Annotated in this window: 93 protein-coding genes, 2 pseudogenes and 1 riboswitch (1 of these 96 only partly in view); of the genes and pseudogenes, 52 read left to right on the forward strand and 43 right to left on the reverse strand. The window is 45.5% G+C overall.

From position 1 onward, the window contains the following. The first annotated feature begins 65 nt into the window (after positions 1-65). Positions 66-611 (forward strand): TetR/AcrR family transcriptional regulator, encoded by a 546-nt coding sequence (locus R7Z78_RS02605; RefSeq protein WP_017634429.1) that lies wholly within the window; start codon positions 66-68, stop codon positions 609-611. An 84-nt stretch (positions 612-695) separates the two neighbouring features. Here the strand turns inward: R7Z78_RS02605 and R7Z78_RS02610 are convergent, their stop codons facing one another. Then, positions 696-3,119, reverse strand: a complete 2,424-nt coding sequence (locus tag R7Z78_RS02610) for a formate C-acetyltransferase/glycerol dehydratase family glycyl radical enzyme (RefSeq protein ID WP_104976425.1) — start codon at positions 3,117-3,119, stop codon at positions 696-698. A 2-nt stretch (positions 3,120-3,121) separates the two neighbouring features. After that, positions 3,122-4,063: a glycyl-radical enzyme activating protein gene (locus R7Z78_RS02615; RefSeq protein ID WP_104976424.1), complete on the reverse strand. Its 942-nt coding sequence runs from the start codon at positions 4,061-4,063 to the stop codon at positions 3,122-3,124. A 254-nt stretch (positions 4,064-4,317) separates the two neighbouring features. Between R7Z78_RS02615 and R7Z78_RS02620 the strand changes: the two genes are divergently transcribed. After that, positions 4,318-4,992 (forward strand): fructose-6-phosphate aldolase, encoded by a 675-nt coding sequence (locus R7Z78_RS02620; protein ID WP_104976608.1) that lies wholly within the window; start codon positions 4,318-4,320, stop codon positions 4,990-4,992. Positions 4,993-5,231: 239 nt separating this feature from the next. Here R7Z78_RS02620 and R7Z78_RS02625 read toward each other — a convergent pair whose 3' ends face one another. The 4 genes from R7Z78_RS02625 to R7Z78_RS02640 all read right to left on the reverse strand — a co-directional run bounded on the left by R7Z78_RS02625 (position 5,232) and on the right by R7Z78_RS02640 (position 9,215). Next, a complete protein-coding gene (locus R7Z78_RS02625) occupies positions 5,232-5,660 on the reverse strand; it encodes a DUF2809 domain-containing protein (protein WP_064354941.1) in 429 nt (142 codons plus the stop codon). Further along, positions 5,647-6,987, reverse strand: coding sequence for a cell envelope integrity protein CreD (creD, locus tag R7Z78_RS02630; RefSeq protein ID WP_064354942.1), 1,341 nt, complete (start codon positions 6,985-6,987; stop codon positions 5,647-5,649). The genes R7Z78_RS02625 and creD overlap by 14 nt, the downstream gene beginning before the upstream one ends. A gap of 75 nt (positions 6,988-7,062) precedes the next feature. Next, positions 7,063-8,505, reverse strand: coding sequence for a two-component system sensor histidine kinase CreC (creC, locus tag R7Z78_RS02635; RefSeq protein WP_104976423.1), 1,443 nt, complete (start codon positions 8,503-8,505; stop codon positions 7,063-7,065). Next, positions 8,505-9,215 (reverse strand): response regulator, encoded by a 711-nt coding sequence (locus R7Z78_RS02640; protein WP_064354944.1) that lies wholly within the window; start codon positions 9,213-9,215, stop codon positions 8,505-8,507. Before R7Z78_RS02640 ends, creC begins: the two co-directional genes overlap by 1 nt. Positions 9,216-9,475: 260 nt before the next feature. On the opposite strand from R7Z78_RS02640, the gene R7Z78_RS02645 reads away from it, so the two are divergent. Next, entirely contained in the window at positions 9,476-9,988 is a 513-nt protein-coding gene (locus R7Z78_RS02645) for a DUF2799 domain-containing protein (RefSeq protein WP_064354945.1), read from the forward strand. A gap of 34 nt (positions 9,989-10,022) precedes the next feature. Here R7Z78_RS02645 and R7Z78_RS02650 read toward each other — a convergent pair whose 3' ends face one another. Next, positions 10,023-10,481, reverse strand: a complete 459-nt coding sequence (locus R7Z78_RS02650; protein WP_064354946.1) for a GNAT family N-acetyltransferase — start codon at positions 10,479-10,481, stop codon at positions 10,023-10,025. Positions 10,482-10,561: 80 nt separating this feature from the next. After that, positions 10,562-11,032, reverse strand: coding sequence for a GNAT family N-acetyltransferase (locus tag R7Z78_RS02655; protein WP_064354947.1), 471 nt, complete (start codon positions 11,030-11,032; stop codon positions 10,562-10,564). 132 nt (positions 11,033-11,164) lie between these two features. On the opposite strand from R7Z78_RS02655, the gene R7Z78_RS02660 reads away from it, so the two are divergent. The 10 genes and pseudogenes from R7Z78_RS02660 to R7Z78_RS02705 all read left to right on the forward strand — a co-directional run bounded on the left by R7Z78_RS02660 (position 11,165) and on the right by R7Z78_RS02705 (position 22,370). Next, positions 11,165-12,355: an MFS transporter gene (locus R7Z78_RS02660; RefSeq protein ID WP_104976421.1), complete on the forward strand. Its 1,191-nt coding sequence runs from the start codon at positions 11,165-11,167 to the stop codon at positions 12,353-12,355. Then, entirely contained in the window at positions 12,330-13,298 is a 969-nt protein-coding gene (gene yidZ / locus R7Z78_RS02665) for an HTH-type transcriptional regulator YidZ (RefSeq protein ID WP_104976420.1), read from the forward strand. The genes R7Z78_RS02660 and yidZ overlap by 26 nt, the downstream gene beginning before the upstream one ends. Before the next feature lie 141 nt (positions 13,299-13,439). Then, positions 13,440-14,309, forward strand: coding sequence for a DMT family transporter (locus R7Z78_RS02670; protein ID WP_104976419.1), 870 nt, complete (start codon positions 13,440-13,442; stop codon positions 14,307-14,309). A 388-nt stretch (positions 14,310-14,697) separates the two neighbouring features. Next, on the forward strand, positions 14,698-16,875 hold the full coding sequence (locus tag R7Z78_RS02675) for an FUSC family protein (protein WP_104976418.1): 2,178 nt from the start codon (positions 14,698-14,700) through the stop codon (positions 16,873-16,875). A 10-nt stretch (positions 16,876-16,885) separates the two neighbouring features. Beyond that, positions 16,886-18,532, forward strand: coding sequence for a TolC family protein (locus R7Z78_RS02680; protein ID WP_104976417.1), 1,647 nt, complete (start codon positions 16,886-16,888; stop codon positions 18,530-18,532). Next, complete coding sequence (locus R7Z78_RS02685; RefSeq protein WP_005374946.1) at positions 18,532-18,735, forward strand: DUF1656 domain-containing protein; 204 nt, start codon at positions 18,532-18,534, stop codon at positions 18,733-18,735. Before R7Z78_RS02680 ends, R7Z78_RS02685 begins: the two co-directional genes overlap by 1 nt. 12 nt (positions 18,736-18,747) lie before the next feature. Continuing rightward, a pseudogene (locus R7Z78_RS02690) lies at positions 18,748-19,638 on the forward strand (efflux RND transporter periplasmic adaptor subunit). A gap of 16 nt (positions 19,639-19,654) precedes the next feature. Next, entirely contained in the window at positions 19,655-20,341 is a 687-nt protein-coding gene (locus R7Z78_RS02695) for a potassium channel family protein (protein ID WP_005374942.1), read from the forward strand. Then, a complete protein-coding gene (locus R7Z78_RS02700) occupies positions 20,334-21,482 on the forward strand; it encodes an AI-2E family transporter (RefSeq protein ID WP_005386936.1) in 1,149 nt (382 codons plus the stop codon). The genes R7Z78_RS02695 and R7Z78_RS02700 overlap by 8 nt, the downstream gene beginning before the upstream one ends. A gap of 216 nt (positions 21,483-21,698) precedes the next feature. Next, positions 21,699-22,370: a DUF2057 domain-containing protein gene (locus tag R7Z78_RS02705; RefSeq protein WP_017634411.1), complete on the forward strand. Its 672-nt coding sequence runs from the start codon at positions 21,699-21,701 to the stop codon at positions 22,368-22,370. Positions 22,371-22,429: 59 nt separating this feature from the next. On the opposite strand, the gene R7Z78_RS02710 is transcribed toward R7Z78_RS02705, so the two are convergent. Together R7Z78_RS02710 and R7Z78_RS02715 are read right to left on the reverse strand one after the other, a co-directional pair. Then, a complete protein-coding gene (locus R7Z78_RS02710) occupies positions 22,430-22,876 on the reverse strand; it encodes an RDD family protein (protein ID WP_047102393.1) in 447 nt (148 codons plus the stop codon). A gap of 180 nt (positions 22,877-23,056) precedes the next feature. Continuing rightward, a complete protein-coding gene (locus tag R7Z78_RS02715) occupies positions 23,057-23,821 on the reverse strand; it encodes a ferredoxin--NADP reductase (RefSeq protein ID WP_017820554.1) in 765 nt (254 codons plus the stop codon). A gap of 210 nt (positions 23,822-24,031) precedes the next feature. Between R7Z78_RS02715 and R7Z78_RS02720 the strand changes: the two genes are divergently transcribed. Next, positions 24,032-24,484, forward strand: a complete 453-nt coding sequence (locus R7Z78_RS02720) for an acyl-CoA thioesterase (RefSeq protein ID WP_005374933.1) — start codon at positions 24,032-24,034, stop codon at positions 24,482-24,484. 1,489 nt (positions 24,485-25,973) lie between these two features. Here R7Z78_RS02720 and R7Z78_RS02725 read toward each other — a convergent pair. After that, a complete protein-coding gene (locus tag R7Z78_RS02725; RefSeq protein WP_025768615.1) occupies positions 25,974-26,192 on the reverse strand; it encodes a VF530 family DNA-binding protein in 219 nt (72 codons plus the stop codon). 132 nt (positions 26,193-26,324) lie between these two features. On the opposite strand from R7Z78_RS02725, the gene R7Z78_RS02730 reads away from it, so the two are divergent. Beyond that, on the forward strand, positions 26,325-27,248 hold the full coding sequence (locus R7Z78_RS02730; protein ID WP_042521707.1) for a LysR family transcriptional regulator: 924 nt from the start codon (positions 26,325-26,327) through the stop codon (positions 27,246-27,248). On the opposite strand, the gene R7Z78_RS02735 is transcribed toward R7Z78_RS02730, so the two are convergent. Next, on the reverse strand, positions 27,245-27,535 hold the full coding sequence (locus tag R7Z78_RS02735; RefSeq protein ID WP_104976415.1) for a putative quinol monooxygenase: 291 nt from the start codon (positions 27,533-27,535) through the stop codon (positions 27,245-27,247). The two genes, R7Z78_RS02730 and R7Z78_RS02735, sit on opposite strands and share 4 nt — an antisense overlap. A 69-nt stretch (positions 27,536-27,604) precedes the next feature. After that, positions 27,605-28,258: an oxygen-insensitive NAD(P)H-dependent nitroreductase NfsB gene (locus R7Z78_RS02740; RefSeq protein ID WP_005374924.1), complete on the reverse strand. Its 654-nt coding sequence runs from the start codon at positions 28,256-28,258 to the stop codon at positions 27,605-27,607. 167 nt (positions 28,259-28,425) lie between these two features. Here R7Z78_RS02740 and R7Z78_RS02745 point away from each other — a divergent pair, with 167 nt between their 5' ends. Next, positions 28,426-29,889 (forward strand): helix-turn-helix domain-containing protein, encoded by a 1,464-nt coding sequence (locus R7Z78_RS02745; RefSeq protein WP_169644583.1) that lies wholly within the window; start codon positions 28,426-28,428, stop codon positions 29,887-29,889. Positions 29,890-30,018: 129 nt separating this feature from the next. Beyond that, the gene (locus R7Z78_RS02750) at positions 30,019-32,676 is read left to right on the forward strand and encodes an alpha-amylase family glycosyl hydrolase (protein ID WP_169644585.1); all 2,658 of its coding nucleotides are present in this window, start codon (positions 30,019-30,021) and stop codon (positions 32,674-32,676) included. A gap of 84 nt (positions 32,677-32,760) precedes the next feature. On the opposite strand, the gene R7Z78_RS02755 is transcribed toward R7Z78_RS02750, so the two are convergent. Next, positions 32,761-33,918, reverse strand: a complete 1,158-nt coding sequence (locus R7Z78_RS02755) for a D-alanyl-D-alanine carboxypeptidase family protein (protein WP_104976414.1) — start codon at positions 33,916-33,918, stop codon at positions 32,761-32,763. Positions 33,919-34,128: 210 nt separating this feature from the next. Here R7Z78_RS02755 and R7Z78_RS02760 point away from each other — a divergent pair, with 210 nt between their 5' ends. Both R7Z78_RS02760 and R7Z78_RS02765 read left to right on the forward strand, forming a co-directional pair. After that, a complete protein-coding gene (locus R7Z78_RS02760) occupies positions 34,129-35,424 on the forward strand; it encodes an alpha/beta fold hydrolase (RefSeq protein ID WP_104976413.1) in 1,296 nt (431 codons plus the stop codon). A gap of 464 nt (positions 35,425-35,888) precedes the next feature. Beyond that, the gene (locus tag R7Z78_RS02765; RefSeq protein WP_104976412.1) at positions 35,889-36,869 is read left to right on the forward strand and encodes a rhodanese-related sulfurtransferase; all 981 of its coding nucleotides are present in this window, start codon (positions 35,889-35,891) and stop codon (positions 36,867-36,869) included. A 68-nt stretch (positions 36,870-36,937) separates the two neighbouring features. Here R7Z78_RS02765 and R7Z78_RS02770 read toward each other — a convergent pair whose 3' ends face one another. After that, positions 36,938-37,243, reverse strand: coding sequence for a DUF6482 family protein (locus tag R7Z78_RS02770; RefSeq protein ID WP_104976411.1), 306 nt, complete (start codon positions 37,241-37,243; stop codon positions 36,938-36,940). Between the two features lie 108 nt (positions 37,244-37,351). Here R7Z78_RS02770 and R7Z78_RS02775 point away from each other — a divergent pair, with 108 nt between their 5' ends. The 3 genes from R7Z78_RS02775 (at position 37,352) to gbpA (ending at position 41,349) form a co-directional block, all read left to right on the forward strand. Next, on the forward strand, positions 37,352-38,833 hold the full coding sequence (locus R7Z78_RS02775; RefSeq protein WP_104976410.1) for a cryptochrome/deoxyribodipyrimidine photo-lyase family protein: 1,482 nt from the start codon (positions 37,352-37,354) through the stop codon (positions 38,831-38,833). A gap of 80 nt (positions 38,834-38,913) precedes the next feature. Beyond that, positions 38,914-39,414 (forward strand): fasciclin domain-containing protein, encoded by a 501-nt coding sequence (locus tag R7Z78_RS02780; protein ID WP_005384595.1) that lies wholly within the window; start codon positions 38,914-38,916, stop codon positions 39,412-39,414. Positions 39,415-39,686: 272 nt separating this feature from the next. Then, a riboswitch (cyclic di-GMP riboswitch) is annotated at positions 39,687-39,787 on the forward strand. Between the two features lie 98 nt (positions 39,788-39,885). Next, positions 39,886-41,349 (forward strand): N-acetylglucosamine-binding protein GbpA, encoded by a 1,464-nt coding sequence (gene gbpA / locus R7Z78_RS02785; protein WP_104976409.1) that lies wholly within the window; start codon positions 39,886-39,888, stop codon positions 41,347-41,349. 53 nt (positions 41,350-41,402) lie between these two features. On the opposite strand, the gene R7Z78_RS02790 is transcribed toward gbpA, so the two are convergent. Next, positions 41,403-42,275: a patatin family protein gene (locus tag R7Z78_RS02790; protein ID WP_005374891.1), complete on the reverse strand. Its 873-nt coding sequence runs from the start codon at positions 42,273-42,275 to the stop codon at positions 41,403-41,405. Between the two features lie 190 nt (positions 42,276-42,465). Next, entirely contained in the window at positions 42,466-43,107 is a 642-nt protein-coding gene (locus R7Z78_RS02795) for a MarC family protein (protein WP_104976408.1), read from the reverse strand. 195 nt (positions 43,108-43,302) lie between these two features. On the opposite strand from R7Z78_RS02795, the gene nfsA reads away from it, so the two are divergent. From nfsA to R7Z78_RS02815, 4 genes are all read left to right on the forward strand, one after another. Next, on the forward strand, positions 43,303-44,025 hold the full coding sequence (gene nfsA, locus R7Z78_RS02800; protein WP_104976407.1) for an oxygen-insensitive NADPH nitroreductase: 723 nt from the start codon (positions 43,303-43,305) through the stop codon (positions 44,023-44,025). A gap of 419 nt (positions 44,026-44,444) precedes the next feature. Beyond that, positions 44,445-45,566: a polysaccharide export protein gene (locus tag R7Z78_RS02805; protein WP_017634447.1), complete on the forward strand. Its 1,122-nt coding sequence runs from the start codon at positions 44,445-44,447 to the stop codon at positions 45,564-45,566. A gap of 69 nt (positions 45,567-45,635) precedes the next feature. After that, positions 45,636-46,076 carry a low molecular weight protein-tyrosine-phosphatase gene (locus R7Z78_RS02810; RefSeq protein ID WP_053303899.1) on the forward strand — a complete coding sequence of 147 codons (441 nt, stop codon included), beginning with the start codon at positions 45,636-45,638 and terminating at the stop codon, positions 46,074-46,076. 29 nt (positions 46,077-46,105) lie between these two features. After that, positions 46,106-48,265 carry a polysaccharide biosynthesis tyrosine autokinase gene (locus R7Z78_RS02815; RefSeq protein WP_169644586.1) on the forward strand — a complete coding sequence of 720 codons (2,160 nt, stop codon included), beginning with the start codon at positions 46,106-46,108 and terminating at the stop codon, positions 48,263-48,265. A gap of 65 nt (positions 48,266-48,330) precedes the next feature. Here R7Z78_RS02815 and R7Z78_RS02820 read toward each other — a convergent pair whose 3' ends face one another. Both R7Z78_RS02820 and R7Z78_RS02825 read right to left on the reverse strand, forming a co-directional pair. Further along, complete coding sequence (locus R7Z78_RS02820; protein WP_017634450.1) at positions 48,331-48,702, reverse strand: hypothetical protein; 372 nt, start codon at positions 48,700-48,702, stop codon at positions 48,331-48,333. Positions 48,703-48,709: 7 nt separating this feature from the next. Beyond that, positions 48,710-49,018: a monooxygenase gene (locus R7Z78_RS02825; RefSeq protein ID WP_104976406.1), complete on the reverse strand. Its 309-nt coding sequence runs from the start codon at positions 49,016-49,018 to the stop codon at positions 48,710-48,712. A 109-nt stretch (positions 49,019-49,127) separates the two neighbouring features. On the opposite strand from R7Z78_RS02825, the gene R7Z78_RS02830 reads away from it, so the two are divergent. From R7Z78_RS02830 to R7Z78_RS02845, 4 genes are all read left to right on the forward strand, one after another. Next, positions 49,128-50,018 carry a LysR family transcriptional regulator gene (locus R7Z78_RS02830; RefSeq protein ID WP_017634451.1) on the forward strand — a complete coding sequence of 297 codons (891 nt, stop codon included), beginning with the start codon at positions 49,128-49,130 and terminating at the stop codon, positions 50,016-50,018. Between the two features lie 280 nt (positions 50,019-50,298). Further along, complete coding sequence (locus R7Z78_RS02835; protein WP_169644588.1) at positions 50,299-51,564, forward strand: DUF1835 domain-containing protein; 1,266 nt, start codon at positions 50,299-50,301, stop codon at positions 51,562-51,564. A gap of 389 nt (positions 51,565-51,953) precedes the next feature. Then, positions 51,954-53,258, forward strand: coding sequence for a dicarboxylate/amino acid:cation symporter (locus tag R7Z78_RS02840; protein ID WP_104976405.1), 1,305 nt, complete (start codon positions 51,954-51,956; stop codon positions 53,256-53,258). A gap of 403 nt (positions 53,259-53,661) precedes the next feature. Then, complete coding sequence (locus R7Z78_RS02845) at positions 53,662-54,126, forward strand: DUF6795 domain-containing protein (RefSeq protein ID WP_225452418.1); 465 nt, start codon at positions 53,662-53,664, stop codon at positions 54,124-54,126. A 133-nt stretch (positions 54,127-54,259) separates the two neighbouring features. Here R7Z78_RS02845 and R7Z78_RS02850 read toward each other — a convergent pair whose 3' ends face one another. The 5 genes from R7Z78_RS02850 to R7Z78_RS02870 all read right to left on the reverse strand — a co-directional run bounded on the left by R7Z78_RS02850 (position 54,260) and on the right by R7Z78_RS02870 (position 57,752). Beyond that, positions 54,260-54,703: a DUF6795 domain-containing protein gene (locus R7Z78_RS02850; RefSeq protein WP_054576577.1), complete on the reverse strand. Its 444-nt coding sequence runs from the start codon at positions 54,701-54,703 to the stop codon at positions 54,260-54,262. A gap of 170 nt (positions 54,704-54,873) precedes the next feature. Then, the gene (locus R7Z78_RS02855; protein WP_104976403.1) at positions 54,874-55,248 is read right to left on the reverse strand and encodes a YkvA family protein; all 375 of its coding nucleotides are present in this window, start codon (positions 55,246-55,248) and stop codon (positions 54,874-54,876) included. Positions 55,249-55,413: 165 nt separating this feature from the next. Continuing rightward, positions 55,414-56,538: a M20 family metallopeptidase gene (locus R7Z78_RS02860; RefSeq protein WP_104976402.1), complete on the reverse strand. Its 1,125-nt coding sequence runs from the start codon at positions 56,536-56,538 to the stop codon at positions 55,414-55,416. A 9-nt stretch (positions 56,539-56,547) separates the two neighbouring features. Then, positions 56,548-57,015, reverse strand: a complete 468-nt coding sequence (locus tag R7Z78_RS02865; protein WP_053303905.1) for a YjiG family protein — start codon at positions 57,013-57,015, stop codon at positions 56,548-56,550. After that, on the reverse strand, positions 57,015-57,752 hold the full coding sequence (locus tag R7Z78_RS02870) for a nucleoside recognition domain-containing protein (protein WP_005374846.1): 738 nt from the start codon (positions 57,750-57,752) through the stop codon (positions 57,015-57,017). Before R7Z78_RS02870 ends, R7Z78_RS02865 begins: the two co-directional genes overlap by 1 nt. 529 nt (positions 57,753-58,281) lie before the next feature. On the opposite strand from R7Z78_RS02870, the gene R7Z78_RS02875 reads away from it, so the two are divergent. Together R7Z78_RS02875 and R7Z78_RS02880 are read left to right on the forward strand one after the other, a co-directional pair. Then, positions 58,282-58,488 carry a hypothetical protein gene (locus R7Z78_RS02875; RefSeq protein WP_005374843.1) on the forward strand — a complete coding sequence of 69 codons (207 nt, stop codon included), beginning with the start codon at positions 58,282-58,284 and terminating at the stop codon, positions 58,486-58,488. 96 nt (positions 58,489-58,584) lie between these two features. Beyond that, on the forward strand, positions 58,585-59,301 hold the full coding sequence (locus tag R7Z78_RS02880; RefSeq protein ID WP_104976401.1) for a DsbA family protein: 717 nt from the start codon (positions 58,585-58,587) through the stop codon (positions 59,299-59,301). A 69-nt stretch (positions 59,302-59,370) separates the two neighbouring features. On the opposite strand, the gene R7Z78_RS02885 is transcribed toward R7Z78_RS02880, so the two are convergent. The 5 genes from R7Z78_RS02885 to R7Z78_RS02905 all read right to left on the reverse strand — a co-directional run bounded on the left by R7Z78_RS02885 (position 59,371) and on the right by R7Z78_RS02905 (position 69,650). Then, complete coding sequence (locus tag R7Z78_RS02885) at positions 59,371-61,431, reverse strand: alpha-amylase (protein ID WP_053349996.1); 2,061 nt, start codon at positions 61,429-61,431, stop codon at positions 59,371-59,373. A 180-nt stretch (positions 61,432-61,611) separates the two neighbouring features. Beyond that, on the reverse strand, positions 61,612-62,286 hold the full coding sequence (gene mtgA, locus R7Z78_RS02890; RefSeq protein ID WP_025998606.1) for a monofunctional biosynthetic peptidoglycan transglycosylase: 675 nt from the start codon (positions 62,284-62,286) through the stop codon (positions 61,612-61,614). Between the two features lie 136 nt (positions 62,287-62,422). Further along, on the reverse strand, positions 62,423-64,615 hold the full coding sequence (gene glgB, locus R7Z78_RS02895) for a 1,4-alpha-glucan branching protein GlgB (RefSeq protein WP_225452419.1): 2,193 nt from the start codon (positions 64,613-64,615) through the stop codon (positions 62,423-62,425). 283 nt (positions 64,616-64,898) lie between these two features. After that, complete coding sequence (gene malQ / locus R7Z78_RS02900) at positions 64,899-67,079, reverse strand: 4-alpha-glucanotransferase (RefSeq protein WP_005374838.1); 2,181 nt, start codon at positions 67,077-67,079, stop codon at positions 64,899-64,901. A gap of 117 nt (positions 67,080-67,196) precedes the next feature. After that, entirely contained in the window at positions 67,197-69,650 is a 2,454-nt protein-coding gene (locus R7Z78_RS02905; RefSeq protein WP_005374836.1) for a glycogen/starch/alpha-glucan phosphorylase, read from the reverse strand. Positions 69,651-70,384: 734 nt separating this feature from the next. Between R7Z78_RS02905 and malT the strand changes: the two genes are divergently transcribed. The 7 genes from malT (at position 70,385) to sstT (ending at position 79,107) form a co-directional block, all read left to right on the forward strand. Next, positions 70,385-73,093 (forward strand): HTH-type transcriptional regulator MalT, encoded by a 2,709-nt coding sequence (malT, locus tag R7Z78_RS02910; RefSeq protein WP_005374834.1) that lies wholly within the window; start codon positions 70,385-70,387, stop codon positions 73,091-73,093. A 578-nt stretch (positions 73,094-73,671) separates the two neighbouring features. Next, positions 73,672-74,589, forward strand: a complete 918-nt coding sequence (locus tag R7Z78_RS02915; RefSeq protein ID WP_025768640.1) for a DUF368 domain-containing protein — start codon at positions 73,672-73,674, stop codon at positions 74,587-74,589. A gap of 244 nt (positions 74,590-74,833) precedes the next feature. Beyond that, positions 74,834-75,259, forward strand: a complete 426-nt coding sequence (locus tag R7Z78_RS02920; RefSeq protein ID WP_169644590.1) for a hypothetical protein — start codon at positions 74,834-74,836, stop codon at positions 75,257-75,259. 9 nt (positions 75,260-75,268) lie between these two features. Beyond that, positions 75,269-75,883 (forward strand): SCO family protein, encoded by a 615-nt coding sequence (locus R7Z78_RS02925; RefSeq protein ID WP_005384635.1) that lies wholly within the window; start codon positions 75,269-75,271, stop codon positions 75,881-75,883. Then, positions 75,873-76,181 carry a PTS transporter subunit EIIB gene (locus tag R7Z78_RS02930; RefSeq protein WP_005384641.1) on the forward strand — a complete coding sequence of 103 codons (309 nt, stop codon included), beginning with the start codon at positions 75,873-75,875 and terminating at the stop codon, positions 76,179-76,181. The genes R7Z78_RS02925 and R7Z78_RS02930 overlap by 11 nt, the downstream gene beginning before the upstream one ends. Before the next feature lie 275 nt (positions 76,182-76,456). Next, positions 76,457-77,533 carry a ribosome small subunit-dependent GTPase A gene (gene rsgA / locus R7Z78_RS02935; protein ID WP_005384642.1) on the forward strand — a complete coding sequence of 359 codons (1,077 nt, stop codon included), beginning with the start codon at positions 76,457-76,459 and terminating at the stop codon, positions 77,531-77,533. Positions 77,534-77,889: 356 nt separating this feature from the next. Next, positions 77,890-79,107 carry a serine/threonine transporter SstT gene (sstT, locus tag R7Z78_RS02940; RefSeq protein ID WP_104976399.1) on the forward strand — a complete coding sequence of 406 codons (1,218 nt, stop codon included), beginning with the start codon at positions 77,890-77,892 and terminating at the stop codon, positions 79,105-79,107. Between the two features lie 65 nt (positions 79,108-79,172). Here the strand turns inward: sstT and pdxY are convergent, their stop codons facing one another. From pdxY to R7Z78_RS02955, 3 genes are all read right to left on the reverse strand, one after another. Continuing rightward, the gene (gene pdxY, locus R7Z78_RS02945; protein ID WP_104976398.1) at positions 79,173-80,042 is read right to left on the reverse strand and encodes a pyridoxal kinase PdxY; all 870 of its coding nucleotides are present in this window, start codon (positions 80,040-80,042) and stop codon (positions 79,173-79,175) included. A 101-nt stretch (positions 80,043-80,143) separates the two neighbouring features. Further along, positions 80,144-80,332: an AbrB/MazE/SpoVT family DNA-binding domain-containing protein gene (locus R7Z78_RS02950; RefSeq protein WP_017634469.1), complete on the reverse strand. Its 189-nt coding sequence runs from the start codon at positions 80,330-80,332 to the stop codon at positions 80,144-80,146. Between the two features lie 140 nt (positions 80,333-80,472). Further along, on the reverse strand, positions 80,473-81,669 hold the full coding sequence (locus R7Z78_RS02955; RefSeq protein WP_104976397.1) for a tetratricopeptide repeat protein: 1,197 nt from the start codon (positions 81,667-81,669) through the stop codon (positions 80,473-80,475). A 546-nt stretch (positions 81,670-82,215) separates the two neighbouring features. On the opposite strand from R7Z78_RS02955, the gene pulA reads away from it, so the two are divergent. Continuing rightward, the gene (pulA, locus tag R7Z78_RS02960; protein ID WP_104976396.1) at positions 82,216-86,205 is read left to right on the forward strand and encodes a pullulanase-type alpha-1,6-glucosidase; all 3,990 of its coding nucleotides are present in this window, start codon (positions 82,216-82,218) and stop codon (positions 86,203-86,205) included. Between the two features lie 99 nt (positions 86,206-86,304). Here pulA and R7Z78_RS02965 read toward each other — a convergent pair whose 3' ends face one another. The 5 genes from R7Z78_RS02965 to lamB form a co-directional block, all read right to left on the reverse strand. Then, entirely contained in the window at positions 86,305-87,921 is a 1,617-nt protein-coding gene (locus R7Z78_RS02965; protein ID WP_104976395.1) for an endonuclease, read from the reverse strand. Between the two features lie 331 nt (positions 87,922-88,252). Next, the gene (locus tag R7Z78_RS02970; RefSeq protein ID WP_104976394.1) at positions 88,253-89,866 is read right to left on the reverse strand and encodes an alpha-amylase family glycosyl hydrolase; all 1,614 of its coding nucleotides are present in this window, start codon (positions 89,864-89,866) and stop codon (positions 88,253-88,255) included. A 120-nt stretch (positions 89,867-89,986) separates the two neighbouring features. Continuing rightward, entirely contained in the window at positions 89,987-90,505 is a 519-nt protein-coding gene (locus R7Z78_RS02975; protein ID WP_225452420.1) for a glycosidase, read from the reverse strand. A gap of 163 nt (positions 90,506-90,668) precedes the next feature. After that, entirely contained in the window at positions 90,669-91,499 is an 831-nt protein-coding gene (locus R7Z78_RS02980; RefSeq protein ID WP_053307972.1) for a MalM family protein, read from the reverse strand. A gap of 156 nt (positions 91,500-91,655) precedes the next feature. Next, the gene (gene lamB / locus R7Z78_RS02985; protein ID WP_053307973.1) at positions 91,656-92,876 is read right to left on the reverse strand and encodes a maltoporin LamB; all 1,221 of its coding nucleotides are present in this window, start codon (positions 92,874-92,876) and stop codon (positions 91,656-91,658) included. Positions 92,877-93,322: 446 nt separating this feature from the next. On the opposite strand from lamB, the gene glgX reads away from it, so the two are divergent. Further along, positions 93,323-95,314, forward strand: coding sequence for a glycogen debranching protein GlgX (gene glgX, locus R7Z78_RS02990; RefSeq protein WP_104976392.1), 1,992 nt, complete (start codon positions 93,323-93,325; stop codon positions 95,312-95,314). A 78-nt stretch (positions 95,315-95,392) separates the two neighbouring features. Here the strand turns inward: glgX and R7Z78_RS02995 are convergent, their stop codons facing one another. After that, a complete protein-coding gene (locus R7Z78_RS02995) occupies positions 95,393-96,763 on the reverse strand; it encodes an L-serine ammonia-lyase (RefSeq protein ID WP_104976391.1) in 1,371 nt (456 codons plus the stop codon). Positions 96,764-96,774: 11 nt separating this feature from the next. Next, positions 96,775-98,316, reverse strand: a pseudogene (locus R7Z78_RS03000) (sodium:solute symporter). A 339-nt stretch (positions 98,317-98,655) separates the two neighbouring features. On the opposite strand from R7Z78_RS03000, the gene R7Z78_RS03005 reads away from it, so the two are divergent. The 3 genes from R7Z78_RS03005 to R7Z78_RS03015 all read left to right on the forward strand — a co-directional run bounded on the left by R7Z78_RS03005 (position 98,656) and on the right by R7Z78_RS03015 (position 102,332). Next, entirely contained in the window at positions 98,656-99,951 is a 1,296-nt protein-coding gene (locus tag R7Z78_RS03005; protein ID WP_025768655.1) for an MFS transporter, read from the forward strand. A gap of 101 nt (positions 99,952-100,052) precedes the next feature. Then, positions 100,053-101,069, forward strand: a complete 1,017-nt coding sequence (locus tag R7Z78_RS03010; protein ID WP_053350178.1) for a nuclear transport factor 2 family protein — start codon at positions 100,053-100,055, stop codon at positions 101,067-101,069. A 177-nt stretch (positions 101,070-101,246) separates the two neighbouring features. After that, positions 101,247-102,332, forward strand: coding sequence for a porin (locus tag R7Z78_RS03015; protein WP_062730895.1), 1,086 nt, complete (start codon positions 101,247-101,249; stop codon positions 102,330-102,332). Between the two features lie 63 nt (positions 102,333-102,395). On the opposite strand, the gene R7Z78_RS03020 is transcribed toward R7Z78_RS03015, so the two are convergent. The 4 genes from R7Z78_RS03020 to hisD are packed head-to-tail and all read right to left on the reverse strand — an operon-like array spanning position 102,396 to position 106,197. Continuing rightward, positions 102,396-103,115, reverse strand: a complete 720-nt coding sequence (locus R7Z78_RS03020) for an alpha/beta fold hydrolase (protein ID WP_053350176.1) — start codon at positions 103,113-103,115, stop codon at positions 102,396-102,398. Position 103,116: 1 nt separating this feature from the next. Next, a complete protein-coding gene (locus R7Z78_RS03025; protein WP_025768658.1) occupies positions 103,117-104,121 on the reverse strand; it encodes a cupin in 1,005 nt (334 codons plus the stop codon). A 47-nt stretch (positions 104,122-104,168) separates the two neighbouring features. Continuing rightward, on the reverse strand, positions 104,169-104,903 hold the full coding sequence (locus R7Z78_RS03030; RefSeq protein ID WP_025768659.1) for an SDR family NAD(P)-dependent oxidoreductase: 735 nt from the start codon (positions 104,901-104,903) through the stop codon (positions 104,169-104,171). A 1-nt stretch (position 104,904) separates the two neighbouring features. Beyond that, positions 104,905-106,197, reverse strand: coding sequence for a histidinol dehydrogenase (gene hisD / locus R7Z78_RS03035; protein ID WP_005374756.1), 1,293 nt, complete (start codon positions 106,195-106,197; stop codon positions 104,905-104,907). 289 nt (positions 106,198-106,486) lie between these two features. Between hisD and R7Z78_RS03040 the strand changes: the two genes are divergently transcribed. The 8 genes from R7Z78_RS03040 to R7Z78_RS03075 form a co-directional block, all read left to right on the forward strand. Beyond that, on the forward strand, positions 106,487-107,236 hold the full coding sequence (locus tag R7Z78_RS03040) for an HpcH/HpaI aldolase family protein (RefSeq protein ID WP_104976389.1): 750 nt from the start codon (positions 106,487-106,489) through the stop codon (positions 107,234-107,236). Positions 107,237-107,386: 150 nt separating this feature from the next. Beyond that, positions 107,387-108,343: a LacI family DNA-binding transcriptional regulator gene (locus R7Z78_RS03045; protein ID WP_104976388.1), complete on the forward strand. Its 957-nt coding sequence runs from the start codon at positions 107,387-107,389 to the stop codon at positions 108,341-108,343. 267 nt (positions 108,344-108,610) lie between these two features. After that, positions 108,611-109,606, forward strand: coding sequence for a TRAP transporter substrate-binding protein (locus tag R7Z78_RS03050; RefSeq protein WP_025768662.1), 996 nt, complete (start codon positions 108,611-108,613; stop codon positions 109,604-109,606). A gap of 58 nt (positions 109,607-109,664) precedes the next feature. After that, positions 109,665-110,228 carry a TRAP transporter small permease gene (locus tag R7Z78_RS03055; protein WP_025768663.1) on the forward strand — a complete coding sequence of 188 codons (564 nt, stop codon included), beginning with the start codon at positions 109,665-109,667 and terminating at the stop codon, positions 110,226-110,228. Next, on the forward strand, positions 110,225-111,505 hold the full coding sequence (locus tag R7Z78_RS03060) for a TRAP transporter large permease (protein ID WP_047102426.1): 1,281 nt from the start codon (positions 110,225-110,227) through the stop codon (positions 111,503-111,505). Before R7Z78_RS03055 ends, R7Z78_RS03060 begins: the two co-directional genes overlap by 4 nt. 513 nt (positions 111,506-112,018) lie before the next feature. Further along, on the forward strand, positions 112,019-112,993 hold the full coding sequence (locus R7Z78_RS03065) for an ester cyclase (RefSeq protein ID WP_025768665.1): 975 nt from the start codon (positions 112,019-112,021) through the stop codon (positions 112,991-112,993). Between the two features lie 49 nt (positions 112,994-113,042). Next, entirely contained in the window at positions 113,043-114,038 is a 996-nt protein-coding gene (locus tag R7Z78_RS03070) for an ester cyclase (protein ID WP_042522215.1), read from the forward strand. Continuing rightward, positions 114,031-115,343 carry the 5' portion of a sodium:solute symporter family transporter gene (locus R7Z78_RS03075; protein WP_169644592.1) on the forward strand. It continues 421 nt past the right edge of the window, so the window shows 1,313 of its 1,734 coding nt (coding positions 1-1,313); its start codon is at positions 114,031-114,033; its stop codon lies beyond the right edge, outside the window. Before R7Z78_RS03070 ends, R7Z78_RS03075 begins: the two co-directional genes overlap by 8 nt.

Genomic DNA, 115,343 nt, shown 5'->3' on the forward strand with positions numbered 1-115,343 from the left:
ATAAAATAGACAAACCTGTCTACCTTTGTCAATATGTGTTTATGGAACTTTTTGAGGACGTAGTTATGAACAAAAAGAAACAGTTATTGATCGACACAGCTTTGTCACTGTTTTACAAACAAGGCATAAACTCTATTGGCATCAATGAAGTCCTCAATGTTTCCGGCGTGGCTAAACGCACGCTATATAACCATTTTGAGAGCAAAGAAGCACTTATCATCTCCGCATTAGAACAACGCCACGAAATATTTATGGAATGGTTGGAGGAAAAGCTTTCTTCAGCACAAACGTGCGCGGAAGTGATCGATCAGTTATTTACAGCACTCAACGGCTGGTTTCATGGCTCTGAAGAAAAGTTGGGCGAGTTTCGCGGTTGCTTTTTCATCAATACGTCCGCGGAATTCAGTGACGACAGTGGCGAGATCGCAACGTATTGCCGCTACCATAAGCAGCAAGTCAGAGAGCTAATTCAACGCTATCTCAAATCAGACAACGCTTCATTACTCGATGCCATTTGCTTCATGAAAGAGGGCGCGATCACTACCGCTTACATGACGAAAGAATACGACAACGTCACGAAGAAATGCGTGACCATTTTGCACAAGCTTTAATGCGTTCAGGTATAGTCATTTGCGGATTAAGTATTCAAACCAAAGGCACCAATCGGTGCCTTTCGTTTTAGTTAGTGATTGTACTTACAGCTCGTGCTCAGTACGTGCGATGATGTCGTCTTGCGCATCTGGTGATAGCGCGGTAAAGAAGGCTGAGTAGCCTGCAACTCGCACAACAAGATCACGATATTGCTCTGGGTTCTTCTTCGCGGCTAACAAGGTCTCGCGAGAGACGATGTTGTACTGCACGTGCCAACCTTTGTGGTGGTTGAAGAAGGTGCGAATCAGCATAGAGAGCTTGAGCTTATCCCCTTCAGACTCAACCGCCGCCGGGCTTAACTTCTGGTTAAGCAGCACGCCACCAAGGATCTTATTCGCTTGGATCTTACCGACCGAGTTGTACACAGCTGTTGGACCTAAACGGTCTGAGCCAGACGACGGGCTTGCACCTTCTGCCAATGGTGTTTTCGCTTTACGACCGTCCGGCGTTGCCATGGTTGAAGCGCCGAATGGGACGTTTGCCGAGATACTTGATGTACCTGCGTAGTAACCGCCGCCAATTGGACCACGCCCATGACGCGTATTAACGAACTGTTCTAGCTCATCAATGTACACTTGGTAAGCGTCTGCCAGTAGTTGGTCTACTGCGTCATCATCGTTACCGTATTTTGGTGCAAAGTTGATAAGACGTTGGCGAAGCTGTTCGTTCTCCATGCCGTCGAAATCTTCTGCCAATGCTTTTGCCAACTCTGGTTGGGTGATTTGCGCGTCATCGAAAACAAGGTGCTTGATGGCAGCTAGGCTGTTACCCAAGTTTGCGATACCGACTTGCAAACCAGATACCCAATCGTATTTCGCGCCGCCTTCTTTCACGGTTTTACCGCGAGCCAAACAGTCATCCACTAGCGTTGAACAGAAGATGTCTTGTGCCTGCTGTTCAAGCACGCTGTCCACTACCGTATCAATCTCAATCGATTTACGGGTGTAGTAGCGGATTTGCTCTGCCCAAGAAGCTGTCACTTGCTCAAAGTTCTCAAAGTTACCTTTTGCTAATGACTTATCGTGTGGCAAGAAAGCTTTACCCGTTGTTGCATCCACACCTTCGTTCAATGAAGCTAGCAAGATACGAGCGAAGTTAATGAAGCTCATGCCCGTACAACGGTAACCCCATTTGCCCGGAACTGCGGTCTCGATACAGCCGATAGATGCGTAGTTGTAAGCGTCTTCTTTCTCTACACCAAGCTTGATGAATTCAGGAATAACAATCTCATCGTTGTTGAACGCTGGCATACCGAAGCCGCATTTAATCACTTCAATACAGCCCATTAAGAACTCTTGGTTTAAACCTTCATGGTAACGCACACTCAAGTTAGGTTGCGTCGAACGTAACTGACCACAAGATTCCAGAATCGCCCAAGAAAGTGGATTCACTGCATCTTCAGGCTCACCCTTTTCATTCAACTTCTGACCGCCGATACACACGTTTTGATACAGCGGAGAACCTGCCGATGCTTTTGAGTGTGCACCAGAGCGAATCTTGTTTACTTCAAGCAACTTCAACCAGCAGCTTTGTAAAAGCTCTAGTGCAAAGTCTTTTTCAATCGCGCCGTTTTCGATATCGCGAACATAAAACTCGTTGAGGAATTGGTCCATACGACCGGAAGAAACCGAGTGACCGTTCGATTCGATTTGTAGCATCAATTGAACAAAGTAGCTCAATTGCAGTGCTTGCCAGAAGTTTTCTGGAGCGTGGCTCGCGACATGACGACAGTTTGCCGCAATGCTTTCTAACTCAGCTTTGCGCAGCGGGCGTGTCTCTTCTAACGCCATTTTTGCCGCCAATTCAGCGTAGCTCACCATGTGATCTTGAATCGCAAGCAGTACGATTTCGACCGATTTGTAGAACTGCTCTTTCTTCAAGCCTTCAAAGGTCGAAACATCATTGTTAGCACGGTGCTGACGAACATCCTCTAACAAGCCGTTCATGCCTAGCTTCAAGATTTTCTCGTTATCCACCGCAAGGTGCGCGTCACCCGAAGTCATGTTGCCTTCAGCTTTAATGATGGTGCTGGCTAAGATTTCTTGCTGCTCATCAGTGAACAAGCCATAACAACGGTCTTGAACAGTTTTACCGCGCCAATACGGTGTGATGCTGTGGATGCTTTGCTTATCTTCTTCAGTGACCGCAAAGCCTGCACCAGGACGGTCGGCTAGCTCATCAATTTCCGCTTCAATCCAACGCACTGTGTATTCTGGGAAAATAGGCGCAGCGCGTACTTTGCTCGCTTGGTTACCGACGATTAGCTCATCGTGTTTAATCCAAATAGTACGAGTGCGTAAGTGCTCTTGCAGTGCTAGCGCACGTTGGACAATTACAGGTTTGTCTTCGTTTGCTTGATAAGCACGAGTGTATGCCTCTGCACGCTCGGTACAGACAGGTGGCGTTACGATATTTACCAGTGCCGATTTGTGCGCTTTGATACGCTCAGGAAGGTAATTCAGGTCCATAGTTAACCTCTTACAATCACGTTAAGTTGGGTGTTTTCGCTTGCGTATTGCATGGCGCTTTCTAGCAGTTCTGTTTTGTTTAATGGCTTGTCAGAACACTCGTAAGGCATATCGAGCAAACGGTATTTATTGATGCCGAGCGTGTGGTACGGCAGCAAGTGAAGTTCTTGGCAGCTTTCTAGTGAAGCCGCAAAATCGATGATGTCTTTCAATTCTTCGATGGTGTCATTGAACCCCGGCACAACGGGAACACGAATAACAATGCGCTTCGCGATAGGTGCCAGTTTTCGGAAATTGTCTTTGATGCGTTTTAGTGAACCTTTCGCCCAACTAAGAAACTTTTCTTCATCGGTGTGTTTTAAATCTGCCAACCAACAATCGATATGCGGCGCGGCTTTTTCGACGTTCTTCCACGGCACATGCATGCACGATTCAATAGCGGTAGAGACTTGGTTGTCGCGCAGACGCTGCGCGAGTTCTGCCACCAAATCCGCTTGCATGAGTGGCTCACCACCGGAGAAAGTCACACCACCTTGGCTTTGATCGTAGAAAGGTTTGTCTTTCATTAAGGTGTCGAACAGCATGTCTGATTTCGCTTCTTCACCGCAAACGGTCAGTGCTTGCGTCGGACAGACATTGCGCAGCGCGATCAGTTGGTCTTCTTTGATGGCTTTGCGATTGATGATGATCTGGTTGTCGATACGTTGAATACCATCACCCATCGTTTCACTACCCTCCGTGGTTAGAGTTGTGGCTTGATAAGCAGAAACGCACAGCTGGCAACCTTCCATACAGCTTCGCTGATCAAACAACAGTGAATGCTTTTCGCTGCGGCTTTCTGGGTTTTGACACCAAGGGCAAGACAAGCTGCATCCTTTAAGAAAAAGAATGGAACGAATGCCATCGCCATCATGGGTAGAGAATCGTTGGATATTGAAATACATCTCTGCTTGCCTCTTGGTCTGTGCTACCGCTGTGTACTTAATCCGTTTCTTGCTGGTCAAGTCTTATCAGCGGCTTTTCTTTGTTCGAACTGAAAGCTTCATTTGAGCGTTTACAAGTTTCACTTAACTTTCATTTAATGAAATTATTATAGTTTCAAATGAAATTTCAATTGATCAAAATCAAGATCTCGTTCGATTGTCAGATCTATAGTGATCCCATCATCAAAACGAAGATTTTGTTTAAGGTAGAAACCATGATTGAACTTTATTTAGATACTGCTGATGTGGCAGAAGTAAAACGCTTTAACCAGTGCCTACCGCTAAAAGGCGTGACGACAAACCCAAGCATTTTGGCGAAGTCAAAACAGGGACTGAATGAAACCCTAGCAGGCATGCAAGAAGCACTTGGCGGTACACCTCGCTTTCACGCTCAAGTCGTGAGTTCAACCGTCGAAGGCATGGTGGCAGAAGCACGCCAATTGAATGAATTGCCTTACGATATGGTGGTAAAAGTGCCAGCAACAGAAACCGGCTTAGCGGCAATTAAGCTAATGAAAAAAGAGGGAATTCAGGTTCTTGCTACCGCTATCTATTCAGCTCAACAGGGTTTCCTTGCGGCACTGTGCGGTGCAGACTACCTAGCACCTTACGTAAACCGCATTGATGCGATGAACGGCAACGGTGTTGAAGTGGTCGCGGATCTTCAATTGTTGCTCGATCAAAACCGACTACCAGCGAAGATTTTGGCAGCCAGCTTCAAGAACACTCAACAAGCGATGGAGGTGATGAAACTGGGCATCGAAGCCATTACATTGCCAACCGATGTGGCAGCGCAAATGTTCGCTCACCCAGCAGTAAAACCTGCGGTTGAACAGTTCGATAAAGACTGGAAAGAGACGTTCGGCGAGAAACTTTCATTTGAAAGCTAATTAAAAGTAAGAACTCAATATCTTAGTCAATAATAAGGGAATCTTAACTCACCCTGTGCGCCGGTGAGTTAAGATTCCCTTTTTGTATTTCATATAAAGAGGCGAGGTTTACAGCAGTTCTCTATTGGTCAGTGACCAAAGGTACACGCGCTTGAGTAAACTGATTTTGACCCTCTTACGAATACCTCGTTTGGAATGGCGGAGTCGGTTTGGTAGCACAATGGCTTTCATCTCGGTTTTCATTTCTTTTCCATCCACCAACACAGTAGACCTCCGATGCAGTAAGCCAGCAGATCTTTCCAATCAAATGTGGCGCCCAAAATTACAGCCAGAGGCGATGAAGATTCGATACCAAGCCAAGCTGCGACCTGAAGCAATTGCCCCAACTCGACGGCAAACGCAATCAACACCACCAGTGAAACCATCCAGTTAACGGGCATGGAGAACAAGCTTGCAAGAAAGTAGTAGAGCCAAACCACAACCAGAACATCACCAAATGTCGGACGAATAAAGCTGTCTCGAACATAGAGCGCAATAACGACCAATGTGATAAAACACACCAAGCTTTTCAGTCCATTTTTTGCAGAAAATTGCAGGCGGATAGCGCACGTTTCTTCCAACATATTGCTTGGCTGCCCTGTGAGAATTGCTCGTTTAAACATCTTCATGATTCGCCTTTGCGCTTTCTTCCGCTTTCTTATTTCGTGCGTACCAGTCGATGTTGCGTGTAATGACCATAGTGAAGCTCAAAATCGCGAAACACAGTAATGTCCCCATTACCAATGCGTAACTCTCTGCTTGTAGCAAGCCAAACAGTAATCCGTAGAGAGTAAGCAAACACGCTCCGAATATCGCGCCGTGTTTGGTGTTGCTCAACATACCGCTCACGTACACACTTAAAAGCCCCGTCGATGCGACTGCTGACACCACATACGCCCAGTTGAAGCCGAGGTGTTCACTCATCGAAATCAGCAATAGATAGAAAAGCGCTAAAGCCAGACCAATAAAACCGTATTGCACTGGGTGAACCGGACGCGCTTGGAACAGCTCCAGCAAGAAGAAACTCGCAAATACTAATGTAATAACCAACAGTGAATAGTTAACGGCTCGGTGAGATTTCAAATAGTGGTCTACGGGATCAATCAAATCTACGCCCATTTGTCGCTGTTCAAGCTCGTGACAAGCGTGATTCGATGACAAACAACTTTGGAACAGCTGCGCGATATTGGTTGAGAAGTTGTTGCTCGCCCATTGTGCTTTAAATCCATCTTCAGATACCTCTGACGAAACTGGTAAGTAATCACCGATAAAGCTTGGATGTGCCCAAGTTGAAGAGAATTCAACCGTTGTTTGACTGCCGATTGGTGTGACTTGAAGCTGACCCATACCTTGCAGCAAGAAGTTAAGATCGAAAGCCAAAGGTTGCTTTGCGTTTAGGTCTGCGAGTGTCAGAGCACTGTGGAAGCCTTGTGGTAGCTGATTTAACCCTGTTCCCGGTGCGACTTCGATATCAGAGCTCGCCATGGTCATGTCATCCAAACGAATCAATCCGCGGCTGTCTTCAATGCCAACCACTAGGCTCATGTTGTCAATATCAAGCCCCTGCAACGCCGCGAGCTCGTCTGCATCGAAAGTGCCTTTCAGTGCCACTTGTGCTTTGTATAAACGCGCGCGGTAAATGCCTCGGTACTTTTCAAAACTGTCCAGATTCGCGCTCATATCAAAAGTGCTAGGTAGGAGGAATTTACGACGCTCTTTAATCTGTACTTTGTCATCTCGGTAACTGGTTTCGGTGTAGTTAACCATGATGAACGGACCAATGATGCGCTGTTCGCCGCTGCTGCTGCGTGCGATGTCGTTTCTGACTTCATCTTGGCGATATGAGCGTTCTGAGATCAGCCCTGTGACCATTGAAAGCGGGATTTGCAGTAAGACAAACAAAAACAGCACGAAGGCGAACTTCGTGCCGAGTTGGTTATTGAGGATCTTTTTCATGTTTCATTCTCCATTTGCTGATGGGAGTAATCTAAATCAGCAATTTGGAGAACGAATGGAGCTAACGTGGAGTTTCTATGGAGTTGGTAAAACCAGCGTCACTTTCACGCCAGAATCGACGTTTTCGACTTGCAACTTACCCTTGTGCAGCTTGATCACTTGCTCAACAAAATTCAGCCCGAGCCCAGTGCTCTTAACACCATTTTCCCGAGCGAGGGAATAAAAGCGCTCGGTCAAACGAGGCATCGCATAGTCAGGAATGTGAGGACCTGAATTGAAAATCGACAAGCACACTTTCTCTTTCGCGACCTCAGCTTTCCATTCAATGCATCCCTCCGAATCAACAAAATCCAGCGCATTGTCCATCAAGTTAAAAACGGCTTGTTTCAGCAAGAAGGCATCACCAAACACGGAGAGATGGTCATCAATTTGGATTTTGGCAGTGACCGACTTAGCACTCAAACGCGCATCCGCCGATTCAACCACTTCATTGACCATTTGTTTTAGCGAGATAGCTTCGACTTGTTCTAGTTCAGGGCGCTTTTCAAGACGAGCAAGTTCTAGCAGCTTATCAATCAATGACTGCATGCGATCGCTTTCTCGCTCAATGTTGCCAGCAAAGCGTGTGACCTTTTCTTCAGGCAACGGCATTTGCAATATTTCACTCGCGCCTTTAATCGCTGATAACGGACTTTTCAGCTCATGAGTCAGCGTCTGTACGTACTCTTCCACATACTGTTTGCCATCGAGCTGGTTGCGCATTTTCTCTAATGCGTCGCTTAGCGTGCCGTACTCATAAAAGATACGAAATGTCGGCTTAGAGACCTTTTCGCCCTCACCCATTTTGGTCGCGTAGTCTTCTAGCTTGTTCAGTGCCGAGTGAATTCGCCAAGCAAACAATGCCCCTGCCAATAGCACTAAACCACTCATCCACACCATCCAAAACAGCACATTGCGTTTAGAAAGATCGATGAAGGGTTGTACTGAGCGATTGGATTTTGCCACCGTCACGCTGCCAATGATTTCGCCTTTGTGATAAATGGGTGCAGCAACGTGCATAACGGTTGAGAGCGGATCTTTCGGGTCTTCGATGGTACTGCGCGCACCGTATTGACCACGCAACGTGAGATACACATCGTTCCATTGCGAATAGTCTTTGCCAACATCTTGCTGCCAAGAATCCGCAATCACAATGCCTTGTTTGTCGGTGATGTAAATTCGATGGTTAATCGCTTTTTTGCCAATTTCCCAAATGCGCGCTTGAGGTTCTCGCTGCCCATAAGCCGCTAGCAGTTTGGAGAAGCGACTCTCAGACAACTTTCCGTTTGCAACGTCCTCTTCTGCCAATACCGCGAGCAAGTTCGCCATATCCACCAGCGTCTCTTCAGTGGTTTGACGCACGGTTGGCTTAAGTTCTTGGACGACAGTTTTGCTCACCATGTAAGCCGTCATCCCGACTAAGATGAAGTAGAGAAAAAACAGTCTGAGTCCAAGAGGGATCTTCGGCCAGCGATTCATCATTCACCTTTAATGCAGTAGAAGTAACCAAAGCCACGCTTGGTACAGATGCGTTCAGACATCCCAAACGGCTTCAACTTATGGCGAATAGCTTTGATATGAGTATCGATATTGCGCTCGTATGCGGCCTCTGGCGCCATGTCTGCCGCGACCATGAGCTGCTCTCGGCTCAATACATTGGAAGAGACAGAAATCAGTTTATCGAGGATCTTGAACTCCACCGCAGTTAACCCAAGCATTTGCCCGCCAACACCATAATCGAAGTTTTGCGCGACTAAATCATGGTTCAAATGAGGTTGTTCTGGAACAGCTACAGGCTCTGGTTTGTGCTCCATCATTGGCGCTTTAGCTTTGATTCGAAGTTTAATGCGAGCCAACATTTCACGCGGGCTGAATGGCTTAGTCACGTAATCATCCGCGCCAATCTCCAAGCCGACTACGCGGTCAATTTCATCGCTTCTTGCGGTGAGAAAGATAATGGGAATATCAGAAAACTCACGGATGGTTTTACATAATTCAAAACCATTGCCATCCGGTAAGCCTACGTCTAACACAAGTAACGCTGCAGAGTTATGCTGCAAAAAGGCCAAGCCCTCTCCTGCCGTTACAAACCACTCTGCGTGGTAGCCATCCATCTCTAATACATGAATCAGGTTCTCTGCGATGGCAGATTCATCCTCAATAATGACGACGGTTGATTGGTCGCTCAATGTTCTAACCTCACTGACGATACTTGTTTAGATGCACATCTTGTTCACTTACTTTGGCGCAAAGGCTATCGGATTGATACCACAAAGGCAAAATCCGTGAATAATATTAATCAAACACCCTCTCATTCAGCGTGGTGGACTTATCACTCACACTGATGAGTCACTACAATTGTGAATACAATGATTTCAACCATTGATATGAACAGTGTTCATTTTACACTCGAGTTATCAATTCGATTTTGTTTAAAGGACAGTAACTGATGAAAAGAGCGCTAATCCCCCTAGCTTTACTCACTTTGCTCTCTGGTTGCGCCAGCATGTCTCCGGATGAGTGCAAGACGGCGAACTGGTACAAGGTAGGTTATCAAGATGGCCGAGACGGCAACGATCCAAACGTTATCAATAGCTATACCGAAGACTGTGGTGAAGCGGGTGTGACACCAGACCGAGCGAAATGGAAAGAAGGCTTTGATAAAGGCACTATCCTATATTGCTCACCAGACAATGGTTACACTGTCGGTATCGAAGGCAAAGAATATTACGGCGTGTGCAGCAGCAAAGAGTTCATTGAAAACTACCAGTTAGGTCATCAAGAATATCAACGCCAGCAACGCATCCAAGAAATCGATACTGAAATCTCCGTCATCGATAATCAACTTGATGGCAACCCAGACAAAGACAATGCCAAACGTCTGAAAGAGAAGAGAAAGCGATTGGCTGACGAGCGTTCAGACCTGTTGTCGCCAACCATCAACTTGAATCTGAATTTCTAAATCGATTGGATTTAGCTTCTAAAAATTCATGGCCCTAGCTCAGTTCTAGGGTCATGAATTGACTGTTCGGATCGAGTTCGTAATCCCCAAACGGCTCGCAGTACACAAAGCCATGCTTTTCATACAACAGGCGCGCAGGTTTAAAAAATTCCATCGAGCCCGTTTCTAAACTCAAGCGCTGCAAGCCTTTTTGCTTCGCTTGCTCAATCACATGAATCAATAATTGAGATGCCACTCCTTGGTTTCTTGCCGCTGGCGTGGTGCGCATGGATTTCAGCTCCGCGTGTTGGCCATCCAACTCTTTAATCGCAGCACACCCCAACAGCTGCTCATCTTTCCATCCAGTCCAGAACGTTACGGCTGGTAGTTTTAGTTTATCCAGGTCTAACGCATGTACGCTCTCTGGCGGTGACGTGGCATACATATCTTGTAAGTGTTCTTCTAACAGCGCGATGACTTCTGGTCTTTCTAAATTATCGACTTCAATCTTCACATATCTTCCTTGATTTATTCATTTAATTGCATCGAATTTATTGCAAAAGCTGAGTGGATACAATCTTTACTAAGCCCTTTTTACAGCGCCTGACGCATGATGTGTTGGGGTCCAACTGGACCACCATGATAGAGCTCATGAGTATCTTCAAAACCAGCTTTGAGGTAACACTGATAAGCTGGCACATTTCGGCAGTTAACCGTTAGGTAGAGAAACTCAAACGTTGGATAGTGCAATTTAACAAAGTCCCCAAACAAGCGAATTGCTTGCTTGGCGATGCCTTTACCTTGATGGCGATGATCCACCAGCAAAGCACGCACGCCTAAACTGTTTTTCGGGCAAAAATCGTATTTCTCGCTGTAAGCTGCATCAAATAGAAAAAAGCCAACCACGTCATCGTCTGCCAAAATCAGATGCGGAAGTTCTGTAGGTTCAAGACATGTAAGCATTTCACCCACATCCGCGACCGTAAACTGCGATTGCTCTTCTAGCACGCTAAGTTCGCAAGTTTGTTTATGTCGCTCAGGCGAATACTTTTCAATAGTAATCATAATCTTCCTTGTTGTTTTTATGCTCAATTCATACAGGGTATGTCGTAAATAGAAATACCTAGTGTCGTATTTCCCACTCGCAGGCAAACGTTTAGCACTCTATTATCCTCACCATTCGATAGAGAGGTTTCCATGTCCCGTTTTTTACTTTGTAGTTTTGCACTCGTTTTACTCTACCCTACTGCCATTGATTTGTATCTTGTTGGTTTGCCTCAAATTGCGTCAGATCTCAATGCCAGTGAATCTCAGTTGCATATTGCGTTTTCGATCTATTTAGCTGGCATGGCTACCACCATGTTATTCGCGGGGAAAATTGCAGACTCTGTGGGACGAAAACCTGTTGCCGTCGTCGGCGCGATGATCTTCGTGCTCGCATCCTTTCTCGGCGGGATGGCTGAGCACCCAAACACTTTTTTGATTGCTCGCTTTTGCCAAGGCATCGGGGCTGGATCTTGCTATGTCGTCGCATTCGCGATTTTACGCGACACGTTAGACGATGAACGCCGCGCGAAAGTATTGTCGATGCTCAATGGCATCACCTGTATCATTCCAGTGATCGCCCCCGTGATTGGTCACTTGATTATGCTGAAATTTCCTTGGCCGAGTTTGTTTACCACGATGGCAGGAATGGGCATTCTCGTCAGTGTATTGGCCATTTTTGTTCTCAAGGAATCACTACCCAGCCAACAACGTGAAGAACAGACAGCGCCAGAGAGCCATCAAGATACTTTCTTCGAGCGATTTTTTATCAGTAGGCTGATCATTACTGCGCTTGGAGTGACCACCATTCTGACCTTTGTTAACGCTTCACCAATTGTCGTGATGAGCATGCTTGGTTTTGATCGCGGCGGCTATTCTTCCATCATGGCAGGGACTGCGACGATCAGTATGTTGATTTCGTTCTCGGCGCCATTGGCATTGGGGATTTTTAAGCAGCGAACCTTAATGATCACCTCTCAAGTATTGCTCGCTTGCGCAGCCATCGTGCTCAGTGCTGCCCATTTCCATGATGGACAATCTCTTTACTATGTATTCGGACTTGGGCTGATTTGCGCTGGCTTCGCTTGTGGCTTTGGCGTGGCCATGAGCCAAGCGCTCAGCCCATTCTCTCAACAAGCTGGCGTGGCGAGCTCGTTACTGGGCATTGCTCAAGTTTGTAGTTCAGCGTTCTATATTTGGTTTATGGGTTTCATCGGCGTTAGTGCTCTGAATATGTTGGTGTTTATCTTAGTGTTAGGTAGCGTAATCAGCCTTGCTCTAATACTATTGATTCCAAAGCCTGTTCACGATACCCATTATGAAGAAATCCCTAGCGCGACTTGACTTTAACTTACTGTTCACTCTGCAATTATTGCTGCAAGAACAAAGCGTCTCGAAAGCCTCGAAAAAGCTGAACGTTACGCCCTCTACCGTAAGTAAGTCGCTCAACAAACTTCGTCATTGGTTCGATGATCCTTTGTTTGTCAAAACACCTAAAGGTCTTGCGCCAACGCCCTTGGCGCAAAGCATGGAGCAAGATCTTGCAGAATGGCTGCAAATTGGCTGCCAGATTGCAGAAAAACGCAGCGATATTACGCCTAAAGGAGTGCGTTTTGATATCACGATTGAGTCGCCATTAGTGCTCACAATGCTGGACAGACTCATCGTCGCTATCCACCAGCGATACCCTGAAGCGAAAGTAAAAACCAGTAACTGGGATTACGACTCACTCGACGCCATCATTCGAGGCGAGGCGGATATCGGTTTTACCGGCCGAGAAAGCCACCCTAGATCGAAAGAGTCGTTGGATCTTCTGCCTTATTTCTTGGATTTTGAGATTCTATTTTATGACCTGCCGATGGTGTATTTACATAAAGATCATCCGGCATTACAGCAAGAGTGGAATCTCGAGACCTTTCTGAGCTACCAACACATCAATATTGTTTGGGAAAAAAGTGAAACTTGGGCGTTGGATGAAGTATTAACGGAACTAGGGCTACAGCGCTCTATCGGGCTGACGATGTCCAACTTTGAGCAATCTCTTTTTATGGCAGCGCAGCCGACGCATGACATGATCACCACCGCGCCGCACTATTGCAAAAGTTACACAGAAAAGCTGCATCTCGATTTGGTGTGCTTGCCAATTCCATTAGACCAAGCTCAACAAGACAAGTTACTGATTCCATTTACCATGATTTGGCATAAACGCAATGCGTACAATCCCAAATTGCTATGGTTGAAAAACACCATTAAGTCATTGTACAAACAACCTTCCCAACCACAGTAAGACTCAGGCTAAGGTCAGGTTTTCTCTGGTTATTTTTAATGACTTTCTTGCTCTGATAGCTATAACTAATCACTTTATCAACTAATAAAAATGTTCTTTTGGATCTACACTAGCTGTTCATTTACACGCTAAGGATCAAGGATGTCGACCTTCTTACTCACTGCTATTGCAATGCTGGCGTTCGCTGCCAATTCATTATTGTGCCGACTTGCATTGGCCGAAGGGTTAATTGATGCAGGAAGCTTCACGCTCGTTCGATTGATATCTGGCGCTGTTATCTTAATCGCATTGCTTGTCGTGAGAGGTCAGTGGAAAACCGATCGGCCAACGTCTCGCTTTCGCTTTTTTGCTGGCGTGGCGTTATTTGGTTACGCTGCCCTTTTCTCTTTCGCGTACTTACAACTGGCGACAGGAACCGGTGCTTTGCTTTTGTTTGGTGCCGTGCAACTTACGTTACTGGCAATCTATTGGTGGCAAGGTGAGCGCTTTCAGTTTCTCGAAATCATCGGTATCGGCCTTTCAATTGTTGGATTTGTTTGGTTGATGTTGCCATCTGCCACGCGCCCCGATATTAGCTCTGCACTTCTCATGTTGATTTCTGGCGTTTGTTGGGCTGCGTTTACTGCGCTCGGTAAACAAGCGCCTTCTCCAAGTAGTGGAATCACGTGGGGATTCATCGCTGCATCAATAATTGGCGTGCTCCTTTCGCCATTAATCTTGTCCTCAATCCACCTTTCTTTGAGCGGAGTGTTGCTCGCTATCGCATCTGGTGCCATTGCCTCTGGCCTTGGTTATACACTTTGGTACCAAGTCGTGCGTAAGCTCTCTTTACTTCAAGCCGCCGTCAGCCAACTTTCCGTGCCAGCCATTGCTTTGCTACTCGGCAGCATCGTACTCCACGAGCCTCTTTCACTGCATATTCTTTTAACCAGCGGCATCATTCTTGGTGGGATCGCTTTGGTTTTTTTATCTCGATCCAAAAAAACAAACGAACAATCAGCAAGCCGATAAAAAGTAATAACTTTCCCTCTCAAATACCCATTCATCATCTATGCTTTTTAAAGCAGTAAAGCTCATTGCAGATGGTACAAGTGGTCTGCTTTGGTACCAGGCAAAGAATATAAGGTGAGAATTGGCTCACACAATGCAACGATTTTGTTTCATAAGTGAGAATCATCACAGATCGCGAATTTGCTCGTTTTAGGCGTTTCACCAATAACGCCAAGGGCTAGCACGAGATCAAGCCAAATACGCACTTTTTGTTTTGACAAAGGGTTTACAAAGCACACTTTTTCACCCGCTATATTCCGCCCCCCGAATTTATTCAGAACAAGATTCTGATTATTCATATAAGAAATTCATCAACTTATAACGATAAGCCTGAGCAAACTTTGACACTATGAACGACAAAATAAAATTCGCTATTAAAGTATCGCTTAGCCTGACTCTGGCTTATCTGATCCCGTTTGCCATGGGTTGGCCGCAAGCATCGACGGCCGCAACTACTGTAATGCTGATTGCATCGACAGGCAGTCGTCGTGAATCACTCGCCAAAGGTACCTTACGCGTGTTAGGTACATTGGTTGGTGCCGTGGTTGGCTTGTTACTGGTGGGGTTGTTTGCTCAAGACCGCTTGCTGTACATGCTGAGCGTGTCGGTTGTGGTCTCATTCATTTTTTACTTCCGTAATGCCTATCAAAAAGATCCTACGCTACTCATGCTGACCGGTGTGATGACGTTGATGATGTCCAATGGCGGTGACGCAGAAGGTGCGTTCCTTTATGGCGTTGACCGCGCCTATATGACGGTGTTTGGGGTGGTGGTTTACACACTCGTGGGAACTTTCTTACTCCCGACCAAAACAGAACAAAACCTAAGACAGCTCATCGAACAACTCAACCAAGCACAACGCGCGTTGTTCACCGCTATCTTGCAAAATTTCGAGCAAAAATCGGCAGGGCAAATCTCTCCTCAAGAAGGCGGAGAAGAAAATCCAGAAGCGGAAGAGCCACAACCTCCTAGCGTGGACACTCTCATCGAACAGATGTTTGCCGCTCAAAATGCGCTCGAACAGCGTTTTTCCACGGTCAGTGTGGAATGCAGTGACGTGTCGGCCTACATGAAAGAGTGGCGCTTGGCAGTTCATTTGAACAAGCAGGTAACGCAACAATTGACCGTCGCGGCGCACAGCCACTTTAGCCACCAGCAAGACCGTGAAAGCATCAGCAACTTTGATCAAGCCGTGGCGGAAATTGACGCGCTATTTGATACCTGCCAACAAGTCTGGGACGAAAAAGAACCCGCTTATCGTGCTCAGGAATTCAAAGTCAAATACAACCAAGCGTTGCTAGAAGACGCAGCGCACCTAGAGAAAGGCTCTGCGCTTACGCTTGGTCACCTGTTGGAACTGATGCATCAAAATTTGTCGCGTTTAGCGGAGAGCATTAGCTGTATTGACTCTGTGACGAACAATGTCTCCTTTGACGTGCCGCTGCCGAAACCGAAAGGCAAGTTTCTATGGTGGGACGCAGAAAACTTTAAAACCGCGGTCAAAACCTTTGTCACTTATTGGGTTGCAGGACTGATTTGGATTTATTTCAATCCACCAGGCGGCTACTCGTTCGTGGTCTTCTCGACCATGTTTATGTCTTTGCTGTCGTTCGTGCCTGTGCACCCGATTTTGTTGCTAGTGCTTTTCACTTTCGGCTTCTTGTTCGCGGTGCCTTCTTACGTCTTCATTCTTCCGCAATTGGATCTCGGGTTAGAGCTTGGCCTGTTTATCTTTATCTACACCTTTATCGGTTTTTATCTGTTTAACGGGCCAGTGACGATTTTCTATATGATTGGCTTGTTTGTTCTCGGTTTAGACAACAACATGTTTTATCACTTCGGGATCCTCATGACGATCATGCTGTTGTTCTACATGGTGGTGTTCATGATTATTTTCGCGCACTACTTCCCGTTTAGCTCACGACCAGAACACCTCTTTTTGACCATAAAAGAACGCTACTTCCGACATACCCGAGAGCTGTTCACTACCTATCAACAGCAGTCTAGCTCGGTTATTACGCCGCTCAAACGGGCCTTACACTTGGTGACGCTCAATGTCTCATCGAAAAAGCTCAAAGTCTGGGGTTCGAAAATCAACCACAAACACTTTGATAAAACCACGCCAGAAGCGATTGGCGCGTTTAGCAAAGCGTGTGATGTACTCAGTAATCACATCAACATCTTAATGGCCGCCGAGAAAAAGTTGATGACCAATCCACTAATTACTCAGCTTCGCCAACAGCACCGCGATTCCATCATTCCTTTGATGGCGGGCGCTTTAGCCAGCCATCAAGCAACACAAGAACTCGACTCCGTATTCGACCAATACAGTCAAGATTACCAAACATTCGAAGATAAACTGGAAGATTTTTTTAGTGAGTTGGATTTATCTGACTACGCTTATTCAGAGATAGCCGGTTTTTATATCTTGCTGAATTTAAAACGGAACGTGTTCGAAGCAATCAAGCATTGCAAGCAAACCTACGAGGATATCGATTGGGTGAACTTACAACAGAAGCGTTTTTAAAGGTGGGGATATGATGCTTCCAAAACTAACCAAACCAAGCCTCGCCATACTTTCTTTGCTCGGACTCAGTGCGTGTACCACGGTAGGACCAGATTATGTTCATCCAAAGCAGGCGCCACTGCCAAGTGACTGGTCGGTGCAAAAAACAGCAGCCAAAGATACGCAGCAATCAGAGCAACAGCTACAACAATGGTGGCAGCAATTTAATGACTCAACTCTTAATCAGCTGGTTGAGTTGGCGAGCAAACAAAACCTCGATTTAGAAGCCGCAGGGCTACGAATTGTTCAAGCACGTTCATTCCTTGGTATTTCGACTGGCTTGCAATACCCACAAGTTCAAACCGTGTCAGGAAACCTAGCGCGTGCCTACGTAAATGATCAGGGCGTGAATAACGCCACTTTGTCGTTTGATGCTGCTTGGGAAATGGATGTTTGGGGCAAGTATGCTCGCGGAATTGAGTCGGCAGAAGCGGGTTACTACGCATCCATCGCATCGTATCACGACATCATGGTCACCATAACCGCCGAAGTGGCGCGCAATTACATCAACTATCGCACATTCCAAGAACGTATTTTGCTGTCTCGCCGCAATATCGAGATTCAAGAGCGTGTCGTCCGCATTACACAGGTGCAGTTCGACTCTGGCAACGTTACAGAATTGGACGTTCAACAAGCTAAAAACCAACTCTACACCACCAAAGCAGCGCTACCGAGCCTCGAAGTGGCAATGAAGCAATCACGTACTGTGTTGGCTTTGCTACTGGGTCTGTTACCAGAAGAAGTAGATGGACTGCTACAGTCGGATGGGATGCACAAGCAAATCGCTGAGTACGAAGCCCAGTTCAAATCAACGGGCAGAAAATCGGCGCTATCGGGCACCGACGAGCGCTCCATTGTGCCACGTCCACCGCTTTTGGATACGCAAGTGGATGCTAACTTAGTGATGCGACGTCCGGATTTGCAAGTCTCTGAGATGCAAGCTCGCGCGCAAAGTGCGCAGATTGGCGTGGCAGAAACCGCTCTGTACCCAAGCTTTTCGTTGTTCGGTTCCATCGGTATCGACAGTACGGTTCCCGATGGCAGCAGTTTCAGTTTTAGCGATTCGCTCACCATGGTGGTTGGCCCAACGTTCAGTTGGAACATTTTCCAATACGGACGCGTGAAAAATAACATTCGTTTCGAAGATGCTCGCTTCCAAGAAACGCTGACGAACTACAACAAAAAGGTACTGCAAGCCGTTAATGAAGTCACCAATGCAATCGAAGCGTATGACCTGTATTTGCAGCAAAAAGATTTACGCTTGCAATCGGTCAACTCTTCCATTCGTGCGTTCAACATATCCATGACACAGTACGAAAACGGACAAATTTCATTCGAACGTCTGCTTAACTCGGTAGAAAAAATGACCCGCGCAGAAGACAGCTACGCAACGATCAAAGGTAATGTTGCGAACCAAGTTGTCGCGCTCTACAAAGCCCTCGGTGGAGGCTGGCAAACCCAAACAGGCAAGCCTTTCATCAGTGAATCGATTGCCACGCAGATGACAGAGCGCACTGACTGGGGAAGTTATTTAAATGAAGAAAACCGCGTATTGCCGCCTTTGCGACTCGAAACTCCGGCTGAGACCAGTGATGAAAACAAAACGGAGGATCGGTAATGCCTCATGAACTCTCTTGGGGAGACGTTTACTTTTCTCCTACGCTACTCGTGCTCTTTCTCGCCGTCACGGCCACGTGGATAACGGTGATGATATTGAACAAGACACGTTTGTCTCGCTTCATCGCTTTTCCGTCTCTGACGTTTATTGCCATCATGGTCGGTTATGTGGTGGCCATCGACAGCTTTTATATTCAATTTTAGGTGCCAAACAAGATGAAAAAACTATTCGTAATCGCACTCAATCTTGTCATTCTTGGTGGCGCAGCTTGGCTCGGCTATCAAAAGTTTGAGGAATACTTTAATAACCCATGGACACGAGATGGGCAAGTGCGTGCTAACGTCATCAAAGTGGCTCCTCGCGTATCAGGCCCAATTGTAAATGTCGCGGTGCAAGACAACCAAGAAGTAAAAACGGGGGATTTACTGTTTGAAATCGACCCTGCGACTTACCAGGTTGCGTTATCTCAAGCCGAAGTAGCACTGGAGCGCTCCATTGTTAGCTCTCGCGGTAAAAAAATCGAATATGACCGCTTAAAAGACATTCGTGCCAAAGACCGTGGCGCGGTTTCTCACAAGGATCTGATTCGTCGTGAAATCGCTTACGAAGAGTCGCTACTGCAAATCAAATCTGCATAAGAGCAACTAAAATCAGCACGCCTTAATCTCAGCTTTACCAAAGTTTATGCGACCGTCGATGGTTTTGTATCTAACCTCGATATTAGAAACGGTACGCAAGCGGTCGCAAACCAACCACTGCTCGCACTGATCGACAAAAACAGCTTTTGGGTATTTGGTTTCTTCCGTGAAAACCAACTTGCGCAAATCGAACCTGGCAGCCAAGCGCGTGTCACTTTGATGTCTCACCCAGACACGCCAATTGACGCGACGGTTGACTCGATTGGTTGGGGTATTGCGCCCAAAGACGGCACGGTCGGCTACAACCTTCTTCCAAACGTAAACCCTGTTTTTCAGTGGATTCGCTTAGCACAACGTATTCCGGTGCGAATCTCCCTACAAGAACTTCCTGAAGATGTTGATCTTCGATTCGGGCTTTCTGCGTCCATCATGGTGATGAAAGAGTCATCCGCAGAAAGTGAACAATAACTAAGTGAGAAGAGCCATGGTCATTGGTAAAAACCTCAAAAATATTAATGAAGAAAACAACTTCTTCTATCTAACCTTAGCACTAGTGATTTTGTTGCTAGGGAGTGCGATGGCACAAGTCGTAGGTGAAGGGACGATTGAACACATACTTCAGGCTTTCACGGTTCTGACGTTTATCGTCTGTTTTGCGAGCCTTCGCTTTGACAAAACCTGGTCTCGTTTCCTCTACAGCCTGTTTGGTATTTGGGTTCTTGTGATTGTGATCAAGACCGTTTTCGACATCAGAGAGATGAATGTGGTGATGCTTGCCCTCACCTTTGCGTTCTTTTTCGGCACTTTTAAATCCATCGCAAGACAGATTCTTTTCACCGGCCATGTCAACAGCAACAAAGTCATTGGCTCGGTCGCGCTTTTCTTGCTGCTTGGTCTGATGTGGGCGATTGCCTACCTCATTCTGCTTGAGTTTTCGCCTGAAGCCTTTACCGGTATGGAAGCGATTTCTTGGGGGCAGAACTTCTCCAATGCAGCGTATTTCAGTTTCGTTACCTTAACCACGCTCGGTTATGGCGACATTAGTCCTCTAACACCACTGGCTCAAGTCGTGGTGTATTTAGAGGCCATCACAGGTGTTTTTTATATGGCGATTGTTGTTTCAAGTCTCGTCAGTTCTAACATTGATCATCAGGTAAACAAAAATGGATAAACAATCGGTAAAAATCGACAGTAAGCTTTTCATCAGTAATATGGTGGAATCGGCAATACGCATTGGCTTGATCTTTGTCTTGCTGATGTTTACGTACGACATCATCAAACCCTTCATCCTTCCGGTTATTTGGGGCGCTATTATAGCCGTCGCTTTAATGCCGCTTACCCAAAAATTGCAGCGTGTATATGGTGGTCGCAGAGGTCTGGCAGCCACAACCATTGCTTTACTTGGTATTGCCCTCCTTGTCACACCACTTGTTATGGTATCAGGCTCCATTGTGGATGGTGCAACGCACGCGCTTGAAGTACTACAAAATGGACAAGTGAAAATACCAGGGCCAAAACCTTCCGTAGCGGATTGGCCTATCGTGGGTGATAAGCTCTACGAAGTGTGGACCCTATTCGCTACTAATCTTGAGCAAGCGATTCAAACCTTTATGCCACAAATAAAGGCAGGACTCACATCTTTACTGGGTACACTTGGGGGCGTATTGGGAAGTTTACTGCTTTCAATCTTGTCACTTGCGATTGCAGCAGGTTTCATGACGTACTCTGAATCTGCAGCATCAGGCTTAAGAACCATCGCGATTCGAACCGCTGGTGAAAACGCAAAAAGCTGGACCACGCTTATCGCTGCGACAATTAAAAGCGTACTGCTTGGCGTAGTCGGTGTAGCGGCGATTCAAGCACTGTTGATCGGTGCTGGTTTCTTCGTATTTGGCGTTCCGGCAGCAGGTTTACTCACACTGCTTCTAATGATTTTATGTATCGCTCAGCTCCCGGCGTTGCTCGCAGTGCTACCTGTGATTGGCTTCATGTACATGACCCAAGACACCTCAACAGCAACCATGTTTACTGTTTGGGTCGTAGTTGCGGCTCTTTCTGAAAACCTGTTCAAACCAATGTTAATGGGACGTGGCGTCGACGTGCCAATGCCTGTGATTCTGCTCGGTGCCATCGGTGGTATGCTTTTCTACGGCATCGTTGGTCTGTTCTTAGGTGCCGTTATCCTAGCAATTTGGTATGAGTTATTTGTTTGGTGGTTGAGCATTGAGAAAGCACAACAGCAAGAAGAAATGGCAGAACAACAAGACGCTTCTGATGACCAATCAGAACCTGGACACGGTGCTGGCATTTAATAAATCAATAAGTTAGAAAGAAATTTAATCCATAACTTATGATATCAAACCGCTGCATTTCAGCGGTTTGATTCTATTTGGATCACAGTTTCGTCGTAATAAATGCGATAAAAATGACGTTCTTGTTAAATTTTCATACTTATTACACTTGGGAGTTGCAATCGGGCAATGAACGATGCACTCTCGATGACCACTAATTTGCTTAGGATAAAAACAATGAAATTGATCAAGCCTTTAACTTGTGCGCTTGCTCTCGCAATGAGTGGCATGGCATTCGCAGATGTAACCGTGAGTGTTCCTGACAACGTTTCAGTATTAGCGGCTAACGGTGAAAAAGCAGATCTTTCGGGTGGTTTTTTCGCCTCTGAAAGAACACTGACGTTACCTGATGGCCTTAACCAAGTCGTATTTCGTTTCGCCCCTTACTTCAACCAAGGTAATGACCGTTTAAGTGTTGAAAGCGATGTTATCGTTACACGATTTGACGCGACCAATGCCGAACTCACTCTACAAATGCCAGAATACCGCAACCTACGTGATGCGGAAGAGAAGATCAAAGACTTAGATTGGAAACTGGTTGATGATTCTGGCAACGCAATCGCGGTTGACCAAGACAAGTTGCTCAAACCGGGTATGCAAATCGGTCGTGATTACGTACGTGAAATCGAAGATTATAACCAAGCTGGCGGTGCAGCAGCCGTGGCTTTTGCTGGCGCAGCAACCATGCAGCCAGTCACGCTTCCTGCAAAGGTTCCTGCGGATATGAAGCAAGTGAGAGCAACTGCGGTTAAAGCGGATTCGACAGCTGAAGAGATGCTGCACTTCTGGTACCAAAAAGCAGACGCAGAAACCAAAGCTCGCTTTAAGAAATATGTTAATCAACAGTAAATCTGGTTAACTTTATCGATATTAAAAAAGCCACTTCACGTGGCTTTTTTGATCAAAAATTAGGAAGCTTGGACAACTTTAGTATTGGCGATCAAGTCATGCAACAATCGTCGCTCCGGATGAAAGAACAACAATGCCAAATTTACCAACGGGATCCCCGGAATGAGCATCTCCAGCAAGTAGCTAATAACAAGCCTTAACCCTGCTGTAACTTTCGTTGCCTTACTATCATTTTTCATTACAACTTTAATACCAATCATGCGCATACCAATGGTTTGCCCATGACTCAATGCATTCCAGTTGATCATTAAAACCGTTGGTAAAGAAAGCAAGTAAAACGCCTGAGTTTCACGAACAAGCGTGAGGTTATCTGCTAAAGAGAGCTGAAAGTCGTTAAGAAAAGAGTTAATACTCAATGCAATTATTAACACGACCACCATCGTAAAGAGCAGGTCGATAAAACCAGCAATGATTCTCTGTTGCTTGCTCGCGATAAAAGCATACATGGACTTCAGTCACCTCAATGTAATTGGTTAAGCGAGAATGACTGAGTGTACAGACGCGCAATGGTGAGCGCAGTTTAGGTATTGCCAACATAATATTCAACTAAGAACATACTAAATCGCGGTCGTATCTCAAAAGTAATCATTACATCTTGAGCATAACCGTATCAATTTAACAAAACGCTACCAGTAACGTTCGTAAATGATATTTCCCCCAGTTTGATGGCGATACTTTTCCAAGCCTAGCTCTTGTAAAACGGGCACGGTATCTTTGATCATTTGTGGATTCCCACACATCATGACAAAGCTACGCTGAGCTGAGAATGGCGCATCAGCGGCGTTGGACAGTAAACCCGATTCGATGAGTTCAGGAATTCGGCCTTGTAATTTACCATCAACCACTTCCCTGCTGACTATCGGTATATACTTTAATCTGCCTTCATATCGTTGCTGAAGCTGTTCAATTAGGTATTTATAAACCAGATCTTTTTCGAAACGAACGGCATGAACCAGCACAATGCGCTCATTGTGAGGCGGTAAGTTTATATCATCCAGCAGCGACAAAAACGGTCCAATCCCCGTACCTGTAGATAGCAGCCACAGGTCATGAGCCTGTTTAGGAATAGAATCATGGATTAAATCGCCATGTGCGGTGGTACCGACATAAATGCTATCACCAGATTTAAGCTTTTGGAGCCGTGGAGAAAGTTGTCCTTGAGGGTCGGCTACTATTAGAAATTCCAACCAATCGAATTGCTCGCTTGGCGCATTAACCACAGAGTAAGCACGGCTGATCGGCTTACCTTCATCATCAAGCAAAGCAAGCTTGGTGAATTGGCCAGCTTTAAAGGAAAGAGGCGCGCCAGATATTCTCAAACTGAACAGCTCACCTGTCCAATCAATGCGTTTCTCAACTCTTGCGAGGTTGAAACCTTTGAGTTCAATCATGAGACACCTCCTATCTGGTTACTCTTAGTTAAACTTACGCCTTCAACTCGATTATGTAAAGTTTCTAGTTTACATAATCAAACCACTATTTCATTTCACATTTTAAAAACAATTTTATTACATATTAAATGATTACATCTAGAATAAATGCTCAAAGTGATAAGTCGCGTCGCAATTTGTGGCAAAGCAGATGAAAAAGGAGCAATAGAAATGGACACACTGTTAAAGGACTTTCCCGTTATCACAGAGATAAAAGTCGCATGGGGTGAAATGGATGCTCTGCAACACGTTAATAACGTGGTCTATTTTCGCTACTTCGAGACCGCACGTTTAGATTACTTCAACAAAATTAACCTGCTGGTCGACCTGCAGACCTCGCAAATTGGGCCAGTACTGAGCGAGACTCAATGCCGCTACAAATTGCCTGTTACTTACCCAGACACGCTATTAGTCGGTTCTCGCGTAATCGACATGCAAGAAGATCGCATCACGATGGAGTACCAAGTGCTGAGTAAGAAGTGGGGTAAAATTGCGACCATCGCGACCGCCACTGGTGTGATGTTTGATTTTAAGAACAACGTTAAAGCTGCGATTCCAGATCACGTTCGCCAGTCGATTTTAGACTTGGAAGGAACCGTGGGTAGTACGCATCATTTGGAGTAGCAATAAACGAGAGATTAAAGGCGAGGTTCCCGACAGCGCTTCTTCATCGCTATCGGGAATGATGCTGAGGTACCATTCCAACTTACGTAATAAGAAAACTAGCGTCACTCTAATGAGCCTAAGTGAATCATTCGAAACCTCGCTAAACGTAACAGCAGCGCGACTCTTCCAGCCTACGCGATAAGAAAGGCTACGTCATTCTAGCGAGCCATAGCGAGACTAAGAATCTACTTACCGCTTGCAGCAGACCATAAAGCCATGAATAAACTCAATACAATCTGAGAGTAGATTCTTAATCACGCTCGTTCCTCGCGGTTCAGAATGACGGTTCGAGATTGGCTCTGATCTCTACAAAACCATCTAAAAAAGCGATTGCAGACAAGCCTAAGTGACCATCCGGAATTTCGCTTTAGACGTAACAGTAGAGCGACTCTTTCAGCCCACGCGATAAGAAAAGCTACGTCATTCTAACGAGCCAAAGCGAGACTAAGAATCTACTTGCCGCTTGCTGCAGACCATAGAGCTATGAATAAACTCAATACAATCTGAGGGTAGATTCTGAATCACGCTCGTTCCTCGCGGTTCAGAATGACGGTTCGAGTTTGGCTCTGAGCTCTACAAAACCATCTAAAAAAAGCGATTCCAGACAAGCCTAAGTGACCATCCGAAATCTCGCTTGAGACGCATCAGCAGCGCGACTCTTCCAGCCTACGCGATAAGAAAAACTTCGTCATTCTAGCGAGCCAAAGTGAGACTAAGAATCTACTTACCGCTTGCAGCAGACCATAGAGCCATGAATAAACTTAATACAATCTGAGGGTAGATTCTGAATCACGCTCGTTCCTCGCGGTTCAGAATGACGGTTCGAGTTTGGCTCTGACCTCTACAAAACCATCTAAAAAAGCGATTCCAGATAAACCTATGTGACCATCCGGAATCTCGCTTTAGACGTATCAGTAGAGCGACTCTTCCAGCCTACGCGATAAGAAAAACTTCGTCATTCTAGCGAGCCATAGCGAGACTAAGAATCTACTTACCGCTTACTGCAGACCATAAAGCCATGAATAAACTCAATACAATCTGAGAGTAGATTCTGAATCACGCTCGTTCCTCGCGGTTCAGAATGACGGTTCGAGTTTGGCTCTGATCTCTACAAAACCATCTAAAAAGCGATTCCAGAAGAACCTATGTGACCATACGGAATTTCGCTTTAGACGTAACAGTAGAGCGACTCTTTCAGCCTACGCGATAAGAAAAGCTACGTCATTCTAACGAGCCAAAGCGAGACTAAGAATCTACTTACCGCTGCTGTAGGCCCATAGAGCTATGAATAGACTCAATACAAGCCTGAGGATAGGTTCTGAATCACGCTTTAAACGTAACAGCAGAGCGACTCTTCTAGCCTACGCGATAAGAAAAGTGGCGTCATTCTAGCAAGCCAAAGCGAGACTTAGAATCTACTTACCGCTTGCTGCTGGACATAGAGTGATTAGCAAAACGTCTCAATATACAGCGCTTCGACTTTGTCTCTTGCCCATTGCGTTTTACGCAAAAACTTCAGAGAAGATTTGATCGACGGATCTTTCTTAAAACAGTTCACTCGAATGCGCTCATACAGGCCATTCCAACCAAAGTGTTCAACTAGTCGGGTGACGATTTTTTCTAAACTCAACCCGTGAAGTGGGTTATTCGGCTGCTGTTGGCTCATGCTATTGATCCGGTAAAGTGAAGTTTCGCGCTAATCTAACTCAAACTCGCCGTGCAACCTAATGTTTTAACCTTGAATTGGCCTACGACTCTCCCCTATAGTAGCCCAAACTTCTTAAAAGCCCTTTTCATTATGAAAGCCCTCAACGACCTCAATATTTTTGTCGAAACCGCGCGCCAAGGCAGCTTTTCAAAAGCCGCTAACAGCATGGACATGACACCTGCCGCCATTAGCGCATCGATTAAGCGTCTTGAAGGGCAAATCGGTTTCCCACTGTTTGTGCGTTCCACCCGAAGCCTGCGTTTAACCTCAGAGGGCGAACTGTTTTTAGACAAAACCACGCAAGCGTTGGCAACATTGCAAGAGGGGTTGGATCAGATCTCAAGCGCGCGTGGCGAGTTATCTGGTCAACTGCACATTACTGCACCCTCCGATTTTGGTCGCAATATGTTGCTCGATTGGGTGGATGAGTTCATCGGTCTCTACCCAAATGTTTCCATTAAACTAGAGCTGTCCGATAGCTTGACGGATATGTACACCAAGCCTGTCGATATTGCGATTCGCTACGGCGAGCCGGCCGACTCCAATCTGGTCGTATTGGCATTATGTGGGTCAAATGAACGGATATTATGTGCATCGCCAGAGTACGTAGCTACACATCCAGAACTCGCCTCTCCTGCCGATTTAACGCAACACAACTGCTTGTGCTACATGGTCGCGGATTCGGTCTACAACAAATGGACGCTCACGCGTGGCAGCGAGAAAGAACAAATCGTGGTCAGCGGTAACTTGTTGAGCAACGATAGTGACTTGCCACACCGGTTAGCGATCAAAGGCAAAGGCATTGCGAATAAATCATTGATGGACATCAGCCGAGACTTAATCGAGGGAAGATTGGTGCGAGTGTTACCAGAGTGGGATTGCGGCCCAGTGCCGCTCTACATGGTGTGCGCCGATCGTCGATTATTGACGCCAACGATTCGGACTTTCCGCGACTTTATCCAACAGAAATGCTGCCAGCAACGCGCCAACGTGCTGGCAACCTTCTGTAATTAGGCGATAAATCGAAGAGGACGAATCTGGGTATATTCAACCCAATCATTCTCTTCCAATGTTTCAAGAAACGTCGCCATATGCGGGCTTTGCAAATGCTTATCCAAGGCCTCTTGCGATGCCCAGATTTCTTGGAACATAAATAGGCCTTCAACTTTCTCGTCGAGATACAACTCGTATTGGCAACAGCCTTCTTCTTTGCGAGTTGGCTCTAGTAAACCAGAAAGAAAATTCGCCACCTGATCCTTACGGTCTGGATAGGCTTTCACTTCTGCGACTAAGTGGATCATCGTTTTATCACTCTTTTGCGATTTATATATTGATTACAGGGTTCTACGTCACCTGTAAGTAAGCTCGAATTAGATCTCGGTGAATACGGTTTCTGCGTCCCAGCGAGACTTTGGCGTTTTCGCGTTGAAGTCATCTTCCGCGTGGTAGCCAAGCGGCACGATTACAACGCTAGTGTAACCTTTTTCACGCAAGCCAAATTCTTCATCCAGCACTTTTGGATCAAACCCTTCAATTGGTACTGCATCGATTTCTAACGTCGAAGCACCCAACAGCAACGTACCCACGTTGAGGTAAACTTGTTTCTCCATCCAATGGTTTGCATCTTTCAAATCAAAACGGTGCATGTTCACAAAGTAGCTACGACCACCGCGCACAGCCGCTTTCGCTTCTTCAGTTGGGAATCGACCATCTTTTTCTTCTTGCACCATTAGCGCTTCAATGTAGTCGTTATCAATGCCTGTTTTTGCACAAAACACCAATACGTGAGAAGCGTTGAGAATCTTCGCCGCGTTAAACGCGTAATTCTCTTGCGCCGCTTTAGCGATGCGCTGCTTGCCTTCTTCTGTGCTTGCCAGAATGAAATGCCAAGGCTGGGAGTTCACACTCGATGGACTAAAACGAATCAGCTCTTTAACTGCGTCGATTTTTTCTTGAGGTAGCTTGCGCGTTGGGTCAAACACTTTCGTTGAGTAACGAGATTTTGCAGCTTGTACGATATCCATGAGGTTCTCCAATTAATGAATTTAAGCTGTGTAACAGCATAACCTCATGAGATAAAGGGAAAAACCGATTTCGATTAAAAACATTTTCAAAATAAATTTGAAAATAAAACGATAAGAAAGGCTTTGAGCGTTCTCACTGAACTTCTTCATCTTTTCAGCAATAATGCATGTTTGCTCGCAACCAAACTCAACTCATGCTGCCTCAAGATAACGTTATTACATCCTTTCTGTGCAAAAAGCTCGGTCACAATCACCTTCGAATTGCCGGCGAATATTGGCACATTGAGAAGTTGGTGGCCTTGCAATGCATGATGTTGAAAGAAGCGCCTAACCTCCAAGAAGGGCTGCTTTGGTGGAGCAAAAGTGTCTCATTATTCGACCGCCGTTTGTACGTCACATTGCAACATGGTGATGCCCAAATCCATCTGCAAGTCGAATGTAGAACGGGCGATATGCCAAATTGGGCGGAGTCGGTGTTTGGCTTGCTCAAAATGCAGTTGGAAATGCTTGAGTTAAGCGAATCAATACAGGTACAAGTTCACGCCAACAATCCACTCGCGGCCAATATTTTTCTAGAGGAAACGCGAGATTCTAAAACGAGTTCAAGCGTGTTTGAACTGGTGAAACATGTTTATTTGCTGCTTTCTCACCAACCAATTGAACAGCCAGAATTGCTGAGTGTTTTGAACGCCTTGTTCATCAAAAACAGTAATTACGCGCTCAAGTTAGAGCAAGCGGCAAGGCAACTGGGCGTCTCCAAACGCACCTTGCAACGTCGACTGCAAGAAAAGCAAATGAGCTACTCTCAATGCGTTGATTTCGCTAAAAGAAAGCAAGCACTCACTTTGCTTGCCGACACCCAACTCACAACGCAGCAAATCGCCTATCAACTTGGTTATGAAGAACCTTCGAACTTTCACCGCACTTTTCGTCGTTGGTATCCGTTTTCACCCATGCAATATCGCCAACAATGTTTGGATAACCGAACTCAACTAAATCAACAACCGATCCGCTTATACTACGCCAAAGCCAATACCTTCGACGATAACCACATCGACCAACCTGTCGGCAAAATCTGGATGGAAGTGGACAATATTGCGTTTGAAAAAGTGGTCTCGGTAGAATGCCGTGACCGTGATGGCGCATGGCGGCGCTACCCCGCCTTCTTCGAGCGTTTTTTAAGTCATGGTACCGAGCTATGGGCAACGACCGAACTTCCGGTAGCGCATCCCCTTACCTTTCGCCTGTGTTATGAAGTCGATGGAGAACGTTACATTGAGAATAACCACCAGCGTGATTATGTGGTTTCTAAGGGGCTTTTAATTGGCGCAACGGAATATATTGTCCCGACTCGGCAGCTTATTAATATTGGGGCGCAATACACGCTCTTTATCGAACTGGCATGCCGACTTGAAAACGTTGTGAGGATTGACTGTTACGCCGATGATGACCCCACACCTCACGCAATGCGCTTGACCCAACACTCGCAACATTATGCTTGTTGGGTGCTGCAATTATCGCTCACTCAAACTGCAAAGCAGTGCCGTTTCCGCCTTTATGATGAATCCGACAACGAGCTCGCGAAAGAGCATTACCCGATACAATATCCTATTGTGCAACCGCTCAATTAAAACTGTCGGTCAGATCAAAACCATCACTTCGTGACATCATTTCACGTCTTTTTTGGCGTGAGATGACACTCTCAATTTCAAACCTTTGCTTTATCGTTTCTGCATTGCTGCATAACGGAGGCAAAAACTGTGTTTGAAACTCTACCTAAACCAATGAATAAAATAAAAATACTTCCTTTAGCGATCGCTCTTGCTCTTTCTGGCTGTGGAAGCGACGAAACCACACCAGTCGATACAGGCAGCCACGTGGCATCTCCTGATTGGCAAGATCAAATCATTTACTTCCTGATGATCGACCGTTTTAACGACGGCGACAGCGCTCTTAATGATCAAGGGCAAAACGAATTCGATCCGACTTCGGATAAAAAATTTAGCGGCGGCGACCTCGTTGGTGTGAGTGATAAGTTAAGCTACATCGAAGATCTCGGTGCCACATCGATCTGGATTACTCCGCCAGTTGCTAACCAATGGTGGGATGCAGAGCAAAACTACGGCGGCTACCACGGGTACTGGGCGCGCGATTTCCAAAAAGTGGATGAGCACTTTGGTGACATGGAAAGCTACCAAGCGTTAGCACGCGAAGTGCATGCGCGTAACATGTTCTTAATTCAGGACATCGTGACCAACCATGTAGGCAACTTCTTCACCTACGATGATCCTTACAGTTATGATCCAAGCCTACCTTGCCAAGGCTTCCGTTTGATTAAAAATGCACTACCCGCCGGGCAAGAACTGCCGTACCCACTCAACATGAACGAGTGTAAAACAGACGGCACAGGCAGCTACCACTGGACGCCGACCATCACCGACCACAACGATCCAGTACAAGAAAAAACCTGGCAGCTCTCTGATTTGGATGACCTTAATACGTCCGATCCTGAAGTACGCGCTTATCTAAAAGAGAGCTACCGAAAATGGATTCGCGAAGTCGGCGTCGACGGATTCCGTATCGATACGGTGAAGTTTGTTGAACATGATTTCTGGAATGACTTCCTACACGCCGACGATGGTGTGATGACGCAAGCGGTTGATACCGGTCGCGATAACTTCCTGACCTTTGGTGAAGTATTCGAAACATCTACGCCTTACCACACCGAAGGCGAAGAGAAGATGCTGACTTACATCGGTGAAAGTGGCTCGCCGAAACAGCTAACCTCGGTACTGAACTTCCCATTGCAAGCGACCATGACGCGCGTATTTGCATCAGGGCAACCGACCGACTATTTACGTTTCCGTCTTGAGAAAATGATGGACATGTTCCCAAATCCATACATCATGCCGAACTTCATTGATAACCACGATATGCCACGTTTTCTATCGCAAGGCAGTGTCAACGATATGAAGCAAGCTCTGATCACAATGATGGCGGTACCGGGCATCCCTGTGATTTACCAAGGTACAGAGCAAGCGATGCCAGCAGCGCGCGATGCGATGTTTGCTGGCGGTTACCGTGAAGACGGCGACTACGTAGATTCATTCGACCAAAACAGCGAGATGTACTTGTTCATCCAAGAGCTTGCTAAGTTACGTACCGAAAACAAAGTCATGACACGCGGCGAAATGAAAGTCATTGGCAGCGATAAAGCTGGTGCAGGTGTGTTCGCCTTTACCCGCACTTTGGATAACGACGAAGTCTTAGTGGTAATGAACACATCTAACTCCCCAATGTTGATGAACCAACTCGATGTAGAGCAAGCGGGCGGCACCGTTTTCCAACAACAAATCATGTCGAACTGGGCAGAAGCTCCAGAACAGTTAATCGCCGATGAAAACGGTCACGTAACCCTTGAGCTACCAGCCAAATCTGCCGTGATTTACTCGAAAACTAACGACATCCAATCGGTAGAGACCCCAGATCTCAACATCCAACTGGCACAGGATTGGGAAGGACAAACCATCACTGATGACATCGTGATTACTGGTACTGCTAACGCAAACGAGAAATTGAACCTTGTCGTGGACGGTAATCTAGAAACCGCACAAGCCATTACCGTAAGTGCTGACGGTCAATTTAGCGTGACTTTATCTACCCGTCACTTTGCAATTGGCGAGCAACAGCACCGCTTCGCGATTTACTCCACTGAGAAAAAAGCGGGCATTGAAGATGTAAACTTTGTGTCGGACTTAAGCTGGTCAAACACGCCAGACGACACTATTGATGACGCAGGCGATGCGCAAGATGGCATGGGCGGTCCTAACGGTAACTACTCGCTACCAACGGATCCAACGTTCGATAAAGATAACAGCCAACTCGCAATCAACAAAGCTGAGGTATTTACCGTCGGCAGTAACGTGCGCTTGACCTTCACTATGGACAAGATCACCGATACTTGGTTGCCACCAAACGGCTTTGACCACGTTGGTTTCACCATCTTCATTGATTTACCGGAAGAAGCGGCAACCAACCTAACGGAACTGCCTAAGATCAACGCTTCTATGCCAAGCGGAACATGGAGTCGCAATGCCGTGGTCTTCGGCTGGCAAAGTTCGATTTACAACACTCAAGGCGCAAACGCGACGACATGGGGAGAAGCCGTAACGCCAGCACCAACAGTGACAGTAGACAAAGCCAACAACACCATTTCAATGGACTTTGCTAGCGATGCACTAGGCCGCCCAGATTCGCTCGATGGTATCCGCTTCTATGTCACGACTTGGGACTTAGACGGCCTTTCGGCAACTTACCGTCCGCTAGAACAAGACAAAGGCCCTTGGAACTTCTCCGGTGGCGCATCGGATGAAAGTAAGATTTGGGACGATTTACCAATCATCACCTTGTCGGAATAAACCGTTAAATAAAACACCGCCCAGCGTTTAGCTGGGCGGCCATCAACAAAAAAATGCAGAAAGACACTTCTGCTCGTTTTTATTCTAGTTAAAGAACGATTTCACCCACAGCACCAGACTGTCCCAAAGCTGAGCGAACCACGAGCCCTCTTCTACTGCTTGGCTGCTGACCAAGGGATAACTCGCCACGGTACTGTCATCGCTTTTCCAAACGACCTTACCAATCTCATCTCCTTGCGCGATCGGCGCAATCAACGGTTCATTTAACACCACACTCTTATCAAGCCCAGCCGTCATTGAACGAGGCAGAGTGAGATAGGCATCTTTAGCAAAGATCGCCTCAACTTGATTAGCATTTCCCTTCCAAACGCGAACTTTAGACTCAACTTCCCCCTGTTTAGCAACTTGCTTGGTGTCATAAAAGCGAAAACCATAGCTGAGTAGATTCTTCGATTGGCTGATCCGAGCCTGTTTACTTGGCGTACCCATCACCACCGAGATAAGGCGCATTCTTCCTTCTTTGGCCGAGCTCACCAAGCTGTATCCGGCATTGCTGGTGTAGCCGGTTTTTCCCCCGTCGACATCAATGGAATTGTCCCACAACAACTTATTGCGGTTGTACTGCGTAATGTCGTTCCACTTGAAGACTTTCTCACTGTATAGCGCGTACACATCAGGAACATCGCTGATGATCGACTGCATGAGTCTTGCCATATCGGTTGGTGAGGTTTGGATGCCATCACTATCAAGACCATGGGAGTTCACAAAATAGGTGTCTTGCAGTCCTAATTTCTCCGCCCAACCATTCATCAAGGCAACAAAGCCGCGTTCACTGCCTGCAACATGCTCAGCCAGTGCAACGCACGCGTCATTTCCTGATTGGATGATCACGCCGCGCATTAAGTTCGCAACACTAATTTCATCTTTCGGTTTGATGAACATTTTAGAAGAACCGGGAAACTTGGCCGACCACGCGTTTTCGCTCACGGTGACAACATCATCCCATTTCAAACGCCCCGCTTTGATTTCTTGTCCAACTACATAAGCGGTCATCAACTTGGTTAAACTCGCCGGAGCAAGGCCTGCTCGCCCGTTATACTCGGCAATAATGGCACCGGATTGAAAGTCCATTAATACGTAGCCTTTTGCCTGTAACTGAGGTGGGTTGGGCGTAACAACGGCAAAAGTAGGTACGCTTATTAAACAAGTCACAATTGTCCATCGAGCCAGTGACACTTTCATCCGACTTCCTCCATGCTCTTACTTTGTCGCAACTCTATTGAGCATAGCTCACTCAACCAGTTGCACCAGTCGCTAATCGTTTCATTTTCTTGAACTTACATTGATTTGACCAAGGTATAGAACTGAAGAGGCAATTGGGAAATAGCGTTGGTTCTTCGCGCCATTCGCAGTAAAGTAGCGCTACCCCTCAATAAGGAAATAAAGATAACAATGAACGCTCAATCATTTATCGACGCAGGATTGCATTACACTCCCCACAGTTTTACCGTTCCTCTGGATTACCAAGACGCAAGCAAAGGCACCATTAGAGTCTTCGCCCGTTCGGTTTGCCTAGTTGGCGATGAAGAATCGACCAAACCTTGGTTGGTTTACTTTCAGGGCGGGCCTGGCTTTCCCTCTCCACGTCAAAACGGCAATAATGGCTGGGTAAAACGCGCCCTGCAAGAGTACCGAGTTTTGCTTCTCGACCAGCGCGGTACGGGCAACAGCAGCGTAATTAATCACCAGACGCTTGCTCACCTCACGCCAGAGCAACAAGCAGACTACTTGAGCCACTTCCGAGCGGATAACATCGTGCGCGACGCGGAATACATTCGTGAGCAATTTGGCGTCGAAAAATGGGCGACCTTAGGTCAAAGCTTTGGTGGGTTTTGCTCCCTCACCTATTTGTCTTTGTTCCCAGACAGCTTGCTACAAAGCTACATCACAGGTGGCGTGCCATCAGTCTCACGTCATGCCGACGATGTGTATGAAGCCACTTTCAAACGCACCATGGAGAAAAACCAAGCGTTCTTCCAACAATTTCCAAGTGCGCAACAACTTTGCCAAAACATTGCGAATCACTTGCTGGAAAATGAAGAGTACCTACCAAATGGTCAACGCTTCACAGTGGAGCAATTTCAACAAATCGGCATCAACTTTGGTGTGAGTGATACTTTCTTACCAACTTACTATTGGCTAGAAAGCGCGTTGATTGAAGTGAACGGCAAACCACAACTTCGTTATGAGTTCTTAAACGATATGTTGGCGCAGCAAAACTTCCAAACCAACCCGATCTACGCCATTTTGCATGAATCGATTTACTGCCAAAGCTTCGCGTCGAATTGGAGTGCGCACCGCGTTCGCCAAACCCGATCAGAGTTTAATTATGAATCTGGCAAGCCATTTTACTTTACGGGGGAAATGGTCTTCCCATGGATGTTCGACCAATACGTTAACCTCAAGCCACTAAAAGACACCGCAGAAATATTGGCAGCGAAAGAAGATTGGGCTGCGCTGTACGATCAAACACAATTGGCTCAAAACAAAGTGCCTGTCAGTTGCGCCGTTTACGCCGATGATATGTTTGTTGAAATGGATATCAGTCGAGAGACGCTCGCGTTAATACCAAATTCAAAAGCGTGGATCACCAATGAGTACGAGCACAACGGTTTACGTGCCGACGGTGAACGCATTCTCGACAGGCTCATTGCCATGGGTAAACAGACCGCAGCTGCGTTGAAATAAGCAGGACAGACGTTAGAAATACGCCTTTTTAGTATTTGATGAAAAGGCGTTTATAGCGGTTTATGAACAATGGCGATCAGTCATTCACTCTTTGTCCCTAAACCTTTATCCCTCACCACCTCATGTATAAAACTGCGACATGTCCTTTCCTTGTCAATGACTCCGGTGATTATTTGGTGCTTCTTGCGCCTAACTTTTTTGAAGGGCCTAAAACAGAATAACAACATAAATTTAAACCAAAAGTATCGGCCCCAACCTACCTGACTCACTATAATTAATGCTTATAATTTGAACACATAGCGGCTTCACCTGCGGACATGCCCCCCCCTATCAAAGACCGCCAGGCCCCGCCTACTCATAATATCCGTATAATTTGTCCGTATTTCCGACTAGTTTAGTCAGGTATACTTCGTGCCGCTAAAATTTTAAGGTCGTTGACCACCTGTATTTTTAAAGGAAACCTCATGAGTCAGTATGTAGTTTGTGCGCTGTACAAGTTTGTTGAGCTGAATAACTATCAAGAGCTACGCGAGCCATTACTTGCGTTGATGGAAAAACACCATATTCGCGGAACATTACTACTGGCAAGTGAAGGTATCAACGGTACTGTTGCATCTGATCGTGCAGGTATTGATACGCTACTGGAGTGGCTAAACAACGAACCTCGTTTGACTGGCACCGTATACAAAGAGTCGTATTCTGAGACCCAGCCATTCAATCGCACCAAAGTGAAATTGAAAAAAGAGATCGTAACATTAGGTGTTGAAGGTATAGACCCTCGCCACGTAGTGGGGACTTACGTGAAACCTCAAGAGTGGAACGATCTTATTGCTGATCCTGAAGTGTTTGTTGTCGATACACGTAATGATTACGAAATCGAGATCGGGACATTCAAAGGCGCTGTAAACCCAAATACTGAAACCTTTCGTGAATTCCCAGACTATGTAAAAGAAAACATGGACCCGGCAAAACACAAGAAAGTTGCGATGTTCTGTACCGGTGGTATCCGCTGCGAAAAATCAACGGCTTACATGAAAGAACAGGGCTTTGATGAGGTCTACCACCTAGAAGGCGGCATTCTTAAATATCTTGAAGAAGTTCCTCAAGAAGAGAGCATGTGGGAAGGCGATTGTTACGTATTTGACGGGCGTGTTGCAGTGAACCACCAGCTAGAAAAAGCAGATTATGATTTATGCAACGCTTGTCGTCTACCGATAACTGAAGAAGACAAACAGTCAGAATTGTTCGAGCAAGGCGTGAGCTGTCCAAAATGTCACGGCACACACTCAGAAGAACAAATTGCTCGATTCCGCGAGCGTGAAAAACAAATTGTTCTTGCAGAGCAGCGAGGCGAGCAGCATATTGGTGGTGAAAGTGCCAAGCAAAGAGAAGCTCGACGTGCCGCTAAGTACGCGCAAAAAGAAGCGCAGCGTAAACAAGACTAAGCCCAACTCTCCTTATATTTAGCGAGCTGCCGTAAGGTGGCTCGCTTTTACTACGCACCAATACTCTTTCAATACAATTTTGTATCCCTCACCAATACTTCTAGTTGATTGCCTCTTTTACCTTCGGGTAACCCCACCATTTCATCATAAGCACTTTGATGCACTAAAACCTGCTTATTTGCTTTGATATTCCTGCACTTCTTTTGCATCTCGATCAGGGAATGAGCCCTCAAAAAGGTACCGTTGTCATTAGTGATAAATTGCGCTTCTCCATCAATCACGACAGATGCCTGGTACAATGCGAGATCAAGCGAATGAATGACCAATTTGTCTACATGGAAGTATTTTTGTAACTTACTCAATGGTATTGCCATGTGTCACCTCCCTAAAAGTTACCTCTACGTTTTGTGGAATAAAACCGATCATTGGATGAGATTTCTTCGGTTTACTTGCGTACAACATCGGAAACAAAGAGGATTCCGATGCAAACAATCAATGTCGTGTGGTTAAAACGAGATTTAAGGCTGACTGACCATCAACCACTAACTCAAGCATTATCAACAAAGCACCCAACTGTGCTTTTATATATTGTTGAACCATTGCTATTGAATAACCCACACTATTCTGAGCGCCACTGGCGATTTGTTTGGCAATCACTGCAAGACATGGATGAGACGCTCAAAGCCTATGGGCATCGAATCACGGTGCTGTATGACGATGCCTTAGCATGTTTCCAATCAATTCAAGCGCAATATCAAATCAACGCTGTTTTTTCTCACCAAGAAATAGGACTCAACTGCACCTTTGAGCGCGACAAACAAGTTGCCGCTTGGCTGTATGAGCAGAACATCGACTGGTTTGAGTTCGAACACGGTGCTGTTATCAGAGGTGCAAAAAACCGGCAAGGTTGGGACAAACATTGGGACTCTGTCATGAGAGCCTCAATAAGCCCTATTGAGCTCCAAACCGACTTATTGCATTCATTGGATGCAGAAGCTCTCGGCTGTTCGTTTTCGCCACCATCATCCTGGCTATCAAAATGCAAAGGAATGCAAACGGGAGGAAGCCGGCTCGCTTGGAAAACACTAGAGGACTTTTTTCATCGTCGAGGTCGTGATTACTATCGAAGCATTTCTAGTCCCACAGCCTCACGCACAGCCTGTACTCGACTTTCTCCATACCTCGCTTGGGGTAACATATCCTTGCGTGAAGTTTATCAATACCTTTTGAAACACTGGCAAGTCGCTGGATTTCGTCGCAGCTTAATTGCATTGTCTTCACGGCTTCATTGGCACTGTCACTTCATCCAAAAATTCGAATCGGAATACGACATGGAGTTTTACTGCGTTAATCGGGCTTACGAACCATTGATTAAACAAAGTAGTACTTTCGATGAAGAAAAGTTAGCAGCATGGAAATCCGGGCATACTGGCGTACCTTTGATTGATGCCTGCATGTGCTGTTTGCACCACACTGGTTACATTAACTTTCGCATGCGTGCCATGCTGGTTAGCTTTCTTACTCACCACATGAACATGGATTGGCGAGTAGGTGTAACGCATTTAGCGCAACTATTTCTCGACTTTGAGCCTGGAATTCATTACCCACAATTCCAAATGCAAGCAGGAGTAACCGGGACTAACACAATCCGTATTTATAATCCGATCAAGCAAGCCCAAGAACATGATCCTAACGGTACGTTCATCTACAAGTGGGTGCCTGAGTTACAAATGGTTCCTCCCCCTCTTTTATTCGAGCCCTGGACAATGACCCAGATGGAAGCTGTCATGTATCAGTTGCAGCCAGATAGCCGTTACCTTGCACCTATTATCGCACCAGACAACACAGCTAAGGCAGCAAGAGAGCGCTTATGGGCGTGGCGGAAACGAGCCGATGTGAAACAAGAAGGCAGACGAATTCTTGCGCGACATGTTAGGCCCTCAAAAGAAAGTAGGACGCGATGATCATCTTTCAATCACGATGCGTACAAATGCAAACACACTCAAGGGAACCCGCTGTACCCTCAACTAGTAAGGAACACACTATGTTCAAACGTATCTTAGTTATCGCGGCTACACTGATGGCGACATTATCTTTTATGCTTCCCGTCAAGGCTCATGAGCATGGCATGATGAAAGCCGATATTGTCGACGTTGCCGCTGAAAACGGCTCTTTCAATACGCTTGTTGCTGCGGTGAAAGCAGCGGGCTTGGTTGACACTCTCAAAGGGGAAGGCCCATTTACTGTTTTTGCACCAACGGATGACGCTTTTGCAAAACTGCCAGACGGCACAGTCGACATGCTCTTAATGCCGGAAAACAAAGACAAGTTAGTATCTGTTTTGACTTATCACGTCGTCCCAGGGAAAGTGATGGCTGCCGATGTTGTTAAGCTAGACAAAGCGACTACGGTTCAGGGGCAAGATGTGATGATTAAAACCATGGGCGATAAAGTCATGGTTAACGATGCAAATGTCATTGCAACCGATGTGAAAGCTAAAAACGGTGTCATTCACGTGATTGATACTGTCATCATGCCGAAATAACACCATTCAAAGGGCGGGACACTCCGCCCTTTAGACAGAACTTCTTCCACCCTTAGCACGGTTCCTCTCCACTTATCCCCAACAAACCTCCATTCATTCACTGTGGCTATAAAAAATATAAAAACAAAATTAAAATCAATATCTTGCAAGACGACACTGCACAATATTGACGAGGTTAAGATATCGTTATCTTTCAATTTGAGAACAGGATTCCATGTCAGTGACGTTTACTTTTCCACATGTAAATTCTTAAGCTAAATTTTGGCTGCTCAATCACATTTCGGCAAACCATTCGAAAGGGTGGGACGCAAAGCTTCCGGTCTGTCAGCATTTAAAAATCTAAAAGAATGCTCATGATAGCGGGGTTACCATAACGCAGTGTTACAGAAGTCCAATTGCTGTAGCGTTGCTTTATGCTCAGCATGCGCCGGGGTGTGACATTAGTTTGTCAGCCATAACAGAGGACATGTGATGAAATCATTTCCAACCAAATCCGTACTCGCGTTAGCACTTGCGAGCATTAGCTCAGGTGCTGCGGCTCACGGTTATGTATCAGAAACCAATGGTGGTGTCGCTGCAAGTCGCTCGGCACTATGTAAGTATCCAACGCCAGATACTAACGAAAAAAATAATAACTGCGGTGCGATTCAATATGAACCGCAAAGCGTTGAAGGCCCTGATGGCTTTCCCGAAACAGGGCCTCGCGATGGTAAAATAGCGAGTGCCGAAACCGCTTTAGCAGCTGCCCTTGATGAGCAAACTGCCGACCGTTGGGTAAAACGCCCTATTCAAGCAGGTACACAAACTTTTGAATGGACATTTACCGCTAACCACGTGACGCGCGACTGGAAATATTACATCACCAAGCCTGATTGGAACCCAAACGCTTCACTATCACGAGACTCTTTTGATCTAACTCCTTTCTGTGTCGTCGACGGCAATATGGTTCAACCCCCGAAACAGGTAAGCCATCAATGTAATGTGCCTACTCGCGAGGGATACCATGTCATCCTGGCAGTATGGGATGTTGGCGACACTGCAGCCTCATTTTATAACGTGATCGATGTGAAATTTGATGGTGACAGTCCCGTTATTCCAGATTGGAAGCAAGGCGGTCAAATTATTCCTACAATGGATTTAAATATTGGGGATTCGGTTTATACACGCGTATTTGATCAAGCAGGTGAAAACGTGGCGTATAGAACTGAACTAGAAATTACCGATGCAGCAATGGGCCAAGCGAAAAACTGGTCTTACGCACTCGCGACTAAGCTAAACCAAGAACAAGCAAAACTGCAAGCCGGGCAGTATGCAGAGGATAAATTCACTCCTGTTTATGGTACTAATCCGGTGTATCTGCAAGCAAATAGCGGCCTTGAGCGAGTAGAGATCGGCTATAACATTGAAACTCCTGTTCCAGAATACTCACTCACAGTAGATGGCTTAGCAGACGAGTATATCATTGAGTCAACACCGACAACGTTGGATCTGACACTAACTGCTGAAGGCGATTTAAATGCAGAACTCACCGTTTACAATCACCATCGCGAACCACTTGCAAGTTGGGCAAACGAAATGAAAGACGGCTCGGTAGAGGCGATATCGCTCGCTTTAAGTAAATCGGAGCCGGGTCACCATATGCTCGTAACACGTATTAAGGATAAAGATGGCAACTTGGTGGATCAGCAAACACTCGACTTTCACTTAAAAGAAGAGTCAGTTACTCCACCACCATCTGATGAGTACGATTTTGTCTTCCCTGAAGGACTATCTAGCTACACGGCGGGCACAAAAGTGCTTGCCAGCGACGGGGGCATTTATCAATGTAAACCTTTCCCATACTCTGGTTACTGTATGCAGTGGAAAGAAAGCGCAAACCATTACGAGCCTGGAATAGGTTCACACTGGGAGATGGCTTGGGATAAAGTCAACTAAATCACCCTTTGAACGTTACGTAAAAAGAGCCTCACGATGAGGCTCTTTTACAATCAAACGCAAAAATGACAGCTTTCTCGGTCTAAACCATGAACACCAGATAAACTAGTGAGATGCGCTCGCCCCTCAATCAGCCCCATTTCATACCCTTCTAGTAAAACGGATTGTCGCATTGATAAGCGCTGAACATGAAAATTATCTGGTGGGGCAATCACCCTAACATGTGTTCCTGGTGGAGGGTTACGAATAAACTCTAATGATTGATTATAGTTATCTGCACGTCTTAACATCGCATCCGCCATTTTGGGGTGCTCCGCAAAAAGTTTCTTCATCAGCCATGTGGTCTTAACTGGCTTTTTGGCATAATTCAGTGGGTGAGAGAGTACTACGGTTATGTCGCGAGCCCCTCGACGATAAGCCTCACGCACTGGGATAGAATCAGCGACCCCACCATCGGTATAACAACCGCCAGAAAAACAAGGGGTATGCTTGTAGGCAATCGGTAATGCTGTTGTCGCTTCAATCGCATGGTGAAAATTATCACGTGTCACGCGGTAATAATCTGCCTGCCCTGTATCTACATTTGTTGTCGCTGCGAGAAAAGGAACGCCATTAAACAGTTTATTTTCATCGACGGGATACAAGCGATTAGATTCTTCAAACAGCCACTTCACATCGATGAGGTCCCCACCTTTAACGAAGCGAGTCGGGTCAAAAAAGCGTTTGCTTGTGGCCAGCTTAGTAATGACGTTAATACTGCGATGCGGGTAGTCGGTCAAATACCCAATCAAATTTGATGCACCAGCAGATACACCGATTGCAAAATCAAACGGTTTATAACTCTGCTCTAAAAACGCATCTAACACTCCGCTTGCGAAGACGCCTCGCATCGCGCCACCTTCTACTACAATTGCTTTTGTTGCCATATTTCCCCCATTCTCCTTGCCAAAAGAGTAATGAAATTCGTGCAATCACAACAATTGAATATTCTTATTATTGAAATAGGTGAAGTCTATTTATTTCTCTCTTAGAAAATGAAAACTAAAGTTCAAAAAATCCGTACCCGTTAGAAATGTAATTGCGGGTTGAACCAAGGTGGCAATGCCTAAGAGAAATCTAGGAGAAAATCGTTTTATAGGCTTCGCCCGCGCCATCAATGAACATTTGAGTACCAATAACCGCTAGAATTAAGCCCATCATTTTCGTCACAACATTTAGAGCACTTGGCCCAACCGCTTTGACCAATTTGTCTCCAAATAAAAACAGTACATAGGTGATCACACACAGGACAGCGAAAGAAACGATAGTAATAATGGTTTGATCGAAACCACCCGCTGTCGCAAAGTTCATCGCGGTAGCAATCGTTCCAGGCCCAGCTAATATTGGCATCGCCAGTGGAGACACTGCAATACTCAATGCCGCCCGTTGCTGAGCTGGTGAATACGCCTTCTCTTTGGTTTTCTGATGCGTCGAATCACCTTGAAGCATGTTAAAACCTATCAAAAACACCAAAATGCCGCCTGTTATTCGCAATGCATAAAGCGTGATACCAAACAAATCAAAAATTAACTTACCGGCAATAGAAAATATCGCGATGATAATAAATGCAATAAAAACCGAGCGGAGCGCAATAGAACGGATGGTTTCTTTATCTTCATCAGCAGTTAAACTCAAAAAGATGGGAATATTGGCGATAGGGTTCATGATGGCAAAGAAGCCCATAAACACCGTAACTGTATGAACAATGAGTTCTTTCATATTTTCCACTGCATTTAAATTATTGATTCTAAAAACAGTATATACGCTCTCAAACAGAACGAGTGGTGTATTCTCGATTCGTCTTCACACTTATGCGCCAAGCATTGTTTTTCTTTTGAGATAGTTTACCGACTCATCAAATGTCGCTAAGGTGAGTCTTCAGCCTTTACACGTAACAGGGGATGTTAAGTCACCATGAACAGCACGATTCAAACAATTCTCAATCACCGCTCAATTCGAAAATTCACCTCACAACCGATTGAGAGCGAACAATTAGATGCCATTCTTCAAGCCGGCCTTGCGGCGTCCTCATCAAGCATGTTGCAAGTCGTTTCAATTATCCGCGTGACCGACAAAGAAAAACGTACGCTATTAGCTCAATATGCCGGAAATCAAGGGTACGTTGAAAGCGCGGCTGAGTTTTTGGTGTTTTGTATTGATTACCAGCGCCACGCCAGTATCAACCCAGATGTTCAAGCTGATTTTACCGAGTTAACGCTAATAGGCGCTGTAGACTCGGGCATCATGGCACAAAATTGCTTGCTTGCGGCGGAGTCGATGGGACTAGGAGGTGTGTATATTGGTGGTTTACGAAACAATGCCCAAAAAGTAGACGAATTATTAGGTTTACCTAAAAATACCGCCATTTTATTTGGTATGTGTCTTGGTCATCCAGATCAAGCCCCTGAAGTAAAACCTCGCCTACCTAAGCATGTCGTGGTGCATGAGAATCAGTATCAATATCTAAACTTGGATGATATTCAGACGTATGACCAAACTATGCGAAACTACTATGCAAACCGTTCGAGCAATCAAAAACAGAGTACTTGGTCACAAGAAGTCACCAGTAAACTGGCTGGCGAATCACGTCCGCACATCCTTCCGTATTTGAATGGGAAGGGGTTAGCGAAGAAGTGACCATGTCGAAAGACAACAAAACAAAAAAAGAGACATGAGTCACATTTTTAATAATCCTATTTAATACAACGAGATAATTAGTCGGTAGACTTTCTTGGTTGTATTTTAGAAAGAAAACACTACATATAGAGCTAATAAACAAAATTTGAGCTAATTGAACAAGTTTTTTATCCGCAATATGAAATCTTGTAAGTGAAAACATAAAAATACGATATTTATTTGGACACTTGCTGCATTACTGTCTATTGCTCTAACCATTGAAATTCATTAGAGTTCATGCCTCCAGATGCAATCAATCCCTTATTGAGCACTTTATAAATAGAAGAAGGTGGTGCTTATAAGGTTATGTTGTGAAGTCTTTTCTGGAAAAGAATGTTGCTACCAGCAACTCGCTCTTTACGTCAGATGAATGAAAAAACATGAATTTCAAACATAAAAAGCTAGCTAGTTTAGTGCTTTCCTCAGTACTTCTTTCTGGATGTACTGTACCCGGTAGTCACCTTTCCACAGATGGAAAAAACTTCGTCGAAGACAGCAATGTTAGTCGCACTTCTGATTTCAATGTTTTTCCACTTACACTTGATAAAGTATCTCAACTTAAAATTTTGGGGATAGAAGCCAAATCCAACCCTGAACTAGATCGCCAACTTAGCTCTTATGAGTATGAGGTTGGCCCTGGAGATATACTAAACATTACTATTTGGGATCACCCAGAACTAACTATTCCTGCTGGTTCTTATCGCAGCTCTGCTGAAGCGGGGAACTGGGTACATGCTGATGGCACTATCTTCTATCCATATATAGGTATTGTTGAAGTTGCGGGTAAAAACGTTCGTCAAATTCGTGCTGATATTTCTCGCCGATTAGCAAAGTACATAGAAAGTCCTCAAGTGGATGTCAGCGTAGCAGCTTTTCGTTCGAAAAAATCCTACATTACTGGTGAAGTAAGTAATCCTGGACAACAACCAATCACCAACATCCCACTCACCTTGTTAGATGCAATTAACCGTGCAGGTGGATTAGCCGAAAACGCCGACTGGAAAAATGTAACACTGACAAGAAACGGCATAGTTGAAAACATATCTCTTTATGCGCTGATGCAAGAAGGCGACCTCACTGAAAATAGGCTACTTCAACCAGGTGATATCATCCATGTACCAAGAAATGATTCACAAAAGGTTTTCGTTATGGGTGAAGTTAACGATCCTAAACTACTGAAAATAGATCGCGCTGGCATGAGCCTTACGGAAGCTCTGAGCAACGTTGGCGGTATTAATCAGATATCAGCGGATGCGACAGGTGTATTCGTAATTAGGAGGTCACAAGACGCAGGTTCACTGGGCGACATATATCAACTTGATGTCTCCGATGCGGCAGCGCTCGTTATTGGTACTGAATTTGCTCTGAAACCGTATGACATCGTTTATGTCACTGCGGCGCCTATCAGTCGTTGGAATCGCGTTATTGCACAACTAGTACCTACCATCTCAGGCTTCAATGAACTTACAGAAGGCGTCCTTCGAGTCAGGACTTGGCCATAGAAAAAGCATTCTGAAGGGCTTGTTTGAACATAAACAAGTCATTCAAACGTTGTCTATAAGGAGCAAAACATGTTTTCGAACATTCTTGTCGTGTGTGTAGGTAATATTTGTCGCTCTCCCACAGGAGAGCGGTTACTACAGCAACTACTCCCAGATAAACAGATTTCTTCGGCGGGTATTGCCGTAGAAAAAAGTCGCCTAACCGGAAAGCCAGCAGATGAAACCGCCAGACTTGTCGCGTCAGAACGTGGTATCTACCTGCTAGACCACAAAGCGCAGCAGCTAACCGCTAAGTTGTGCGCAAAACAAGACCTAATATTGGTGATGGAACAAGGTCATATCGATGCTTTGACGGAGCTGGTACCAGAGGCTAGAGGTAAAACAATGTTATTTGGTCACTGGATAGGTTCCGTGGATATTCCAGATCCATACAGACAGAGTAGAGAAGCCTTTGAGCATGCATTATCTCTGATTGAAAATGCTGCTCATGCATGGGCAAAAAAAATATAAATTCAGATCACTTGGCGAAATAAAAAATAATGGCTAACCAAACAATACAACCATCTGCTCTTGCTGATGATGAGATCGACCTAGGCAAGCTCTTCGGCATATTGATAGACGCGAAATGGTTTATCATCAGTATTACACTCTTTTTTGCAACATTAGGTATCGCGGTCGCGTTGCTATCAACTCCGATTTACAAAGCCGACGCGTTAATACAAATCGAAAAGAAAAGTTCAGGTGGTATTTCGGCGATGGTCGGTGACATGGGAGAACTCTTTTCTGCCGAATCATCTGCAACTACAGAGATTGAAATAATTAAATCGAGAATGATTCTTGGCGATACCGTTGATAAGTTTAACTTAACAGCCATTGCCACTCCTGATTACTTACCTTTTGTTGGTAAAGGTCTAGCACGAATCAACGGTACTCAAAACTACATTTCTTTGACCACGTTTGAAGTACCTCGAACGGCTAAAGGATTATCTCATCAACTGATTGCTACAGACATCGAGAAAGGTCAATTCAGCTTGATGCTTGAAGACCAAATGGTACTTTCTGGTTCAGTTGGTCAACTAATTGAGATGAATGGCTATCGTGTAAAAGTGAACCAGCTCAATGCTCAAAATGAAGATACTTTTACAATAAGTAAAATAAGCAAGTTAGATGCTATCAACAAGTTAGCCTCACAACTTTCTATTTCAGAGAGAGGTAGCCAAACAGGTATTGTATCTCTAAGTATTGAAGGTGAATACCCAGACCACAATCAGCTTGTTTTAAATGATGTTGTTCAAAACTATTTTTTGCAGAATGTTAGAAGAAACTCAGCTGAAGCTGAGCAGAGCCTCAACTTCCTTAAAGGTCATTTACCCGAGATTAAGGACAAGCTAACTATTTCAGAAGATACATTGAACAGTTTTAGACAAGAAAACGAATCTATCGATTTAAATCTCGAAGCACAATCTACTCTAAAAGTGATGGTGGCACTTGAAGCCCAACTTAATGAGCTAACATTTAAAGAAAGTGAAATCAGTCAAAAATTCACCCAAGACCACCCAGCTTATAAATCGCTGTTAGACAAACGTCAGACATTACTACAAGAGAAAGAGCGTCTTAACAAACAAGTTCAAAAACTGCCAAAAACACAGCGCGAAGTCTTGCGTATGACTCGTGATGTCGAAGTAAACCAGCAAATCTACATCCAACTTTTGAATAAAGTTCAAGAGCTAAATATCATAAAAGCTGGCACCGTAGGTAATGTGCGTATTATTGACAACGCACAATCTTACGCAATTCCTATTAAACCGAAAAAACCTTTGATTGTAGTTTTGGCTACTCTTCTAGGAGGCATGGTAGCTGTCGCATTTGTTCTGGTAAAAACCGCGTTTCATCGTGGAGTGACTTCTCCTGATGAAATTGAGCAAACTGGAATATCTGTATATGCAAGTGTTCCAAAATCAGCACAACAATTGGAAGTTTCGAACAAGCTAAAACGTAAAAACAACAAAGACTTACTTCTTTTAGCAAATGCCAATCCAGCAGATCTATCAATTGAAGCACTACGTGGACTTCGAACCAGCTTACACTTCGCAATGTTGGAAGCCAAAAACAATGTCTTAATGATTTCAGGCCCAGCGCCTTCCATAGGTAAGACGTTCGTATCAACTAACTTTGCTGCAGTTGCGGCTAAAACGGGTCAAAAAGTCCTTTTGGTGGATGCTGACATGCGAAAAGGTTATTTACAGCAATGTTTTGGCCTCACAGCAGAGCAAGGGTTATCTGACTTACTAAGTGGAAAAATTGATCGAGCAACCGCAATCAAGCCAAGTCAAGTTGAAAACTTGGATGTGGTTACTCGTGGTCAAGTACCACCAAATCCGTCAGAACTTCTTATGCACCCTCGCTTCAAGAGCTTTGTTGACGAGATGTCTGCACAATACGATCTAGTCATCATCGATACGCCGCCTGTACTCGCAGTTACCGACCCAAGCATTGTTGGCGCGCTTGCAGGAACAACTCTGATGGTCGCTCGTTTTGATCAAACGACTTTGAAGGAGATTGAAGTCGCGCAAGGTCGCTTCGAGCAATCAGGCGTTGAAGTTAAAGGTGTGATTCTCAATGCAGTTGAGAAAAAAGCATCTAACTCATACGGCTATGGATACGGCTACTATAACTACGCGTACAAAAGCGAATCATAACTTGAATTTAGATCGCTAATTAAACCAAATATGACAAAGCCCTGCTAGAAACAGCAGGGCTTTTTCTATTGCACTCTTAATTGCTTGTACGTAATCAAACTAAGCAAGACAAAGAATATTGGGTCACTCCAACCAAAACCGACAAATACTCCGATAATGCCGGCATAGGTAGTAATCACTGCCCCTAAGCCATTAGTAATCAATAATGCTTTAAACAGCTGTTTCGCAGTATGCCCTGATTCCACATTACGTAACATCAAACTCACCGCTGCGATTCCACCTAAAAAGATCGAAGTATGCTGCGATAAAAACAGCGCGTACTGGTCGTTAATTTGTACTCCATACATCGGCCACATTATGGTTGGTACAAAAAACAACGCAAAAGCGAATACCGTATATACGACACCATGAACGGTTAGAAAAGTGCGGTTGGTCATCATCTCCTTATCCTTTAATAGGCCCTTGATTGAGCGTCGTTAACGGCACATTGATATCGAAAATTTGACCTCGTACTTCGACTACGCCCATTTTTCGTAAGCGTGCGGCATGCATTTCGAGATAAGCTTGCGCCGTGGCTTCATCTTCAAAAAGATAGATACCACCACCGAGTTTGTCTTTTTCGCTTTCCGTCCAGATTTTCCAAATCATGCCCGGCTCTTGGTTAATCGACTTAGCTAAGTCGACCAGAGCATTCGACATCTCGTCACCAAACGGACCATGAAATTCAAAATCAACTTGCAATAATTTCGCCATCTTGAGTCTCCTCTTCTTATTGACTCGTTTTCGATGACAAGATTATTACCTTTATAAAACTGACAGAAAAGTTCATAATTTCGCCATTAACTGTCTAAAAAATTGACTCATGAGACTAAAAACGACCTTAGAACAATGGCAAACGCTACAAGCGATTAATCAAGAAGGCAGCATTCAATCCGCAGCTTTACTGCTCAACAAGAGCCATACCACATTGATCTACTCGGTGAGGAAGTTAGAAGACCAACTTGGTATTCAACTTATCGAAGTACGAGGGCGCAAAGCGGGTTTGACAGAGCACGGCAAAACCATACTGCGTCGTGCACAATCCATGCTTGAACAAGCGCGGGAACTAGAAGTCATCAGCGAGCAGTTAAAAAGTGGGGTGGAATCTCAAATCACGGTCGCAGTAGATCATCTTTGTGACCCTTGTTGGCTTTATGCACCACTCAGTCAATTTTTGGAGGACAACAACACGACCTCCGTTCAAGTGGTTGAAACGTCACTGAGCAAAACAACCGAAATGGTCGTAAATGAGCTCGCTGACATCGCAATCATCAACTTACCGATAACCAACTACCCTGCCGAAGCATTTGGCGTAACAACCATGCTGCCTGTAATCGCAGCACACCATCCACTCGCTAAAAAGCCGCATGTTTCCATCGACGATTTTGCAACCACCAGCCAAATTGTCATCCGTGACTTAGGTGATTCAGACAAAACGAAAAGAGATGTGGGTTGGTTACGCGCACGTCAGCGTATTACCGTCGATAACTTCGACCACGCTTTTCACGCCGTAGAGCAAGGCGTTGGGTTTTGTCGGCTACCAGCGCACTTAGTCTCAGCCCGAAAGAGCGATAAAATTAACGTATTGGAGCTCGAACACTCCCATCAATATCAAGTTGCGCTGCACCTCACTTTGCCCAAAGGAGCCAAAAGTGGTCCTGCGACTCAAGCGCTTTATCGTATTTTACTCAAAAGTGTAGAAACTCGAGTCTAGCAACAGTGGTATTGAGTTGAATCGCTAGTGTTATCGCCTATTGATTCTCCCTAAACATAGAGAAACGGCCATTTTGTGACGCTACACTCTCACAAAAGGTTGCACGAAGGATAGCGACCACCTACTATCACTCTGCTCATGCCTAAAGCACCCAACACTCGCGGAAAGAACTCGGTTCACGGCAATATCCTCACCTGCTTGGTTTAGCAGGCACAATCTGTTTTTACCTTCTTTTTAGCTTCTATATAGGCGAGTGTGGAAGAAATAAGAAAGGTGAAATATGAACTCTACAAATAGCTTCTCGATCAATATCAATCAGCAAAAATCCATTGCTAAAAAAAGGCTCAAAGCTATCCGCCTATACGATGACGCCATGTTGGAGTTAGTTAAGCGATTTCACTCCAAACCAGAATCTTTGGCTCCCAATACAATTCAATTGGCTGACGTTCAACATGCACTCGCAAGAGAACTTGGCTTATCCAGTTGGAGTAAACTAAAAGCTCATGTCGAAGAGCTAGAAGCGCACAAACTAGCCATCAAACAACAAAAACCGCCCCTAGATGCGAAAGTAAAAACGCTACACGTTCGTTGCGGTCACGATATACAACAACAGCTTAAAACCCGTGGATTTGAAGGGACATTTTTAGCCCTGATCGATCCGCTTTGTATTGGCCCCATACCAGCAACACCGCAGAACTTCCTTGCCATTCGTGCCCAATATGTCGTAGAGACTCTGCTGCCTGTGATGAAGCGTGAAGACTCGGTTCAAGATATAGTCACATTGGAACAATCAAACCTCGATCTGTTGCAAAGTGATGTATTTGAACGAATCGTCTTTTGGGTCGAACATGACAGTTATGATCAATTGATGCTAATTCGTGCTCTAACACAGTTAGAGAATGTAGAGAATAAAGTGATAGAGATCATTGAGTTGAACCAGTTCCCGGGCACTGAACGATTCATCGGCTTTGGGCAGTTGCCTGAAGAAGCTATTCGTTCTTGTTGGCGATACCGTAAACCTGTGACAGCAAAATTATTCAGTCAGGCTAAACGGTGTTGGCACGCTATTACATCACCGACACCTATTTCCATAGTTAATTTGATTCAGCAGCATAACCTGGATTGCTTGCCCAATATACTCAACGTGCTTAAACGCCATTTGCAAGAGTTACCTAATTCACAAACTGGATTGAGCTTGACACAACACCTCGCACTAAAGGTCTTGAGCTCGCAAAATCGTTCAATTCCCATCAAAGATTGGTTTGAGCAATATCAACAACTAGAACCTCTTCCTTACCTAGGAGACGTGATGTTTTACGCGTTACTCCTCCCTCTAGCACAGTGTCAAACACCTTTGATCACGATTGAGTCACGTGAAAGGCACTGGTGGGAACAAAGCGTCCGTATCACTGAGGCTGGCAAGCAGTGTTTGGAAGGCTTAATACGAGCGAAACAATGCTATTGGGTTGGAGGGATTAAAAATACCAGTCAAAGTTATTGGAGCTGGGATCACCTCCAACTAACTACACTTGCCAACCATCATTGAGTTGACAAATATGAAAGCATAAAGGGTTCGTTGGCTCTGATGAACACTCAATACTAAAGTATCGCTAAAGAAGCGACCGCTAGCCTGAATATAACTTAAATAGTTATGCAGAAATGCATCCACTCAAAGAGAGTATGCACTCTATCTCTTATTAAAATTTATTGTAAATCCTCTTTGTTATCGGTTGTATATTCGATAAAAGTGTTAAAATACAAACTTTTCATCCGGCCAATTCGTTAATATTTGGTTAAAATCCCATTTTTATTAGTGATAAAGTTCACATCTATTAACCATTTAGAGGATTATTCTTTCGTATTTTCTCACTCCGCTGCTAATCTGCTCGCCGCTTTGAAGTGAACTCAAGGTGCATAACTATAAGGAGTGTTCTCATGAATACCAAGAAACCGATGTCGCTTACTAGCCGCGTAATTTTAGGTATGGTTGCGGGTATCTTGACAGGATTTGCAATTCGCACACTTTTTGCCGACAACGGATTTGTCGACGCATACATTGTTAATGGATTATTCGAAGTTGGTGGACAGATCTTCGTTGCCAGCTTAAAAATGCTTGTTGTACCGCTAGTATTTGTTTCGTTAGTTTGTGGTACTAGCTCTCTCAAAGACCTCTCTACACTGGGTCGCATGGGCGGTAAAACCCTCGCTTTCTACGTTACGACAACGGCTATCGCGATTACGCTTGCTCTAACTATGGGTACTCTATTCCAGCCAGGGGCAGGGGCAGATCTAACGGCAGCAAGTTCATTCAAATCAGCCGAAGCGCCATCTTTAGGTCAGGTGATCATCGATATGTTCCCGACCAACCCAATCAGCGCAATGGCAGAAGGTAAAACTCTGCAAGTTATCGTGTTCGCCGTGCTATTCGGTATCGCGATCAGTGCAGCGGGTAAACCAGGCGAACGCATCGCAGCATTCTTCTCTGATCTGAATGAAGTGATCATGAAACTGGTCGCGATTTTGATGAACTTGGCGCCTTATGGGGTGTTCTTCTTAATGGCGAAGCTATTTACTGGTCTTGGTCTGGGCGCGATCGTCAATCTGGCAGAGTACTTCTTAGTACTGGCTGGTACGCTTGTCCTACACGGTCTAGTTACTTACAGCTTAATGTTAAAAGGTTTCACAGGTCTAAACCCAATTACGTTCCTACGTAAGATGGAAGACGCGATCATGTTTGCTTTTTCTACAGCATCATCGAACGCGACGATTCCAGTGACAATGGAAACAGCAAAGCACCGCATGGGTGTTGAGAACCGTGTATCATCGTTCACTGTACCACTTGGTGCAACCGTGAACATGGACGGTACGGCGATCATGCAGGGCGTAGCAACTGCGTTTATTGCTCAAGCTTTCAATATTGATTTAACTATGGGCGATTACCTAATGGTTATCATGACGGCAACATTGGCGTCTATCGGTACTGCAGGTGTTCCTGGTGTTGGTCTAGTAATGCTAGCAATGGTATTGAACCAAGTAGGTCTGCCGCTAGAAGGCATTGCACTTATCATGGGTGTTGACCGTCTTCTTGATATGATTCGTACCGCGGTAAATATCACTGGTGACAGTGCTGTAACCGTCATCGTTGCGAAATCAGAAGGTGCATTGGATGAGGCTCGCTTCAACGACCCAATGGCAGGCGTAGCCGAAGAAGAAGTGCATCTGAAGCGCACGGAAGCATAAACCCTTCCAAGTTAAATTATCCTGTCTAAGCAAAAACCACCTTACTCTAAGGTGGTTTTTTATTTCCAATTAACCCGAAGTCAAAAAGGTTTAGATAAAATTCTCGTCCCCCGAGGTTGTTTCAATTACTAATCGGTAAGTAGTTAGATTCTATATTAGTTCATCTAGAGGGTTAAGATAACTCGCCTATGTTTATCACTTTGAAAATGACATAAGGAACATTTTCATCATATAGAGATACAAATTCCATTATCAAACTAAAGTTCAAAACCAAATCGCGATAGATAGTAGTCTGATAATTAAGTTGGTACTAAGATACATACATCATAATTTCATGTTTAAAAATAGTATTTTTTTATTCATTTTCTCATTTCCAATACTTGCATTAGGTTTCAACGAAAGTATGTTCGATTTTTTTAAGAAATTTAAATATACATTAAGCCCAGAGGTAAAAGGTACTTTATTTCTTGATCAAAGACCTCTAGAAAATGTAACGGTTTACTTAGAAGCTAATTTTTTAAAAAATAATTACAAAAGGAGTTCAAGTACTAATGAGTTAGGTGAATTTCACTTTAAACCAGTCATACATGCTCAAAGGTTCAAAGAATCAGCTTTGAATCAAACATATTCATATATCGGAATATATACCTATATAAATGAAGAAAAGAAATATATTTGGGAGTCTCAGTTAAACTACGTTTCACCACCTATATTTATAGAGGACAACTTAAGTAATCTTTACTGTGAGCTTGAAGATACCGAGTTTCGATACTTTTTCAAGAATATCAATCTAGAAAATGCTGGAGATCTAATGGTTATTAGCAACTGCAATTTAAATGGATTTTTATATAAAAGACATTTTTCATAGAGTTTATGATTGTGATGATTATTAAACTCAAAGTTCTTTAAAAGAAAAAGCTATACCTGCACGCCTCAATCAAGTTTAAACATATCAATCAAAGTGCTAATTCGCAGAATATTTCTCTAAAGTAATTCACTACTTAACTTTCGTATACTCCTGATTCTACATAACCAGTTAGTTTGCACTGACTGTACACATAAGTATCATCTTCACCATTTCCAAAATAAGAAAAAGCGAAGTAGTAAACTTCATTGGTTACTTCACAATTCAAATTTCCCATATTTTCTCTAGCAAACTCATAAGTCTCATAACCATCAATTGAAGACTCCCATATCGTCACCTCTTCTCCATTTGCTAGATGAGTCTTCAGGAAAACGAGCACGTATTTCTGATCTAAGTTCAATAAGTCTTGAGACTCATGCTCTTCAAATGCAGGGAAGGCAAACGATCCGTTAGCATCAGTAATAGTTTGAAACTCATGAATGGTTCCACGCACACCAACTCGGAGGACCACTAATTGAGATGACAACGGTTTTCCGTTCAAAGTTAGCATACCAATAATATCTGGCGTATACCTGTACATGAAAGGTTTCTCTTAGATAAAAACTTGAATCTGAAAGTACCCTTTCAAATCGAGCAAATCTACTACGGAAAAACGTATTGTGACGAGCTCGCGTGCTTTGAGTAAATGTTAAAAATAACAATTTCTTGTTTGCGCTAAACCAAACATAGAACATGTTTGATGGGCCATACCTACTCCACCATCGAATTCAGTTTTTCTCTAGCTTGTGCTTCGTGTTCTTTAGTGATGGCATTGCCGACAGAGTTAGCGGCTAACGTAAGTGCTGCCATGTCATCGGTAAAGCCGACGCCTGCTAGTACGTCAGGCACCATATCAGTTGGTAATACGAAGTAAGCCAATGCGCCACCTAAAATCGCCTTATGCCGAATGGCGGTGTTGGAATCTGTCATCGCGAGCCATGATTTGATGCCCATAACGGCAATTTCTTCACCCGCTTTCTTAACCGACCCTTTCATTTTGCGCCAGAATGTTTTCTCATCTGGCGCTTGCATCGTTTGATCTTTAGCGTCTTTCGGCGCCGATTTTACAGACATTGTTGTGGTCATCGTTGCCTCCGAAATTTATGACTGTGGCCAACATATTAATAAATCGAACCTGAACGCAAGATTAATAACAAGAAATGATAGTAAAGTGAAACAAAAACACAGATAGAAAAATCCCCAAACCGAAGTCTGGGGATCGTGATGTTGGGAACTAAGTTGTCGAGTGCGCTACTGAGCTATCTTCTCCAGTACACGCATCAGCATTTTGATACGTGGTTCGATAGACTCAAGCAACAAATACTCTTGATCGCTATGGAAACCTGTACCGATAGGTCCTAGACCATCCAAAGTTGGAACGCCAAGAATTGCCGTATTGTTTGCATCAGAGCCGCCACCCACTTCTTTCCAGTTGATGTCGATAGACAGTTCACTTGCTGCTTCTTCAACTAATGCCATCAAGCTTTCAGTTTGCGCGCTTGGCACCATAGAAGGTTTGTAAGCTTCACGAACCAACTCGATGCTAACGCCATCAACGAATGGTGTTTCCAGCATGCCATTTAGCTTGCTATCGACATCATCGTATTCTTCGTTGCTCCAGAAACGCACATCCACGATCGCTTCCGCGTGCTCCGGGACGATGTTCGCACCGTTGCCGCCAGAAACAATGCCGACGTTCAGCGTAGTACCAGATTCAAAGTTGGTCATTGCATTGACAGCCAGAATCCAATTCGCCATCTCAGTGATTGCGCTGCGGCCGTTTTCTGGCTCGTTACCTGCGTGAGCAGCAACGCCATTAAAGGTCATTTTGTAGCGAGCCATGCCTTTGCGCGCTTTCACTAAACCACCGTCTGCACGTGCGGCTTCCGCAACCAGCACATTCTTAGCGTTTTTCGCAACTGATTGAATCCAATCCACAGAGTCCAGAGAGCCCGTCTCTTCATCTGGGTTCATGCAGATAGCGATAGACAACTTATCCAACACCGCTTGGTCCAGATTGCGCATCGCGTATACGATGTTCAGCAAGCCAGATTTCATGTCCGAGACGCCCGGACCGTAGGCTTTCTCTGCATCTTGAGACATTGGACGAAGCTCAGCAGTACCCACAGGGAACACGGTATCCATGTGACCAATCAGCATTACGTCGATTTGCTCAGCTTCCGGCTTGTTTCGAACTTCAAGACCGATGCCCGCTCTGCCACAGTCGATGCGTTTTACGCTCCAACCTGACATCGCTTGGTACTTCTCTTCAAATTGAGAAGCGATAAACTCGATACCATCAGTCGTGTAAGTGCCACAATCCACATTAATCAGCGGACGTAGCTCTTCTAGATATTCATTTAGAGAGAATTGCATGACTCACTCCTAGACAAACAGATTCATCACTAGCATTGCGCCAAATGCGTTCAATACGGAAATCGCAATCATAATTGGGATATAACGACCTTCAGTACCGATAGGTCCCATAATTCGACCCATGTACTGAACCTGAGAGCCCATTAGGTAAATTGCAGGCGCAAGAATCGCAATGTGCGTGCCGTTCAGGATACCTTGGTCAAACAGTGTAATCACTACGCCAACCGCGCCGCCCATCGACATCCAAGCCCCGATCAATACCGCTGCTGCTTCACCCGGAAGACCAAACACTGCCATGATTGGAGAAAACACAGTGCCCATCAGATCCAGCGCACCAGTGATTTGCAGCGCTTTGATGATAACGAACGCCATTAATACGTTAGGAACCGTAGAGGTAGTCGCAATTACCCAACCTTTCTTAGCACCTTCAACGAAAATATCCGTCACCATTGGTTTTTTCGCTTTAACGTCACCCATTATGCCGTCTCCTCTTTTAGGTTCTCTGATTTGTTTTGGTCTTGCTTGTCTTCTTTACCTTCCGTCATGTTTAGGTAGATACGGAACAGGTTCGCACCAATGATCTTAAACGCGAACATCACCACAACCGCCAAACCAATAGAAGAAGTTACTGCTAGAGAGCCGTCAGCCATCGTCAACGTGAACAATACCGCACCCGATGAGAAGAAGTTCACGATGGTTGCACCCGCAGTGAACTGGAACATGGTAAATACGTCCGTTTCACGCTTAGTTAGGTGACCTTCATCTTTTAGTTGACGCGTCATAGCCGCACCTGCATCGGTACTTTGTAGAGAAGCAATTAAAGCCAGACCAGAGTTACCAGGGATACCCATTAGAGGACGTAGAAGAGGAGTAAGAAGCTTACGAGCGGCTTCAAGTGCACCGTAGTGCTCAAGTACGTTGATCATACCTAAGGCGAACATAACAGTTGGAATCAAAGTAAGTGCGAAAATGAAACCGTCACGAGCACCGCTACCACCAGTACCGCGAAGCGACGTTGTTGCAACTTGCACACCGTCAGCCGTTTCGGTGACACCATACGCCACCTTGCCGAAAGAGCCATTGAGCGTTGTAAAGTCGAATACACCGTACCATTCGCTAGATTGCATCAGGCCAGAAAAGAACACAACCGCAAACGCCAGAGCAACGTAGCACCCCAGTGTAACTTTACGCTCAGTTTGAACAGGAATTTTCATAACATTACCTACACATGTGGAACTTAACACATATGTTCACCTGAATAATGTGCTAGAGAGATGATCAAAATCAATCCGCCTGCCGAACATTATCGCGACTCAGTTATGAAGTTTTGTTTTATGATTTCAATCACAATTGAAAGATAATAAAAATTTGTGCTAACAATTAGGTATATTAATCTATGTTGATAGCTCAAGACTTCTTCATCAACTCAACAAATGATTCTGACGAATATTGCTTTCTACAACATTCATGACGTACTTCATACTTTGGCATTGAGGCAACATCGATTAACTCGAAAGTAACATTCAGCCACGAAATTTAGGTTAGGATGGCCCGGTCATATGTAAACGGCATAAACCAGAATTAACAGGACTATACGACCCATTGTTACGCTCACAATATAAAATAGCCAAATGGACACTCGCCCTCGTGCTTTGGGTGGTGATGATATGCTTAAGCCAAAATTCTGGTTTCTCGAAAAACTGCCCGAAGGCTCACCAAATACAGAGTCAGCAAGATGAGAGTGTGAATTTATCACCATCTTGCGACCTTTCAGAAAAGCTGGTTCAAGCGTACCAACATCAGTTTGATCATATTCTTATTCCATTTTTTCTGTTTGCTTTGATTGTGGCGCTGCCGATGACAACCACAGCAATTCGTTATCTGGAATACACAGAACCGATACCGGAAAAGTATCGGGTTCACCTAAAACTTTGCGTGTTTAGAGAATAAAGCCAACAAGGCGAGAGACCTTTCTGCCTGACTTTTGTGCATATTTTATTCACTTCACATAACAAACAACGAAATTTAAAAGTTTTAGGAAATATTATGACATTCACTCGTACACTTTTGGCGTTAACGATGGCTATCGTATCTGCCGTATCTTTCGCATCAGAAAAGACCGCAGAACAAAAGCTAGAGGAAGTTAATCAGATACTAAAAGATAACCCTCAAATTCTTGATTCATTGCACCAAAACCTTCAAGAGTACATTGCGTATCAACAGTCATTTGGCGACACCTTGAAGGAGGTTCGTCAATATCTAAGTGATGGCAAACATTCCTCTTTTGGTGCTGAAAACCCTGAGTTAACCATTATTAACGTAACAGACTACAGCTGCCCTTTTTGTAAACGTTTAGAAGGAGAGCTGGTCAAAGTTGGTAAGGAATATCCGCAGGTAAAAGTGCTTAACCTCAATGTCTCTTTTAAAGAACAATACGAGAAAAACGGCTACAACTCGGCAAGTTACGCATTAAATGTTTGGCAAAACCAGCGAGATAAGTACGAACAAGTGCATGAGTTATTGGTGAAAAAACCGGGCGCACATGACGCACGTTCCTTAAATCAAATCGCGAAAAAAACGGGGACAGAAGCGCAGCTTGTCGACGACACAGAGACCAAGGCGTTGCTTGATAAAAACTATCAGTATTTCACGCAACTTGGTTTACGCGGCACGCCTGCGTTGATCATTAATGATCAAGTCATTCCTGGCTATGTGCCGTTTGACGAGCTAGAACAAGTCATCGACCAAGAACTGGCGAACTAAAACAACAAAGCCCTTCCCTGATAACTCAAGGAAGGGCTTTTTCTATCTAGGCTTAAAACGAAGTTCTAACTACTTTTCGCGACCCACAAACGCCACAACGACTTTGTCATTGCCAAGCGAGCGAGAGAACACATACGCACCTTCTTGTTCAATCACTTGATGTTGACCTGCACCAATCGCTGGGTGCGCTTTACGGAACTGACCAAGGGTTTGCCAGTGTTTGAGTAGCGCTTGCTTCTCATCCGATAGCTTCCACACCATGTCAGAACGTGTGCCTTGGTGGAAATCATCCGCGTAAGGACCAATGTTACGACCAACTTCATCACCATAATAAACCTGAACAGCACCAGGACTCAGAAGCAGTGCATTCGCGGCGTTACGCTGCATACCGTAATCTTTGAAGCGAGAGAAGAACAGCTCGGTATCGTGAGAAGACATGTAGCTCACAGGGTTAAAGTCTTTCTCATTGGCGATAGTATCTGCGTAACTTTGGTAAGTGTCTGCCATTTGGCTGAAACACGCCGCGCCTTTGTCTAACTTCTTCTGCATGTCGAAGTTAATCAACGCGTCAAAGCCATCGTCAAAGTAAGGGCTGCGATAAGCGGTATGTCCCCATACTTCACCCATCATCCAGAATGGCTGACCTGACTTACCGTTCTCTTTACGCCATTGCTCAAGGCTGCTTGATGCCTCTTCTTTCAAGCGTTTCCACACATCGCCTTCAACGTGCTTCACCGTGTCGACACGGTAACCATCAATACCAAAGCGTTTCACCCAATCAGTTTGCCACTCAATTAGGTAGTCCGAGACGGTGTAATTATCACGCGCCTCAACGCGAGTGCCAGGGTTATCCAATAGCCATTGAGCTGGCTTCACGGCTTTGTCTGATTCAGTGATAAAGTCAGGCAAACCCGCCAATGACATGGTGATATCACTGCTGCCCGGAACTGGGTATCCCGGTAGACCTGTTCTTATCCAGTCACCGCCCCACCATTTCGCCCAGTTTGGACTCTGGTAATCAATATTCTGGTGGTAGCTATGCCAATTTTCACCCGCTTTTGGTTGCCAATCCCCCCACTTCTTAGGTAGTTCAGCGTTTGGTTTTAACACCTCAATACCATCAAATTGCAAATCGGCTAACGTTGAGTAACCGGTGTGGTTGATTACTGCGTCCATCAATACTTTAAGGCCACGTTTGTGTGCCTCTTCCACCAGCTTTTTCAGGTCATCTTCGTTACCGAAGTTCTCATCAATCTTGGTGAAATCACGCGTCCAGTAACCGTGGTAAGCGTAAAATGGGAATGAGCCGCTATCGCCGCCGCCCACAAAACCATGCACTTGCTCAACGATTGGCGACAGCCAAATTGCATCTGTACCTAGGCTCTTGATGTAATCTAGCTTTTCGATCACGCCTTTTAGGTCACCACCGTGGAAGGTACCAATCTCTTCTTTGCCGTCTTTCTTTCGCCCATAGCTGTTATCATTGCTGGTATCGGCATTGTTAAAACGGTCGACCATCACGAAGTAAATGTTGGCATTACGGTAATCAAACGGTACTGCTTCTTTGGTTTTCTTCACTGGCTCTAGTAGCACCAAACCGCCGGAATCTTTGCTTGGTGTCAGCGATACTTGCTGATCTTTTACTTCGACCATTTGACCAGAATAGGCATCACGCAACTTGGTGCCATCGGGGAAACTGTCACCCAGCGCAATGGTGACCTCGCCGCCTTGGTAAACCTCACATTGCACTTGTGGGATTGGGCGTTTGAATTCTGTCTTGGCAGCTTTCTTAGGTTCACGCTTGAAGCGTAGAGTTTTGGCTTCCGCATCAAAAGCAAAAGAGTAATCGCCAGTAAAACGGATTTTTAACGGCAGTTCTGTTGGTTTTCCGCAGTTCAGCGCGATAGGTTTGTTGAATTTGACCTTCTGACCATCAGGCGCGACACAGTCGCCTTCAACACCCGTGATTTTGAGCGTGTATCCGTCTTTGGTTAAGGGCACAACCAAAGGTTGCTCTGCACTTAAAGGAAAGTCACGGCTGTTGGTCGTGGTAGAAATGGTGATGTTTGGCTCGGCGATGGCACTTGCCGATGCAAGCAATAAGGTCGTCGTAATCAGATTCAGTTTCATCGTTCAGTCCATTGGTTGCGCATAGGCGCAGTATTCGTGTTGTAGTTTTATTCACACTAATAGTAAATGGATGAAAAACTGAGCACATCATTCTGAAAGGCTACGCCCTAAAGCTTGTGACGCTTCACATTTTGCTTTTATTGGGGCGTAGTTCTATTTACGAGCAGGATAAAAGGGAGTTTAAAGCTGCACGCTGCCTAGGTTGCGCATTTGTCTCATCGCCCAATTGACGCGGCTGATGGTGTAAGAAGTCTGAGGGTAGACTTTGATGCGATACGGATTTGGCAGCACCACCGCAAGCCTTGCTGCTTGGCGTGTTGAAAGTTGTTTAGCTGGAATACCAAAGTAGTTTTGTGCAGCGGCTTCCGCCCCATAAATACCCGGCCCAAACTCCACCACATTCAAATACACTTCGAGAATGCGTTCTTTACTCCACATTGCTTCCATCAGCAGAGCAAAATAAAGTTCATACGCTTTGCGCACATAAGAGTGTGAAGGAAACAGAAACACGTTCTTTGCAGTTTGCTGAGTAATTGTGCTCGCACCGCGAGAAGGACCGTTCTCGCCAGACTCTGAGATCACTTTAAACAAGGAATCAAAATCCACTCCGTAATGGGTCGGGAACTTTTGATCTTCTGTCGCAATCACAGCCAATTGAATGTGTTTAGAAATATCACTCAAAGGCACCCATTCATTTTGACTCTCTTCAGGAAATCCTTCAGGAGGAGAAATCATGCGGCTGATCTTCCATCCCCAAATTGGTGGATCGATGTATTTCACTATGCCAACGAGCATCACTGGTAAAAGCAAAAGCACCAATAAGATATTGAACAGAAGGGATTTAATCTTTCTCAAAGTCCGACCTAGCCTGATTTAATAAAACAATATGATGCAAGTATAGAGTATGCAGTCTGTTTATCGTTAGTGAAAACTTGGTCAAAAAAAGCCCGATTTACAATGTAAAACGGGCTTAGAATTTGATTAGACTAAATTATTTGTGCAGCTTGTAGAACACGGTTGAAAGTGGAGGCAAACGAAGCTCAAGTGATTGAGGCAGTGATTCACTTTCAACTTTTTCCGTTTTCACACTGGTCAGCACTTTAAAATCGCTGCCGCCGTATTTGCTGTCGTCCGTGTTCAGCAGTAGTTCGTATTGACCTACATTTGGAACGCCTAAACGAAAACGCTCGTGTGGTACGGGCGTAAAGTTAGTGATGATGAGAATACGCTCACCTTCTTTACTAATACGCTCGTGCGCTAGGATGCTCGCATCCGCTTCGTCTTGTAGACGCCACTCAAAACCAGCAGGAACACAATCTTGATCGTGCATCGCAGCTTCATTTCGGTACAAGTGGTTCAAATCTCGCATCAGCTTTTGAACGCCTTGATGACGCTCGTATTCTAGCAAGAACCATTGCAACTGATCATCGTGGTTCCACTCCGCCGTTTGACCGATTTCCGCGCCCATGAAGTTCAGCTTTTTGCCCGGTTGACCATACATATAACCGTAGTATGCACGTAGGTTTGCGGTTTGCTGCCATTCATCGCCCGGCATCTTGTTATGGATAGAGCCTTTTCCGTACACCACCTCGTCGTGAGAGAGAGACAAGACGTAGTTTTCGCTGTGCGCATAAACCAGCGGGAAGGTGATGGTATTGTGGTGGTATTTGCGGTGAACAGGATCTTCTTTGATGTATGAAAGACTGTCGTGCATCCACCCCATATTCCACTTGAAGCCAAAACCTAAACCACCCATAAAGGTTGGCGCAGACACCCCCGGAAACGCCGTTGACTCTTCCGCAATCGTCATCGCATTCGGGAAGTGCTTGTACACTTCTTCGTTCATCCATTTTAAGGTTGCGATTGCGTCGTAGTTTTCGTTGCCACCATCGACGTTTGGAACCCACTGGTCGTGGCTACGTGAGTAGTCGAGGTAAAGCATCGATGCGACTGCGTCCACGCGAATACCATCAATATGGAATTGTTCAAACCAGTACAGCGCATTCGAGACAAGGAAGCGGCGCACATGTTCACGGCCTAAATCGTAAATGTAGGAGTTCCAGTCTTGGTGCCAACCGCGACGCGGATCTGGATCATGGAACAGAGGCGTACCATCAAAGTTCGCTAAACCATGATCATCCGATGGGAAATGCGCAGGAACCCAATCCAGCACTACACCGATACCAGCTTGGTGACACGCATCCACGAAGAATTTGAAATCATCAGGTGAGCCAAAACGGCTAGTTGGTGCAAACAAGCCAACAGGTTGATAGCCCCATGAACCATAGAATGGATGCTCAGACACAGGCATCAGCTCAACGTGGGTGTAGCCCATATCCACAAGGTATGGCACCAACTGCTCCGCGAGTTCGCGGTAGTTCAGGAAATCACCGTTCTCGTCGCGCTTCCATGATCCAGCATGTAGCTCGTAAAACGATAACGCTTCATCACGCTTTTGTGTCACTGCACGGTTTTGCCATTTCGCATCTTGCCATTGGTAACGCTTGTGATCGTAGGTAATGGATGCGAACGATGGGTATTGCTCAGAGTAGAAACCCCAAGGGTCTTGTTTGTGTGGCAACCCTTCCCCATTTGGCCCTTTGAGCTCAAATTTGTATTGTACCCCCTCTTCCAAACCAGGAATGAATAGGCCCCAGATACCGTAGTCTAAGCGTTGCATTGGATGACGACGGCCATCCCATTGGTTGAAGCAACCCACAAGGCTAACAGCAGATGCATGTGGTGCATAAACAAGGAAACGCACACCAGAGATGTTTTCACCGCCACGCTCTAGCGTGACAAAGTGCGCGCCCATGTAGTGATACATGTCTTTTGGCGTATGCAGATGCTCGTACTCTTGGTAGATATTGTGGTACTGGTACGGGTCATCAATAATTTGTTCAACACCACTCCAATCGACCGCTAAACGGTAGTGGGTCAGGTGTAAATCGCGTTGTTCTTTTAAGATGAAACCGCTGTCGCCATCACGCTCAAGCGCCACGCGAGGTTCACCATTAACAAGCAGTTCAACCTTGTTTGCGCCCGGCATCCAAACTCTCAGCGAAGCTTCGTCGTCAATGAATGGACCCAGCGCCGCAAATGGATCTGAGTAAGCCGCCTCAGCAAGCAGTTCGTATGCGCGTTCGTGTTGTTTCTTTATTTTCTTGGTTTTGGTGGTTTTCAAATCTTTCTCCCTAGAGCCAACATCCTTTTCAAGACCAGAGATCTGAATCAAACATCGGTTTCTCCACAGCCAACGTTGTGAACTCACAAAAAGACTCCGCTTCTCACGTTCGTTGCGTAAACGGCGTCAAAATACAAAAATGCCCGCTATTGTCGCGGGCATAATAACGGTACTTCATCCTAACGGATTGTGTTTTAGGAATGAGTGACCTAGGCGGAACTTTCGTACCTCTGAGCTAACAAAATTGGTAATCAGCTCGTCCATCTACGCCACTCTAGGCATCTTACTTACTCGCCTGTGCACGAACTTCAGTAAGGCGTTTAGAAATACGATTCACATCTTCACGGCTGAAGATTTCATCTAGGTTCATCGACAATTTACGACGCCAGTTTGGATACTCATCCACCGTACCAGGAATATTGACCGGTTGATCCATTTCTAGCCAGTCTTCAAGCTGAACGCTAAGCAGTGCAGAGTCACCCGCGGCTACGTGCAGTTGCAGCGCTTCGCTTAGGTATGAATCCATTGGCACGTACTGAGCATCATGACCAATGCCTTCTGGCAAATAGCCATGCCAGCGAACGCTGTCTAGAATGCCTTGTTTGCACTTCAAGCGGTCAGCGAATAGGCCTTCCAATTGCTGTTCATCAGGGTACAGACCAATCTCACGCCCCATCTTCAAGTCATCACAGTGCCAGAAACCGCGTAGTGTTGGCATATCGTGCGTACACAGCGCAGCCATAGATTGCTCAGCGTAGTGCTTCGGAGAAATAAAGCCACCGTCGTCTTTTGATGTTTCGAAGAAGAAGACTTTGTACGAATGCACACCCGCATCACGAAGGATATCAACGATTTCATCAGGTACAGTACCCAAGTCTTCACCGATTACAGAACACTGATGACGGTGAGATTCCAACGCTAGGATTGCTAGCATGTCTTCAACTGGGTAGTACAGGTATGCGCCTTCTGTCGCTTTCTCGCCTTTTGGAATCCACCAAAGGCGAAGCAGGCCAAGTACGTGGTCGATACGCAATGCACCACAATGCTTCATGTTAGCACGTAGCAATTTGATGTAAGCGTCGTAGCCAGTCGCTTCTAAAACCTGAGGGTTAAGCGGAGGCAGACCCCAGTTTTGGCCTAGTGGACCAAGTACATCTGGTGGTGCACCGATGCTTGCATCCAATACTAGCGCGCCTTCATCAGCCCATGTTTCACTACCAGAATCAGCAACACCAACCGCAAGGTCACGGTATAAACCCACAGCCATGCCTTTTTCTTCGGCTAGCGCTTGCGCTTCTTTGATTTGATCGTCTGCGATCCATTGCAGGTACATGTACAAGTGAACACGATCTTGGTTGTCCTTAATGTACTTCTGAGTACCAGCTGCGTCGAATGTGCGGTATTTCTCAGGGAATACAGGCCAACCCCACATGTTTGCATCTTCTGCATGTAAATCAGCATGAAGTGCATCGAATGCAGCTTGATGTAGCAAGCTGTCGCCGCCTTTTTCAACAAAGTCCAAGAAGGCACGAGCGCGATCGGTGTTCTTGTCTAAATGGCGAGCTTTAAACTCACTGAATAGCAGCGGAAGAACGCTCATTTTTAGTTGCGAAACTTCGGTGTAATTCACCCAATGAGAGTCTCGCGCTTTTTGTAAACGTTGTTGGAACTCTGCGCTACCAACACGCTGTTGTGCTTCTGCACTTAGCGCGAATTCAGGTACAGAGCTTACGTCGATGTACATGATGTTCAACCAACGACGAGAAGACGGGCTGTATGGGCTTGCCCCTTCTGGATTCGCAGGGAACAGCGAGTGAATAGGGTTCAAGCCAATGAAGTCACCGCCACGAGAGGCAATATCACTCACCAGTTGTTTTAGGTCGCCAAAATCACCGATGCCCCAGTTATGCTGAGTACGCAGTGTGTAAAGCTGGATACTAGGACCCCATAGCTTTTTGTGTTGGTTTAGATCGTCTTGTTTGAAACACGCTTTCGGCGTAATGATCAATGACATCTCGTAAGGTGTTTTACGACGCTTACGACTGATGATCAGTTTGTGATAACCCCAAGCCAAGTTCTTTGGCAATGCAAACACTAGAGGGCCACCCTCAGCACGCTCATCACGAACAATTTGGGACTGAAGATAGCCTTCAAGTACCTCTCCTTGTTCTGTTTCTAAACGCCAGCTGAATTCACTCTCACGAGCACTCGTACCTAGGTTTAGTTCCACTTCGACTGGTTCGCCGTCGCGTAAAACAAGAACAGGGGCTAGTACGTCTTTTTTATGTTTCTTTTCAGCAGAAGCCAGTAGTTTTTCATCACTGCTAGTATCGTAGCCAAGCGAAGCGAGCAAGCGGCGTAGCGTCTCCTCAGACACTTTAGCCTCATCTCCCCAAGCACTGACATAGCTATCAGCCAATCTCGCCATTTCCGCGACTTTCTTTAATGCTGTTTGTTCTTTCATCGCTTTCTCCGAAGGTAATACCAACACCTTCCATGTAGGGTTTTATTGTTATCAATAACTTCTTTTGGAAAATGACCAAAGGTAGCGCTTGGCTACCTTGGTCTTAACTAGGTTCTATTAGCGTTTCACCGCTTCAAGTTTCCAGATATTGTTCACGTAGTCTCGGATTGAGCGGTCTGACGTGAACTTGCCAACAAGGGCGGTATTAAGAATGGCCTTCTTCGCCCAGCCAGCTTGATCTTTATATTGTTCGCTCATGTCTTCGTGCGCTTTCACATACGATGCGAAGTCCGCAAGACATAGGTATGGGTCACCGCCATCCAGCAGGCTATCGTACGTTGCACGTAGTAGGCCCGGTTGACCTGGAGTGAATTCTTCACCCAGTAGTAGGTCCATGGACGCTTTGAGTAAGTGATCCGCATTGTAGTAATCAAATGGGTTATAACCTTGAGCTTTCAGCGCTTTCACACCTTCAACATCTAGACCGAAGATATAGATGTTCTCATCGCCTACTTCCTCACGAATCTCAACGTTTGCACCATCCATTGTACCGATAGTTAGCGCACCGTTTAGCGCCATCTTCATGTTACCTGTACCTGATGCTTCTTTACCCGCTAGCGAGATTTGTTGAGAAACGTCAGCCGCAGGGATAATGATTTCAGCCATGCTCACGCGGTAGTCAGGGATGAATACCACTTTCAGCTTGTTACCGATGCGAGGATCGTTGTTCACCTTGTCTGCAATCTTATTGATTGCGAAGATGATTTCTTTCGCTAGGTGGTAACCCGGTGCTGCTTTTGCTGCGAAGAACACAACGCGTGGCGTACACTCAAAACCTGGTTCATTAAGAATACGGTGGTACAGAGACAGTACGTGTAGCAAGTCTAGATGCTGACGTTTGTACTCGTGCAGACGCTTGATTTGAACATCGAAGATTGCATTAGTATCGAGCTCGATACCCATGTTCTCTTTCACCCAAGTTGCTAGGCGTTCTTTGTTCTCTTTCTTCACTGCCATGAATTCTTTTTGGAATGTCGCGTCAGTAGCGTACTTCGCAATACCTTCAAGTTGCTCTAGTTTCGCTGGCCATTCTGGGCCGACTTTCTCAGTGATAAGCTGAGACAGACCTGGGTTACAGAACTTCAACCAGCGACGTGGCGTAATACCGTTCGTTACGTTGTGTAGACGTGTCGGGTACATTTCGTGGAACTCTGGGAATAGGTCTTTCTTAACCAATTCAGAGTGAAGTGCTGCTACACCGTTTACTGCGTAAGAGCCGATTACACATAGGTTTGCCATACGAACCATGCGGTGGAAACCTTCTTCGATGATAGAAAGCTTCTGTTGCTTCGCGACATCACCCGGCCACATTGCACGTACGTCTTGTAGGAAGCGGTGGTTGATCTCGTAAATGATCTCCATGTGACGTGGTAGCAGGTGCTGGATTAGCGACTCTGGCCATGTCTCTAGTGCTTCTGGAAGTAGCGTGTGGTTGGTGTACGCAAATGTCTTAGAGCTGATTTCCCAAGCCGCTTCCCAAGCTAAACCTTTTTCATCCATCAGGATGCGCATTAGTTCAGGAATCGCAATCGTTGGGTGTGTATCGTTAAGCTGGATAGTCTCTTGCTTAGGTAGATCCGCTAGCGAGTAGCCCGCAGCTTCGTGGCGACGTAGGATGTCACGTACAGACGCTGCTGAGTGGAAGTACTGCTGCATTAGACGCAGTGTTTTACCTTTCTCGTGGTTGTCGTTCGGGTAAAGCACTTTAGTGATGTTACCTGCGTCGATCAGTGCGTGCTGAGCTTCGAAGTAATCACCATTGTTAAAGCTTGCTAGTGAGAATGGTGCAATCGCCTGACATTCCCAAAGACGTAGCGGGTAAACCGTGTCTGATTCGTAACCCACAATTGGAAGATCCCAAGGCATTGCTCTTACTGTCATGCCTGGTACCCATTTGCGAACCTCTTTACCGTTCTCGTTAATCACTTCAACGTGACCGTAGAAACCGATCTCTTGCGCAAGTTCTGGACGCGCAATTTCCCAAGGGTAGCCTTCTACACCGCGCCATGCGTCAGGTGCTTCTTGCTGGCGACCATCTTTGAATGACTGTTTAAATAGACCGTATTCGTAATGTAAACCATAGCCGACAGTTGGGAATTCTTGTGCCGCACATGAATCCATGAAACACGCAGCCAGACGACCAAGGCCACCGTTACCCAATGATGGGTCGCGCTCTTCTTCTAGCAGATCAGTTAGGTTGTAACCCAGTTCAGCCATTGCTTCTGTTACTTGTTCATACAGACCCATGCTGATTAGGTTGTTACCCGTCAAACGACCGATAAGGAATTCTAGCGAAAGGTAGTTAACGCTCTTCGCACTTTTAATGCGTGGATCTTCTTCTGTCGCAAGCAAATCTAGAGTAGTAAATTCAGCCAGAGCATGCCCCATTGCTAGGTACCATGCGCGGCTGTCTGCGTTTTCAATCGTATGAGCGTAAGTTACAGATAGGTGTTTCTTTACGCTTTCTTGGAACGACTTCTTGTCAAATTGTTTTTGTTGAGTAGGTTTCATTACGAAATTCTCACGTCTTTTGGTAATTCATCTGCCATACATCGTGCATTTACCTCTGTGAATAAACATCCTCCTAATTCTCATCCTTTGAAGGAGGAGGGCTGAGGGCGTAGAGGGGGTACCATTGCTAGGTTAGTGATCCAAATCTCAACAAAGTGAACTTTGCACCAGTTCTTAGTGATTTTGATCACAATGGAATGTGAGAAAGGTTAAAACCCGTTCATGACGCTTTTTATAGTCCACTCATCTGATGATGTGAAAATTGTAATATCGGTCACATTAACTCGGTCAGCGTAGAAGAACTTTTCGTAATCTATGTGCAACGCGATCTTAACGCTAACGAAACAAACGATATTTAAGTGACGACAATCACAAATAAAGGGCGTAGTTGATGGTAAATCCATCAACCCTTGAGAATTAGGAAGTGGATCAAAGTAACGAACATTTCTGATGTCGTAACATCCCACTCAGCTCACAGGATTGTACGCTTTTTATACAAACTAGAATTAGGCGATGTGAGTTATTTCTAGTTTTCGCTAGCTTTTATATCTAAGTGACCGTATGGAATGGTTTTTCAGACGGACGCAAGCCCCAACAGTAGCGACATTATCCGGCATTCAAACAGTGTTTTTGATGCTGATGACATCATTCAGTAAGACGGCTTTCAAGGGGGCTTTACAAGAATGATCACGTTGCTGTCATTTGGGTATACATAAATAAGGACATAACTACTAATGTGGATTCCATCTAAGCTTACTCGACCAGGACGCCTGCACAATGCCATCGTGCGCCCACGAGTGTTGGACTTACTACAGCAAGCGCCTTACTACAAATTGGTTTTATTCCGATCCCCAGCAGGTTACGGAAAAACGACAATGGCAGCGCAGTGGCTATCCGATAAGCCAAACGTCGGTTGGTACAGCATTGATGACAGCGATAACGACGGCTTTCGCTTTGTAAACTATCTGCTTCAAGCATTAAACAAAGCCACCAACTTCAGTTGCGCTAACGCACAAAAACTGGCGGAAAAACGTCAGATCTCGTCTTTACGCTCCCTATTTAGCGAAGTATTCGCTGAAATGGCTGACTTTCATCAAGAGTGCTACGTGGTACTTGATGACTACCATTTAATCACGAATGATGAAATCCATGAATCCATGCGTTTCTTCTTAAAGCACATGCCAGACAACCTCACCGTTGTGGTAACCAGTCGTGCAGCGCCGCCTCTGGGCACTGCAAACTTACGTGTTCGTGATTTAATGATCGAAATCGGCAACGAGATGTTGGCGTTTGATACCGAAGAAACCACTCGCTTCTTTAACCAGCGTATCGCCGATGGTATTGATGAAGACATGGCGAACAGCCTAAGAACCTATGTTGAAGGTTGGCCATCGGCGATGCAGTTGATCGCATTACAAGCCCAACATCAAAACCGCACATTGGCACAAACTGTAGAGTCGGTATCGCAGTTCAATCACGCGCACTTGTGGGATTACTTGGTCGAAGAAGTGTTTGACTTACTCGATCACGAAACTCGTCACTTTTTAATGCAAGTATCCGTGCTTGACCACTTCAATGATGAGTTAGTGTTTGCCCTTACCCAACGCGAAGACGCACTGGGAATGATTGAATCGCTTAACCGTTACGGCTTATTTATTTACCCGCTCGAAGGGGAACAGAACTGGTTCCGGTTCCATAACTTATTTGGCGAGTTTTTATCTCATGAGCGCCAAGCTCGTATTCCTCAGCAAGAAAAAGATCTCCACCGCAATGCTGCTATCGCTTGGTTACAACAAAAAGCACCACACCAAGCGATTCATCATGCACAAAAATCGAATGATAAGGACTTAGTGGTAGAGATCCTAAACGAATTCGGCTGGAAGATGTTTAACCAAGGCGAACTCAGCACACTGGAAAGCTCAATTAACAAGTTGGACGATGATCTGTTGTTCAGCCACCCAAAACTTACGATGCTCCGAGCATGGTTGGCTCAAAGTCAGCATCGTTATAACCAAGTGGGCCACCTGCTTGAAGAAGCGGAAGAGGAACACAAAAAGCGTAACATTGCGTTAGATATTCATTATCAAGGTCAAGCAAACGCGTTGCTTGCTCAAGTGGCTATCAACAGTAACCAACCAGAAAAAGCTCTCGAATTAGCGGAGTTAGCGCTTAGCCAACTTGATAACACAATTTACCGTAGCCGAATTGTGGCGACTTCGGTTGTTGGTGAAGTTAACCACGTGCTAGGTAAACTAGACCGTGCTTTGCCGATGATGCAACAAACTGAAAAGCTAGCTCGTCAGTATCAGGTATATCACCAAGCGTTATGGGCAATATTGCAGCAAAGCGAGATTTTAATTGCACAAGGTTACGTGCAAGCTGCCTTTGAACTACAAGATTCCGCATTCCGTCTGATTGAAGATCAGCAGCTTCAGCATGTTCCTCTTCATGAATTTTTGCTGCGTATTCGCGCGCAAGTACTTTGGTGCTGGAACCGACTTGATGAAGCGGAAGAATGCGCGTACAAAGGTCTGCAAATTCTCGAAAACCATTCACCAAGCAAGCACTTACATAGCTATTCGATGTTGGCGCGTATTGCGATTGGACGCGGTGAATTAGACAAAGCAGGTAAATTCATTGAGCATATACAGCACTTGATGAAACAGTCGACTTATCACGTAGATTGGACTGCAAACGCTTCACTATCGTTGATTCTATTTTGGCAAGCGCGCGGGAATACCGATGCAATGCAAGAATGGCTCAATACTGCGGTTCGTCCTGAATCGGCATGCAACCACTTTTCTCAATTGCAATGGCGTAACATTGCTCGCGCCCACATTAACTTAGGCCAATATACCGACGCTCGTGCTGCGTTAGATTTTCTCCAAGGTGAAGCTCGTCGCACTAACCTAATCACAGATACTAATCGCAACTTAGTGGTTGAAGCGGTCCTTTCTGCTCGCCAAAAAGATGAGGAGCAAGCCAAGGCTCTGTTAAAAGAAGCATTAGTAATGACGAACCAAACTGGCATGGTCGGAAACTTCCTGATTGATGGTGCAACCATTGGCGGTCTGCTGGAGAAGTTGAGCCTCCGCCATGAACTGGGCGATCTTGAGCGTCACCGTGCTCAACAGTTAATGAAGGACATTTCATCGAATCAACGTAGCCGGTCGATTCACTTTGATGAAGACTTTATTGAAAAGTTGGTGAATCACCCTAATGTGCCAGAGCTAGTACGTACTAGCCCATTAACACAACGCGAATGGCAGGTTCTGGGGCTGATTTATTCAGGCTTTAGTAACGAGCAAATCGCACAAGAGCTGGATGTGGCAGGTACGACAATTAAAACCCACATTCGCAACCTGTACCAAAAGCTTAATATTGCTAATCGTAAAGAAGCCATTGTGACAGCTGAAAATTTGCTACAGTTAATGGGATACTGAACTGCTAGATAAACGGGTTAAAACGTAAAGTAAAACACAAGGGTTGGCGTAACACGTCAGCCCTTTTTTATGACTGACAGTAAGAGAAGTGCAATTTGCAAAGCACGTAAGTAACGTTGTTCATATAAAAAAATAGCCAACCGCAATAATCGCGATTGGCTTATATTTAGTGTGAACAAATTGTATTCACTAACAACGTCAGTTGGCTAGGTGACCCTCGGCTTAAGAAGGGTCGAGCAGCATTATGCATTAATCATGCCAAAATGCAAAGACTTATTTTTGGGCACAAGATCTCATATAAGCTGGATTTATTCACGCGCAAATTATCAAAATGCAATTTGATAATGCAAATTGCAATTGCACAATGCAACCAAGATTGATAATTGATAGTAGAGTTAATCATCTCAAAAATGTAAACCAAGCATTAAAAGCTCGTTACGGCGGCATTGTCTCTTGGCGGGTAATAAAGATAGGCAATAGATTGGATATAAAACCAAGTAGTTACAGCACTATTTCATACTTTTTTCATCGCAATGTTTGTATACTCTCTGCCATCGAAACGACTTAGCATTAGAGCAATGAACTACTTAATTACTTTCTTCAAGGGAATCGCCATGGGTGCAGCAGATGTTGTACCTGGTGTATCTGGCGGCACCATCGCGTTTATCACTGGTATTTACGATACGCTGCTTGAAAGCATTCGACGCATTAACCCCTCACTTTTCTCTATCTGGCGAAAAGAAGGGGTTAAAGCCGCGTTTAATCACATCAACGGATTCTTCCTAATCGCTCTGTTTGCCGGCATTTTCACCAGTATTGCAACGCTAGCAAAGTTGATTACTTGGCTTCTTGACACACACCCGATCCCACTTTGGTCATTTTTCTTTGGTCTAATTTTGGTCTCTGTGTATCACATTATTCGTCAGGTTGAGCAACGCGATCTTGTCCGCTTTGTCATTCTGCTCGTTGGTGTCGGGTTTGCTTATAGTATTACTGTGCTCAAACCTTTACACATGGAACCAACGGCCACTAACACCTTATTCGCTGGAGCTATCGCGATTTGTGCGATGATCTTGCCGGGTATCTCTGGCAGTTTTATTTTGCTGCTGATTGGCATGTATGCTCCTGTATTAGCCGCAGTGAAAGGTTTTCAAGTCGATACATTAGCGCTATTTTTGTCTGGCTGCGTGATCGGTTTACTGTCCTTCTCTCACTTATTGTCGTGGTTACTACGCAAGTTCCGTGATTTCACCCTGATGTTTTTGACTGGATTAATGATTGGTACGTTGCCAAAGATTTGGCCATGGAAAGAAACCATCACTTGGCGCACCAATTCGAAGGGCGAACAAGTGCCATTGCTACAGCACAACCTATCACCATTTGAATTTGAACACGTGACATCACAACCTTCTCAGTTAGTACTTGCTGTCGTAATGATGCTTGCAGCCATTGCTCTGGTTTTGGGTCTAGAGAAATTCGCAGATTCAGATAAATAACTTTGGTATCAAACACATACTGAACCAAATAAAAACGGAGCCAATTGGCTCCGTTTTTATCTATTGGCTAAGGGCAAAAACATCTCAATTGAAAACTCTGCTGTATTTGATGCAATAAAGTCCGTCGCATTACTAAGAAGCTGGTCACCGAGGTATAACGCACAATTTACCGAGGTCACGAGTTGGCGAGCGGCGCATCTGTGCTACGATGCTCGTAATGTTAAGTGATAAATGCTGAACCTTAATGAAACTGTTACAAATCGCCGCTGTTTCAGCCGCATTAGTTGCGGGATTTTATGCCCCGACTCTAATAAAAAGCTTTTCTTCTTCCACTCAAAGCAAGTCAATAGATGAATACTGCTTTCTCTCTACAACCTCTTGCGTCCAAGAAAATGTTACGATGACGCTAAAATCAGAAACTGCTCAACCCTTGGTTCCTACCACTCTAAATGTTGAGTGGCATACAAGCGATGCTAAGCAACTCATCCTAAGTCTTTCAGGAAGAGAAATGGAGATGGGTGAGCCTAAGTTTTTGCTGAAGCAAATCGCTCCTGGCCAATATCAAGGTGACATCATTCTCCCGGTTTGCACGGAGGATGCAATGACTTGGGTTGGTGAACTCAGTGATGGAGAGAATACCGTTTACCCTGCTATAAAAATGCAAAGATAAGGAATCGTTATGAGCCACAATTGGTCCCTATTTCTCGTAGCTGCTTTCGCACTCGGGTTTGGCGTAAAGAGCTATTTAGATAATCAGAAAACGAAGCCAGAGCAAGTGGACAGTTCCACCTCTCAACAAACGGTATTGTTTGGGGAAAATAACCAAGCCGTCAATATCTTCGATGTGAATGACCCTCGCATCCGAGTCGTCTATTTTGGCTTTACTCGCTGCCCAGACGTTTGCCCAACTTCTCTTGCAATGCTGGCAGGAGCACTGAATCAAATTGACGACGCGCAAAAAGCACAACTACGCCCGATGTTCATTTCTTTAGACCCAGAGCGTGATGAGGCCGATGCATCAGCAAAATATGCCCATTACTTCCATCCAATGATTGAAGGCCTATCGGCACCACTTGATGTAACGACACCTTTGGCACACAACTATGGTGTCATTTTCCGCAAGACAGAATTGGAAGGCTCAGAACTAAAATACACGCTGGATCATAGCTCTTACTTTTACTTCTTGAAGCCGGATGGCACGTTAATCACTAAAGTACCGCATACGCTCTCACCGGCACCGATTGTTGAAGCCATTTCAAAACTAACGACCGAAGACTCTTCAAATGACGGTTAAGTCAGTGCTGAAGCAATTTTTCAATTTCCTAACTCATACCAACCCCAATGTCGAACAAGACGTCGATACGATCATTGACGCCATTGGGGGCATAGAGAACCTGCTAGAAACTGGTGCATGTGCGACTCGGCTGCGTCTTACCCTCAGAGCGACGTCCGTCATCGATAAGAACGCACTCAAGAATCATGGCGCGCATGGCGTCGTGATATTGGATGATCGTCATGTCCAAATCATATACGGCTTAAAAGCCAACACGTATTCGCAGATTATGGAAGAGCGCATCACAAAACAAAGTTAATATTTTTGCAGTATAGCTACCCTCTTTAAAAAAGGGCGGCTATACTCTTTTGGCTTAATTAACTCACTTATTTATTAACCAACGAAGAGGACACAAGATGATTGTATTGAATAACACTAACTGGGCATCGCAAGGGTAACCCTAACAGCACCAACTCTGTGGCATAGCCACAACTCCCCTTCTCTGCCCGGTCTTCACCGGGGTCAACTCTATCCGAATTAGACCCTAATGCGATTTGTATTAAGGCGCTTTGTTGCGTCTGGGATAATTCAATAATGAATCAAACACATACTTTTTGTGACACATTAGTTTCAACTTCAAACCCTCTAAAACAATTGGGTTGGAAACCATTTTTTCAGCAACAACTGACATTAGACGATTACGACAACACTATCTTTGCTCGTGTAATTGCGCATCACCGAAGTGGTTATTTATTGGCAACAGAAACTGGGCAAGTTCATCTTAATGCCCACCATTCTTTACCCAATATGACCGTCGGAGACTGGGTAATCTTAAATGAAGATCAGCAATTTGTTCGCTTACTGGATCGCTTGAGCCTCTTTAGCCGCAAAGCCGCTGGCAGCAAAGTGGTAGAGCAACTTATCGCAGCCAATGTGGATACAGTGTTTATCGTCTGTTCCCTTAACGACGACTTCAATTTAAGTCGTATTGAACGCTATCTTGCCTTGGCTCATGAAGCCGAAGTCGAACCCGTCATCGTGCTTTCCAAAGCCGATTTGTGTGACAATACTGATGAACTAAAAAGCCAAGTACAGAAGCTCGACCCTCTATTAGCTATAGAGACAGTCAACGGCTTAGAAATAGAGAGTGCTTCTAAACTCATGACCTGGTGCAAAGAAGGACAAACCCTCGCTTTTATCGGTTCTTCAGGCGTTGGCAAATCAACTCTTGTTAATGCATTACTCGGGCAACAAGAACAGGCAACTGGGCATATTCGTGAAGACGATAGCAAAGGGCGACATACAACTACATCGCGCTCTATCCATCTATTACCTGATGGCGGCATCTTGATTGATACTCCGGGAATGCGCGAGCTTCAACTAGCAGATTGTGAATCGGGGGTCAGTGAGGCATTTTCTGACATTGAGGCGCTCGCTCAGCGTTGTCGCTTTGGCAATTGTAAGCACCAAACTGAGCCAGGCTGCGCAGTTCAAACTGCGATTGCAAATGGCAAACTGGAGGTTCGTCGTTTCAATAACTATCAAAAACTATTGCGAGAACAAGCCTTTAACGGCGCAACTTTGGCAGAGCAACGAGCACAAAGTCGACGATTCGGTAAACTTGCTCGCAATGCCATGAGTGATAAGCGCAGGCGCCAACAAAGTTATTAATTTGTTGCGTTTGAGTTGTCAATAAAATCAAAGGAGACGAAAGTCTCCTTTTTAACAACTTTATTAAAAACCATTACTCATAACTAATGATAATTTTCAACATAAAAATCTTATTTAAATAACATTGAGCAAACATTTAATCCAAAAACAAACTAAAACTAGACACAAAATATTACCAAGCTAAGATATGTGATATTCAGCAAGAAAATGGCTGAATTTATAAAAACAGGATAATTGATAATCATGTGTCTTAGTGACCAGAAGCAATGCTCACCCCTTGTAATATAAGGGCATTATCGCCGTGTAATGATGGACTATTGCCCTGCCACTCTGGCATAAAATTGCAGGAATGATGTATGCAACACAACAGCCTCGTTGCCCGATATGCTCGTGGTAACCTCGTCGTCCAGATCCTTGTCGGTATCGTCTTTGGTATTTTGCTCGCGACAGTTTCTCCAAGCCATGCCGAAAGCGCGGGATTAATTGGTAGCCTTTTTGTCGGTGCGCTTAAAGCGATCGCGCCAATTCTTGTGTTTATTTTGGTTGCCGCTTCAATTGCAAACCAAAAGAAAAACCAACACACTTACATGCGCCCAATCGTTGTACTGTACCTGATGGGTACATTCTTCGCGGCGCTATCAGCAGTGGTTCTAAGCTTCCTTTTCCCGACCAATTTAACGCTTGTCACCGGCGCTGAAGGTGCAACGCCTCCTCAAGGTATTGCTGAAATTCTACGCACATTGTTGTTTAAACTGGTCGACAACCCAGTAAATGCACTAGTAGAAGCAAACTACATCGGCATTCTTGCTTGGGGTGTGGGTCTGGGTCTTGCACTACACCACGCATCGGCGACAACGAAGGCCGTATTTGAAGATCTAAGCCACAGCGTGTCTCACATTGTGCGCTTTATCATTCGTCTTGCACCATTTGGTATCTTTGGCTTGGTTGCTTCAACGTTTGCGACAACGGGCTTTAGCGCGCTAGCAAGCTACGCACACCTTCTGGCGGTTCTTCTTGGCGCAATGATGATCATCGCACTCGTTGTAAACCCGGCGATCGTGTTCGTTAAAACCAAACAAAACCCTTACCCACTTGTATTCCGTTGTCTACGTGAAAGTGGTGTAACAGCGTTCTTCACTCGTTCAAGTGCGGCGAATATTCCAGTAAACATGGCACTATGTGAGAAGCTAAAACTGGACGAGGATACATACTCAGTATCTATCCCTCTAGGTGCGACCATCAACATGGCTGGTGCTGCAATCACTATCACAACGCTAACGCTTGCAGCTGTGCACACTATGGGTATCGAAGTTGATCTACTGACTGCGCTACTTCTAAGTATTGTAGCTGCGGTTTCTGCATGCGGCGCATCAGGTGTTGCAGGCGGCTCTCTACTACTTATCCCACTTGCGTGTGGCCTGTTTGGTATCTCAAACGACGTAGCAATGCAGGTTGTAGCAGTTGGCTTCATTATCGGTGTGATTCAAGACTCTGCAGAAACTGCGCTAAACAGCTCAACAGACGTTGTCTTTACGGCAGCAGTTTGTAAATCAGAGCAGCAAAAAGCTCAGTAAGACTGACAGAACAAAGAGAAAGGGGAGCCGATGATGGCTCCCCTTTTTTGTTTAATTGCGCTCAATTACGCGGTGACCAAAGCCACCTCTTCAATTGAGAAATGCTTACTTGGCTCAACAAACTCTTGCTGCGCTGCGATGGTTTGCAGTTCCCATTCGCCTGCATGGTAAGTGGCGCTTAACACCCCGTAACACGCGTCGTGACAATGTTGGAAAGCTTGTTTAGGAGACCAACCTTTCAGCAATCCTGAAGTGAAGATCGCCGAGATAAGGTCGCCCACGCCAACAGGTTGTTTAGCAAACTCAAATTGAGGACGCTTCGCAAGGTAAATGCCTTCTTGCGTAGCCAGTAGCATGTTAAAGCTGCCATTTTCTAGGCAGTAAAGGTGCTTAACTAGCACAACTTTTGGACCTTTCTCTAGCGCACGTTGGCATGCGGTGATCGCATCGTCTAGTGAGTGGATTTCCATCTCAGCAAATTGACTTAGCTCGAATTGGTTCGGAACGATCACGTCCGCCATTGGCATCAAACGCGTTAGAAGATTTTCAGCAATGCCCGGAGCCACAATGCAGCCTTTGTCTGGCGCGCCCATCACAGGGTCGCAAACGTAAAGTGCGTTCGGGTTCGCTTGCTTCACTTTCGTCACGGTATCTTCAACAGCAAGGCACTGCTCTGCGCTACCTTGGTAGCCCGTCAATACCGCTTGGCACTTTTCCAGCGCGCCGATGTTACCAAGTCCACGAACTAACTCGCTGATGTCTTCAGCCGCAAACGCTCGCCCAGTCCAGCCTTCTTGATACTGCGTGTGGTTAGAAAATTGAACGGTATGAATCGGCCATACTTCGAAACCCATGCGTTGCATTGGGAAAACGGCACTGCTGTTACCAGCATGACCAAAAGAAACATGAGATTGTATAGAGAGGATACCTTGCATAGTACCTTACCTCTTATTGTAGTTATCGATAGTTCAAAGACAGCGGCAAGCGCCAGTTTTGCGAAACCAGTAGTGTATCCGACAAACCAAGATTCTCTAACTCAATTCTCCTCAATATCTTCAGAGTAAGTTGGCGCGCTGGTTTTCAACACCATCTTCTTAATTTCCATTTTGTCTTTATTCAGTGCGATTTCTAGGGTATCTCCTTCCCTTATCCCGAGCTGAGCCAGGATTACGCTTGGAATGACTACGGCGGTGTCGTCACCGATTTTAACAGGTTGACTTATCATCTTTCGTCCTCCAAATGTCGAAAATGAGTTTTCACGTCATTGGATGTCTAGCCTCAAATACATTAAGCTGACTTGGGTTTGGCGTAACATTTTAAAGACAAAAGAAAAGCCTCAATCTTGAGGCTTTTGGATAAGATAGGTTATGGTTGAAGGAAGTTTTGAGTGAAATCGAGCGCCTCTTTAGAAAGTTTTTTTTCGTTGGGCGATGTGCTTACCTGACCTTCTGCTGTTACCGTTGTCATGTTAGGCTGAAAATCTAGTGTTGATGCCTCCTCCCAAGCCTCGGAGGCTTCTTTACTCTCGTCATTCAACACCGCATTGAGCTCCTCTTCCGCAGGAAAATACGCTTCGCGTTTGTACACTTTGTTAAGGGCTCGAATAATAGAGTGCTTTCTCACCATTCCTGAGGCCAGCTTTCTTTGCAACGGCTTCGCTATGGACTGCAATCCAACGACAACATCAACACCAATATTGGTCGCCACTTCATCACGCAACGTACGCGCAGGTTGGTAGCCCATATTGGCAGAAAGAAACAGCCAAACGTAAGCAATTGCATTACCCGTTTTACCTTTATCCTTCCACGCTTCGCCAGCATGATACATCGCTTTAGCACTGCCACCTTCCGCGGCCCGTTCCAGCCAGTAGCAACCTTTAACCATGCTTTTTTCTGTACCAATGCCATTTAGGTAACATAAGCCGACTTGGATCTTGCCATCTGCACTGTCTTTTTCCGCCGCTTTCATAAACCAGTAAAGCGCATCTGCACTGCGTCCTGCACTATTGTCTGGTGAAAGCTGCCATTCCCCCATATAAATCATGGCATCAATGCAGCCTTCTTCGGCGGCAGTTTCAATCAGTTGGTTACCTTTTGGGATATTTTTTTCAGTTCCTCGACCAAAGACCAAGGCCTTGCCCGTCGAAAATTTCGCTTCGGTATCCCCTTCCATTCCCGCAATTGCGGTACGCCAGAAGTTTGCCTGCTCTTTTAAAATCACATCTTCGCGCATGCGTTCACTTAAGCGAACAATGCCGTACATCCCCGTCACATTGTCCAATTTAGCGGCTTTATCATACCAATACAGCGCTTGACGAATGTTGTCCTTTTCGGCTTCTTTCGCTAGAAATAAAATGGTGGGGATATGCCCGGTTTCTGCTTTGAACTCTCGCTCTTTACGCTCTTGCTCTCGCGCTTTATGCATCGCCTTTCGATAAGCGGCTTCGCGAGCTTTCCTCTCTGCCTCGAGTCTCTGTTTCCGCATCGACAACGAGATCATCCACACAAATATCAGGACGAGTGAAAGGCCAGTTGCCGCAATGGCAATGCCCATACTACTCATAAATAGCCTCTTTTGGTTTCAGGGCCCAATTCAACTCCCTTTCAGGGAAATCTTATGATTACGCGCCGACGTAACGCCGACTACCTTCATTATATAACGACCACTTAGCGAAAATCTGAAGCTTGCGAAGACTTAATGGCGGTATTTTATTCAACATCACTGCAACTTATTTTTAAAAGAAAAATATAGCCCTCATTTTTATAGAACTTAATCACGGTTTTGGGGCTGAGACATTCTCATCCCCTATCATCCCCCCTTACTCCTCCCATAAAAATTCACATTTTAATGATGTGCAGAACCTCTCACTATGCGCCTGTTTTATTATTTAATTTGTGAACAAAATCGACTGTGACAGAAAATTTGCACCTGTAAAAAACTTAACAGCCTGCTCTCACATTTTGCTGATGATTCAGTGTATTAGCATCTAATTGAACATTTCCTTTTTTGGCATCTGCCTTTCTAGCGTGTGCAAAACCTTCTTGATGATTGAGTCAGCGAAGGCAGCGCGCAGCTCAATATCAATTCAATAACAATGGATTTGTAAACGTGGACAATAAGACATTTAAATTATCAACAATTGCCAAAACCGTACTGCCTTTGATTTCCGTCGCGGTAATCAGCGGTTGTGGTAGTGATAGCACGAACGAAGATACGACGAACCCTGGCTCAGGCTTGTACCCTGCGGGAGAGAACGAAGTCGTCATTTATTACAAACGTGACGTAGCATCAGCTTCAACAGCAAGCGACTACGAAGGTTGGGGCTTGCACCTATGGAACGGTGAGGGCTGTACCAGCACAGATTTAGACGCAATGGGCATTCCGGGAACAGGAACGGATTGGTCTGCGCCACACCCATTCGATGGCATCAACGACACCTACGGTGCTTACTACGTACTGAAAATAAACCCTGACGCCTCTGACCCACACGAATGCATGAACTTCATTCTGCACAAAGGTGATGAGAAAGCGTTCGGCAGCGCAAACTCAAAAGTAGAGTTGACGAAAATCGGCGAATCGAAAGGTTTGTTTGGCTTCCACGGCAGCAGTGAACTTTACTACGAGCCAATAGAAGAGCGCCCTGTTGATATTGATGGTCAAAAAGCCCATTGGTTAGACGCCAACACCATTGCATGGGAAGCGGCGACCAGTGCGGATTCCATGAAGCTGTTCTACAGCCTTAGCAATGACATCAAAATGGATGAAGATAAGCAAATCTCTGGCGGTACAGCGGTTGAGCTGACAAAGGCTGGTGAGTTGTCTGATGGTCTGAAATCACGCTTCCGTCACCTTGCTAGCCTTCAAGCTGCGGGTATCGATGTCGATGACGCGACCTTACGTACGATCCTGAAGTCACAAATCGTTATGGTGGCTTACAACGCAAATGGTGACGTCATTTCTGCAACTGAAGTGCAAAAACCGGGCGTTTTGGATGCGGTGTTTGCCGATTCCAAGGCAGGTAACGCGATCGGTCAAGAACTCGGTGCGATTGTGGAAGGCGGTGCCGCAACCTTCAAACTATGGGCACCAACTGCCCAAGATGTTGATCTGATAATCTACGATGAAAACTTAGCAGAAGAAGCGACCGTTGCCATGACGGAAGACCCAGCAACAGGTATCTGGGTTTCTGAGGCACAAAGCAACGTTGTCAACAAATACTATCGCTACCAAGTTAAGGTATACCACCCAACAACTGGCGTCGTTGAAACGCGTTTGGTAACAGACCCATATTCAATGAGCTTGTCTAAGAACTCACGATACTCGCAAGTGGTTGATTTAGATGATCCAAGCTTAATGCCTCAAGATTGGAAAAACTACGCACGCCCAACGGTTAAAAAAGACGAAGACCACGTCCTTTACGAGTCACACATTCGTGATTTCAGCTTTAACGACAGCAAAGGCACACCAAGTCTTGATGGCAAATATCTGGCGCTTACAGAACCTGAGCGTGAGTCTGTATCTCACTTACAAGCTTTAAAAGATGCTGGCCTAACAACGCTACATATCTTGCCAGCATTTGATATTGCAACCGTGGATGAAGACGCTGACAAGCGAGTCGATATCACCGACACCGTGGGTAAACTTTGTGGCATCAAGCCAGAAGCCTCCATTTGTGAGACCGAAGATGACGGCAAAGTGATTGAAGAGGTATTAAATAGCTACGACCCAACAACGGGCAAAGCACAAGCGTTGATGAACGATCTTCGCATGCTAGACAGCTTCAACTGGGGTTACGACCCTTACCACTACACCGTGCCAGAAGGCAGTTATGCGACCGATCCTAACGGGTCTAAGCGTATTCTAGAGTTCCGCGAAATGGTTCAAGCGACGCATAAAATGGATCTGAAACTGGTCATGGACGTCGTGTACAATCACACAAATGCATCTGGTGTGAACGAAAAATCAGTACTGGATAAGATTGTCCCTGGGTACTACCACCGCCTAAACGTCAACACTGGCGGAGTCGAAAACTCAACCTGTTGTGATAACACCGCAACCGAGAACTTGATGATGGGTAAACTAATGGTTGACTCATTGATGGTATGGGCGGATGACTATAAAGTCGATGGTTTCCGTTTTGACCTTATGGGCCACCAGCCGAAAGATGTGATGGTTTACGCACTTGAAAAAGTCCGTGAAATTGACCCGAATACCTTGTTCTACGGCGAAGGTTGGGACTTTGGTGAAGTCGCGCAAAACGCTCGCTTCGATCAGGCGACACAAGTCAACATGGCAGGGACAGAAATCGGTACTTTCTCTGATCGTCTGCGTGACGCAGTTCGTGGCGGAAGCCCGTTTGATGGCGGTGTAGATTCTGAAGGTAAGCACCCACTTCGCTTTAACCAAGGCTTTGGTAACGCCGCTTATCCTAACGAAGAAACCAAAACTGACGCAGAGTCGGTGAATGGTCGTTTACACAACCAAGATCTGGTTCGTCTAGGTATGGCTGGTAACTTGGCTGACTACATCCTTCTTGATTACAAAGGCGAAACCAAGCTGGGTAAGAACGTTGATTACAATGGTGCTCCTGCAGGCTACACAAAAGTGCCATCAGAGAACATCTCTTACGTGTCTAAGCACGACAACCAAACATTGTGGGATAACAACGCCTACAAGATTGCGACAGGCACTTCATCTGCCGAGCGTGCACGTATGCAGTCTGTGTCCCTATCAACGGTGATGCTTGGTCAAGGCATTCCATTCATCCACATGGGTTCTGAGCTATTGCGCTCTAAATCTATGCAGCGCGACTCGTACGATTCTGGTGACTGGTTCAACCGTGTATTCTTCGACGGAAGCGACAATAACTGGAACGTTGGTCTACCACGTGAAGACAAAGACGGTGCAAACTGGGAGCTGATCAAAACCATCGTTGGTGACAGCACGGCGAAACCAGATTCAACCGACATCGAGCTGACTAAGCAACAATTCCTAGAGCTACTAAAAATCCGTAGCACAAGCGAACTGTTCCGCCTAGATACCGCGCAAGAAGTGATGAACCGTGTTGACTTCCGCAACGTAGGGAAAGACCAAGTGGAAGGCTTGATTGTGATGTCTATCGACGATGGTACCTCAGCGGGTGCCGATTTAGATTCGAACTACGATGCAATCGTGGCCGTTGTGAACTCAACATCAACTGAGAAATCTTTCAAAGTTGCCGGCGCAACTGGTTTCGAGTTACATGAAGTTCAACAAAACTCTGCGGATGACATCGTGAAAGGTGCAAGCTTCACCAATGAAACGTTCACAGTACCAGCACTGACAACAGCGGTATTCGTGCAGCCACAAGACGGCGCACAAGGTGCTGGCCTACCAGTAAACACGGATAACAAAGACGTATCGAGCATTCCTCCTTACGGCGAAACCGTTGTTTACGTGAAAGGCACGATGAACGAGTGGTCTGATAGCAGTGATTGGGCGATGACCTTTATTGGCAACGGCATGTACTCTGTAACTGGCGTTCTTGAAGCAGGTGAGCACGAGTTCAAATTCGCGGACTCTGGTTGGGCAAATCCAAACATCGGTTGTGATGCTGCGAATATAGCTTCTGGTTCACTAGACTTAGGTTCAGAAGGTAACTGTAAGCTGTCTGTTGCTGAAACAGGTAAGTACAACTTCACTCTGAACGCGCTGCATGTTCAAGATGAAAGCGTAGAAAAACCGGTCGTGTCAGTGACCAAGTCAGCAGATGCACCAACATTCGGTGAAACAGCACTTTACTTACGTGGCACTATCACTACATGGGATGCTCCAGCACAAGACTCAACAGCGAAGTTCAGCTATGTTGCAAATGACGTTTATTCGCTAGACATTACCCTAGCGGCGGGCAACTACGAGATGAAAGTTGCGAGCGCAGACTGGGCAGCAGACACCAACTTCGGTGGTGAAGGCAGTGTTGAGCTTGGTAAAGCGCTGACGATGGAAGCCGGTGGCGGTAGCGCAAACCTAAAAATTGCGATTGCAGAAGCAGGAAACTACAACTTCCACTTCAATGCGGCTGACAAGTCGGCGCCAATCGTGACGGTAACGAAAAACTAGTTTCATTTAAAAACATCCGTAATGAAAAAGGGGAAGCATCACGCTTCCCCTTTGTTTTGTTGGCGTCACTAAATGGTGGATACCAAAATCAAAAAGGTGTTAGTTTCCCCAAATCTGTTCAACAAACTCAGGATGATCAATGAATGGATTACGATTGCCCTGAAAATCAAACACTTGTTGATTGCGGTTTCGTTCTTTTTCACTAACGGGATCATTTTTGTGCCAACGCTTAAGCATGTTTAACATCCAAGGTTCAAAAACCTTTGAACTTGAACCATCAAGGACAGCATCCGCATTGCTTGAATTGCCTTCCCAGTTACCTACAATATTTTCATAGCGGGTTGCCATGTAGAAATAGGCACGAGCAAAATCGCCTTTAAACTCATCGATCGGCTCAAACACCGTACCGGAGTAGCCCAGACTAGTGCTTGCTTGGCCAAGTTTAGAGCCATTACTAGACACGTAGGTCGCGGTGCCCACTTCACCAAATGGCCAATTACTGCGCTTCGCGTTTACATAACCATCGGTTGCAAACAAGTGATGACCGTCTGAGTTCATCGGCTCAACCTTACCGCCAAACCAGCTTTTCGGAAAAGAGTGCTCACGGTTGTAGCAATCCCCTTCCGTTTTGTATTGGCCACATTGGTCTGTGACTTTGGTAAAGCTTACTGTATCGCTAGCAGATGGCTTTTCAGAATACATATCGAGAATAGAGCCATCATTTTCGTAATAACGATCAATATCGGCATCTTTTACCAAGGTCCAGACCGCAGAATAGCCTCGGCTGGAGTGATTATTGATAATGTTAAACAACGCTGTTTTTAGAGCGTATCCCGTCTTACCAGATGCCGCTTGATAGTAACCATCAACCACTGGTGGGGTCGTGGTTGAGTCACCTAACGTAAAATCGGTGGTTTCACTTTTCGAGAATTCAGCGCCAGAAGCAAGAGTCTTATCTCCCTCAGTCAGCGTGTACGACCCCGCGCCACTGCCACAACAAATGCCGTCACCATACTCGTCTTGAATCGTGAATTGGTAGTTACCGTCAGCTAAGCACATGCTCTTTTCAATGGTGATTGCTGACTCATATCCCTGACCAGAAAACAGTACTTCAGCTTGGTTGTTTTTTAACGTCCAGCTAGTTTCTGAACCATAATTATCGGTTGTGAGAGTCAAGACCACTTGGTGATCACTACAACTTTCTACAGGAGGTTGTGTACTTGTCTCGGTCGGTTGAAAATTATCGACGTAGACAACTTCTGAGCCATCAAAACTGGCTTCATCGTAAAAACGCAAACCGACGTTGATGGTCTTGTTCGAGCTCGCTGTGTAATTGTGCACGAGCTCTTGCCACTGGTTTATCTGTTGTGGGTTCGAGTAATTGTGATAACCATCAACCACCAGACGTGCTTTTACATTTCCTTCGGTATGATAAACCGAGACAGAAAACGGATAGGTTTTCCCTTGCTCCACATTAATGGTTTGCAAAAAGTCGGTGTTGCTTTGGGTACCTGTATTCACGACGACTTGAGCAGCCAGGCCGCCCGATTTGATTTGTTCGCTGCTTGGCGACACCGCGATGCCCGCGTCAATCTCTGACCACTGCGTAGGTACATTGCCATTCCACTGCTCAAAGTCACCGTTGATAATTTGGCTATATGCAAACGGAGAGCTAACAGCAGCAAGGAGACAGAGGGAGTTCGTTATGGATTTCATTATACTTTTCCATTAGTTATATAAATCCCAGACACGATAAACATATTAGTGGGGCATAAATAATCCTTCAGTCACATTTTTACGTTGCACAAGTGTTAATTTACTTTTTAATGTGCAGCTTATCTCACAAATATCCATCTGCTGAAAACAAACGCCAATACAAAAAGCGAAGCAACTTGTTGGCTACATCGTCGTAAAACCATTAAGGGAAAAGTAAAACAGACAGAAAAAAGCCAAGTGTGCGCCTATGGGGGTCAGCAACAACACTTGGCTTGTTTATAAGAAAGCTTGTGGTCAGCTCAACTGGTGAGCATCAATTCTGGATAATTCCTTAAGGTTTTACCGCAAAGAATCGTCCTTGTAGTGGCGACATCAGAATCTGATATTGACCATTGCTCGGAGTAATTTTTTCATTCGTGAGCAAATCCACCAACTCACCAGTACCAACACTCTCCTGAGTAAGAGTGACGCTTCTAGCGCTCTCTAAGGTATTTAGCGCAAACAAGACTTTGTCCGAACCAGATTGTTTCAAGTCCACATAACTGCCGTTACTCGCAACTAAATTCGTGCGTGACCCTTGATAAAGTGCAGGATGCGCATCGCGCATTGTCATCAGCGATGTCACATAAGATTTGAGATCGGCTTGGTTTGCATCAAGCGTCGCCGTCACGCCTTCAATTTTCGCACTACTGCGCGCAACGTGATCATCGCACAAACCTTGAATGGCGCAGGTGCTGTTGTCTTCTTTTGCGGCAAAACCATCCACTTGATCCCCGATTTCATCACCGTAGTACAACGTGATTGGCCCGGTGTACGCCGCTTGGAAAGCAAATGCGGCTTTATGGCGTAACCAATATTCCACATCATTCACATCCGCTAAATTTCCGCGCTGTAACAAGTCACCAAAGCGCACTAAATCATGGTTGCCGATCATCAAATTCGGCTGCGCATGTGTTGGATATTGGTTGTGTGTGCTGTAGCCGTTGTCTAACCAATCCGCACCGCGACCACCCACGCCACTCTCATTCACGGCCAAAGTTTCAACGATGCGATATCGCATAGGAAAATCAAATGCAGAGCACAATGCTGGATCGCTGTTCGATCCATACGCCTCATTCGCGATTTCAGACTCCCCTTTCCAAATCTCTGCCACCATGTAACCCAACGGATTCACTTGTTCGCCTTTGCTATTGGTGTACGTCACACTTTGTGAGGCTTCATCGACGGCTTTACGAAGTTGTGTCCAAGCGTCTGTCGGAACTTGATAGGCTTGATCTAAACGCCAGCCGTCAATCTTCAGTTCTTTGATCCAATACGTTGCCACTTCTTTGTAGAAATCGAGACTGGCTGGGTAATCAACGGGGTTGCTCGATCCCGATGGCAACAAACCGGAGGGAGATGGTTTGATCAAACCATTCTTATGGTGGCCAAATACGCCATCAAAAAACACGTACAAACCGCGTTTGTGTGCTTCATCGACCAAGGTTCTCGCCGTTTCTAAATCACCAAAACGTGGATCAATGGTGAAGTAATCCGTAGCAAAGTAGCCCGTGGCATCCAGACGATCGGCCCAGTGTTCTTGGCCCGCTATCGCTTCCGATTCAAAAACTGGCGTCAACCAAATCGCGTTCATCCCTAAATCTTGGATGTAATCGAGTGAATCAATCACTCCTTGCAAATCGCCGATATGATGGCTGGTGCCATAACCTGTACCGTGACCAATGCTCGCATCACCATCTACAAAACTCTCTACCATGATTTGATAAGTACGAAGTTGGTTACTTTGCGCCATGACATTGGCTTGGCAAGCATAACTGGTATCCGGTAGCGGAGTGCTACTATTAGTGTCGCCACCACCAGAAGAATTACACGCAGATAAAGCACCAATCACACTTAACGCAAGCAACGATCGAGACAGGCGATGGTTACGTAGGATATTACGCATTTTATTCTCCCTAACTTACTCAAATAAACTACGGAAATTTGAGTAATAAAATTAACCCCGACATGTGTTTCATGCAGGGGTTAATAAATAAAAATAGATTTTAAATAATTGAATGGAATATTATTGGCACTTATTTACCATAATTGAATAAGGTGAGCCATCATCTGTAAATTCTAAACTCCAAAGATATTTACCAGGCTCTTTAATTTCTAGTTTTGTATCTGTACCGTAACCACCGTAAGTCAGTTCATTTAATTGTCCGACCGATAATTTTTTACCTTTGGCAGTAAACTGTGGTTTCCATTGTTCAGCGGCATACTGCATTTTATAATTACCTGAAATTTCATCGGTAATCACTTGATAGACATTGTTCCCCTTATAGGTCAGCTTGCGCTCGGCAGTGTGCTTCCAATCTGCATTTGGGAAACTACCTACAACAAAAATGTCTTTAGACAATGGGCCAGATTCGGCTGAATCCGGCAAACTACAATTTGTCATTATATCAATCTGCGTGCTCGTAAACGCAACCGCATTATTTACTTCACCTTGGGTTGTATTTTCTGATGATGTGGACGAGCAAGCAGACAAGATAGACACAGCAGCTAAAGTACATGCTGTATTTATAATTATTTTTTTCACGTTATATCCTTATTTTTATTAGACCAAGTACTAATTAAATTAGAACATATATATTATGGATCGAAATAAAATAAATTTTAAATAGGAATAATATAATATGTGAAAAAGATAACTAAATGCGTAATAAAAAAGCCGACTATCTTAGCCGGCTTTTTAAAATTATCTATTTACTATTAACTGCTTTTACAAATACTTCTTGCGCACCTTCAATTCCTAACGCTTTTGCTTCATCAAGTAAGCTCAGAGCTTTAGGGATATCATCTGCTTTTACGGCCGCTTTAATTGCGTTGTGGTAGTAAGTTTGTGTTTCAGGCTGTACTGATTCAACCGCCTTAGCCGCAATTGGAGCCGCCGCTGGTTCATTACTTGATGTTCCGATTGAGAAGAAACTCACACGGTCAATCGAGACTTCAATCTTACCTGTATCACTGTTAGGAATTGGAATATCTTTTACTTCTGGTAAGTAGTTACCTCTCCCCTCAGCGTCCAAACGCGCGGGGTGAATCACTTCGGTAAACCCGCCAAGGTCGGCTTTATCTGTATAAATAATAAGATAAACAGAATCTAATCCCGTTGGGGGGAAAAAGTCTTTTTCGGCAGCCAAGCGATTACCAAGATGCAGGCGAGGTTTTTTGTACTCAAATTCAGTTTTATCATAATTTTCGAGCTCTCTACCATTTTTATCGACAATAACTGCTCTTGGTACAAAAGCCGTCTCTTCGATTAGACTGGTGATTTTAATAGCAAACTCACCACGATCTGCTGGAAGCTCAAACACAGCGACACGGCTATCGATATTCTGATACTTCAGAACTTGGCTTTGAGCAGTGATATCAATAATGGCAGAGCTAGGAAGCTTCATTTTTACCGATTGAAGTTCAGAGAGTGTGTCAACTTGTTGCATTTGAGCAACTTGAACTTGTTCGATAACTTCAGTGGATTGGCAGCCAGCAAGCGCTACACATCCACTTAACATGAGGGCACGGAAGTACATACTTTTTCCTTCTAGTTATTTTTCTAAAGGTTTTGGCACTAAAGCATCTTAGAGTGACTTTAATGAAACGTCTAACTTTTCAATAACCCTTAGAAAAATAGCCGACTGATGTCGGCTATTTGACTAGGACAGCTAGATAACTAAGAGTTTATTTGATTACCACCAAGCCTCAGCTTGAACACCAAATACGAACTCTGTATCGTCACCGTTGAACGCATTGTCATTTTCAGTATCTAGCAAGTAAGTTCCGTATACACGTAGTTCTGGACGAGCCCAGAAGCTGTCACCCATAGCCCAAGCTTGAGCAACTGTGAATTTAGCATTACCAAAATCTTCTTTTGCTAGGCCACTATCTGCGATTTTCTCACCAGAGTTGTAACCCGCTTCGAATACTGTGCGCATTGTATCGTTCCACTTGTACATAGGACGAACAACTACAGAATATTGATCAATATCGAAGTTTTTACCTGTGTAAGCGCCAGCAGCTTGACCACCAATGTCGCTACCTGATAGGTAAGCAAGTTGGTGACCCATTTCCCAGTTCTCAGCTAGGTTCATTACACCCCAGTTGATCAAACGGAAGCCTGATGCATCATTAAATGCCTCTGTACCTCGCGCGTAATAAGCACCAGATCCCCAGAAGTTAGCAGCTTGAACACCGTAACCATTTGTACCGTATTGAAATACTGTTTGGTTAAAACCGTTACTCATACCTTGATGGATAATCGCAGACGCCAATACGCCGTCATCCGCTTCTTCTTTTGCATCGTTAGAATCTGTCGCAAAGTTGTAAGCAACAGCCAACTCAAGAGCAGCATTATCCCAAAGGCCGATGTTCGCTAAACGAGCATCAAAGATGTAACCCGTTGAATCTGAAGTTTCACCATCTTGAATCAATGCTAGAGATAGTTTTTGGTTGCCTACTGAGAGGTTTTCGATACCACCACCAGTACCAGAAGTGTTTAGGAAATAGAAATCAGTGATGTGGATATCTTTACGCTGGTAGTAAGTTTTACCAGCCCACATAGTTGCGTCTTTATCAGAAGCAATCAGACCTTTAGCTTTTACAGCAAACTGAGCAACGTTAAAATCAGCATCTTCCCAACCATTCGCACCAGGAGCACCAGAAGCAATCATAGATTCGATACGCCAAGTCTGGTCACCCATTTTCAACTCTTCCGCCAAACCAAACTCAGAGTAGTTATCGTCTTCGTTACCCAGACGACCAATACCAAATTTGTTTACAGCAAGGTCACCATTACCATTACCGCTGATACCAGTACCAGCGCGCATGTAACCGTTAAAATCCACTGCAAACGCAGAACCAGCAGCTAAAGTTGCAGCAACAGCAGCAGCAATTACACTTACTTTTTTCATTCTTAACTCCATTAAGGGTATTTATAATTCTGTCTTCCCTGCTCACTCTTTTAGGTGAATATAGGCAGTAAAAACACACCTAAAGAAAGAGAGGTAAGATGGGAACGAATCCCCGTTTGTTTCAACAGTTGTGAGATTACCCGAGGCGTACAAGGATGACTTCCTCCGCCCTAAACTAATTTAAGGGGGATGAGAAGGGAGTAGAAAATTTACCGAATGGTGTTTTTTCGAGTCAGATCACCAATCTAGGGAGGAATTAGTAAGTTTGTTCGGTTTTGAGCCGCTACAAAGTGATAGCCATTTCATATTTTTGACTCTAAGCCGTCACATAAAGTAATTAAATTACACGAATATTTTTATATTTAGGGTGGTTGACCTTAGTAAGACAAAGTTTTTAACTTATAGTTTCCTAAAGGTAGCAATAAATATTAAATAAAGTATCTCCGATGACACGACTTCTCTCTCGCCCCTACCCCCTGGGCGCAACATTGAATAAAGAAGGCTGTAACTTCTCTATTCATGCTCCAGGCGTAAAAGACATTCAACTGGCATTGTTTGCAGACGATGGCAGCTACGAGCTTCACGGTTTACCGAATGAATACGCTGGCATACGTCATACTTTTATTCCAGATATTAAGCCGGGGCAAAAATACGGTTACCTTGTCTCCCACAAGGACGAGCCACTGTTAATTTCTGATCCGTACGCAAAATCAATAGATAAAGCCCTCCACTATCACCCTCCCTACTCTCCAGCCAAAAGTTTCGATATGCCGAAGTGCGTCGTTATCGAAGATGATTTTGACTGGCAAAACACGGATCACCCGCGTATACCCAGAGAAAAGATGGTATTGTTTGAGACGCACGTCAAAGGGCTTACCCAACGCCACCCAGAGGTTGAGGACAAGCTGAAGGGGCGCTATTTAGGTCTTGCATCACCTGAAATGCTGGCCTTTTACAAACAGCAAAACATCAACACGCTGCAATTGCTACCTGTCGCAGCATGCATGCATGAGCCTCATCTACTAGAGATGGAAAAGGTCAATTATTGGGGATACAACCCTTATCTCTTTATGGTGCCCGATCCGCGCTACGCAGAACAAGACGCCGTTACGGAATTAAAAACAACAATTCGCGAATTGCATAAAAACGGCATTGAGGTGATTCTCGACGTGGTTTACAACCACACTGCTGAAGGTGGTGAAGGGCCTACAATTTTCAACCTGAAAGCCCTCGACTCCTGTTTTTACATCAAACATGGCAACCACTTCGCCAATTACACTGGCTGCGGAAATACAGTGGATCTCACCTACCAACCAGCCTTAAACCTTGTGATGGATACATTGCGCTACTGGGTTAGCGAATTTAAAGTCGATGGCTTCCGTTTTGACTTGGCTGCAACGTTAGGTCGACAGGGCGATGATTACAACCCAGAAGCCGCTTTCTTTAAAGCCGTTGCGCAAGACCCAATTTTGCGTGAAACCAAATTGATTGCCGAACCTTGGGATATTGGTCCAAATGGCTACCAAGTGGGTAACTTTCCATTTGGTTGGAACGAATGTAATGACAAACTGCGTGATATTTCCCGCAGTTTTTGGCGCGGTGATCAAGGCTATTTAAAAGAGTTTGCCACTCGATTAATGGGCTCTCGTGACATTTATAGTGCAGCGAACTGGCCATACAAACTCACCGTAAATTACATCACGTATCACGATGGCTTCACACTGCAAGATTTAGTGTCTTACAAGCACAAACATAACGAAGCCAATGGCGAAGAAAATCGCGACGGTCACGGTGACAATCGTTCAGAAAACTACGGTGTTGAGGGCGAGACGGAAAATCTGATGATCATCGCCACGCGTGAGAAGCAAAAACGCAACCTTATTGCTAGCTTGCTGTTTGCCTTCGGTATCCCACACATTCTCACTGCTGATGTTCTGTCTCACACCCAAGGCGGTAACAATAATGCCTATTGCCAAGATAACGAAACCAGTTGGCTGAACTGGGAAGAGACAGAACGTAAGCAACATTTCAAAGCATGGATGTCACAAATGGTCGCCAACCGAAATCAATACATGGTGCCATTTATCCGAGCTTTCAGTGGCGAGAATCGCAATAACAACCGTATTTTCTGGCGCCGTACAGACGGTCGCTTAATGGAGCACGATGATTGGAACCGTTTAAGCTCTGTCGCACTTCACCTTGGTATCGGTAAAGAAGGACAAGAGCTGGTCTACCTCATCAACCAAACTAACGCCACAGCTCGCTTTAAGCTCCCCAATGAGCGAAAGCAAGAGTGGGTGACGATCTGTGATACAAACGTACGTAACCTCAACCCAGGACATGCTGAAGGCGAAGTCTTGCTGTCACCCACCTCGATGGTGATTTTGCACTATCAACCAAACCAAAGCACACCAAAAGGTGAGCAAACGCATAGCTAAATTATAAACGTTCCAAAAAAGGAAAGCCGATGCATCTCAGTGCTTCGGCTTTTTTGTTGGTTAGATGTGCCTAACTCATTATTCGCAAGGCGGCGCTAGGTGAATCAAAGCTAACCCACCCTGTGACGTCTCGCGGTATTTCTTGTTCATGTCCTTGCCCGTTTGGTACATGGTTTCAATCACCTTATCCAACGAGATCAAACATTTACTATTACGCTTTAGTGCCATGCGAGATGCATTGATCGCTTTCATTGCACCCATTGCATTACGCTCAATACACGGTACTTGCACTAAGCCACCAATTGGGTCACAAGTCATGCCTAGTGAGTGCTCCATGGCGATCTCGGCCGCAATACAAATTTGCTCATTACTACCACCACGCAGCGCGGTCAAGCCAGCTGCCGCCATAGAAGAAGAAACACCGACTTCGCCCTGACAACCCACTTCGGCACCCGAGATAGACGCATTGGTTTTGTACAAGATGCCAATCGCACCAGATACAGCAAGGAAGTCTTTAAGCTGTTTAGTATCAAGCTCTTTGATGAAGCGATGATAGTACATCAATACCGCAGGAATCACACCCGCCGCACCATTAGTTGGCGACGTTACGACTTGTCCACCAGCAGCGTTTTCTTCACTCACAGCAAAAGCAAACAGGTTAATCCAATCCATGATTTCCATCGGATCGTTTTCGATTGCTTCATTTGCTTCAAGCTTCTTCAGCAAGTTAGGCGCACGGCGGGTCACGTTCAAGCCGCCATCCAAGATACCTTCTGTTTCGAAACCACGCTCCATGCAACGCGTCATCACACGCCAGATCTGTTCTGCGCGTTGATTGATGGCTTCCATATCCTGAAACGCTTGTTCGTTTTTCAGAATCATGCCGCCAAGGCTCATGCCGTTATTCTCTGCCTGCGCCAACATTTCGTCCGCACTGGAGAATGGGAACTCAACTTCTACGGGAGCAGTCGCACTGCCATTTTGCAGTTCATCCGCCGTTGCAATGAACCCACCACCGATAGAGTAGTAAGTTTCAAACCCAACCTGATAGCCGTGCGCATCTAACGCAGTAATCGTCATGCCATTCTCATGCAGAGGAAGGTTCTCTTCATGGAACAACATGTCCGTTTTGTAGTTGAATTCGATTTCATGACGGCCATCGACAGACATCATGCCCTCTTCAATCGCCTTGCGCATCGCTTTGTTCGCAGAAGCGATTTTGATGGTATCTGGTTTGTTACCCAACAGACCCAAAATGGTTGCACGGTCAGTATGGTGACCAATCCCCGTTAACGAGAGTGAGCCGTATAAATCGACTTGAATACGAACCACTTTTGCCAAGTTCGATTCAATCAAACGAGTGAAGTGGTAACCCGCGATCATTGGACCATTGGTGTGAGAGCTAGAAGGGCCCACACCAATCTTGTAAATATCAAAGATGGACAGCATAAACTTACCTATTACGACAATGCAGCATAAAGCCAATCAGGGAGAACCATACAAGCAGCGATGGTCGCCACGGCGAATCCCAACAGCCCGTAATGGCTTGCGGTTGGCTTTGCAAAAAGATGTTTTTGATTATTGATAAAAATTTGTTGCTCGGCAGTCACAGCGCCCCAACGACGGCTCACTAACACACCAAACAAAAGGAAGACAAACGTACCAATTGGCGCGAACCACGGCCAAGCCACGTCGAGATACATTGCAGTAAACACCGCAATCACACTCATGATACTGCCAACGATCACGCCTTTCTCATTGGCTTTTGCCCAGAATAAGCCAAGCACGAATGACCCAAGACGGATACCAACAAAGATGGAAGTCAGGCTAGCGATGGTTTTGAGTACCGATTCATTCGATACCGCCAGAAGAGCTGGCACTACCACCATAGCCGCAGCTAGCAAACTCATCTTTCTTGCGACTTTTTCGTAGTGCTCATCATCGGCACTCTTGCGAACGAAACGCTTGTAGATATCGAACGTTGCGACAGTCGCAATTGAGTTGTAGGTCGAATCCAAGGTCGACATTGCGGCCGCCGCCAACGCGGAAATGATCAAACCAACGACGATTGGGTTAGTGTGGTTGAAGACGAAATCCAAAATCACTTCATTGCTGTTTTCAAACGATTGATCTTGATAGAAAACACTCAAAAGAACACCGAGTACCGCGAAGAACAAGTACACGAAAAACGCACCGTAACCACACAACAGCATCGACTTCTGCGCCGTCTTTTCACATCTCGTCGCTAACGTGCGTTGGATGATCAATTAGTTGGTGCCGTACACACTCAAATGCAAAAAGCTCACGGCAACCACGCCAGCCCAGAGTGTGGTATCTACGCCCAAATCAAAATCTAAGTTGATGATATTCAGGTGATCACGAGAAAGGTAATCTGCCGCATTAATCTCTGTCATTAGAATGGCAAAGATAGCGATGCTGCCTGCTACCAATACTGCAGATTGCAACATATCGGTCCAGATCACCGTGGAAATCCCACCCGCATAGGTATAGCAAGCGGTGAAAATACTAATGTAGATAATAGCTTCAGAAATACTGATAGGCAGAACTTGCACTAAGATCAGCGCCACGGCATACAGAATCACACCCGCAGAGATACATTGAACCACAATGAACACAATCGAGTTGATGGTTCTTGCATACACCCCAAAGCGGTGCTCAAGATATTCATAAATCGAAGTCAGGCCCAGCTTATAGAAGACAGGTACAAAGAAAATGACAGTGAAAAAAATAACGATGGGATAGTTAAGGTGAATACTCATCGCTTCCATGCCAGAGCTATAAACCCAACCTGGCATCCCTACAAACGTCATCGCACTAATGTAAGTCGCAAGTATCGAAACACCTGCCGTAAACCAGCCAAATTGCTTTCCACCCGTAGAAAAGTCGCCACCATTGCTGTAGCGCTTATTCACTAAATAGCTGATTAATATGGTGATTAACACGTATAACGCAATCACCACAAAACTTGAGTACGTAACCATTTCAGGGTTTCCATAATTCTGGGTGCTAATTATTTGTGCTTGGATATTACTTTAAAAAAGCATATCTAAACGATAATCCCGCCATAACTGTGACTACAATCACCAATATAGACGGTTATATATTCAAAAATGCCAAAAAGACCGATTTAATGAGACTCCCATCACTAAAAACCACCAATTGGGTACGCATTCATTTTAAAATTGATATTGATCACGGATCTAATGACCTTAAAAAAACTATGATTCACACCGACACGAAATCGAAGATGATCCAAATAAGATCGTGTTCATTGAGTTTGAATAGCAACAAATCCTAAGTGAAATAGAGGTTTATCGGTCATGAATGCCAAAAGACACATGAGCGAAGTTCCTATGATTCAAAGGGTAGCTGCCTATCTAGCGATACTGGTTGGTTACTTTTTCTATTGTTATAACTTTGTAATTATTGACTACGTACGCCCATACATCGTTGAAGCGTATGATGGTATTAGCCTGTCAGACACTGCCCAGTTCTATACATGGCAGTCGGTTGGTGCACTTATCGGTGCATTGAGCTGTGCTTGGTTCGCAACAAAATTTGGTAAGAAATCCACTCTTATTACCATCACAGCCCTAAACGGTGGCGCTACGATCATCAATATGATGTTCACCGACTACACAACATGGGCAGCAATGCGTTTCATCATTGGTTTGTCACTGGGTGGTTACTTCACCGTGGCAGTAAGCTTGATGATCGGCCTATTTACGCCAACGGTACGTGGTAAGTTGACGGCATTCGCGTCTTCTATGTTCTCTGTAGCACTGATGGTAATGGGTGCGTATGCAGCATTTATTGCAAGCATTGATGCACCATGGGAAAGCCTAATGCTTGTTGGTGGTATCCCACCATTGGCAGCCGCTGTGGTCATGATCTTTGTGCTACCTAGCGACAGCAAAGTGATCGCTTACGGTGAAGAAGAACAAGCAAAAGCGGAAGAATCAGACGCACCAGCGAAAACAGGCTCTTGGGGCGAAATGTTAAGCAAGCCTTACCGTAAGATCACTCTAACGTGTCTATTACTGGCTGGCCTTAACTTCTATGGTTTCCAATTCTTTGGTGGCTTCGTAACCACTTACCTACGTGATGTACGTATGTTCGACGGTGCAACCATCGGTCTCATCTTCTCTATCTCAGCATTTGGTTCACTGTTTGGTGCGTGGTTCTGGGGTTGGGTAGCTGACAAATTCGGTCGTAAGGTGAACGCATTTGGCTTCATCCTAGCGGGCATCATGGTTTCAATCTTCTTTGTTGCACCTGGCGACATGGTGATTGGCGGCCTAAACATGCTGGCTCTACTTGGTCTGATTTACAACTTCGGTCTGTCTTCTTCAGCGGTATGGGGTGGTTACTTCTCAGAACTGTTCCCAGCACACCTACGTAGCTACGGCGCAGCGCTATTCCACGGCGGTCGTATCCTCGGTATGTGGGCACCAATGGTACTTATCTTCATCCAAGAGCGTACCGACCTACAAACCGCAATGTGGGGTTCACCAATCGTATGGATCCTTGCTGGTCTTCTATGGCTATCACTGCCAGAGACACTAAAAGGCGGCGTGTTCGATAAGAGCAAAAAAGCCGAAGCAGCAAAAGCGTAACTGAATTTCAAAAACTCCGGCTGGCTCCCCGGCCGGATGAAAAAACTTAGTTTCGAGTCCTGTTCCCAAAGCCGACTCGACAGCAAATAAGAGAGTTTATTATGTCTAAATATCAAGAAGCAAAACGCGTTGTACGTGAATACTTCAGCGCAATGGAAAACGCAACTCACGAGAACGTGGCAGAAGTACTAAAAGCACATACTTCAAAAGATTACCTATGGCGTGGTGTTTACCCATTCCGTGAGCAACAAGGCGCTCAAGCAGCGGCTGACGTTTTCTGGGCTCCTTTGATGAAATCAATGACTCGCATGCAGCGTCGTCAAGACATCTTCATCGGTGGTGAGAACGAAGTAACATCAGGTGAAATCTGGGTAATGAGCATGGGTCACTTCATGGGTCTATTCGACGCTGAATACCTAGGCATGCGCCCAACTGGCAAAATCATGAACATCCGTTACGCAGAGTTTAACTGTGTTGAAAACGGCAAGATCACTAAGACTGGCCTATTCCTAGACCTTCTAGGTGCGATGGACCAAGCGGGTTGTTACCCACTACCACCATCAACAGGTAAGCACTTCGTATACCCTGGTCCTCGTAACCACGACGGTCTACTGTTCGAAGACGCAGCACCAGAAGAAGGCGTAGCAACACTAGCACTAGTGAACAAGATGGTTGATGACCTATCTGCACTAAACGACAGCGGTGCTATGGGTTGCCCACCAGAAGTTCTTGAGAAGAGCTGGTCTAAAGACATGATCTGGTACGGTCCATGTGGTATCGGTGCGTCTTACACAATCCCTCGTTACCAACAGCAGCACCAATTGCCGTTCCGTAACAACCTGAAAGACAAGAAGTTTAACGGCCACGTATGTCGTTTCGCAGAAGGTAACTTCTCTTGTTTCTTCGGCTGGCCAAACCTATCTAACACGCCAATCGGTGGTTTCCTAGGTATGACAGGCGGTGAAGTACGTGCAGACATGCAAGTGGTTGACGTTTACTACCGTGACGGCGACAAGCTATCTGAGAACTGGGTACTGATCGACCTTCCTTACTGGCTAAAACAGCAAGGTCTAGACGTGTTCGAGCGTACTCAACAGATCCTAAACCCTTCTCTATAAGAAGTCCTAGGGGCGGATTGTCAACCCGCCTTTATGTTGCCTGAATCCCCTCTCGGTTCAGGCGACATGCTCCCAACTCGTGCCTCAAGGATGGGGCACAACCTCAAGATAGAACCCTTATTCAAAACGGGCATGAACGCACGGTGGCTTTCTGCGCCCTGAATAATGAGATTGATGATGAAAAAGTCGACCCTTTCTGCAGTGATTTTAGCAGCGCTTACTTCTAGCTCAGCCTTTGCTGCACACACTTTTGTTAATGACGCTGGCGACAGCCTAACCATCGATGGCCGTTTCGATCTTCGCTACCAAGACCGTGGCGGTGATGACAACGGCGAATGGAACAGCGGCAGCTCACGTTTCGGTTTGAAAGGCCAAATGGGTCTGGATAACGGCTGGACTGGTTTCGGTCACGCGGAATGGGGCTACAACTCTGGCGCGAACGGCGACAACATTTACGACCGCTTGCTATACGCAGGTGTTGATCACGAAAAATACGGCAAGATTGCTGCGGGTACTAAGCAGTGGTCTACCTTCTACGACGTAGCATGGTACACCGATTTAGGTCGTGTATTCGGTACTCGTGGCTCAGGTGTTTACAACCTAGCTGACTGGGGTATCGCATCCGGTGCTGGTCGTGCGGAAAACTCAATTACGTACCGTAATTCAATTAATGAAAAAGTGAGCTACGGCTTTACTTACCAAACCACGCGTGAAGATGTTGCTCTAGCAAGCAATGCGACAGCCTCACTGAAAAACGGCATGGGTGCGTCTATCACTTACAAACCCGTTGATGGCGTAACACTTGGTGCGGCTTACCATCAAAATGAAGTTGCGGATCTAGACGCAAGCGTGGTTGGCGTAGAAAACGGCGACAACATGCGCATCATGCTATTGGGCGCAAACTACAGCAACGGTGGCTTCTACGCAGGTGCGACTTTCCACGTTGGTGAAAACTGGGAAGCAGTGAGCCAAGGCGGTACGGACGTAATGTTCGATACCCTAGGTGGCGAAATCTACACTTACTACCACTTCGACAACGGCCTACGCCCAACGTTGAACTACAACTACATGGAAGATCGCGGTGACGAGACGCAAGGTTACGAGCGTAACTTGCTGATTCCTGGTGTTGAATACCACTTCCAGAAGAACAAATTCCTAGTTTGGACTGAATACCAATTCGACCTAGGTAAAGATCAGTACGATGGCAGCAAATTCGAAAATCGTGATGATCAATTCGCGGCAGGTATTCGCTACTACTTCTGATAATACTCATCGCTCACCACCTATACCCAAGTAGCCTTAAGGTGGTGAGTGATGAAGTTCTTATCAACACAAAGCAAAGTTATCTTGAAGCCAAGTAGTCATCACTTCACTAACCATTAAAGGCTGCTCCAGCGTAGATAGATGCCCACACTCAGGGATAACATGAAGCGTGACGTTTGGGATGCATCTCTCCATGAGCAGGTGATTGTCTAGCGGACAAAGCTTATCTTCTTTACCTGTTATCACCAACGTAGGAACTTGAATGTCCGCCAATAAAGGTCGAGCATCCGGGCGAGTTGCTAACGCTTTAGCATGCGCTTCAAATGCCTCCAAACCTACATTGACCGCCATGCCTTCAATACGCTCTGTCAACACTTTGTCTTGCAAACGGCTGGGATGAATCAGCACAGGCATCAGAGTGTCAGGCGTAATGCGTTCAAACTCACCACTTAACGCACGGCTAACCAGTGCATCACGCTTTTGTGTCACCTCTGGCTTTTCATCTGCTGCATTGGTATCCATGAGGATCAAGCCTTTGACTCTGTTTGGCGCTTGACGGTACACCTCAAAGGCAAGAATCCCACCCATTGATAAGCCACCCAAGACAAACTCCTGCGGTGCGTCTTGCAACACTCTCTGCGCCAGCTGTTCCATTGACGGCAATGAAGCCAGCGTCGGGCATGAAGGCTCAACCCAACTTGGCAACGCTCGGTTGACTTCCTCAAACAATGTGCCATCACAAAGTAGTCCGGGTAGCCAAACTAACGAGGTGGGTTGCGTCATTTTATTCTCCTGCCAGCGGCTTTGGTTGATCAGAGCCAAGAATGCAATACGTCAAACTATTACCACGCAAGTTCGTCAGTGAGTATGACGCACCTTCTGGAACATTCAGCACATCACCGCGCGTTAAAACAACATTAGCTTGTTCGCCTTGATGCGTGAGGACCACCTCTGTATCGCCATCAAAGTTGATAAGTACTTGTTTTTCTTCTCGGCAGTGTTGAGGAATCGAGCCACCTTCAGAAAGCTCATAAGCCATGATGCTCACTTCATCTTCACTCTTTACTTGGAAGTCATAACTCGCCAAAGGATGACCCGTTAAGGCGTATTGTTTCACGTTGCTTCCGCCGAAATCGCCTTTGATTTCACGATAATCTTTTTGCAGAGCGACAAATGGCATCATCTCTTCTGCGGTGTAGGTATCGAAGGTCGCGAGCTCTTCTTCGGTAAGCAGCGGCATCAATTCTGATTCTTGTGGCACCGGGTCGCCATTAATGGTGTCCACGAGTGTGCCATCGGCTTTGAGGTATAAACCATAACCTTGACTGTCTTTAATAACGTTTGGATGCCAAATAACGCCGCCACCTGAATCGTCGCCGCCAAGTACCGAGAACATAAAGCCGTAATCGCGGCCAACCACTTCAAATCCACGGAAGAGATTGGTTGGAATCGAGATGACGTCACCGTGAGACAACACCGCCTCATGCTCTCCATCGTTCCCCCAATAAAAACGGAACTGACCTTTGAACACCAAGAAAAGCTCGGCGGTACGATGAGAGTGCAACGAATTTTTGATGCCCGGCGGTTGGCCTGCGGCACCAATGTTAAAGCCCGCCGTATCGCGAATATGAACATGCTGACGACTGCTTTCTGCCACCCCAGCACCGATAATGCAGAAGTTATCTTTCAGATCACTGCCTGGCGTGCGCGCATCAATAAACGCACTCGTACCCGGAATCAGTTCCATGTAGCGGACCAGATTATTATTCATTTTAGATTGTAGAGTCATTGTAAATCCTTGTTGTCCTTGTTTGGACCTAGCCTTTGAATTGTTAGTTACAGACCTAAAGGTCGCCCACCATCAACCGCGATGGTATTGCCTGTCGAGAAGGTCAGAAGATCTGCCGCGGCGTACACGGCTTGAGCGACTTCTTCATCATTGGCTAAACGCTTAAGCGGTGTGGATTGTTCTTGTTGATTACGCCATGCGTCATCCAAGCCTTTGACAAACTCAGTGTCGACAAGCCCTGGAGCAACAGCCAGAACTCGAACCTCGGGAGACAGAGCGCGAGCTAAAGAACGGGTCATGTTCTCCGCGGCAGATTTACTTGCACAGTAAGCAATGTTGCTCCCCATCGCAGTCTGTGCCGCGATAGAAGTAATGTTCACCACACAACCATTGGCTTGCTTAAGCCAAGGCTCAAACGCTCGAACCATGGCAAAAGGCGCACGGACGTTCACTTGGAAAATTTGGTCAAACAGCTGGTCATCTAAACTTTGCAAATCAGAGTGCGCGACGAATTTCGTCATCCCCGCACAGTTGACCAACAAATCCAGCTTGTCGCTTATTTCACTGACTTGATGTTTAAGCTGTTCAATCGCACTAGAATCTGCCACGTTCAATTTGAATGCTAGATGCTCGTTACGTGGCAGCGAGGAAAGCACATCCTCGGCCGCTTTCTGATTACTGTTGTAAGTCAGAATTACGCGATATCCCGATTCAGCTAGCTTGCGACAAATGGCGGCACCCAGTCCGCCACTGCCGCCTGTGACTAAGGCAAGTTTCGACATATTACGCCTCTTCCACTTTGCCTTTGTAACGGCGCACACGAATATCCGCTTGCTCTTTGTGGCCAGCAAAACCTTCGAGTGCACACAAGCGAGAGCAGTACTCACCGACTTTTAGCGACGCAGCTTCCGTTACACGCTGGTAAGTACAGGTCTTGATAAATTTACCTACCCAAAGACCACCGGTGTATCGCGCCGCTTTCTTCGTTGGCAGTGTATGGTTGGTACCAATACATTTATCGCCGTAAGAAACGTTGGTTTCACGACCTAGGAACAAGGCACCGTAGTTGGTCATGTTATCTAGGAAGTATTTAGGATCTTCCGTCATCACTTGCACGTGTTCAGAAGCGATATCGTCTGCCACTTCCACCATTTCTTCGTAGCTATCACACACAATAACTTGTCCGTAATCTGCCCACGCTTTACCCGCAACTTCAGCCGTTGGGAGAATGGTTAACTGACGTTCGATCTCTTTGATGGTTTCTTGCGCAAATGTTTCGCTATTGGTCAACAATACAGCGGGAGAGTTGTAACCATGCTCAGCCTGACCAAGCAAGTCTGCCGCAGCCAATTCCGGGTCACAGCCTTTCTCATCAGCAATGACCAAGGTTTCCGTTGGCCCTGCAAACAAATCGATACCGACGCGACCAAACAACTGACGTTTTGCCTCTGCCACAAATGCGTTACCCGGCCCTACAATCATATCGACCGGTGCAATAGTCTCCGTCCCCAGAGCCATTGCACCTACCGCCTGAACACCACCGAAGCAATAGATTTCATCCGCACCCGCCATTGCCATCGCAGCGACAATCGCCACATTCGGCTGGCCATTAAACGGTGGTGCACAAGCAATAACACGTTTTACGCCCGCGACTTTCGCCGTCAGTACACTCATGTGAGCGGATGCAACCAATGGGTATTTACCGCCAGGGATGTAACAACCCACGCTGTTGACTGGAATATTTTTATGCCCCAGTACCACACCAGGCATGGTTTCTACTTCGACGTCTTTCATTGAGTCACGTTGAATTTGAGCAAAGTTTCGAACTTGTTGCTGAGCGAACTCGATATCATGACGAGTCGATTCATCAAGCGCATCCACACAGGCTTGGATTTGCTCTTCTGACAGGCGGAATTGCTCCGGCGACCAGTTATCAAACTTTTCAGACAACTCACGTACAGCGCTATCACCTTTCGATTCAATATCAGCAAGAATGTTTTCAACAATCTGACGCACTTTTGCGTCGTTTGATGCTGATGCTTCTTCAGTGATTCCGTTTTTTAAAATGCGTGCCATTGGGTTTCTCCTTGAACATTGAGGCTGACGAACGGTTATTTTTATGCGTTTGGATACGAATGCAAAATCAGATTAAACACTTAATTAACATTTGACAAGTTAAGTCAACAAACCACAAAAATAATCCTTAAGCCTTTGTATTGATTAATTTAAACAAATAAAATCAAGTAATAAGCACCTTGATTGAGTTTAATTTTTAATCAAAAATGAGTTTTAGATCACATCATTTTTACTCATCATTTACATTTCTACATGTTAGTTTTTGCATACCTTTGCAAAGGAGAGAATCATGAGCAATTTTAAGCAACGTCTGACTAAAGAAACGCTATTAGGTACATTTGTTAAAACCCCTCATCCTCACATTATCGAGGTATTGGCACTGGCAGAGTTGCCTTTTGTGGTACTGGATGCAGAGCACGCACCTTTCGATCGCTCCTCGCTTGATCTGTGCATCATGGCGGCCAGAGCGAATGACCTCGCGTGCGTGGTACGAGTACAAGACAACGCTCCTTCAACCATTTTGAACGCGCTTGACTGTGGCGCGGCGGGTGTACAAATTCCCCATGTTTGTACTGCTGAGCAAGCGACGCAACTGGCGAAAATCTGCCATTACGGAGAAGGTGGCCGAGGGTATGCTGGTTCCAGTCGAGCAGCGCAATACGCCACTAAGCCCATGGTTGAACACTTAAAAGACAGCCGTGCGAATACGATTGTCATTGCACAAATTGAAGACCCTCAAGGGGTAGAAAATGTTGAAGCGATTGCCAATGTTGAAGGAATTGATGCGCTCTTCATTGGCCAAGTTGATCTCACTGTCGCTTATGGTGCTGATAGCGTTCATGATGAGAAAGTCGCACAAGCAAGTATGCGAGTAATCGAAGCGGCCAGAGCCGCCAATAAACCTGTTGGCATGTTTGTCGCGACGGCTCAACAAGCTCGGGAATGGCGTGAACTCGGCGTTAGCTTCTTTTGTGTTGGGTCTGAACACAAAATGATCATTGATGGCTTCAAACAAGAGAGAAATGTGATGAATTCTTGAGTTTTCTCTGATATTTACGCCTTATCAATGTAATGCTCTAGACACAGAAATCCCCTAGCCCATACACTCAGCACGTATGAGAAGGTTCAATGGCCTTAAATAAGGAGTATCACCATTAAAGCGAAAGTAACTTCGATCGACGTCGCGAAGATGCTCGGCGTCTCTCAATCGACGGTATCTAGAGCATTCAGCCCGACTGCGAGTATTAGCGAGAAGAAACGCAAAATGGTGATGGATGCCGCAGCTAAGCTCGGATACACACCGAATGCCATCGCCCGAGGTCTGATTTCGAATCGTTCAGGCTTAGTGGCGATTGCGTTAGATAGCGAATCAAACCCAATGTATGACATGCAATCTCGTGCTTTGGCTGTCGAAATTCAAAAGCGAGGCGGACAAGTTGTGCTTTGCCCTATCGACAAAGACGACCTCGATCTCGCCATTTCACGCGCCATTGAATACCAAGTGGACGGACTCGTTATCGCCACCAGCCGTTTAACCTCACGCGCGTTTGCCCAATGCGAAAAGTTTGGCGTTCATTTAAGCTTGATTAACCGCTACGCCGAGGGTATTAATGCCAATAGCTCTGGTATTGATAACCGATTGGCGGGCCAACAAGCAGCCGAGTATTTAACGCAGAAAGGCGCAAAACAGTGTGCTTATATCAGTGGCGATGCTGGCTCCATGACCAGTGAAGAGCGTTGGCTGGGTTTCTCTTCAAAATTGCAAGAACTCGGCTCCCCGTCACCAACCTTTATCCAAGCCAAGTACAGCTTTGAAGCAGGCTTAGAAGCGGCGAAAGCGATCTTGTCGCACACTAGCAAACCCGATGCAATTTTTTGTGCAAACGACATCCTCGCCATGGGTGTGATGGATGGCTTGCGACAAGCCGGAGCAAAGATCCCCCAAGACTTCTCTGTGATGGGTGTAGATAACATTCCGATGTCTGCATGGCCGAGCTATGATTTGACCACCATTGCTCAACCAGTCGACAAAATTGTTAAACGAGCGGTTGAAGATTTGATGAATCGAATCAACGGCAACCTGGATGCAACTGGCGAATACCTTTTCGAGCAAGGCACCTTGATCGAACGTAGTAGCACCACTTAATAAATCCATTTTTATTCATTCTTCATAAACAAAATGTCTTGCTTTCGAGTAAGGCATTTTCTGTGATCACGATTAAATTTTCACCAATCGTTATTTAATTCCTCATCAATTCATCAATCTTGTTATTGACTTGTTACTTTAATGTTTTATTTTGGATTCGTATGCAAAATGGATATGAATTGCTCAACTAATTTATAAAAACATAAAAAGTTGTGTGACTTGCCGACGAATGCCCATGGCAGGTCATACCAGAAACAAGGAAGAACGATGAAGAAAGCAATCCTTACTTCACTTACCGCACTGGGACTTGCATTTAGCAGTATGAATACGTTTGCAACCAGTGTTATTCGTCTTGCTCATGACAGTCAAGAAACCTCTCCCGTACACAAAGCAATGCTCTATTTCGAACAAGAAGTGGAAGCTCGCTCAAACGGTGAGATAGAAGTTGAAATCTATCCGGCAAGACAACTAGGCGATGTGCGTGAGACGACTGAACTCGTGCAGCAAGGCAACTTACAAATGACGTTTGGTGCGTCAGTTTTACTCTCTCCCTACGTCCCAGAGTTTAACGTGCTCGACGTGTTCTACCTTTTTGATAGCGAAGAGCAAGCACACAAAGCGCTCGACAGTGAGAAGATCGGACAACCATTGTTGAATGCTATGGAATCAAAAGGCTTTCATGGACTTGGCTTTATGGAGGTCGGCTTTCGTAGCGTGACCAACAACAAACAGCCAATTGATAGTATTGAGGACCTGAAAGGGCTAAAGATTCGCTCGGCATCTAACCCCACTCAAATAAGCGCGTGGAAATCTATTGGTACTGCGCCAACACCTCTGTCTTGGGGAGAAATTTTCACCTCGTTACAACAAGGCCTGATTAACGCTCAAGAAAGTGCTATCTACTCTATTTATGCCGAACGTTTTTACGAGGCACAAAAGTACCTCTCTTTAACTAACCATATATACACCAACTACGTGTTGTTCATGAACAAATCGTTTTGGGATTCACTGCCGGCCGCACAACAAGCGCTGATCAGTGAAGTAAGCAAAGAAACCATCGCAAAACAGCGTGAGCTCGCCGCTAAGCAAAACCAAGAAGTAATCAAAGAGCTCGAAGCAAAAGGCATGACGGTTAACATCGTCCCAGACGAGGTACGCAGCATCATGAAAGAAAAAATGAATGCAGCCGTGTACCAAGATCTGCGTAGCAAGACAGGTGAAGACTTGTTTGACAACGTGATTGCCGAGATAGAACGCCTATAACTCCCACTCTTTTGCACGATCTGGCAACAGGTCGTGCTTTCTCGTTTTGGAGGTGAACATGAAGTGGTTTCGCTTACTAGACAAATACCTAGAACCTACCCTTATCGTTATCGCGATCTCGACGATGACAACTTTACTGTGCTTGCAAATCGCACTACGCCTATTTGACGCAACGATCGCGTGGGCTGAAGAGCTGGCACGTTATTTATTCGTATGGGCGATGTACCTGAGCATCAGCTATTGTATCCGAGATGATCGACACATCCGCATTCGTGTGTTCATCGATAAACTTCCGGGCAATTGGACGCAATTCAGTTTGATTGTTTCTGATCTTATCTACCTTGCCTTTAGTGCCACTGTCGCCTGGTTTGGATTTAAGGTGATCAATCGCAGCCTGCAACTCGGTCAGATTGCACCCGCAATGGAAATTCCTATTGCGTGTTTGTATGCCTCTGTTTTAGTTTGCGCACTATTAAGCTGCGCGCGCCTAGTGACAAGCATTTATCAACGTGTGAACGCGTGCTCCACCAGCAATGAACGAGTTCGCTTTTCTCGCCAACGCTATCGCCATATCAAAGCAAAGTACCGTACTTCTAACCGACTATTGGAGTTTAACGCATGACGTCTGCACTTTTGTTTGGCAGCTTTGGTCTGCTTCTGCTCATTGGCGTTCCGGTCGGTATTGCTCTGGCGGCAGCCAGTATGGTCGCGATACTCAGTCTGCCGTTTCTTAACATTGAGTTTTTAGTCCAAGGAATGGTAACAGGGCTCGACTCTTTCCCTCTCCTCGCCGTCGTTCTATTTACCTTGGCAGGTAACCTTATGAGCCAAGGAGGGATCTCAAAACGATTATTACACGTGGCGGAGGTCTTCTTTGGCCACTTTACTGGTGGGCTTGGCATCGTCGCCATTGTGGCGTGCATGTTCTTCGCTTCCATCTCTGGTACGGGGTCTGCCACTGTTGCCGCTATCGGCCTGACGATGATTCCCTCGATGGTGAAGAAAGGCTACGACCGCAGCTTTGCCGGTGCCTTGATAGCCTCTTCCGGCGGAATTGGCGTCATTATTCCACCCTCTGTGGTGATGATCGTCTACGCGATCACTGCTGAAGTCTCCGTCACTAAGATGTTCATGGCGGGAATCATTCCTGGCTTGGTCGTCGGTATGGTATTGATCGGCTACTGTCTAATTGTCTCAAAAATGCGGGGCTACACAGGTAACGAACGCAAAGCGACTTGGGCAGAGCGTCTTGCTGCGCTAAAAGAAGCCAGCTGGGCAATGCTACTCCCCGTGATCATTCTCGGCGGTATCTATTCTGGCATTTTCACGCCTACCGAATCAGCCGCCATCGGAGTTCTCTATGGCTTATTCTTTGGCATGTTTGTTTATAAAGAACTCAAACCAGCGCAAGTGGTGAAAATCATTCTAGAGTCGTCACTGTTAGTTGGCGCTGTGCTCGTCATTGTGGGTGCGTCCGTGACGTTTGGCCGCATATTGACCCTAGAACGTCTGCCGACTGAAATTGCTCAGTTCATTCTATCGATTACCGAAAACAAACTTCTGATACTGCTTTGCATCAATGTCCTGTTGTTGCTCGTCGGTACCTTTATGGAAACGCTGGCAGCGATTGTTATTCTCACACCAATTCTGTTACCCATTACGTCAGCACTCGGCATGGATCCCGTTCATTTTGGTATCGTGATGATCGTGAACTTGGCCATTGGCTTTGTTACGCCTCCTCTGGGTGCTAACCTGTTTATGGCAAGTCAGGTAGGCAAAGTACCGATAGAGTCGCTCTCTAAAGCCATCATGGGTTGGATTGGTGCAATGATAGTGGCCTTGATGTTGATTACTTTCATCCCTGCCATCTCGCTATCGTTACCTGCGCTTTTATCCTGATCGTAGCACTCATAGAGCGCTTATGACTGTTATAGCCACTAGATAAACACCTTTCTAGTGGCTTATTCGTTATCTACTTCCGATTTAATAAAAAAGACCTAAAGCATTCGTATGCAAAAGGAAAATTTGAAAGATATAAGGATAATTGACACCAAAATAGCTGAATATTAGCGATAAAGTCTATTTGGGTGCCTTGATCTGCATGATTATCAGTTTTGGCTTAATCATTTGTTTCCATTCAAACAGATCAAAATAAATTAAGCGATTAAAAAACAATAAGATACTAGGAAATTCATACAAAAAACTTTGACCTCCTTTCTTATTAACACGTCTCGATAAGAGATAGCTTCCATCTCTCCTGTACTTTTTTAGTTTATTTTCCGCTCAATTGTTAAAAATCTGATCATCAGCACGCTATTTAAACAATCGAAAAACAATCCGTTGACAAAATGGCAACATGATATATTTTGAATACGTAATCAAAACATAATTATTCAATTACGGAGGTGATTTATGGCCATGGTTGGCTTCGATGAAAAGTGGCGTGACTTTCCCGACTACATTCTTGGTATCACAAAAGAGATTTGGGAAGACCGAGGTTTAAACACCTTAGAACACTACTACTCTCCCGACATTGTTGTGCGTACTCCACTCTCTATCGTTCAAGGAAACGAAGGGGTGATCAGTGCAACAATGGCGACACTGGCCGAGTTTCCCGATCGCACGCTATATGGCGAAGACGTCATTTGGTCAGGCACCCCGGAACAAGGCATGCTTTCTTCTCATCGAATCATCTCTACTGCAACACACAGTGGCAACGGCTTCTACGGGCAAGCCTCGAACCGCAAACTTCGTTTCCGTATTATCGCAGATTGCCACGCTATCAATAACCAAATCAATGACGAATGGTTGGTTCGCGATCAAGCCGATATCGCGAAACAACTGGGTATGACGTCAGAAGAGTTTGCACGCCAACAAATCGAATTTGAAGGTGGCGTGGAATCAAGCCCATTTCCGTTCACACCTGAAGTCGACATTCCTGGACCTTATTTGGGCGTAGGCAACGACAACGAATATGGTCAGCGCTACGAAGCAATTCTCAGAAGCCTTATGAATGCCGAGTTCTCTATAGTACCGAAAGAGTACGACCGCGCTTGCATCGGCGAATACACTGGAGGTCAAACTGCCCTATCACACTCGGAAGTCGATCATTTTTGGATGGCACTTCGTGCGTCTTTCCCAAATGCTCAATTTACCGTTCACCATCGTATTGGCCGAGATGACGACATGATGTCACCACGCACTGCAATTCGATGGTCTTTGCACGGTAAGCATGAAGGGTATGGGATGTTCGGTAAGCCTTCTGGGAAAGAGGTTTACATCATGGGGATCAGCCACGCTGAGTTTGGTCCTTGGGGTCTTCGTCGCGAATTCACTTTGTTTGACGAGACCGCAATCTGGAAGCAAATCCTGCTACAGCAAGGCTAACGGCTGACTAAACACTATTTATTAAAATCACAGACAGTAAGGAAGCAACATGTCACTCAACATCATCGAACAGTTCTACCAGAACTACTTCAAAGCCGCAGACATCGAGCAAAAACAGGCCGCTCTGCAAGCTTTGAACCCTGACGTAAAATGGTGCGTGGCGCACCCTGTGAACGATCTTAATGGCCCAGATGCAACCCACGAATCTTTCCTCTCACCACTTGTTAATGCTTTACCTGATGCCGAGCGCCGACCAATGATTGTGATGCACGGCGAATACGAAGGCCGCACTTGGTACAACTCTACCGGCTACTTTATCGGTACATTTGAACAACCACTGTTTGGCATCCCAGCAACAGGGAAAACACTCTACTTGCGTTACACCGAAATGGTGTGTGTGGAGAACGACCAAATCACCGAATCTTACATGATTCCAGACTTCATCGATGCGATGAATCAAGCAGGCTGCAACCCTCTTCGTAAAAGCTTAGGTCACGATGGCTTGGTTCCTTCTCCTGCAACTTCTAACGGTATTCAACAATCTGTTGTGTCTTTGGAAGAAAGTGAAAAGAGCGCCCAGCTGGTTGAAGATATGCTGTCTTGCTTGGGTCGTTTTGATGGCAAAGATCTTTTCTCGATGGATCTTGAAAACTACTGGCACAATGACTTCATGTGGTACGGCCCTGCTGGTATTGGTACTACGCGCGGTATCAAAGGTTTCCGTAACCACCATCAAGCGCCATTTGTGTTTGCGTTCCCAGATCGAAGTGTCGATATTGAGGTCAATTTTTTGGCCAAAAATGACTACGTATCCACAGGTGGTTGGCCACATATGCATGGTACTCACACTGGTTACAGTGGCTGGCTCGGTCTTGCCCCAACCGGAAAACACATCGAACTTCGCGTTATGGACATTTGGCGACGCGAAGGCGATTTACTGAAGGAAAACTGGGTGGCGATCGACATCGTTCATATCCTGCTGCAACTTGGCTATGACGTGTTTGCACAAATGAAAGAACAGTTAGAAGGACCTAATTATGCATGAGTTTGGCGCACTTAACTGGAGCATCCTTGGGGGATACATCGCCCTCACGCTAGTACTGGGGGCGGTAATTGGAAAGCGAGTCACTTCAGCTAGCCAATTCGCCTTGGGTGATAAGAGCATCCCTTGGTGGGCGATCGGTATTTCTGTCGTTTGTACTTACGTGAGTGCCATGTCGTTCCTTGGCGGGCCAGCTTGGTCTTACAAAGAAGGCCTGTCGGTTATCGCGATTCACCTCAATTATCCGCTGGTGATCTTCTTCATCGTGGCTGTATTTATGCCATTTTTCTACAACAACGGTTTAACGTCTATCTACGAGTATCAAGAGCGACGTTTTGGTAAGGCTTCACGACTGACATTGTCGTTTATCTTCCTTATCAAACAAGCATTGAGCTCGGCAGCGGTACTCTACGCGACAGCAATGATTTTAGAGTTCATTACTGGTATCGACGTGATGTACTGCATCATGATCGTCACTGCAATTGCCCTTATCTACACCGTAATGGGCGGTATCGCGGCTGTCATTTGGACCGATATGATTCAAGCAGTAATCTTATTTATTGGCGCATTCATCATCATTGAAGCCGTTTGGAATGGCATGCCTGCTCCAATGACGGAGGTCATGGCAGAACTCAAAGCGAAAGGAATGACCGATGCCCTACAAACAAGTTTTGACCTAAGCCAAGTAACGACTGTATGGGCCGGCGTTATCGCAATGACGATGTTCCACACCACCGTGTATGGCGGTAACCAGATGATGGTACAACGTTGTATGGCCGCGAAAAACATGGGCGATGCGAAAAAGGCAATGTTGATGATGGGCTACGTGGCCTTCTTTATTTACTTTGTCTTTATCTTGCTTGGCGTCCTGTTCAACGCTTATTACGACGGTAAAGAGTTTGAAAACGGCAACACCATCATTCTTCATTATGCGAGTGAATATGGAATGCCAGGCTTGATGGGCATCATTGCCGCTGCGATTCTGGCGGCAAGTATGTCGAGTCTCGATTCCGCATTTAACTCAATGGCGACCGTTTCTGTGGCTGACTTTTACAAACGCTTCTACAAGCAAAACGAGTCGGAAGAGCATTACTTAAAGGTATCGCGTTTCTTCACGGTGGCGTGGGCGATTTTGGTCATCATTCCAGCGATCATGTTTGCCACCAGCACAGGCTCGGTACTGGAAGTGCTGAGTAAGGCAGGCTCTTACTTTGTCGGTGCGAGCTTCTGTATGTTCGTCCTTGGTTTCTACTCAAAACACATTACGGAAAAAGGCTTGTTAATTGGCGTTGCTGCTAGCTTCTTGGT

Source organism: Vibrio sp. 1167 (assembly GCF_033340375.1).
In the GTDB taxonomy this organism is placed as follows: Bacteria; Pseudomonadota; Gammaproteobacteria; order Enterobacterales; family Vibrionaceae; genus Vibrio; species Vibrio alginolyticus.

Bases quoted from the DNA above. Each gene is read 5' to 3' on its own strand.
- R7Z78_RS02605 (WP_017634429.1), top strand. From the start codon at position 66: ATGAACAAAAAGAAACAGTTATTGATCGACACAGCTTTGTCACTGTTT.
- R7Z78_RS02610 (WP_104976425.1), bottom strand. From the start codon at position 3,119: ATGGACCTGAATTACCTTCCTGAGCGTATCAAAGCGCACAAATCGGCA.
- R7Z78_RS02615 (WP_104976424.1), bottom strand. From the start codon at position 4,063: ATGTATTTCAATATCCAACGATTCTCTACCCATGATGGCGATGGCATT.
- R7Z78_RS02620 (WP_104976608.1), top strand. From the start codon at position 4,318: ATGATTGAACTTTATTTAGATACTGCTGATGTGGCAGAAGTAAAACGC.
- R7Z78_RS02625 (WP_064354941.1), bottom strand. From the start codon at position 5,660: ATGAAGATGTTTAAACGAGCAATTCTCACAGGGCAGCCAAGCAATATG.
- creD (WP_064354942.1), bottom strand. From the start codon at position 6,987: ATGAAAAAGATCCTCAATAACCAACTCGGCACGAAGTTCGCCTTCGTG.
- creC (WP_104976423.1), bottom strand. From the start codon at position 8,505: ATGAATCGCTGGCCGAAGATCCCTCTTGGACTCAGACTGTTTTTTCTC.
- R7Z78_RS02645 (WP_064354945.1), top strand. From the start codon at position 9,476: ATGAAAAGAGCGCTAATCCCCCTAGCTTTACTCACTTTGCTCTCTGGT.
- R7Z78_RS02655 (WP_064354947.1), bottom strand. From the start codon at position 11,032: ATGATTACTATTGAAAAGTATTCGCCTGAGCGACATAAACAAACTTGC.
- R7Z78_RS02660 (WP_104976421.1), top strand. From the start codon at position 11,165: ATGTCCCGTTTTTTACTTTGTAGTTTTGCACTCGTTTTACTCTACCCT.
- yidZ (WP_104976420.1), top strand. From the start codon at position 12,330: ATGAAGAAATCCCTAGCGCGACTTGACTTTAACTTACTGTTCACTCTG.
- R7Z78_RS02670 (WP_104976419.1), top strand. From the start codon at position 13,440: ATGTCGACCTTCTTACTCACTGCTATTGCAATGCTGGCGTTCGCTGCC.
- R7Z78_RS02675 (WP_104976418.1), top strand. From the start codon at position 14,698: ATGAACGACAAAATAAAATTCGCTATTAAAGTATCGCTTAGCCTGACT.
- R7Z78_RS02680 (WP_104976417.1), top strand. From the start codon at position 16,886: ATGATGCTTCCAAAACTAACCAAACCAAGCCTCGCCATACTTTCTTTG.
- R7Z78_RS02685 (WP_005374946.1), top strand. From the start codon at position 18,532: ATGCCTCATGAACTCTCTTGGGGAGACGTTTACTTTTCTCCTACGCTA.
- R7Z78_RS02695 (WP_005374942.1), top strand. From the start codon at position 19,655: ATGGTCATTGGTAAAAACCTCAAAAATATTAATGAAGAAAACAACTTC.
- R7Z78_RS02700 (WP_005386936.1), top strand. From the start codon at position 20,334: ATGGATAAACAATCGGTAAAAATCGACAGTAAGCTTTTCATCAGTAAT.
- R7Z78_RS02705 (WP_017634411.1), top strand. From the start codon at position 21,699: ATGAAATTGATCAAGCCTTTAACTTGTGCGCTTGCTCTCGCAATGAGT.
- R7Z78_RS02710 (WP_047102393.1), bottom strand. From the start codon at position 22,876: ATGTATGCTTTTATCGCGAGCAAGCAACAGAGAATCATTGCTGGTTTT.
- R7Z78_RS02715 (WP_017820554.1), bottom strand. From the start codon at position 23,821: ATGATTGAACTCAAAGGTTTCAACCTCGCAAGAGTTGAGAAACGCATT.
- R7Z78_RS02720 (WP_005374933.1), top strand. From the start codon at position 24,032: ATGGACACACTGTTAAAGGACTTTCCCGTTATCACAGAGATAAAAGTC.
- R7Z78_RS02725 (WP_025768615.1), bottom strand. From the start codon at position 26,192: ATGAGCCAACAGCAGCCGAATAACCCACTTCACGGGTTGAGTTTAGAA.
- R7Z78_RS02730 (WP_042521707.1), top strand. From the start codon at position 26,325: ATGAAAGCCCTCAACGACCTCAATATTTTTGTCGAAACCGCGCGCCAA.
- R7Z78_RS02735 (WP_104976415.1), bottom strand. From the start codon at position 27,535: ATGATCCACTTAGTCGCAGAAGTGAAAGCCTATCCAGACCGTAAGGAT.
- R7Z78_RS02740 (WP_005374924.1), bottom strand. From the start codon at position 28,258: ATGGATATCGTACAAGCTGCAAAATCTCGTTACTCAACGAAAGTGTTT.
- R7Z78_RS02745 (WP_169644583.1), top strand. From the start codon at position 28,426: ATGTTTGCTCGCAACCAAACTCAACTCATGCTGCCTCAAGATAACGTT.
- R7Z78_RS02755 (WP_104976414.1), bottom strand. From the start codon at position 33,918: ATGAAAGTGTCACTGGCTCGATGGACAATTGTGACTTGTTTAATAAGC.
- R7Z78_RS02760 (WP_104976413.1), top strand. From the start codon at position 34,129: ATGAACGCTCAATCATTTATCGACGCAGGATTGCATTACACTCCCCAC.
- R7Z78_RS02765 (WP_104976412.1), top strand. From the start codon at position 35,889: ATGAGTCAGTATGTAGTTTGTGCGCTGTACAAGTTTGTTGAGCTGAAT.
- R7Z78_RS02770 (WP_104976411.1), bottom strand. From the start codon at position 37,243: ATGGCAATACCATTGAGTAAGTTACAAAAATACTTCCATGTAGACAAA.
- R7Z78_RS02775 (WP_104976410.1), top strand. From the start codon at position 37,352: ATGCAAACAATCAATGTCGTGTGGTTAAAACGAGATTTAAGGCTGACT.
- R7Z78_RS02780 (WP_005384595.1), top strand. From the start codon at position 38,914: ATGTTCAAACGTATCTTAGTTATCGCGGCTACACTGATGGCGACATTA.
- gbpA (WP_104976409.1), top strand. From the start codon at position 39,886: ATGAAATCATTTCCAACCAAATCCGTACTCGCGTTAGCACTTGCGAGC.
- R7Z78_RS02790 (WP_005374891.1), bottom strand. From the start codon at position 42,275: ATGGCAACAAAAGCAATTGTAGTAGAAGGTGGCGCGATGCGAGGCGTC.
- R7Z78_RS02795 (WP_104976408.1), bottom strand. From the start codon at position 43,107: ATGAAAGAACTCATTGTTCATACAGTTACGGTGTTTATGGGCTTCTTT.
- nfsA (WP_104976407.1), top strand. From the start codon at position 43,303: ATGAACAGCACGATTCAAACAATTCTCAATCACCGCTCAATTCGAAAA.
- R7Z78_RS02805 (WP_017634447.1), top strand. From the start codon at position 44,445: ATGAATTTCAAACATAAAAAGCTAGCTAGTTTAGTGCTTTCCTCAGTA.
- R7Z78_RS02810 (WP_053303899.1), top strand. From the start codon at position 45,636: ATGTTTTCGAACATTCTTGTCGTGTGTGTAGGTAATATTTGTCGCTCT.
- R7Z78_RS02815 (WP_169644586.1), top strand. From the start codon at position 46,106: ATGGCTAACCAAACAATACAACCATCTGCTCTTGCTGATGATGAGATC.
- R7Z78_RS02820 (WP_017634450.1), bottom strand. From the start codon at position 48,702: ATGACCAACCGCACTTTTCTAACCGTTCATGGTGTCGTATATACGGTA.
- R7Z78_RS02825 (WP_104976406.1), bottom strand. From the start codon at position 49,018: ATGGCGAAATTATTGCAAGTTGATTTTGAATTTCATGGTCCGTTTGGT.
- R7Z78_RS02830 (WP_017634451.1), top strand. From the start codon at position 49,128: ATGAGACTAAAAACGACCTTAGAACAATGGCAAACGCTACAAGCGATT.
- R7Z78_RS02835 (WP_169644588.1), top strand. From the start codon at position 50,299: ATGAACTCTACAAATAGCTTCTCGATCAATATCAATCAGCAAAAATCC.
- R7Z78_RS02840 (WP_104976405.1), top strand. From the start codon at position 51,954: ATGAATACCAAGAAACCGATGTCGCTTACTAGCCGCGTAATTTTAGGT.
- R7Z78_RS02845 (WP_225452418.1), top strand. From the start codon at position 53,662: ATGTTCGATTTTTTTAAGAAATTTAAATATACATTAAGCCCAGAGGTA.
- R7Z78_RS02850 (WP_054576577.1), bottom strand. From the start codon at position 54,703: ATGTACAGGTATACGCCAGATATTATTGGTATGCTAACTTTGAACGGA.
- R7Z78_RS02855 (WP_104976403.1), bottom strand. From the start codon at position 55,248: ATGACCACAACAATGTCTGTAAAATCGGCGCCGAAAGACGCTAAAGAT.
- R7Z78_RS02860 (WP_104976402.1), bottom strand. From the start codon at position 56,538: ATGCAATTCTCTCTAAATGAATATCTAGAAGAGCTACGTCCGCTGATT.
- R7Z78_RS02865 (WP_053303905.1), bottom strand. From the start codon at position 57,015: ATGGGTGACGTTAAAGCGAAAAAACCAATGGTGACGGATATTTTCGTT.
- R7Z78_RS02870 (WP_005374846.1), bottom strand. From the start codon at position 57,752: ATGAAAATTCCTGTTCAAACTGAGCGTAAAGTTACACTGGGGTGCTAC.
- R7Z78_RS02880 (WP_104976401.1), top strand. From the start codon at position 58,585: ATGACATTCACTCGTACACTTTTGGCGTTAACGATGGCTATCGTATCT.
- R7Z78_RS02885 (WP_053349996.1), bottom strand. From the start codon at position 61,431: ATGAAACTGAATCTGATTACGACGACCTTATTGCTTGCATCGGCAAGT.
- malQ (WP_005374838.1), bottom strand. From the start codon at position 67,079: ATGAAAGAACAAACAGCATTAAAGAAAGTCGCGGAAATGGCGAGATTG.
- R7Z78_RS02905 (WP_005374836.1), bottom strand. From the start codon at position 69,650: ATGAAACCTACTCAACAAAAACAATTTGACAAGAAGTCGTTCCAAGAA.
- malT (WP_005374834.1), top strand. From the start codon at position 70,385: ATGTGGATTCCATCTAAGCTTACTCGACCAGGACGCCTGCACAATGCC.
- R7Z78_RS02915 (WP_025768640.1), top strand. From the start codon at position 73,672: ATGAACTACTTAATTACTTTCTTCAAGGGAATCGCCATGGGTGCAGCA.
- R7Z78_RS02920 (WP_169644590.1), top strand. From the start codon at position 74,834: ATGAAACTGTTACAAATCGCCGCTGTTTCAGCCGCATTAGTTGCGGGA.
- R7Z78_RS02925 (WP_005384635.1), top strand. From the start codon at position 75,269: ATGAGCCACAATTGGTCCCTATTTCTCGTAGCTGCTTTCGCACTCGGG.
- R7Z78_RS02930 (WP_005384641.1), top strand. From the start codon at position 75,873: ATGACGGTTAAGTCAGTGCTGAAGCAATTTTTCAATTTCCTAACTCAT.
- rsgA (WP_005384642.1), top strand. From the start codon at position 76,457: ATGAATCAAACACATACTTTTTGTGACACATTAGTTTCAACTTCAAAC.
- sstT (WP_104976399.1), top strand. From the start codon at position 77,890: ATGCAACACAACAGCCTCGTTGCCCGATATGCTCGTGGTAACCTCGTC.
- pdxY (WP_104976398.1), bottom strand. From the start codon at position 80,042: ATGCAAGGTATCCTCTCTATACAATCTCATGTTTCTTTTGGTCATGCT.
- R7Z78_RS02950 (WP_017634469.1), bottom strand. From the start codon at position 80,332: ATGATAAGTCAACCTGTTAAAATCGGTGACGACACCGCCGTAGTCATT.
- R7Z78_RS02955 (WP_104976397.1), bottom strand. From the start codon at position 81,669: ATGAGTAGTATGGGCATTGCCATTGCGGCAACTGGCCTTTCACTCGTC.
- R7Z78_RS02965 (WP_104976395.1), bottom strand. From the start codon at position 87,921: ATGAAATCCATAACGAACTCCCTCTGTCTCCTTGCTGCTGTTAGCTCT.
- R7Z78_RS02970 (WP_104976394.1), bottom strand. From the start codon at position 89,866: ATGCGTAATATCCTACGTAACCATCGCCTGTCTCGATCGTTGCTTGCG.
- R7Z78_RS02980 (WP_053307972.1), bottom strand. From the start codon at position 91,499: ATGTACTTCCGTGCCCTCATGTTAAGTGGATGTGTAGCGCTTGCTGGC.
- lamB (WP_053307973.1), bottom strand. From the start codon at position 92,876: ATGAAAAAAGTAAGTGTAATTGCTGCTGCTGTTGCTGCAACTTTAGCT.
- glgX (WP_104976392.1), top strand. From the start codon at position 93,323: ATGACACGACTTCTCTCTCGCCCCTACCCCCTGGGCGCAACATTGAAT.
- R7Z78_RS02995 (WP_104976391.1), bottom strand. From the start codon at position 96,763: ATGCTGTCCATCTTTGATATTTACAAGATTGGTGTGGGCCCTTCTAGC.
- R7Z78_RS03005 (WP_025768655.1), top strand. From the start codon at position 98,656: ATGAATGCCAAAAGACACATGAGCGAAGTTCCTATGATTCAAAGGGTA.
- R7Z78_RS03010 (WP_053350178.1), top strand. From the start codon at position 100,053: ATGTCTAAATATCAAGAAGCAAAACGCGTTGTACGTGAATACTTCAGC.
- R7Z78_RS03015 (WP_062730895.1), top strand. From the start codon at position 101,247: ATGAAAAAGTCGACCCTTTCTGCAGTGATTTTAGCAGCGCTTACTTCT.
- R7Z78_RS03020 (WP_053350176.1), bottom strand. From the start codon at position 103,115: ATGACGCAACCCACCTCGTTAGTTTGGCTACCCGGACTACTTTGTGAT.
- R7Z78_RS03025 (WP_025768658.1), bottom strand. From the start codon at position 104,121: ATGACTCTACAATCTAAAATGAATAATAATCTGGTCCGCTACATGGAA.
- R7Z78_RS03030 (WP_025768659.1), bottom strand. From the start codon at position 104,903: ATGTCGAAACTTGCCTTAGTCACAGGCGGCAGTGGCGGACTGGGTGCC.
- hisD (WP_005374756.1), bottom strand. From the start codon at position 106,197: ATGGCACGCATTTTAAAAAACGGAATCACTGAAGAAGCATCAGCATCA.
- R7Z78_RS03040 (WP_104976389.1), top strand. From the start codon at position 106,487: ATGAGCAATTTTAAGCAACGTCTGACTAAAGAAACGCTATTAGGTACA.
- R7Z78_RS03045 (WP_104976388.1), top strand. From the start codon at position 107,387: ATGCTCGGCGTCTCTCAATCGACGGTATCTAGAGCATTCAGCCCGACT.
- R7Z78_RS03050 (WP_025768662.1), top strand. From the start codon at position 108,611: ATGAAGAAAGCAATCCTTACTTCACTTACCGCACTGGGACTTGCATTT.
- R7Z78_RS03055 (WP_025768663.1), top strand. From the start codon at position 109,665: ATGAAGTGGTTTCGCTTACTAGACAAATACCTAGAACCTACCCTTATC.
- R7Z78_RS03060 (WP_047102426.1), top strand. From the start codon at position 110,225: ATGACGTCTGCACTTTTGTTTGGCAGCTTTGGTCTGCTTCTGCTCATT.
- R7Z78_RS03065 (WP_025768665.1), top strand. From the start codon at position 112,019: ATGGCCATGGTTGGCTTCGATGAAAAGTGGCGTGACTTTCCCGACTAC.
- R7Z78_RS03070 (WP_042522215.1), top strand. From the start codon at position 113,043: ATGTCACTCAACATCATCGAACAGTTCTACCAGAACTACTTCAAAGCC.